This window comes from Actinomyces viscosus (assembly GCF_900637975.1).
Lineage (GTDB): Bacteria > Actinomycetota > Actinomycetes > Actinomycetales > Actinomycetaceae > Actinomyces > Actinomyces viscosus.
The window spans coordinates 3,341,605-3,454,612 of record NZ_LR134477.1 but is presented as its reverse complement, the minus strand read 5'-3'; the positions used below and the strand labels follow the sequence as shown (position 1 = coordinate 3,454,612).

Sequence of the window (113,008 nt, the reverse complement as noted above, 5' to 3'; positions counted from 1 at the left end):
GCACCTGGATCTCCAGACGGTCGGGGCTCAGCGCCTCCACCTTCTCCTCGCCCCACTCGACCAGGGTGACCGAACGGTCCAGGGAGGAGTCCAGGTCGAGGGCGTCAATCTCCTCCAGGGAGGTGATCCGGTAGGCGTCGACATGGATGAGGTCGGGGCCTTCGGACAGTGAGGGGTGCACGCGGGCAATGATGAAGGTGGGAGAGGAGACGCGGCCGCGCACCCCCAGGGCAGCGCCAATGCCCTGAGCCAGGGTGGTCTTTCCGGCGCCCAGCCCGCCGGAGAGCATGACGAGGTCGCCGGGGCGGAGCAGGTGCGCCAGGCGAGCGCCAAGGGCCCGGGTTTCATCGGCGTCGCCGGTGGCGACGGTGATCTCGGGGATCGTCTCAGGTGTGTGCGGGGCACCGCTCATGCGTCCTCCTCCGTGCGTGGAGCCGACGACGGGAACCGGCGGGTACCTGACCGACGATATCCGACGTCTGCTGTTCTCCAGGGACGAGCGTAGTCGCCGCCGGCCCCGGCCCCGACGTAGCAGCGCGGGATGCGGGCCCCGAGCCGGGTCACGATCTCGTAGTTGATGGTGCCGCAGGCCTGCGCCCACTCGTCGGCCGTGGGGACGGCCTCGCCCCCCGCGGCGTCCGGGACTCCCCAGAGCACGGCGGTGTCTCCGACCCGGGCAGGCGCAGGCAGGGGCGCGCCGGTCTCGTCCCGGGCCGGACCGAGGTCGACGACCACCTGGTCCATGCACACTCGGCCCACGATGCTGGTCATGATGCCGCCGACTCCCACGGGGCCGGTGGAGCTGGCGGCGCGCGGGATGCCGTCGGAGTAGCCCAGGGGGACGAGCCCCACCCAGCGGTCGGTGGGGGCGCCCCAGGTGCCCCCGTAGGAGACGGGCTGCCCGGCGTCGATGCGCTTGACCTGCACCAGGGCGGACTCCAGGCGCATGGCCGGCCGCAGGCCGAGCGCGGCACTGGTGGCCACGGACGGGTCGGGGCTCAGTCCGTACAGGCCGATCCCCACCCGGACCAGGTCCATGCGGGCCTGCGGGTGCCACAGGAGCCCCCCGGTGGCGGCCAGGTGGCGGATGGAGGGGCTCAGGCCCGCCTCCTGCACGATTCTCTCGGCCTGGTGGTACCGCTCCAGGTGCTCCTCGGTGGAGCCGCTGGCGGGCTCGTCAGCGCGGGACAGGTGGGACCACAGACCGACGACGTCGACCGTCCCCTCATCCACGGCCCGCTTCAGCGCCGCGGCCAGGGCGGGTAGGTCCTCGGCCATGGCGCCGCCGCGCGACATGCCGGTGTCGACCTTGAGGTGCAGACGCGCCACCCTTCCCTGTGCCCGGGCCGCTGCCACCAGGGCCTCGAGCTGAGAGGACGTGGACACCGACAGGTCCAGGTCGGCTGCCAGCGCGGCGCGCAGAGGCGAGTCCGAGGCGGCCGCCCGGACAGGATCCATGACGGGCAGGAGCCAGGTCAGGACCCGGGGGGCCCGGCCGCTGGGCTCCCCCGCGGGGCGGGCCACGCCGGCCTCATCGAGAAGGGAGCGCAGGGTCAGGGCCTCGGCCAGCTGGGCCACCCCCAGCCAGGAGGCCCCCGCCGACAGGGCCGTCAGGGCGATCGGCCCCAGGCCGTGACCGTAGGCGTCGGCCTTGACCACGGCCATCCACGGCACGCCGGCCACCTGCGCCAGGCGTCGACCGTTGTGGGCGACGGCCTCCAGGTCGATGACGGCACGGGAGGTGGCCGCCCTGGGCAACGGGGGCGGGGCGGCTGCGGTTCCCGGTGCGGTGGGCGAGGTCGTTGCTGCTGGGTCCGCGGAGGTGGTCACGGCGCGATTGTCGCACTGGGTGGCCGGTGGCGACCGCGTTTCCTCGCGCACTCGCCCCTGTGAACCATGAGGTTGACGTCGATCAGCTGACACGTCTCAGTGGTGCGGCACCGCCTGAAGCCAGTTGAGCTCGAGGCGGGCCGGGCCGAGGGCCGTGGCGATGTCGAGGGCGGCGATCGGGTGCCCGCCGGTGCCGACGCCCCCGGCGCCCTGCGGGATCGCGGCGGCGTAGGCGCCCGCGAGCGCGTGCAGCCTGACCCCGGCGGCCACCGAGTCGAGCAGGAAGTCGAGCAGGGAGTCACCAGGGGGCGCCGGTACGACGTCGGCGCTCTCCTGCTCCCAGCGGGCGGCTGCTCCGGCCAGGACGGCACCCAGGACCCCGGCGAGCACGTCCCCGCTTCCTGCGGTCGCCATCCAGCAGGGCCCGCAGTCCACGCTGATCAGGGGGCGGTCGGGGGCGGCGATGAGTGTTGTCGCGCCCTTGAGCAGGACGGTGGCGCCGCTGAGTCGGGAGAGCTCGCGGGCGGCGTGGGCCGGGTGGGCCTCGACGCGCTCGCGCTGCCAGCGCCGGGTCGTCCCAGCAAGCGCCTCGGGCCCCGTCAACGCCTCCAGGAGGGCGGCGGCCTCGCCGGCGTGCGGGGTCAGGACGTGGAGCGGCGTGCAGCTCAGGTCCTCGGTGAGAAGATCGGCCAGGATGCTCAGGGCTCCGGCGTCGACGACGGTGGGCGGCCCGGTCGGGGCAGTGCCGGCAGCGGGCCCGATGGTTCTCTCACCAGTTCTCCCACCGGAGCCGGCCTCGTCCACACCCCGTCCGGCCCGGCTGCCGTGAGCGGGAACGAGGGTGAGGCGCAGCAGGTCCCGCAGCTCATCGGCCCGGGTGGTGTCGGCGGGGTCGACGCCCGGTCCCAGGACGAGGGCCTGGCTGCGTCCCGCGGTGGGGACGACCTCGGGGCGGGCAGCCAGGACGAGGTCCTCCACGCGCCTGGGGGCGGCCAGGCGCACCATGCCGGCTCCGGCGCGCACCGCGCCGCTGGCGGCCAGGACGGCCGCGCCGGGGTAGGACTCGCTGCCGGCCCACAGGCCCACAACGCCACGGGTGTACTTGTGGTCGCTGGTGCCGGGTTCGGGAACGGCTCGCGTCAGGTAGTCGCCCAGGCCGCCGTCAACGGGGCGGCGGGCGATGGGCCGGCTCGGGGGCACCGGCAGACCGAGGGGGACGACCTCGACGACGCCGCACAGGTGCCGGGCCGGGGGCAGGCACAGGCACCCCTTGAGACAGGTGAAGGTCACGGTGCGGTCGGCGGCGAGGACCGGCCCGTCGACCGTGCCGTCGTCGACGCCGGTTCCGCTGGGCAGGTCGACGGCGATGACGCGCAGTGGGCGCCGCCCCGGCTCTCCGGCGGCGAGGAGCGGGGCGATGAGGGCGGCCGCGTCGGGCCGCAGTGGTCCGGTGGCGCCGATGCCGGTGAGCCCGTCAAGCACGAGTCCGCCCCGGGCCAGGAAGGCCTCGACGGCGGCGACGGCCTCGGCGCTGTCCTGGTCGGCCCCGTCCTCGCTGCGGTAGCCGGCGCCGTAGACGGTGACGCCGTGGCTGCGGGCCTCCTCAAGGGCGACGGGATGGGGGTGCTCGGTGGCGAGCACGGCGCTGACCGCGCAGCCGTTGTGCGACAGCAGCCCCCCGGCCAGCAGGGTGTCGGCGCCGTTGTGCCCGCCGCCGACCAGGAGGAGCACCGGTGCCCCCGCGATCCATCCCGGGCCCACCTGGGCCCCTCCCCCGTCGGCCGACGTCCCCGTCGGCGTCGCCGGGGAGACCGGCGAGGTGGGCGTCGCCACCGGCCCGGCGGGGCTGATGGAGGAGAACGGGGCGATGGTGGGCCTGGCGGGGGCCGTCACGGTTCCGGGGACGATGGGGCCCTGGCGCAGCTCGCGCAGGGCGGCCCGTGCCACCGCGTGGGCGGCGGCTCTCATATAGCGGTCGGTACCCGCGGTCGCAGGGGCTTCTGCCGCTGCGACCTCCTGGGCGGGCCAGGCGCAGGTGGTGGGGTCGGTGACGTCGTCGGAACGCGTGAAGTCGTTGAGGTCACTCACCTGTCCCATTGTCCTCGCCTCGCCGTTCCTCGCCCCTCCAGCAAGGTTCTGAGACGAATGGTTTCAGAGCATGAGACTCCTTGGGGGTCCGTCGCCTTCCCCGTGAGCCCAGGAGGTTGTCCGTTCCAGAGAAAGGCGGCGCGTTCAGCCCTCGTCGCCCCGGCCCACCCGGCACAATGGCCGAGTGATCCGCGCAGTAGGGACTGACCTGGTCGATGTCACCCGCCTCGAAGGCTATATGGACCGGGTACCCGGCCTGCGCGAGCGTCTCTTCACCCCCGCCGAGCTGGCCGCCTGCCAGAAGCGGGCCGCCTCCCTGGGGGCGCGCCTGGCCGCGAAGGAGGCAGTTCTCAAGGCACTGGGGTCGGCCTACGCCGAGCTCGGGCTGGACGCGCCCGAGGGCTGGGCCTACAGGGACATCGAGGTGACCTCCTCACCCGGCACCCCGCCGCACCTGCGCCTGACCGGGGCCGCCGCGATGGCCGCGCGTCAGGCGGGTATCGGCCACTGGCACCTCTCACTGGCCCACGACGGCGGCATGGCGCAGGCCTTCGTCGTCGCCCAGGCCGATCACGTGGACAACGACGACGACCTGACCCTGTCCTCCCAGCGCTCCGAGGCGCGCACGAAGCCGCAGGTCAGGTCCCTGCGCCCAGCCCAGTAGGCGCCGGGCCCGCACTGCGGGCCCGGCGCCGTCGAGGGTCGCGTCGGTGCGTCGCCGTCGGTCCTACTCGACGGTGACGGACTTGGCCAGGTTGCGCGGCTGGTCGATGTCCAGCCCCTTGGCCCCGGCCAGGGCTGCGGCGAAGACCTGCAGCGGCACCACGGTCAGCAGCGGCCACAGGATCGTGGGGGTGGCGGGCACCCGGATGATGTGGTCGGCGAAGGGCTCGACGTCGGCATCGCCCTCCTCGGCGATGACGATGGTGCGCGCGCCGCGGGCCCGGATCTCCTGGATGTTGGAGATGACCTTGTCGTGCAGGATGGGACGGCGCGGGGTGGGCACGATGACGAAGACCGGCAGGCCCTCCTCGATAAGCGCGATCGGGCCGTGCTTGAGCTCGCCGGCGGCGAAGCCCTCGGCGTGGACGTAGGCGAGCTCCTTGAGCTTGAGAGCGCCCTCCAGCGCCACGGGGAAGCCGACGTGGCGCCCCAGGAACAGGAAGGAGGACCTGTCCGCCAGCTCGGCGCCCAGGTCGCGGACCTTGGCCTCCTGACTGTCCAGGACGTGCTGGATCCGGTCCGGCATGGCGGCGAGGTTGTCCAGGTACTCGGCGACCTCGTCGGGCCACTTGTTGCCGCGCAGCTGAGCCAGGTACAGCCCCAGCAGGTAGCAGGCGGTGATCTGGGCGAGGAAGGCCTTGGTGGAGGCCACGGCGACCTCGGGGCCGGCGTGGGTGTAGAGGACGGCGTCGGCCTCGCGGGCGATGGTCGAGCCGTAGGTGTTGACGATGGCCAGGACCTTGCTGCCCTGCTCGCGGGCGTGGCGCACGGCCTGGATGGTGTCCATGGTCTCCCCGGACTGGGAGATGGCGACGGTCAGGGTCTTCTCGCTGACGACGGGGTCGCGGTAGCGGAACTCGTGGGCGAGCTCGACCTCGACGGGGATGCGGCACCAGTGCTCGATGGCGTACTTGGCCACGTGACCGGCATAGGCGGCGGTGCCGCAGGCGATGACGATGATCTTGTCGACGCTGCGCAGGACGGCGGGGTCGATGCGCATCTCGTCGAGCTGGAGCTCGCCGCGCTCGTCGACACGGCCGCGCAGGGTGTCGGCCACGGCGGTGGGCTGCTCGTGGATCTCCTTGTCCATGAAGGTGTCGTAACCGCCCTTGACGGCGGCGGAGGCGTCCCAGGAGACCTCCCAGGTCTTGGGCTCGACGTCGTTGCCGTCCTTGTCCCAGACACGCACGGCGTCGGCGGTCAGGAGGAGGACCTGGTCGTCGTCGACCTCGGCGGCCTTCTTGGTGAAGGCGACGAAGGCCGCGACGTCGCTGCCCAGGAAGTTCTCGCCGTCGCCCAGGCCGATGACCAGGGGGCTGGAGCGGCGGGCAGCGACGATGGCGGCGGGGGCCAGGTCCGTGACGGCCAGGAGCGCGAAGGCGCCCTCGAGGCGCGCGGTGACGGCCTGCATCGAGGCGACCAGCAGGTCGGCGACCCGGTCCGGGTCGGAGGCGGCGGCCGGGTCCTGGCGCAGGCGGGTGGTGAAGTCGATGTCCAGCACGTGGGCGACGACCTCGGTGTCGGTGTCGGAGACGAGCTCGCGGCCGGCGGCCTCGACCTCCTCACGCAGCGGGCGGAAGTTCTCGATGATGCCGTTGTGGACCACGGCGAGGTGACCGGCGCGGTGGGGGTGGGCGTTGACCGTCGTCGGGCCGCCGTGCGTGGCCCAGCGGGTGTGGCCGATGCCCGCGGTGGCGGGGGCCGGCGGAGTGGCCTCCAGCAGCGCGCGCAGGCCGGAGAGCTTGCCCGCCTCCTTGATGACGTCCAGACCGGAAGGGCCGACCAGGGCGACGCCGGCGGAGTCGTAACCGCGGTACTCCAGACGACCGAGGCCGTCCATCAGAACAGTAAGGGAACGAGAGGAACCAGTATCAGTCAGAGGGCCGACGTGGCCGACAATTCCACACATGCTCCGATCGAATCATGCTGACGCGACGTTGACAACGAGCGCAGGGCCACGTCGGTGTGATCTCGGTGTAACGCCGGCGCGATCCCGATGAGATCTCAACGAGATCCCATCGGGATCTCACTGAGTCCTCTTCGATCCTTCGAGATTGTCCGTCAAGCGCCTCTTTTTGCGACACTGTGTCGGTGACCTCCGAGCTGAGCGACCCGAGTGACCCGGGCATCCCGGGCGCCTCGCCCTATATCGAGCTGGACCGCGACCAGTGGTCCGCCCTGGCGTCATCGGCACCGCTGCCGCTGACCCAGGCCGACGTCGAGAAGCTGCGGGGCCTGGGCGACCCCATCGACCTGGCCGAGGTGGACGCCGTCTACCGTCCCCTGACCGCGCTGCTGGAGGACTACATCGCCACCTCGCGTGAGCGCGCGCACCGCACCGGCACCTTCCTGGGCGTGGACGAGCCGCCCACGCCCTTCGTCGTCGCGGTGGCCGGATCGGTCGCCGTCGGCAAGTCGACGACGGCGCGTCTCATCGCCCACCTGCTCACCCGCTTCCCGGACACCCCCCGCGTGGACCTGGTGACCACCGACGGCTTCCTGCTGCCCAACCGGGTCCTCGAGGAGCGCGGGCTCATGGCCCGCAAGGGCTTCCCCGAGTCCTACGACCGCCGGGCGCTGCTGGAGTTCGTCGCGGCCGTGAAGTCCGGCAGCGAGCGGGTTCAGGCACCCGTCTACTCCCACACGGTCTACGACATCGTCCCGGGCCGGCACGTGACGGTCGAGCGCCCCGACATCCTCGTCCTGGAGGGGCTCAACGTCCTCCAGCCGGCCCCGCGGGGAACGCGGCCCGGGTCCTCTGCCCTGGCGGTCAGTGACTTCATCGACTTCTCGATCTACGTCGACGCCGACCCCGTGGACATCCGCCGCTGGTACCTGGACCGGTTCCTCACCCTGAAGCACACGGCCTTCACCCAGCCGGGATCCTACTTCCGGCGCTTCGCCGAGATTCCCGACGACGTCGCCCTGGCCGGGGCGGGTGAGATCTGGGAGAGCGTCAACCTGGTCAACCTGCGCGAGAACATCGCCCCCACCCGGGGCCGGGCCACCCTGGTCCTGACCAAGGACTCCGAGCACCGCATGAGCCGGGTCCTGCTGCGCAAGTCCTGAACAGGCCTGAGCGGGGCTGAGCGGGCCTGCGCCGCCCGACCCTGAAGCCGGTATGAAGGCGGTCTGAAACCGGAGGGCCGCAGGCTGGCGGCCATGACAGCACAGGCAAGCACCAAGGCTCCTATGAACATTCTCGTCGTCGGCCTGGGGGTGATCGGGACGACCTACGGGTACCTCTTCCAGAAGGCCGGCCACCGAGTCGAGCACCTGGTTCGCAGCAGCAGCGCACGGTCCGGGATCAGCTCGCTCGAGGTGGAGATCCTCGACGGCAGGACCGATCCGAAGGGCTCGTTGTCCCGCGGCCGCTACAGCGTTCACCACCATGTTCACCACCATGCACACGACCGTTACGACCTCATTGTGGTCTCGGTGCCGCAGGGCAGGATCGCCGAGGTGATGGCCGACCTCGATGCGGAGGGCATCGAGGGGCCCGTTCTGCTGTTCTGTGGTTTCTGGGGAGAGCGTGAGGAGCTCGACCACCTGATGGCCGGTCGCGACATCCTTCTGGGGTACCCGGTGGCGGGCGGGAGCATCACGGGCAACCGGCTCGACTGCTGCGTCTTCGACCACGTCATGCTGGAGCGGCGCGACAGGGCCCGTTTCCCCGGCTACGAGCAGGTGGAGGCGCTGTTCGACTCCTGCGGTATCAGCCTGGAGCGTCCCCACGACATGCTCGAGTGGATCTGGTTGCACATGGCGATCAATGCCGGCGTCGGTGCCGTGGCGGGGATGTACGGCGACATTGAGGACACGACGCGCTCTGCTGAGCGGCTCATGAGCTCAACCAGGACGCTGGCCCGGGTGGTCAGGGCGATTCGCGAGACGTCCAGGATCGTGGCGTCGCGCGGCGTCGACCTGAGGCGCTACCGCGGCGAGCTGCTCGCCTACCGGCTGCCGACCGCCGTCTCCGCTCCCCTCATGAAACGCATGTTCTCCAAGAACCTTCTCACCCGCAGAATCATGACGCTGCACGGCAATACCGACGACCTGCTGTTCGTCTGCAGAACCGTCTACGAGCAGGGCCGAGGTGGCGGGATTCCCGCCCCCGTCTTCTACGAGAGCTACGAGGCCGCCCGAGACAAGGCCGCCCGCTGCGGCTCCGGCAGCGCTGACGTCGCCCAGCCTTGAAAGGCCGTCATCCGAAACGGGGGAGGCCGGAACGAAACGGCGTGAAACTCGGCCCTGTCTCGGTGAAGCCGCTTTGAAACTGTGCGGAGCCAGCCTTGGCGGCATGACCACATCAACAGCAACCAGATCACCCTCATCCAGCGCGGCCCCGGCCATCAGGACCGACGGCCTGACGCGGACCTTCGGCTCCTTCACCGCCGTCGACGACCTCGACCTGGAAGTTCCCGCCGGCATCGTCTACGGCCTGCTCGGTCCCAACGGTGCAGGCAAGTCGACGACGCTGCGCATGATCACCACGCTGCTGGCACCGACCGGTGGCCGGGCGATGGTCCTGGGCCGCGACGTCGTCCGCGAGCGCCACGCTGTGCGCAGCCTCATCGGGGTGACGGGCCAGTACGCCAGCGTCGACGAGATGCTCACCGGGGTGGAGAACCTACGCCTCTTCGGCCGTCTGCTGGGCCTTGGCCGGCGTCAGGCCCATGAGCGGGCCGACGAGCTGTTGGCCTCCTTCAGCCTCACCGAGGCCGGCGGTAAGCGGGTGAGTGGCTACTCCGGCGGGATGCGGCGCCGGCTGGACCTGGCCGTCTCGCTCATCGCCCGTCCCCCGCTCATCTTCCTCGACGAGCCCACCACCGGACTGGACCCGCGCACGCGTGAGCAGATGTGGGACGTCATCCGTTCCCTGGTTCAGGGCGGCTCCACGATCCTGCTGACCACCCAGTACCTGGAGGAGGCCGACCGTCTGGCTCACCAGGTCGGCATCATCGACTCCGGGCGGCTCATCGCCGGGGGCACTCCCGACGAGCTCAAGGACCGGGTGGGCAGCAGCTCGCTCGTCCTGACCCCGGCGACCCCCGAGGACCAGGCCGCGACGGCCGAGGTCATCGAGCGGGTCACCGGTCACGCCCCGGCGCTGACCGACCGGGGTATCCAGGGCGCACGCCTGCAGACGCCGCTGACCGAGGCGTCAGTGGCCACCGAGGTGCTCGTGGCCCTGCGCGACGCCGGCCTGTCCCCCAGGACCGTCTCGGTGGACCGCCCCAGCATGGACTCGGTCTTCATGGCCCTGACCGGCCACCCCGGACAGGAGGCCGACGCCCCGCCCAGTCCCTCCGCCGAGCCGTCGGCCTCCTCCCCCGCATCCACCCGTTCCGACGACGTCGAGGAGCAGTCATGACCTTCCCCGCAGCAAACGCAACCGCCCTGCCGAACGGATCCGCCCCGTCCTCCGCCCCAGCCTTCAAGGGCTCCCGATTCAGTGAGGCGCGACTCGTCCCGGACACGCTCGCCATGGCCTGGCGCGCCCTCATCACCATGGTGCGCAACCCGGGCGAGTCCTACGACATCCTCATCCAGCCGGTCATGTTCACCGTCATGTTCGGTGAGCTCTTCGGCGGCGCGATCGCCGGGGACGTCAAGGCCTACCTGCCCACGATCGTCCCGGGGCTCGTCATCATCAACGCCCTGACCACGAGCCAGAGCGTGGGAGTGGACCTGCGCGAGGACATGGACAAGGGGGTCTTCGACCGCTTCCGGACCATGCCGATGTCCCGGATCTCCCCCGTCCTGGGGCCGATGGTCTCCGACGTGCTGCGCTATCTCATCTGCACGTCGCTGACGGTGCTCACCGGCTACGTCCTGGGCTACCGGCCCGTCAACGGCTGGTCGGGGTCCATCGGAGCGATCGCGCTGGCGGCGGGCTGCGCCTGGGCGATCGCCTGGACCTTCCTGTTCCTGGGGACAGTCTTCTCCTCGGCCCAGGCGGTCACCTCCTTCACGGTCATCGTCCTGTTCCCGCTGACCTTCCTGTCCAACGCCATGGTGCCCACCACGACGCTACCGGGCTGGCTCAAGGCCTTCGCACGCAACAACCCGATCTCGCACATCGTCGACGGCTGCCGCTACCTGCTGGACGGGACGGCGGGATCGGCCGGGGACGTACGCGCAGCCATCCTCGGCTCGCTGCTGGTGCTGGCGGTCATGGCCCCGCTGACGATCGTCCGCTACCAGCGGCGCAACGCCTGAGCGCACCGCCGCTCGGCTGCCTGACCACTGGGGCGGATCGCCCCGCCGCTCAACGGCTCCAGCCGGTCCCGCCCGCCAAACCGCAGGCGAGACCGGCTGCGTGCGCGACCAGCCGACCGCGGTCCAGGGGCCGGATCCGGTCCTCGGCCTCGGCCAGCGCCCGGGCGTCGGCCTGCTCGCTGCGGGCGCGCAGGTAGTCGTGGGAGAGCAGGCGGCAGGTCTGGTTGGTGCCCACGGCCAGGGCCGTGGCGACCAGCTCGGTGCCCGCATCGCGCTGCTCGGAGCCGGCCGACGCGGCGGTGGCGCAGGACAGACCGACGGCCGCGGCGAAGGCCATAATGGTGGGGATGTCCCGCTGCCTCGGGGCGGGGTCGGAGAGGATGTCGCGCAGCAGCCGAACCGCGCGGGCCCGGATGGCCGCAGCGTCGAGCTCGACGGCGTCGTCGGGGCTGAGCTCGATATCGGTGACCAGGCACATGCTCAGGATGTAGAGCTCCCACTGGGAGCCGGCCCCCAGGATGGAGCGCCAGTGCCCGGCGTAGCGCAGGCTCACGCGCTGGATGAGGGCGGCGGTGCGCACGCGCCCGCGGGTGAGCTCCAGCTCTCCGCGCACGGAGCGGGCAATGAAGCGCATGGTTCCCGGCAGGTCGACGGGATCCAGGCTCTCCAGCAGACTTTCCGCCGTCTGCGGCCTGGGATCGAGGTAGACCGCGCAGTAGGCGGCCTCCAGCCGCAGGGTGGTGCGGAAGAACCCGCCCCAGCTCGGCAGGATCCCCTCCAGGAGCACCTGGGCTCGCGTGCATGCGTCAACGACCTCGCCGTACCGTCCCAGGGACATGAGTACCTGCAGGCGGTGGAGGTGCAGCTCGAGCAGGTGGATGCCGGCCAGGTCGTTGCCGTGGAGCCGGTCCAGGAGGGCCTCGATGGTCTCCAAGGAGGCGCCGGGGTCGCCGTCGTCCTCCTGCTGGGCGGCCAGGCAGCGGGTCGCGGCCCAGGCGACCCAGGGGTCGGCGTCGCGGGCCAGCTCGGGCCACTGCCCGTCTTCGGCGCGCAGGAAGCGCCGCACCCGGCTGAAGGATCCCTCGCCGTCGAAGGACTCCGGCAGCAGTGAGCGGATCTGCGTGGGCATGTGGCTCAGGAGCCCGAACAGGGTGACGCACAGGGCCAGGACGGCGAGCCCCGCCTCGTTGCCGCGCGCGTCCCGGGCCGGCTGCGCGGCGGGGCGGATGAGGCGCGAGCCGTAGTCGGCGATGCGTTCGTAGCTCCAGGTGACGCTCCACAGCCGCATGAGCGCGGCACCGATGAGGCAGATCGCGTCGCGCAGCTCGCCGGGCAGGTGGTCCGCATCCTTGGCCTCGGCCTGCGCCAGGAGCCGGTCGAGCTCCTGGACGATGACGGCCTCGTCGTGCGCGACCTGCCGGAAGAGGCGGTCGTGCCGGCGGGCCTGGGGGTGGTGGACGTCGCCGAAGTCGCCGGCGTTGATGGGGAAACGGATCTGGGAGCACAGGTCGACCACCCACTCGTACAGGGCCGCCCGGGCAGCCGTCTCGTCGCCGGAGGCGGCCAGCTGCTCCAGGGCGAAGTCACGGACGGTGACGAGCATGTGGAAGCGGGGCAGGCCGTGGTCGCGCACCACGAGCAGGGAGTGGGAGACCAGGGCGTCAAGAACATCAGCGGCGTCGGCGCCGATGAGCGCCTCCGCGGCGGCGAGGGTGAAGCCGTCGGCGAGCAGGGCCAGACGCGCCATGGCTCGGCGCTCGACGGCGTCGAGCAGGTTCCAGGACCACTCGATGACCGCGGTCAGGGTGCGCTGGCGGGCGGGGGCGTCCCGGGCTCCGGTCAGCAGCTCGGGCCGGCCGGGCAGCCGCTCGGCGATCTGGCGCGCTGACAGGCTGCGGGTGCGCGCTGCGGCCAGCTCGATGGCCAGGGGGATGCCGTCGAGCCGGGTGAGAAGGTCCTCCAGGTCCTCGTCGTCGACGACCTGCTCGGGGCGGGCCGCCAGGGCACGGGCGCGGAAGAGCTCGGCCGCCGCTGCCTGATCCAGCGGTGCAAGGCGGTGGACGTGCTCCGCGACCAGGTCGAGGGGGCGGCGAGAGGTCGCCAGGACCCGCAGGTCGGGGCAGGCGGCCAGGAGTGGACCGATGAGGTCGGCGACCGCGTCGGCCAGGTGCTCGCAGTTGTCCAGGACGAGGACGGTTCCGGGCAGGGCGAGGGCGGCGGCCAGTGACCGGCACGGGTCGCCATTGGCCGCTCCGGGGTTTCCGACGGCATCGAGCAGGACCCTGGCCAGGTCGGCGCCGGGCGAGATCTCGGCCAGGTGGGCGACGTAGACGGCGGGGCGGCGGCTGCGCGCCGCGACCACCTGGGCCAGGGTCGTCTTGCCGACTCCTCCCGGCCCGGTGATCGTGACCAGCCGGTGGGTGCTCAGAGCCCGGAGGACACCGATCACGTCCTCCTCGCGGCCCAGGAAGTGCTCGGGTGCGGGCTCCAGGCCGCGGCGCACGGGGCTCTCGGCGGCCAGGACGGCCTCGTGGGCGGCGCGCATGGCCGGCCCCGGCACGGCCCCCTGCTCGCGCAGCCTGCGGCGGTGCGCCTCGTAGATCTCCAGGGCGGCGGCCGGCGAGCGCGCCCAGGACTCGGCACGCATGAGGGCTGCCAGGACGGTCTCATCGCCGGGGTCGCGCCGGGCGGCCTCACGCAGCAGGCCCGCGGCCTGCTCGTGCTCGCCGGTGGCCTCCAGGGCCAGGGCCCGGTCGCGGCGGGCCGACGCGGCCTGGGTGACGGCGCGCGCCCGCAGCTCGGTGAGAGGGGATGCTTCTGATCCGGCGACGTCGGCCTCATCGGAGGCGGGCACCCGGGGCAGGGCGCCGGTGAGGTCCAGGACCTGGTCCCACTGGCCCGCGGTGGCGCAGGCGCGGGCCCGGTCCGCTCGGTCAGCCAGGTCGAGGGCGTCGACCTCCGCAACGGGCAGCGTCAGCCGGTAGCCGTCACCGGTGCGCTCGACGACGCCCTCCCCCACCACCGCCCGCGCGCGGGAGACGACGACGTGCAGCGCCCTCAGCGGCCGGGCGGGGGCGTCGTCGGGCCACAGGGCCTCGATGAGGAAGGCGTCGCTCATCCGGGGCTCCCGGCCGCCGGCCAGGACGGCGAGCAGGTCGAGAATCCGCCCACTCAGGGCCCTGCCGCGCCAGGTCGGCGGATCCGTCAGAAGCGACAGCGGGTAGGGGAACGTCACGGGACCATCCTTCCCCATCTCCTCCTCCAGCGCGGCGAGCCGACGGTCTCAACGACCGGGGCCGACCTCGACGCCCGCCACCGTACTGATGGCTGCGCCGGCGGCCGACCCCGGAAGGAAACCAGTGGGCCCGGGCTACAGGCTGAGGTTGCTCTTGACGGTGTCGGCCAGGGACCGGGCCACGCGGTCGGCCTCCTCCTGGGTGGCAGCCTCGACCATGACGCGCACGAGCGGCTCGGTACCCGACGGCCGCAGCAGGACGCGCCCGGTCTCGCCCAGCTCCTCCTCCGCGGACGCCACCGCGTCCTGCACGGACTGGTTGGTGCTGGCGGCCCCCTTGTCGACGTTCTTGACGTTGATGAGCGTCTGGGGCAGGCGAGTGACGACGCTGGCGAGCTCAGCCAGGGTCTTGCCGGTGCGCTTGACACGCGCGGCCACGCGCAGCGAGGTGAGCACGCCGTCGCCGGTGGTGGCGTGGAGAGTATCGATGACGTGGCCGGACTGCTCGCCGCCCAGGGTGTAGCCGCCCTGGAGCATACGCTCGAGCACGTAACGGTCGCCCACGCCGGTCTGGACAGTGCGGATGCCGTGCTCTCGCATCGCCAGGATGAGGCCGAGGTTGCTCATGACGGTGACGACGAGGGTGTCGGAGCCGAGGGTGCCGTCGGCCTTCATGCCGATGGCGAGCATGCCCATGATCTGGTCGCCGTCGACGAGCTGACCGTCGGCGTCCACGGCCAGGCAGCGGTCGGCGTCGCCGTCGTAGGCCACGCCCATGTCCGCGCCGACAGCCCGGACGTAGTTCTGCAGCTGCTCGGGGTGGGTGGAGCCGCAGTTGTCATTGATGTTGAGGCCGTCCGGGGAGGCGTTGATGACAATGACCTCGGCGCCTGAGGCGCGCAGCGCAGCAGGGCCGACGACGGAGGCGGCGCCGTTGGAGGCGTCGACGACGATGCGCAGCCCGGACAGGTCGGTAGCGGCGGAGTCGACGAGGTGGTTGATGTAGTTCTGGTCGGCGACGGTCTCGCCCTTGATGACGCGTCCGACGTCGGAGCCGGTGGGCCGGTCGTTGACCTTGCCCAAGAGGGCCTCGATCTCGTCCTCGACGGCGTCGGCGAGCTTGTAGCCGCCGCGGGCGATGAACTTGATGCCGTTGTCGGGGAAGGGGTTGTGGGAGGCGGAGATCATGACGCCCAGCTCGATGTCCTGCGTGGCCGTCAGGTGAGCGATCGCCGGGGTGGGCAGGACGCCCACGCGGGTGACGTCGACGCCGGAGGAGGCCAGGCCCGCGCTGATGGCGTGGTCGAGGAACTCTCCGGAGGCGCGGGTGTCACGCCCCACGATGGCGCGGGGGCGGACGCTGCGCGAGCGCCGGGTGGCGGGGGTGTCCTTGATCAGGACACGGGCCGCGGCCTCACCGAGCTGTACGGCCAGGGTGGGCGTGAGCAGGTCGTTGGCCAGGCCGCGTACGCCGTCGGTTCCGAAGAGACGAGCCATGGAGATCCTCCTGAGGGGTGACGAAACAGCACCATCCTGCCACGGGCCGCCCGGCCTGGTGACACGACGACCGGAGCACGAGCAAGGTCTGATGTCCTCCGGGGTCCTTGGGCGACGGGTCGTTCCTGCAATCCCGGCCATCTGCGGTGGGAGCCGGCTGGTGCCGAGCCGCCGGAACAGACCAGGCCCACCCCTGACGGATGGCGACGGCGGCCGCCCCCGTGAAGGGGACGGCCGCCGTCGGTAAACAGTCGAGCGGTTCCGGCCGGAAGGACCGGGCACCGCGCCGGATCAGCGCTTGGAGTACTGGGGGGCGCGACGGGCCTTGTGCAGACCGGCCTTCTTGCGCTCCACGATGCGCGAGTCACGGGTGAGGAAGCCGGCCTTCTTGAGGGTGGCGCGGTTGGCCTCACGGTCGATCTCGTTGAGGGCGCGGGCGATGCCCAGGCGCAGGGCGCCGGCCTGGCCGGAGACGCCACCACCGTTGATGCGGGCGACGACGTCGAAACGGCCCTCAAGGTCCAGGATGGTGAAGGGGGCGCGCACGAGCTGCTGGTGCAGCTTGTTGGGGAAGTAGTCCTCCAGGGAGCGGCCGTTCAGCGTCCACTGGCCGGTGCCGGGAACGAGGCGCACGCGGGCGACGGCCTCCTTGCGGCGGCCCAGGCCGGAGCCGGGGGCGGTGATGGACTGGCCGCGACCCGGAGCGGACTCCTCGGTCTCGGTGGTGTAGCTGGAGGGGGCGTTCTCCTCGTCCAGCGCGTCGATGTCGACAGTGGTCTCAGCCACGATGTGTCCTTTGCTTGTCGCGGGGTGCCGAGCGCTGGAGCGCTTACTGGGCGACCTGGGTGATCTCGAACGTCTTCGGGTTCTGGGAGGCGTGCGGGTGCTCGGCACCTGCGTAGACCTTGAGCTTCTTGAGCTGAGCGCGACCGAGCTTGGTGTGAGGGACCATGCCCTTGATGGCCTTCTCGACGGCGCGCTCGGGGCGGGTGGCCAGCAGCTCGCGGTAGGAGACGGCGGTCAGGCCGCCCGGGTGGCCGGAGTGGCGGTAGGCGAACTTCTTGTCAGCCTTGCCGTTGGTGAGGGCCACCTTGTCGGCGTTGATGATGACGACGTAGTCGCCGCAGTCCTCGTTGGGCGCGAACTGGGGCTTGTGCTTCCCACGGAGCAGGGTGGCGGCCTGGGCCGCGAGTCGACCCAGGACGACGTCGGTAGCGTCGATGACGTACCAGCTCTTCTCGACGTCGCCGGGCTTCGGTGTATACGTGCGCACGGGCGTTGCCTTCGTTTCTCTTGGCGAGTGGGCACGCCGAAGCGCGGTGAAGCGTTCGCGGTTCGGCGAGACCACCATGGTCAGGTGAGTGGTCGGAGCACAGGCGATCCGGGGCGAGTGGGACGGCACCGCGGACACGCACGCGCGTGCTGCACGACGATTGCCAACAGTACCGGGCGGCCCACAGGAGGGTCAAAAGGTGCGGCTTTCCAGTTCCGTGAATCGCACCACGCGCCTCGGCGGGCCGTCGGCGGAGCGGGGTCAGCAGGTCAGTCGGCGGGTGGTGCGGGCGCGCTCGGCCTGGGCGGCGAGCTCCTCGTCACCGGGGTAGGTGACCTCCTCCAGGGTCAGCCCGTGCGGCGGGGCCACTGGGGCGGCGCCGTCGCGCGTACGGGCCGCCAGGAGCTCACCGGGCCAGGTGACGGGCCTGCGTCCCTGCCCGACGGCGAGCCCGGCCCCCACCAGGGAGCGGACCATGGAGTGGCAGAAGGCGTCGGCGACGACGGACAGAACGACGAGCCCGGCATCCGACCCCGTTTCGGCTCGCCGCCAGTGGAGGGTGCGCAGGGTGCGGATGGTCGTGGCGCCCTCGCGGGGCTTGCAGTAGGACAGGAAGTCGTGCTCTCCCAGCAGGGGCGCGGCCGAGGCGGCCATCGCCTCGACGTCGAGCCGGTCCGGCACCCACAGGACGGTGGCGCGCCGGGCGGGATCGCGCGGTGCGGCGGCGTCGGCGATCCGGTAGGCGTAGCGGCGGCTGAGCGCACCGAAGCGGGCGTCGAAGGCCTCCGGCACGATGCGCGCCCCGGTGACGACGACGTCGCCGGCCCCGCGCGGGGTGCGCGGCAGGCTCTCCTGGGCCTCGCGCGCCAGGACACCGGCGAGCCGGGTGAGCAGGGCCGCCTCGGGGCTGCGCTCGGAGCGCCCGGGCAGCGCGGTCCAGGCCTCGGGGCTCGTATCGAGGTGGACCACCTGGGCGGCGGCGTGGACGCCGGCGTCGGTGCGGCCGGCCACCGTGAGGCGGACGGGTTCGCGCAGGACGGTGGCCAGGGCGTCGGTCAGCACCCCCTCGACGGTGCGCAGCCCGGGCTGGGCGGCCCACCCGGAGAAGAAGGTGCCGTCGTAGGCCAGGTCGAGGCGGATGCGTGGCATGGCCCCATTGAACCGCACTGGTTGCGTGCTTCCACTAGGCTCGCAGCCGTGAGCACAACGACTCTGTCCGTGGACTGCGGCGGCGGCGGCATCAAGGCCTCGGTGCTCGACGCCGAGGGCAACATCATCTCCCGCGCCGTGCGCACCCCGACCCCCTACCCGCTGCCGCCGACGAAGCTGGTGGAGACCATCGCCTCCCTGGCCTCCCAGCTGCCGGGCGCGGACCGGGTGACGGTGGGGATGCCGGGCATGATCCGCCACGGGGTCGTCATCGCCACGCCCCACTACATCACCAGGGACGGACCGCGCTCCAAGGTGCTTCCCGAGCTGGTGGAGGCCTGGGCCCGTTTCGACATGGGCACAGGTGTCTCCACCGCGCTGGGCATCCCCTCCCTGGTCCTCAACGACGCCGAGGTCGCCGGGGCCGGCGTCGTCACGGGCCACGGCCTGGAGATGATCGTGACCCTGGGGACGGGGCTGGGCAACGCCGTGTTCGACAACGGCGTGCTGGCCCCGCACGTGGAGGTCTCCCAGGGGCCGGTGCGCTGGGGCCTGACCTATGACGACTACATCGGCGAGCACGAGCGCCTGCGCCTGGGCGACGCCCACTGGTCGCGCCGGGTGCGCCGCGTCGTCGACGCCCTGCGCCCGATGTACCTGTGGGACCGTCTCTACCTGGGCGGCGGCAACTCGCGCCGGATCACGGCGGCCCAGCTGGGCAAGATCGGCGACGACGTCGTCGTGGTCCCCAACGAGGCCGGCATGACCGGTGGCGCCCGCTGCTGGGACATGGCCCGGCCCTGAGACCGGCCCCGAACCGCCCCTGAGCCGGCGCCGACCTGACACTGCTCTAGTACCGGTCCGGTACTGGTCGAGCGCTGTCGATTCGACCTCTCTCGATCGTCCTCCCGACGCCCCTCGCACCATCTCCCCTGCTGGAGAGGACCCAACGGTCCCTTGCCCGAGCTCGCAAGAACTTCTATCTTGCCGATAGTTTCTTGTGAGATGCCGACGACGGCATCCGTATCGTGCAAGGAGGCACTATGCGTATCGGAGTTCCCCGCGAGCCGGCGGATCAGCCGCGCACCGCTGCGAGCCCGCAGACGGTGGAGCGGATGACCCGCCTGGGCTACGAGGTCCTGGTCGAGCGCGGCGCCGGCGAGCGGGCGCAGTTTCCCGACGACGCCTATGAGGCCGCCGGGGCCGAGCTCGCCGGTGGCGCCCGGGTCTGGGGCTGCGAGGTCGTGGTGAGCGCCTCGGCCCCGAGTGAGGAGCACCTGGCCCTCATGAGCCGGGGCGCGGTGCTCATCTGCCGGCTGGACCCGGCGCGCCGGCCCGAGCTGCTTGAGGCGCTGCGGGAACGGGGCATCACCTGTCTGGCCCTGGACGTGGTCCCGAGGGTGTCTCGGGCTCAGTCCCTGGACGTGCTCTCCTCGCAGGCGAACCTCGCCGGCTACCGGGCCGTCATCGAGGCGGCCTCGCACCTGGGCCGGCTGTTCAGCGGGCAGGTGACCGCTGCGGGGAAGTTCCCGCCGGCGACCGTCTACGTCATCGGTGCGGGCGTCGCCGGGCTGTCGGCGATCGGGACCGCCTGCTCCCTGGGCGCGCAGGTGCGCGGCTCCGACGTGCGTCCCGAGGTCGCCGACCAGGTCCGTTCCATGGGGGCGCAGTTCGTGCCGCTGCCCCGCGCTCAGGAGGTCTCCTCCGACGGCTACGCCAAGGAGATGGACGCCGACCAGGCGGCTGCGGCCAACGCGCTCTACGCCCGCCAGGCCGCTGAGTCCGACGTCGTCATCACCACGGCGAGCATCCCGGGCCGCCGCGCTCCGGTGCTCCTGGACCGGGGCGCGATCGAGGCCATGCGCCCCGGCTCGGTCGTCATCGACATGGCGGCGGCCACCGGCGGCAACACCGAGCTGACGGTGCCCGGCGAGGTGGTTACCACCGCCGGCGGCGTCACCATCGTGGGGCACACGGACCTGGCGGGGATGCTGCCCTCGCAGGCCTCCCAGCTCTACGGGCGCAACATCGTCAACCTGCTGGGTCTGCTCACCCCCGCCAAGGACGGGGTTCTCACCCTGGACCTGGAGGACGAGGTGGTCCGCGCCATCACGGTGACCCACGACGGCGAGGTGATGTGGCCCCCGCCCCCGATCCAGGTCTCGGCCGCTGTGGCCCCGGGGCACTCGGCGGAGGCGGCCGCCGACGACGCGGCCTCCCAGGAGGCGGCCCGCGAGGCCGCCCGGGCGGCGCAGGCACGCTCGCGCTCCCGGCAGTGGCTGGGACTGGCCGCGGCGAGCCTGGTGGGCGCCGCCCTGGTCCTGGTGACGCCGCCGGCGGCCACGAGCCACTACATCGTGCTCATGCTCTCGGTGATCCTGGGCTTCCACGTCATCTCCAACGTGACTCCCGCCCTGCACACGCCGCTCATGTCGGTGACCAACGCGATCTCGGGGATCATCCTGGTCGGGGCGATCTCGCAGGTCGGCAACCCCCACCCGCTCATCAGCGCCATCAGCCTGATCGCGGTGGTCCTGGCCACGATCAACATCGTCGGCGGGTTCGCGGTCACTCACCGCATGCTCGCCATGTTCACGAAGGACTGAGGTGAGGAGGAGATGATGACTCAGATGGTGACCCTGGCCCCGGCATCGTCGTCGGAGCTGCTGACCGCCGCCGTGCCGTCACTGCCCTCACCGGTGGTCCTGGCCTACATCGCCGCCGCGATCCTGTTCATCCTGGCCGCCGCCGGCCTGTCCCGCCACGAGACGGCGGTGGCCGGCAACGTGGCGGGCGCCGTCGGCATGGGTGTGGCGGTGCTCGCCGCCATCGGCCTGGCCCTGAGCAGTCACCCGGCACGGGGCGTGCTGCCGACGCTGCTGCTCATCGCCATGGGACTGGCCCTGGGCTCGGTCATCGGGCTGGTGGTGGCCAGGCGCGTGGCCATGACCGGGATGCCCCAGCTCATCGCCGTGCTCAACGGGCTCGTGGGACTGGCGGCGGTCCTGGTGGGTTACAACTCCTACGTCTCCCCCGACGCGCTGTCCGCCTCGCTGGGGGCCTTCCACCTGGGCGAGGTCTTCCTGGGCGTGTTCGTCGGAGGGGTGACCTTCACCGGCTCGATCCTGGCGGCCCTCAAGCTCTCCGGCCGGGTGCCGGGGCGTCCGCTGACGCTGCCGGGTCGCAACGTGCTCAACCTGGCGGCCCTCGTCGCCTCCCTGCTCCTCATGGTGGGCTTCATGAGCGTGCCGGCCGGCTCCGGCACCGGCTGGGCACTCCTCGCGGCGATGACGGCGATCTCCCTGGTTCTGGGCGCCCACCTGGTACTGGCGATCGGCGGCGGCGATATGCCGGTGGTCGTCTCGATCATGAATTCCTACTCGGGGTGGGCCTCGGCCTTCACCGGCTTCATGGTGGATAACGACCTGCTCATCATCACCGGCGCGCTGGTGGGCTCCTCGGGGGCGTACCTGTCCTACCTCATGTGCCAGGCCATGAACCGCTCCTTCGTCTCGGTGCTGCTGGGCGGCTACGGCACCGACTCGACCTCCGCGGCCGCGGGCGGCGCCCGGCACGAGGGATCGGTGGACGAGACCGACGCCACCCAGGTGGCCCACCTGCTGCAGGCCTCCCGACGCGTGGTCATCACCCCCGGCTATGGGATGGCCGTCGCCCAGGCCCAGTACCCGGTGGCCACCCTCACCGAGATGCTGCGCTCGGAGGGCGTGGAGGTCACCTTCGGCATCCACCCGGTGGCCGGCCGCCTACCCGGGCACATGAACGTGCTGCTGGCCGAGGCGAAGGTCCCCTACGACATCGTCCTGGAGATGGACGAGGTCAATGACTCCTTCGACGACGTCGACGTCGTCCTCATCATCGGGGCCAACGACACGGTGAACCCCGCGGCCCAGGAGCCGGGCTCACCGATCGCGGGCATGCCGGTGCTGCACGTGTGGGAGGCCGGACGGGTCATCGTCTTCAAGCGGTCCATGGCCACCGGCTACGCCGGGGTGGACAACCCGCTCTTCTTCCGGGAGAACACCTCGATGCTCTTCGGCGACGCCAAGGACACGGTCGAGGCCATCATCCGGGCCCTGGAGTAGGAGGAATAGGACTGGAGCTGGAGGGGCCCGCCGTCGGGCTCAGTCGAGCCGGCCGCCCTCGAGGCACTCGACGCCGTCGACGCCGTCGAGCCCGGAGAGGGCCTCGATGAGGTGGGCGGCGGGCCGCTGCCCGTGGAAGCGCATGACGGCGTTCATGGTGCGCCCGTGCTCGCCGCGGATCATCTCGGTCTCCTCCAGGGTGGCGGTGAAGCCGGAGGCCGTGGCGGCCTGAAGGATCTCGGGCATGATGGCGCGGCCGACCTCGTAGTCGATCCGCACGGTCACCTCGCCACGGCGGCGCTGCAGGCGTGAGGTGAGGGGCCCCAGCAGCAGGACGACGACGTAGTCGAGCGCGACGGCGGTGACCGCCAGGGGGATCATGCCCGCCCCGCACGCCATGCCGATGGCGGCGCTGAGCCAGACGGTGGCGGCGGTGGTCAGTCCGCGGACGGTGTCGTTGTTGACGAAGATGACCCCGGCGCCCAGGAAGCCGATACCGGAGACGATCTGCGCGGCCACGCGGCTGGGGTCCACGGAGATGTCGGAACCGGTGATCGGGGCGAAGCCGTAGGCGGACACGAGGGTGAACAGGCATGAGCCCAGCCCCACCAGGACGTGCGTCTTGACGCCGGCGTCCTTGTGGCGCAGGTGGCGCTCGGCTCCCAGCGTCAGGCACAGGAGGAAGGTGGCCGTCATCGCAACGACCTGGACCCCCACGTGGTCCAGGCTGAACAGCGCGCCCACACCTGCTCCCTTCCTCGCGATCCCAGTACCGACCCTGTCCCGATTCTAAAGGAGCGGCAGACGGGGCGCGCCCGCGGTGACGTCTCCCCATCGCGATGCCGGCCGGCCCCGGCTACCGTGCACTCACCACCGTTTCCCGAGCCCGAGGCTTTCAGACGTGTCCCTCTCCCCCTATGTCAGCCCCGAGAGCGCCGCTCACGCCGCCCGGCTGCTGGAGCTCAGTGAGCGCCTGGCCGGCTCGGGACGCCGCGGCGAGGCACTGGATGCCGCGAGGGAGGCCGGTCAGATCCTCCGGGGCCTGGCCCGGTTGAACCCGGACCTCTACCTGGCCGATCTCGCCGAGGGCCTGTCGGTGCTGGCCCTGCGCCTGAGCCAGGCCCGCCGGATCCGCGAGGGAGTCGGCATCTCACGGGAGACGGCCCGGATCCGACGGCGCCTGACCCAGCAGGACTACGACGCCCATGCCCCCGGCCTGGCCGAGTCGCTGTGTCGGCTCGCGGCCGACCTGAGTGCGGCCGGTGAGCTGCGCGACGCCCTGGCCACCGCCCAGGAGTCCGTCGGCCTCTTCCGGAGCCTGGCCCGGGAGGCCCCTCGCACCTACGACGCCGGCCTGGCGGTGGCCCTGACCACGCTCGCCTGCCGTCTGAGCGAGTCCGGGAGGCCGAGCGATACCTTCGTCACCGCCCAGCAGGCCATCAGCGTCCGACGACGTCTGGTCCAGGCCGATCCGGACGCCCAGGTCCCCGAGCTGGCGGCGGCCCTGAGCAGCCTGGCTCCGCGCCTGCGCACGGTCGGTTACGTCGTCGAGGCCCTCGATCAGGCCCGGGAGGCCGTCGGCCTCTACCGCCGTCTTGATGAGGAGGAGCCGGGGTCCTGCACCAGCGAGCTGGCCGGGTCCCTGGAGGTCCTGGCCAACTGCAGCGCCGCCGTGGGCCGCCGGGAGGAAGCCCTGGAGGCGGCCGAGGAGGCCGCTGCGCTCTACCGAGGGCTGGCCCGGCGCGCCCCCGCCCTCTACTCCCCCGAGGTCATCCGCTGCCTGGGAACCCTGGCCCGGCGCCTGAGCGACGTGGGGCGGCATGATGAGGCGCTTGCCGCGACCCAGGAGGCGGTCGGCATCAGCAGGGCCCTGGCCCACAGCGCCCCCGACACCCACCTACCCGATCTGGCCGGGGCTCTCAAGGCGCATGCCGCCTGCCTGCGCGACGCCGACCGCCTCGACGGTGCACTGGCCGCCTCCCGCGAGGTGGTGAGCATCCGCCGCACCCTGGTGAGGAGCAGCCCCACCACCTACACCCCGGCTCTTGCCGAGTCCCTGTACATCCTCGCCGTCGGCCTGTACACGGCCAGGCGGCTGCATGAGTCCTTCACCGCGACCCGGGAGTCCATCGGCATCTACCGGCGCCTGGTGCGGGCCAATCCGGCCTCCTACACCGCCGACCTCGCCCGGGCCCTCAATATTCTCACCTTGAACCTCAACCGGGCCGGGCGTACGCACGAGGCCCTGGCCGCCGTCCAGGAGGCCGTCACGATCTACCGCAGCCTGGTGCAGATCGACTCTGCCGCCTACAAGCCGGACCTGGCGGCCTGCCTGCACAATGTCGCAAAGTGCCTGGGCGATACCGGGCACCGCTCAGCCGCTCTGGCCGCGATCCGGGAGACGGCGGAGATCCGCCGGGAGCTGGCTGAGCGGGACCCCGCGACCCACGCCCCGGCACTGGCTCCGTGCCTGCACCGGCTCGCCAAGCGCCTGGCCGAGGCCGGCCACCGGGACGAGGCCCTGGAGACCGCGCGGGAGGCCGCGGACCTCTACCGGAGCCTGGCCCGCACACAGCCGCAGACCTTCGGCCAGGGCCTCGCCGACACCTTGGGCACCTACGCCTCAGTCCTCCAGTGGAGCGGCAAGGAGGCCGACGCCGCCCGCATCCGCCAGGAGATCGAGGCCGTGACAGAGCAGATGGCACGGTAAACCTCCGTCTGAGGCATTTCAGAGGTCGTGTCGGTCGGTGATGCGGATACGAATGGCGGGACGGCGGCGTTCATGCGGCAGCCGCTGGTACTGCACGAGAGCCGGGTGCCACTGGCAGGTAGATGGGTGTACTCCACGAGGTGCGGAGGCTCGTGGAGTACGCACAACCCCTGGCCAGTAGAACCCCAACCTCATGCAGTAGTGGCCCGAGCCCTTAGCGGACACTCCCCTGATACGCGCCCCGGTCAGTGACGACGCCATCAGCAGTCATCATCTGCGAACGCCAACCCGGGGCGCACCAACCTGGCCAGCTCGGACGTGCCGCCGTGCCAGCGTGGAGCAGTCGACCGAGCGGATCGGGAACTGCGTTCTCCGTCCAGAACGTACTTCTCTCGCTGACGACTGAGGGCAGACCTCAGTCGTCAGCGAGACAACGCAGTGCTCGTGGGTGAACTACGTCCCCGATCAGGGCCGACCAGCGCAGGTGGCCCGCAACGCCGCTGCTTGTAGCGGGTCATATTCCTTCCGCAGCGCCAGTGGCCGGCGATCCGTGAGAAACCGAGCAGCTGCTCGGTAGACTCCAGGGGAACCGACTCCCTCCCATCCCCGAGGTCCGCACCGTGACAGAGCCGCCCCCTTCACCCATGCCCTCGCCGACGACGCCCTCCGGCCAGTCGTGGATCAACTGGTTCAGTCCGCTGGACGATCTCTGGAAAAACCATCCCTTCGTCGCGTTTATCGCCAGTCTGATCATGACAGCGGCTGTCATCCCCCTAGCGATCCGGTTCGGCAAACGGACCTGGGAGAAGTGGAAACGAAGGCAACGAGCGCAACGCATCACCGCACGCAAGCAGCAACTTCCAGCGGTTCGCCCTCCTTTCACAGTCGAGCTTGGAAACCAACGGTTGACTCTGGAACCCGCCCAGCCGCGACGGGAACACACAGCCGAAGGAATGAACATTGTCCGACTTCTGACCGCCAAGTCGACCCCGGTTCCCTTCCTCGACCGCGCAGAGGTACTCACCCGCTTGGAGACGTGGGCGCGAAGCGAGGAGCGATTTGCGATCCACGTTCTGGGTGGGGACGGGGGATCCGGAAAGACCCGACTCGGTGTGGAGCTCTGCCGGAGCCTGGCAGCGGCCGGTACTCCACATCAAAACGCTGATACCTGGAAGGCCGGATTCCTGGAGGAGGTCAAGCAGCTGGATGACGCTACGTCCAGCGAAGACATGTCATCACTACTGTTCGTGGTCGACTACGCCGAAGGCCGGCCTGACATAGTGAAGGAGGCCATCACCTCTGCTCTCCACGCAGCCGAGGATCCCGAGAGACAGCGGGTGCGACTCGTCTTCCTGGTACGTCGCCCCTCACCGCTCCCCACCACCCGCCAGGGGTCCAATGAGTGGGTTGACACTCTTCGCCCTCAGGATTCCCATAATGAAGGCCTCGATCGTCTTCTCGACGTCGCCTCGACAATCGTGCTCAACAACGAGGAACTGTCCGATACAGAGCGAAGGGAACTGTTCACTCTGGCATATACATCGTTCGCCGAGTCACCTGGTTCGACGCCGTCAAGCGACCTCCTCGATCATCTCACTGATCCCGTGTACGCGCAGCCCCTACTCGTCACAGTCGACGCCTTCCTGAATGCGCGCCCCTTACCAAACGCTCAGCGCGGTCGCTCCCCCGACGAGTTGTTCGATGAGGTTCTTCATCATGAGGAGAAATACTGGTGCTCCCACTGGCCTGCGTCGGTCCCCTTCGATCGGGATCTGGCGCGGCAAGCGGTGTCGGCCGCCACGCTCGTCGATATCCAGAATGAGGATGATGCTGTCAGTCTCCTCAACCTCCTTCCCACGAATCCTGGTGAACATAGCAAGGACCTCGCACAGTGGCTAAGACGCTGCTACCCACCTCCCGCCACGGGCGATGAGCGTTCAGGTACGTGGTGCGGTCACCTCGAGCCGGACCGTATCGGTGAGCACCTCATCGCCTCCGAGTCCGCGAACCTGGACTTTCTTCTCCGCGAACTGCTGTCCCCGAGGAGAGTGGGAGAGTCATCCCTACGAACGTGGACGGTCCTCGAACGCGCCTCGACAGATCCTCACCTCAATGAGCACGTAGGACAGATTCTCAACGAAGTACTGGCAGAGGTCACTCAGGTGGTACAGGCCCAGGCCATCAACACCCAGAGCCCCAACCTCGCGACAGGCCTCACCAGGCTCCTAAGCGCCACCGACTCCCACATCGATCCAGACAAGGCTTATGAAGCAGCACATGCACTAAATGATGAAATATACTTCGCGCTCCCCATGAAGCTCACTTTGGCTGAACGTGCAGCAAACACCCCTGTTCCCACCCGAGACGCAACCGAGAAAGAACGGGCTGACTATGCACGCCGACAAGGGGAACTCGGAGTCCTGCAAGGCAAGAACGGACAATTTAAAGAAGCATTGACATCCAGTCGCAAAGCCACTGAAATCCATAGAGAACTCGCCGACAGCAAGCCATCGACTTACACGTCCGACCTGGCTACCTCACTAATTAACCTGTCACTCAACCTACTCCACTCCGGACAGCAAGAAGAAGCTGTGAAGATCGGTAGAGAAAGTACTGAAATATGCAGACGACGAAGGCGCAAGAACTCGAACGCACACACCCCAGACTTAGCCCTATCCCTTAGCAATCTCGCTCTCTTCATGCGTAGCAGTGGCGAATTTAACGAAGCCCTTCCCATATCTCGGGAAGCTGTCGAAATCTACCGCCATCAACCCGACGAGAATTCCGAGTCTCATAAGTCGGGACTAGCAAGCGCTCTACAGGGACTGGCAGCAAGCCTTTCCGCCGTCGACCGACGAACAGAGGCGCTCTCCGCATCTCAAGAAGCAACCGATATCTATCGGGATCTAGCTAGTAAGCATCCTGCCACCCACTTACCCGACCTTGCTTCGGCTCTGGGCGGCCTCGCGTCGGATCTAGGCACTAATGGACGTCACGATGAGGCTCTCGGGGCGATTCAGGAGGCCGTCACCATCCGCCGACAACTGGCTCTCCGCACTCCGACCAACGCACATCGCTCCGAACTCGCTGACTCCTTGAATAATCTCTCCGTCCACTTGTCCGAGAACGGGCAACACGAGGACGCTCTCGAGGCGATTCAGGAGGCCGTCACCATCTGCCGAGAACTAGCCGCGCACGACCCAGCCGCCCACACCGGAGATCTTGCCATGACCCTCCACAACCTCTCCTCCACCTTGGGCGACAATGGGCAGCGCGATGAAGCTCTTAAGGCGATTCAGGAGGCCGTCTCCATCCGCCGGCAACTGGCTCAACGCACTCCGACAAACGCGTGTCGTTCCGACCTTGCTGTCTCCTTAAGCAATCTCTCCGTCCACTTGTCCGAGAACGGGCAGCGCGAGGACGCTCTCAAGGTGATTCAGGAAGCCGTCGCCATCCGGCAAGAGTTAGCCCAGCGCAACCCGGCTGCACACAACCCCGACCTCGCCTTTTCCCTCCACTACCTCACAGAACACTTGGCCGACACAAAGCGCTGGGATGATGCCCTTGGGCCTGCCCAGGACGCCGCCGCTTTGTTCCGAGATCTGTCCCAACACCAGCCACGTGTCTACAGCTCAAACTTCGAGATCTCCCTCGAGACATACGCCCGTGTTCTAGAGGGCTACGGCTCCACGGAGGAGGCCACTCGCGTTCGTCAGGAACGCGAAGACGTCCTCAAACAGATTGGAGAGATGGAGGCGAACGACGACTAACTCGTCCGGGTCAGCAACGATCGCTTCCTCCCTCAAGCAGACTCCGGGGAGGGCCGGCCACCTCGTGGTGACCGGCCCTCCCCGGAGTCTGCTGGGCGTTCCAGCCCAGTTACGTCAGCCCGTAGGCTGGGCTCACTTCTCGACCTTCTGGGCGGCAGCGCCGCCGGCGGGGGCGAAGCCCGCGGCCTCGGCATCCTCGGCGCTGGCGAACCAGACCTCGGCGACCGTGGCGTCGTACCAGCGCGAGCCGGGAACGTGGTACTTCATGGAGTCCTCGTTGCCCTTGACCAGGTGGTCGTCGTCGGGGGCGTCCGTGGCGCCCTCCTCGAGACGAACCGCACCAGCGTACTCGGCCTTCTCAGCCTGCTCCTCAGCCTTGTCGGCGTCGGCCTTGGGAGCCTTGTCCTCGTCGGCGACGGCCTTCTCGGCAGCCTTCTTGGCGGTGGTGATCGCGTCGTCCACGACCTCCTTGCGGGCCACCGGCTCCAGCACCAGGGAGATGAAGGCCATGGGGGCGTTGTCGCCCTTGCGGGGGGTCGTCTTAATGATGCGGGTGTAACCGCCCTCGCGGCCCTCGAACTGGGGGGCGAGCTCATCGAAGAGGCGGTAGACGGCGTACTTGTCCGTCACCTTCTTCAGCACGGTACGGCGGGCGTGCAGGTCGCCGCGCTTGCCCTTGGTGATGAGCTTCTCGACGTAGGGACGCAGGCGGCGGGCGCGAGCCTCCGTGGTCTTGATCGACTCGTGGACGATGAGCTGCGTGGCCAGGTTAGCGAGCAGGTGGCGCTCGTGCTGGGCGCTGCCGCCCAGGCGGGGACCCTTAGTGGGGCGAGGCATGGTTGTCTCCTAGGTGAATAACGAGCTGGCTCAGGCCTGGGTCTCGTCGCTGAAGGTGGGGTTGGCGTAGTCGTCGTCCGAGACGTAGTCGACCGGGGAGCCCTTGAGGGAGAGCCCCAGCTCGGCCAGCTTGTCCTTGATCTCGGAGATGGACTTGGCACCGAAGTTACGGATGTCGAGCAGGTCGGCCTCGCTGCGCGAGACGAGCTCACCGACGGTGTGGATGCCCTCGCGCTTGAGGGCGTTGGAGGAACGGGCCTGCAGGTCGAGCTCGTCGATCATGAGGGCGAGGTCCTGCTGGAAGGCCTCGTCGATCGGCGAGGGGCCGACCTCGATGCCCTCGGCCTCGACGTTGAGCTCACGGGCCAGGCCGAAGAGCTCCACGAGCGTCTTGCCGGCGGAGGCCAGGGCGTCGCGCGGGGTGATGGAGGCCTTGGTCTCGACGTCGACGATAAGACGGTCGAAGTCGGTGCGCTGCTCCACACGGGTGGCCTCGACGGAGTAGGAGACCTTCTTGACCGGCGAGTAGATCGAGTCCACCGGGATGCGGGAGATCTCCGCGTTGGGGTCCTTGTTCTGGTTGGCCGAGACGTAGCCGCGGCCACGCTCGACCGTCAGCTCGATCTCCAGCTTGCCCTTCTCGTTGAGAGTGGCGATGACCAGCTCGGGGTTGTGGATCTCGACGCCGGCCGGCGGGGTGATGTCACCGGCGGTGACCTCGCTCGGACCGGACTTGCGCAGGTACATGACGACCGGCTCGTCGTTCTCCGAGGACAGGACGATCTCCTTGATGTTGAGGATGATCTGGGCGACATCCTCCTTGACCCCGGGGATCGTGCGGAACTCGTGGGGCACCCCATCGATGCGGACGCTGGTCACGGCCGCCCCCGGGATGGAGGACAGCAGTGTGCGGCGCAGGGAGTTGCCGAGCGTGTAGCCGAAGCCGGGCTCGAGGGGCTCGAGCACGAAGCGCGAGCGGCGGTCCTCGACCACGACCTCCTCGGTGAGCGTGGGTCGCTGTGCAATGAGCACGTGGTTTCCTTTCGTCGCGGCGCCCGCTATATGACGCCGTTCCTCATGGGTGGAGCCCCCGACCCGCCCGGGCCGGTCCTGCTCCGAGCCCCGCCGGTTGGGCGGGACGTGGTGAGACGACGACGCAGCACCGGCTGCGCCGTCGTCCCGTGAAGCCTCAGACGCGGCGGCGCTTGGGCGGGCGGCAGCCGTTGAAGGCCTGGGGGGTGACGTCGGTGATCGAGCCGACCTCGAGGCCGGCGGCCTGGAGGGAGCGGATCGCGGTCTCGCGGCCGGAGCCGGGACCCTTGACGAAGACGTCAACCTTCTTCATACCGTGCTCCTGGGCGCGCCGGGCGGCGGCCTCGGCGGCGAGCTGGGCGGCGTAGGGCGTCGACTTGCGCGAGCCCTTGAAGCCGACCTGGCCGGAGGAGCACCAGGCGATGACGGCGCCCTGCGGGTCCGTCAGGGAGACGATGGTGTTGTTGAAGGTGGACTTGATGTAGGCGTGACCGTGGGTAACGTTCTTGCGGTCCTTGCGGCGCGTCTTACGCGCGGCGGCGCGGGTCTTGGGAGGCATTCTTCCTTCTTCGTGATGAGGTCGTCACTGCGCTCTCCGCAGGGCGGGGCGCGAGCTGCTGCTTACTTGGCCTTCTTCTTACCGGCCACGGTGCGCTTGGGGCCCTTGCGGGTACGCGCGTTGGTCTTGGTGCGCTGACCGTGCACCGGCAGGTGGCGGCGGTGGCGCAGGCCCTGGTAGCAGCCGATCTCGATCTTGCGGCGGATGTCCGCCTGGACCTCACGACGCAGGTCACCCTCAACCTGGTAGCTGCCGTCGATGTGGGTGCGGAGCTTGACCAGCTCCTCCTCGGTGAGGTCCTTGACGCGGGTGTCGGGGTTGACGCCCGTCGCCTTCAGGGTCTCGTCCGCGCGGGTGCGTCCGATCCCGAAGATGTAGGTGAGTGCGACCTCGACTCGCTTCTCGCGAGGCAGGTCGACACCGGAAATGCGTGCCACGGTGTGGTCCTCCTGTGTGCTCCCGGAGGTCGTCACCCATCTCCCCCACCTCGCCTGGTGGCCCCGGCCTCCGAGAACCGGGGGTTGCGGACCCGCGGTGCGGGCGCGCTGGGATGGGTGCTGGAAAGGGCCGTCCAGATCTCTGGGCGGCCCGGCGCCCGGGCCTCAGCCCTGACGCTGCTTGTGCCGCGGGTTCTCGCAGATGACCATGACGCGGCCGTGGCGACGAATCACCTTGCAGCTGTCACAGATCTTCTTGACGCTCGGCTTGACCTTCATGATGTTCCTCCGCCGGCTACGGGAGCCGACATGTCACTTGTACCGGTAGACGATTCGGCCGCGGGACAGGTCGTAGGGGCTCAGCTCCACGACCACCCGGTCCTCGGGGAGGATGCGGATGTAGTGCTGCCGCATCTTTCCGGAGATGTGCGCGAGCACGACGTGCCCGTTGCTCAGCTCCACCCGGAACATCGCGTTCGGAAGGGCCTCGACGACCGATCCCTCGACCTCGATGACTCCGTCCTTCTTAGCCATGTTCCTCCATCGGTGCTTTCTCGCTCGAGTTCACCCCGACGACGACGTCGCCGGGCGGCCGCGGTCGCCGCTGCAGGCCCTACCACAGGCGAGCCCCTATGACCAGGGCCTCGGTTGCGGGATGCGGGCATGCGTCATCGACGGACGCGCGTCCAGCGGATAACTCTACGGCAGGCAGCCCGGGCTCCACCATGCCAGATGGCGTCATCGCGCGGTGTTTCCTGACACACCGGCGTCTTGACCGCCGGTCAGCTCAGTGGCCTGGGCTCGATGCCGTAGGGGGCCAGGCCCTCGGCCCCGCCGTCGGGCGCGGTGAGAACCCACACGCCGCCGGGGACGATGGCCACGGTGTGTTCCCACTGGGCGGCGTGGGAGCCGTCCTGGGTGACGACGGTCCAGCCGTCGTCGAGCTCGCGTGTGGCCGGGCTGCCGGCGGTGAGCATGGGCTCAATGGCAAGGACCATGCCGCGGCGCAACCGGGGCCCGCGCCGCTTGACCGAGTAGTTGAGGACGTCGGGGGCCATGTGCATGCTCGTGCCGATGCCGTGGCCGACGTACTCCTGGAGGATCCCCAGCTCGTGTCCCTCGCGCTCGGCGGTCGCTGCCACCACGGCCTCGACGGCGTCGCCGACGGCGTTGAGGCGCAGCTCGCGCCCGCTGCCCTCCCCCGCGGCGGCCCGGGCCACGGCGGCGATGGCCGCCCACAGGGCCTCACGGGTGGTGGTGTCCACGAGCCGGTCGGACTCGCTGCGGTAGGTTCCGCCGACGACGGTCGTGAAGGCGGCGTCGCCGTGCCACTGGGTGCCGTCGTCGTCGAGGACGTAGGCGCCGCAGTCGAAGGTGACGAGGTCGCCGTCGGCGAGGACGCGCTCACCGGGGATGCCGTGGACCACCTCGTCGTTGACGGAGATGCACACGGTGGCCGGGTAGTCGTAGTAGCCCAGGAAGTTCGAGTGGGCGCCGGCGGCCTCGATAACGCCGGCCGAGACGGCGTCGAGCTCGGCGGTGGTGATCCCGGCGCGCACCGCCTCGCGCAGGGCGGCGTGGATGTCGGCGACGACGAGCCCGGCCCTGCGCATGAGGCGGACCTGCTGAGGGGTCTTGATCTGGATCTGCTCGCGTGAGAGCACGGCTGCCTCCTGTGGTGCGTGGGCGGCGTGAGCGTGACGAGGGGTTCCGGGCGATGCCCGTACGGGCCGGAGCATGCGGAGGCGGGCCGTCCGCGTGAGCAGACGACCCGCCGGTGAGGCCGGACCTCAGGAGCCGGTGATGCCGCGCGCGGCAAGGGCCTCCATGATGCGACCGGTGACGGCGTCGATCTCGCCCATGCCGTCGACCTGGACGAGCAGGCCGCGCCCGGCGTAGATACCGGCCAGCGGAGCGGTGGACTCGGCGTAGACCTCCAGGCGGTGGCGGATGACGGGCTCGGTGTCGTCGGCGCGCCCCTGCTCGCCGGCCCGCTTGAGCAGGCGGGCGACGACCGCCTCGGCGTCGGCGGTGATCTCGACGACGACGTCGAGGGCCAGGCCCGAGGCCTTCAGCATGGAGTCGAGCTCGCCGACCTGAGCGGTGGTGCGCGGGTAGCCGTCCAGGAGGAAGCCGGGTTCGCAGTCGGCCTGGGCGATGCGGTCGGCGACCATGGCGTTGGTGATGGAGTCGGGGACGTACTCGCCCTTGTCCATGTAGGCCTTGGCCTGGGTCCCGAGCTCGGTGGCGCCGGCGACGTTGGCGCGGAAGATGTCTCCGGTGGAGATGGCCGGGATGCCGAGGCGCTCGGCGATCCGGGCGGCCTGGGTGCCCTTGCCCGCTCCGGGGGGACCGAGAAGAACCATGCGTGCGCTCATGACAAGAACCCTTCGTAGTGGCGCTGCTGCAGCTGGGAGTTGACTTCCTTGACCGTCTGGAGGCCCACACCCACCATAATGAGGATGGTGGTTCCGCCGAAGGGCAGGTGCTGGGACAGGTCCAGCCAGATCACGGCAAGCGTCGGGATGAGGGCGAGGACCACCAGGTAGATGGAGCCCGCCGTCGTGATGCGGTTGATGACGTAGGACAGGTAGCGCACGGTGGGCTCGCCGGCGCGGATGCCCGGGATGAATCCGCCGTAGCGCTTCATGTTGTCCGCGATCTCCTCGGCGTCGAAGGTGATGGCCGTGTAGAAGAAGGCGAAGAACAGGATGAGGATGCCGTAGGCGGTCAGGTAGATCGGGTGGGTCTGCTGCAGGTGGGTCTGGATCCACTGCACCCACTTGCTCGTGGGGCTGCCGAAGCCGGCGATGAGCTGGGGCATGGCCAGGATCGAGGAGGCGAAGATGACGGGGATGACACCGGCGGTGTTGATCTTGACCGGGATGTAGGTGGTGGAGCCGCCGTACTGGCGGCGCCCGATCATCCGCTTGGCGTACTGCACGGGGATGCGCCGCTGGGCCTGCTCGATGTAGACGACGGCGAGGGTGGCCACCAGGACCACACCCACGACGATGAGGAACTTGGCCGCGCCGCCGTTGCCGCCGGCGATGGAGAACATGTTGGAGGGGAACTGGGCCACGATCGAGGTGAAGATCAGCAGCGACATGCCGTTGCCGATGCCGCGCTCGGTGATGAGCTCACCCAGCCACATGATGAGGCCGGTGCCGGCGGTCATGGTGACGATCATGAGCAGCATGGTGATGACCGAGCCGCCGGGGATGATCTCGGCGGTGCAGCCGGGGAAGAGCCGCCCGCTCCTGGCGGTGGCCACGATGGTGCTTGACTGGAGGAGCCCCAGGCCGATGGTGAGGTAGCGGGTGTACTCGGTGAGCTTGGCGGTTCCCGCCTGCCCCTCCTTGTGGAGCTCCTCGAAGCGGGGAATGACCACCCGCAGGAGCTGGATGATGATGGAGGCGGTGATGTAGGGCATGATGCCCAGAGCGAAGACGCTCAGCTGGAGCAGCGCACCACCGGAGAAGACGTTGACGAGGCTGAGCAGGCCCTGGTCCTGGGTCTGACCGATACAGGTCTTGACGTTGGCCAGGTTGACGCCGGGGGCCGGCAGGATCGACCCGAGCCGGAACAGGGCCATGATGCCAAGGGTAAAGAGCAGCTTCGCCCTGAGGTCTGGCGTTCTGAACGCCTGGGTGAACGCGCTGAGCACTCGATCTCCTGTGGACTCGGGGTTGGGTTCGGTCTTGCACGCAGCAAGGCGGAGCGCAGGGGAGCTGCGCCCGGCCCAGACTACCCCGCCGAGGTCTCGACCTGGGCGCTGAGACAGCCTTGCAACGCCGATGAGGTGCGGGTTTTGTCACGTCCCGTCCCGGCTATGCGCCGTCGGGTGATCCATCGCACCCCACCGTTGGCTGCTGCTGGAGGCCGCCGAGTCCCGGCCGGCAGCTCGTACCGCTCGACGTCGGGGCACGACGGACCCCGGCGGCCCAGGTCTCCCTGGACCACCGGGGTCCGTGAGTGCTTGTCAGCGCGGTTCCTCAGCGGGGCTCACTCCCCCACCGAGGTACCGGGCGTTCAGCGCGTGGCGATGGTGCCGCCGGCGGCCTCGATCTTCTCCTTAGCGGAGCCGGACCAGGCGTCGGCCGTGAGCGTCAGGGCCACGGTGACGTCGCCGCCGCCGAGGACCTTGACGAGCTGGTTCTTGCGAACCGCACCCTTGGCCACGAGGTCCTCCACGGTCACCGTGCCGCCCTCGGGGAACAGCTCGGCGATGCGGCCGACGTTCACGGGCTGGTACTCGACCCGGTTGGGGTTGCGGAAGCCGCGCAGCTTGGGAAGACGCATGTGCAGCGGCATCTGGCCACCCTCGAAACCGGGGCGGACCTGGTAACGGGCCTTGGTGCCCTTGGTACCGCGACCGGCGGTCTTACCCTTGGACGCCTCACCGCGACCCACACGGGTCTTGGCCTTCTTGGCGCCGGGGGCGGGGCGCAGGTGGTGCAGCTTGACGACGCGCACCTTCTCCTCCTGCGGGTTCTCGGTGTCAGCCATCTCAGACCTCCTCAACGGTGACCAGGTGGTGCACCGTGGCAATCAGGCCGCGCACGCTGGGGGTGTCCTCGCGCACGACGGACTGGCGGATCTTGCGCAGGCCCAGGGTCTTGAGGGACTCGCGCTGGCGGTGGGTGCCCCCGATGCCAGAGCGAATCTGAGTGACCTTGAGCTGCTTGGTCATCTGCTTCGATGCGGACTCAGCCATCACGCACCCACTCCTTCAGCGGCCTTCTCGGCCTCCTGCTTCTCGGCCTGGGCGCGCTTGTCGGCCTCGCCCTCGGCGCGGGCCCGCAGCATGGACTGCGGGGCGACGTCCTCCAGGGGCAGGCCGCGGCGGGCCGCGACGGCCTCGGGCTGCTCAAGCTGCTTGAGGGCGTCCACCGTGGCGTGCACGATGTTGATCGCGTTGGAGGAGCCCAGCGACTTGGACAGGATGTCGTGGACACCGGCGCAGTCCAGCACGGCGCGCACCGGTCCACCGGCGATAACACCGGTACCGGGGGACGCCGGGCGCAGGAGGACGACTCCGGCGGAGTCCTCGCCCTGGACCAGGTGCGGGATGGTGCGGCGGATCATCGGGACGTGGAAGAAGTTCTTCTTAGCGATCTCGACGGCCTTGGCGATGGCGGCGGGAACCTCTTTCGCCTTGCCGTAGCCCACGCCGACGGTGCCCTCACCGTCACCGACGACCACGAGGGCCGTGAAGGTGAAGCGGCGGCCGCCCTTGACGACCTTGGACACGCGGTTGATGGCGACGACGCGCTCGATGTACTTGTCGTCGTTGCCGCGACCACGGTCGCGGCGGTCATTGTTGCGGTCGCGGCGGCCGCGGCCCTCGCCCCGGCGCTCGTCGTTCTCGCGCTGGGCCGAGCCGTCGGACGACGCGGACCTGTCTCGCTGCGGTGCAGCCATCAGATATTCCTCTGCTTTCTCGTCGTCTTAGTGCTCACAGCTTCAGGCCGCCCTCGCGGGCGCCCTCGGCGACGGCCGCGACACGGCCGTGGTACTTGTTGCCGCCGCGGTCGAACACGACTGCCTCAATGCCCAGCGCCTTGGCACGCTCGGCGATGAGCTCGCCGACCTTGCGGGCGGCGCCCACCTTGTGGCCCTCGACGCCCTTGGCAGCCTCCTCCAGGGTGGAGGCGGCGCACAGGGTGTGGCCGATGGTGTCGTCGACGACCTGGGCCACCATATGGCGGTTGGACCGGGTGACCACCAGGCGGGGACGCTCGGGGGTGCCGGAGATGTGCTTGCGCACGCGCTGGTGGCGGATCTTGCGGGCGATGGCGCGGGGGTTGCCCTTGCCCCTCTTGATCGAGTAAGCCATGGTCACTTACCAGCCTTTCCGACCTTGCGGCGCACGTTCTCGCCGGCGTAGCGCACGCCCTTGCCCTTGTAGGGCTCCGGCGGACGGATCTTGCGAATGTTCGCCGCGACCTCGCCGACCTGCTCCTTGGAGATACCGGAGACGGTGATCTTCAGGTTGCCGTCGACCGTGAAGGTGATGCCCTCGGGAGGCTCAACGGTCACGGTGTGGGAGAAGCCGAGGGAGAGCTCGATGCCCTGGCCCTTGGCTGCGACGCGGTAACCGGTGCCGACGATCTCGAGCTGCTTGGAGTAGCCCTCGGTGACGCCGATCACCATGTTGTTGATGAGGGTGCGCGACAGTCCGTGCAGCGAGCGCGAGCGGCGCTCGTCGTCGGGACGCGTGACCAGGATGGAGCCGTCCTCCTGGCGGGTGACGCTCAGGGGCTCGCTGATCGTGCGGGACAGGGTGCCCTTGGGGCCCTTGACCGTCACGTCCTGGCCGTCGATGGTGACGTCCACTCCGGCAGGAACCGGAACGGGGAGCCGTCCAATACGAGACATGGTTTTCCTCCGTTCCTTCTCTTACCAGACGTAGGCGAGGACTTCGCCGCCCACGCCACGCGACTCGGCCTGCCTGTCGGTCAGGAGGCCGGAGGAGGTGGACAGGATCGCCACTCCCAGGCCGCCGAGGACCTTGGGCAGGTTGGTGGACTTGGCGTAGACGCGCAGGCCGGGCTTGGAGATCCGGCGCAGGCCCTGGATGGCCCGCTGGCGGTTGGCTCCGTACTTGAGGCTCAGCGTGAGCGTCTTGCCGACCTCGGCGTCCGTGACCTCGTAGCCGGCGATGTAGCCCTCGGACTTGAGCATCTCAGCGATGTTCACCTTGAGCTTGCTCGACGGCATCGACACGGTGTCGTGGTAGGCGCTGTTTGCGTTGCGCAGACGGGTCAGCATGTCTGCGATGGGGTCTGTCATTGTCATGAGTGGGCCTTGGCCCTTCCTCGTCGTGGTTTCCTTACCGGACCTGCGACGTAAGTTCTTACCAGCTGGACTTGCTCACGCCCGGGAGCTCGCCACGAAGGGCCATCTCACGCAGGCAGATACGGCACAGGCCGAACTTGCGGTACACCGAGTGCGGGCGGCCGCAGCGCTGGCAGCGCGTGTAGGCACGGACACCGAACTTGGGCTTGCGGTTCGCCTTCTCAATCAGAGCGGTCTTCGCCATGTCACTTCTCCTTGAAGGGGAAGCCGAGCTGCTTGAGCAGCGAGCGGGCCTCCTCGTCGGTCTTGGCCGTGGTCACCACGGTGATGTCCATGCCGCGGACGCGGTCGATCTGGTCCTGGTCGATCTCGTGGAAGACAGCCTGCTCGGTCAGACCGAAGGTGTAGTTGCCGTTCCCGTCGAACTGCTTGGGGCTCAGACCGCGGAAGTCGCGGATGCGGGGCAGGGAGATCGACACCAGGCGGTCCAGGAACTCCCACATGCGGTCGCCGCGCAGCGTGGAGTGCGCGCCGATCGGCATGCCCTCACGCAGCTTGAACTGCGCGATGGACTTGCGGGCCCGGGTGACCTGGGGCTTCTGACCCGTGATGGCGGCGAGGTCGCGCACGGCGCCCTCGATCATCTTGGAGTCGTGGGCGGCCTCGCCCACACCCATGTTGACGACGACCTTGACGACGCGCCCGACCTCCATCACGTTGTCGTGGTGGAACTCCTTGAGCAGGGCGGGGCGCACCTCCTCGGTGTACTTCGTCTTGAGACGGGGGGTGGTCTTGTCAGCCATGGTCACAGGTCCTCCCCGCTCTTCTTGGCGTAGCGCACGCGGACGGTGCGCTTGCGGCCGTTGGGACGCACGCCCTCCTCGACGCGGAAGCCCACGCGGGTGCGCTTCTTGGTCTTGGGGTCGACGAGCATGACGTTGGAGGCGTGGATGGGCGCCTCAACGGTCTCGATGCCGCCGGTGCGGGCGCCCTGCTGGGACTGCCCCACCTTGGTGTGCTTGGTAACGCGCTGGACGCCCTCGACGATGACACGGTCAGTGCCCTTGAGGACCTTCAGGACGCGGCCGGTCTTGCCCTTGTCCTTACCGGCGATGACGATGACCTGGTCGCCCTTCTTGATGCGTGCCATGTTCAGATCACCTCCGGGGCGAGCGAGACGATGCGCATGAACTTCTTCTCGCGAAGCTCACGGCCGACGGGGCCGAAGATGCGCGTACCGCGCGGCTCCCCGTCGTTCTTGAGGATGACGGCGGCGTTCTCGTCGAAGCGGATGTACGAGCCGTCGGGACGACGACGCTCCTTGCGGGCACGCACGACGACGGCCTTGACGACCTCGCCCTTCTTCACGTTGCCGCCGGGAATGGCGTCCTTGACGGTGGCGACGATCGTGTCGCCGATACCCGCATAGCGCCGACCCGATCCACCGAGAACACGGATGCAAAGGATCTCCTTGGCACCGGTGTTGTCGGCGACCTTCAGTCGCGACTCCTGCTGGATCATTGAGTGTTCTCCTGTCGTCGAGCCGGTTCTCAGGAAGCTCCTGAGCCTGGCCGAACGTTCTTCTGGTCTTGCACACGTCTCCCCCGGCCGCAGGCCGCACGAGGCCGACCCAGGGATGGGGGATGTCCGCGGTACGCTGTCCCGGCAGACACAGGCGCAGGATGCACGAGGTCTCTGCCGGGCGCACCGAGGGCGCGCGCAACTCCATTAGCCTAGTCCAGCCGTCGCATCAAGCGGTACCTGAGATGACCACCCCGCCCTGTGCCTTTGCTCACCGGCTTTTCCCGGTCTGGCGGCTCAACGTTGAGATCGTACCTTGTGTCGCGCGTTCGAGGGGTAGAGGGTACGAACCCAAGGCCTACCCGACGACCTCGCGACGAGCGGGTCCCGGAGGACGCCGCACCCACCGGATCCACGTCGCGCTTCGGAGGTGAGTCTGTCATGGACAGGAAACCCCCTAAAACACAGATCACTACTGCATGAGGGCCGAGATCTACTGGAAGAGGTACGGATGCACTCCATGGGGGTGGAGCTCTCGTGCAGTACGCACGGCTCCACCCATTACACCCCCACTCTCGTGCACCGCAGCGGCAACCGCGGGAGCGTTCGCGTCCCATGACGCCAAGCCGGCCCTGATCGGCGACTCACCCATCCAGCGGGAACTGCACTGTCCTCGAGTCAGCTGGGGCGAGACCACCAACCGTTCGCGGGAGAAGTAGGTCCTGGCCAGAGAACGCGGTCCCCGACCTTCCTGACTAGCGGCCACGAGTGACGGCCAGAAGCAACACGTTCCAGGGTCGACTCCCGAGGACAGCGACCGACAGCGCCGCCGCCTGGGCAGTCCATCAGGCGACCATTCACCCTGGAGGATCGCCCACTCCGGGCCCGAGTCACCACTCCACGGGGATGGGGCCGTACTGGCCAGGGATTGTCCGTACTGCACGGGAGCCCCACCCCCGTGGAGTACCCCCACACCTCCCCCAGTAGCGCCCGCGCCTCGTGCAGTACCACCCGCTCCTGCATCAGCACCGCAAGGACGACCACATCCCAAACCGCTGGAGCCCTACGCGCACAGCATCTATTGATGTAACCGAGGACAACATTGACAGTCCACGCCCTCTCGACACACCCAACATGCTTCGACACCCCATTACATGGGGGCCGCACTACACGACCCTCCCGACGTTCGCAAGGCAGATACGCAGCCCCTGAAAGTCTGAAGTACAGGAATCAAGCACCCCTTAAGGCCCTCAAATAGATGTCGGAGCCGCATTCTACCGTGGCCGTCATCAGATCGACACACCACCGAAGGGGTAACCAATGCAGAAATATCATCCAACAATCAACGACATCGCCCTCGCGGCACCGACACACAGACTCTTCATCCCGGCGCCATTCTTCAGGATCAAGATAGCAGCTACGCTATTTCTGGTGGCTCTCACTGCATGGTACTGGACTAGCCCTATCTCACCTTGGCTGTCATGGCTTGTAACAGCAGTCTCGCTACCACTAAGCGTGCTGGCGATCAAGAACTGGCTCGCACCGGCCGAGGTTGAACGCAGACGGGTCGTAGATCTCCTACCCAACGACCTGGTGGTCTCTCCAAACGAAGGAGGGTTTCTCACATCCGCCTCTCCAGCCCTCAGCAGGCACACCATCCTTGACGCATCGCCTCAGGTAGAAGTAGTCCTCGCAGGACATAACCACCCACTGATCTACGGCCTCGAAGGAAAAGTGGGCACAATTCATCCTATCGGCCTCAAGTCACGATCACACCCCTCAGAGGAGGCCGAAATGGTCAACCAGGTACTTGCGGCTGCCGCGCAGTTAGACGACAACTGGTTTCATGTCGCTACTGACGACGAACGGCGGATAGCGTGGCGACTGGGCTTCGTCGAGAAGAAGCCTCTACGAGCCGGCAAAAGATGGTCTAAAGCGGCACGATCATACGCCAATGCGGCCAGTGCCGAGCACACCGAATCACAACGGGACCTTCCCATACAAACCGCTTCAGTCATCGTCGTGGTCAACGGCGATCTCATGCTGCAGAACGACGGGCAGAACGAACAGATTGCCGTTCTCATTGATCGACTTGAAGAGAAGATCACTAAGTTGGCGGACCACGCAATCGTAGAACAGATCCGTGCAGCTGTTAACAACAAAGACAAGCATGGCGCTGCCAGAGGCATACGGGAACTCGGGCAGGACACACTCGTGAATGCTCTCGGAGGATCAGCCGGCAACGCACTGTGGGCGGCAGCCGTGGCTTTGACCCAGCATCTTTGGTGAGAAGCTTTCGCTGTTACGGGACAACCTGCGTCAACGACGACGCCGCAGCCTCCCGGGTGGGATGCTGCGGCGTCGGGGGCCGTCTCGAGGTCGTCGAGTCGGCGTTCAGCCGAGGGTCACTTGGCGCGCTCGAGGATCTCCAGGAGGCGGAAGTGCTTGGTGGCGCTCAGCGGGCGGGTCTCCATGATGGAGACGAGGTCGCCGACGCCGGCCTCGTTGTTCTCGTCGTGGACCTTGACCTTCTTGGAGCGACGGAGGACCTTGCCGTACAGGGAGTGCTTGTAGCGCTCCTCGACGAGGACGACAACCGTCTTGTCCATCTTGTCGGAGACGACGTAGCCGCGACGCACCTTGCGCTGGGGGCGCTCGGTGGACTGCTCGACGTTCTCAGTGCTGGTCTGCTCGCTCACTTGGACTCCTCCGTGCTCGGGGCGGTGCGAATACCGAGCTCACGCTCGCGCACGATCGTGTAGATGCGGGCGATGTCGCGACGCACAGCCTTGAGACGTCCGTGGTCCTCGAGCTGGCCGGTCGCCGAGGCGAACCGGAGGTTGAACAGCTCGGCCTTGGCCTTGGAGAGCTCCTCGGCGAGGCGCTCGTTGTCCATGCCGTCGAGGTCGGCGGGGGTCAGGCCCTTGGAACCGATTGCCATCAGACGTCACCACCCTCACGAGTCACGAAACGGGTCTTCATCGGAAGCTTGTGCTGTGCGCGGCGCATGGCCTCGCGGGCGAGGGCCTCGTCGACACCGCCGAGCTCGAACAGGATGCGTCCGGGCTTGACGTTGGCGATCCACCACTCGGGTGCACCCTTACCGGAGCCCATACGGGTCTCGGCGGGCTTCTTGGTCAGGGGGCGGTCCGGGAAGATGTTGATCCACACCTTGCCGCCACGCTTGATGTGGCGGGTCATGGCGATACGGGCCGCCTCGATCTGGCGGTTGGTGATGTAGGCGGGCTCAAGAGCCTGGATGCCGTAGTCACCGAAGGCGATCTGGTTGCCGCCCTTGGAAAGGCCCGTGCGGTGCGGGCGGTGCTGCTTGCGGAACTTGGTCCGGCGGGGGATGAGCACGGCTCAGGCCTCCGTTCCCTGGTCTGCGGCAGCGGTCTCGGCGGCCGGCGTCTGCTCGGCGGCCTGCTGCTGCTCGGTGTTCTGACGCGAACCGCGCTCACCGCGGTCGCCACGACGGCCGCCGCGGCGCTCGCCCCGGCCCCGGCCACGGGAGCCGGACTCGGCCTGCTGGCGGGCGAACTCGCGCTCGGTGATGTCGCCCTTGTAGATCCACACCTTGACGCCGAGGCGGCCGAAGGTGGTCTTGGCCTCGTAGAAGCCGTAGTCGATGTTCGCGCGCAGGGTGTGCAGCGGCACGCGCCCCTCGCGGTAGAACTCGCTGCGGCTCATCTCGGCGCCGCCCAGGCGTCCGGAGCACTGCACCCGGATGCCCTTGGCGCCGGCGCGCATCGCGGACTGCATGCCCTTGCGCATCGCGCGGCGGAAGGACACGCGGGAGGCGAGCTGCTCGGCGATGCCCTGGGCGACCAGCTGGGCGTCCAGGTCGGGGCTCTTGACCTCGAGGATGTTGAGCTGGACCTGCTTGCCGGTCAGCTTCTCGAGCTGACCGCGCAGGCGCTCGGCCTCGGCGCCACGGCGACCGATGACGATACCGGGACGGGCGGTGTGCAGGTCGACGCGCACGCGGTCACGGGTGCGCTCGATGTCGACCTTGGAGATACCGGCCCGCTCCATGCCGTCCTCCATGAGGCGGCGGATCTTGACATCCTCCTCCACGAAGTCGCGGTAGCGCTGACCGGGCTTGGTGGAATCGGCGAACCAGCGCGAGCGGTGGTCCGTGGTGATGCCCAGGCGGAACCCGGTCGGGTTGACCTTCTGCCCCATTACCGGGCTCCTTCCTTCGTTGCGGCGTCGGACTTGTCCCCGACGATGACGGTGATGTGGCTGGTCCGCTTGAGGATCCTGCTGGCCCGGCCCTGTGCCCGGGGACGGAACCGCTTCAGGGTGGGACCCTCGTCGGCGAACGCCTCGATGATGAACAGGTCGTTCTCGTCGAAACGCTCACCGTCACGCTCGGCCTTGAACCGGGCGTTGGCGATTGCGGACTCGAGGACCTTGCGCACCGGCACCGCAGCGGCCTGCGGGGCGAATCGGAGCACGTTGACGGCCTCGACGGCGCGCTTGCCGCGGACGACGTCCACGACCCGGCGCGCCTTCATCGGCGTGCAGCGCACGTACTTGGCCTGCGCCTTGGCTTCCATGTTCTCTGCCTCTCAAACTTTCCGACGTCCGTCAGCGACGCGACTTGCGGTCGTCCTTGACGTGCCCGCGGAAGGTGCGGGTCGGAGCGAACTCACCGAGCTTGTGGCCCACCATGGACTCGGTAACGAAGACCGGCACGTGCTTGCGACCGTCGTGGACGGCGAAGGTGTGCCCCAGGAAGTCCGGCGTGATGACCGAACGGCGGGACCAGGTCTTAATGACGTTCTTGGTGCCCTTCTCGTTCTGAGCGTCCACCTTCTTGAGGAGGTGGTCGTCGACGAAGGGACCCTTCTTCAGACTACGCGGCATGATTCAGGCTCCTATCAGCGCTTCTTGCCGGTCCGACGACGACGCACGATGAGGCGGTCGCTGGACTTGTTGGGACGGCGGGTGCGGCCCTCGGGCTTGCCCCACGGCGAGACGGGGTGACGACCACCGGAGGTCTTGCCCTCACCACCACCGTGCGGGTGGTCCACCGGGTTCATGACGACACCGCGGACGGTCGGGCGCACGCCCTTCCAGCGCATGCGGCCGGCCTTACCCCAGTTGATGTTGGACTGCTCGGCGTTGCCGACCTCACCGATGGTGGCGCGGCAGGCGGCCTCCACGTTGCGGATCTCGCCGGAGGGCATGCGCAGCTGCGCGTACTTGCCCTCCTTGGCGACCAGCTGGACGGAGGTGCCGGCGCTGCGGGCGATCTTGGCTCCGCCACCGGGACGCAGCTCGACCGCGTGGACGACCGTACCGGTGGGGATGTGACGCAGCTGCAGGTTGTTGCCGGGCTTGATGTCGGCGTTGGGGCCGGCCTCGACGACGTCGCCCTGACGGAGCTTGTTGGGGGCAATGATGTAGCGCTTCTCGCCGTCCACGTAGTGCAGCAGGGCGATGCGCGCGGTGCGGTTGGGGTCGTACTCGATGTGAGCGACCTTGGCGGGCACGCCATCCTTGTCGTGACGACGGAAGTCGATGAGACGGTAGGCGCGCTTGTGGCCACCACCCTTGTGGCGGGTGGTGATGCGGCCCGAGGAGTTGCGTCCACCGGACTTGCTCAGCGGGCGCACCAGCGACTTCTCGGGCGTGCTGCGCGTGATCTCCACGAAGTCGGCCACGGAGGAGCCGCGACGACCCGGGGTCGTGGGCTTGTACTTACGGATTCCCATATCGGTCCTTTACCTTCCGTGGCGCACTAGGCCACATCACCGAAGATGTCGATGGTCCCCTCGCGCAGGGTGACGATCGCACGGCGGGTGTCCTTGGACTTGCCGATCCCGGTGCGGGTGCGGTGCGTCTTGCCCTTGCGGTTGATGGTGTTCACCGAGAAGACCTTGACGTTGAAGATGGCCTCGACGGCCTGCTTGATCTCGGTCTTGTTGGATCCCGGCGCCACGATGAACGTGTACTGGCCACGGTCCATGCAGGCGTAGGACTTCTCGGAGACCACCGGCGCGATGATGACGTCGCGGGGGTTCTTGGACTTCTCGAGGCTCACTTGGACTCCTCCTCACCCTTGCCCAGGAACGCGTCCAGGCCAGAGGCCGTGAAGACGACGTCGTCGGACTTGAGGACGTCGTAGGTGTTGAGCTGGTCGGCCCACAGGACGTGCGCCTCGGGGGCGTTGCGCAGGCTGAGCCTGGACAGGTCGTCCTGACGGTCCACAATCACCAGGGCCTTGCGGTCGGTGAGGTTGCGCAGCGCGACCAGGGCGTTCTTGGTGGAGGGCACCGTGGTGGTGACGAACTCGGTGATGACGTGGACGCGGCCGTTGCGGGCGCGGTCGGACAGGGCGCTGCGCAGGGCGGCGGCCTTCATCTTCTTGGGGGTCCGCTGGCTGTAGTCGCGCGGCTGGGGGCCGTGGACGGTGCCGCCGCCGACGAACTGCGGGGCGCGGGTCGAGCCCTGGCGGGCGCGGCCGGTGCCCTTCTGGCGGTAGGGCTTGCGGCCACCGCCGCGGACGTCGCCGCGGGTCTTGGTGGCGTGGGTGCCCTGGCGGGCCGCGGCCAGCTGGCCGACGACCACCTGGTGCATGAGCGGGATGTTCAGGGGGGCGTCGAAGACCTCGGCGGGCAGCTCGACGCTGCCGGTCTTCTTGCCCGCGGAGTCGACGACGTCGACGGTGAGTGCCTCAGTCATGGTCTCAGGCTCCCTTCACGGCGGTGCGGACGACGACGACCGAGCCCTTGGGGCCGGGGATCGCGCCGTTGACGAGCAGAACGCCCTTGTCAACGTCGACGCCGCGGATCTTGAGGTTCTGGACGGTGCGGCGCGCGTGGCCCATGCGGCCGGCCATGCGCAGGCCCTTGAAGATGCGGCCGGGGGTGGCGCAGGCACCGATGGAGCCGGGCTTGCGGTGGTTGCGGTGAGCACCGTGGGAGGCGCCCACACCGGCGAAGCCGTGGCGCTTCATGACACCGGCGAACCCCTTGCCCTTGGAGGTCCCGGTGACGTCGACCAACTGGCCGACCTCGAAGGTGTCGGCGGCCAGCTCCTGGCCGGGGGTGAACTCCGACGCCAGGGAGGTGCGCACCTCGGCCACGTGGCGGCGGGGCTCGACCCCGGCCTTGGCGAAGTGGCCGGCGAGCGGCTTGGTGACCTTTTTGGCGTCGATGTCGCCGAAGGCGAGCTGAACGGCCTCGTAGCCATCGGTCTCGATGGTGCGGACCTGGGTCACGACGTTGGTGTCGACCCGGACGACGGTCACGGGGCGCAGGACCCCGTTCTCGTCCCAGATCTGCGTCATGCCGAGCTTGGTGCCGAGCAGCGCCTTGGCAGGCGCGGCGGCAGCCGGCGTGTTAAGCGTTGTCATGGCAGTCCTCAGAGCTTGATCTCGATGTTGACGTCAGCGGGCAGGTCGAGACGCATGAGCGAGTCGACGGCCTTGGGCGTCGGGTCGACGATGTCGATCAGCCGCTTGTGCGTGCGCATCTCGAAGTGCTCGCGGCTGTCCTTGTACTTGTGCGGCGACCGGATCACGCAGAACACGTTCTTCTCGGTCGGCAGCGGCACCGGGCCCACGACCGTCGCACCAGCGCGGGTCACGACGTCGACGATCTTGCGCGCCGAGGAGTCGATGACCTCGTGGTCGTAGGACTTGAGCCGGATGCGGATCTTCTGTCCCGCCATGGCGCCTAACCTCTCTTGTACTTGCTTCTGGCCGGTCCACGCGCTCGGGCGTGTCGTTGGGAGACGCGCACCTCTCCCTGATGGAAGGCGGTGAACCGGTCTGGACACACGGAAACCCGTTCAGGAGGAACGGGTCCGTCAGAATGGATCCCGGGGAACCCCGGGGCGGCACAGCCAGAGGTATGCGAGCGCACGCCTTGGCCGGCCGGATTACGCTATCAGGGCCCGCACGGGGAGCGGAACCCGAGACGGCGCCTAGAGGCTGTGAGTCCGCCCACTGGCACCCGCGCTCGGGCGTGTCGCGGTCAGGGGCGGGATCTCGGTGGTGTCGATGAGCTCCTGTATGTCGTGCAGGTCCTCGGCCCCCGGAGCCTCCGGCGCATCATCGACGTCGGCCCGCGCGTGCGGCCCGGTGGTGACAGGAAAGTCGGTGAACCAGCGGCGGGGCTCGACGCCGGCGTCGTCATCCATCCAGCTGCGCATCTGCTCCTCCCAGGTCTGAGGCCGCGGCTCCTGCTCCTGGTCGCGCTTGCGGGCCAGGGCGCGCTCCTTGGCACGGGCGGCCACGTAGCCCGAGCGCCACAGGTACAGGCCGACGACGACGAGCCCGCTGGCCAGGGCGAGAACCCACCAGGGAAAGGTAGGAACCTCGGGCCGTTTGCCCGCGGCGGCGACGTCAGCGGCGGGGGTGGGGTAGATGCGCTCACCGGTCAGCAGGATGCGGTGGGTGTTGATGCCCAGAGGCGTGCAGGTCACCAGGGTGAGCAGGTCCTTGCCGGCCTCGGCTCGCAGGGCCTCGGTCTCCTCGGGCTCGACGACCCTGGTGCTGGTGACCCGGTAGGTGAGGACTTCGCCGAAGACCTCGATGATGAGGCTGTCGCCGTTCTTGACCTTGTCCAGGTTGGTGAACATGGTCGCCTCGGCCAGGCCTCGGTGCCCGGTGATGACCGAGCGCGTGCCCTCTCCCCCGACCGGCAGCGAGGTGCCCTCCAGGTGGCCGAGTCCCTTGAGCAGGGTGTCGTCGGCGGTGCCGTGGTAGACGGGCAGGTCCAGGGAGATGGAGGGGATCTTGAGGCGGGCCATGAGCCCGTCGTCACTGGCCTTGAGGATGGAGTCGTAACTCAGGGAGCTGTCGGAGCTGGAGCCGGCGCCGGTGGGGACGTGATTGTTGGCCTCCAGGACCGCTCCGGCGGAGAGCGCCTCGTTGTAGGCGTGCGCCTGGGCGATCTGGGTCCTGGCGTCGGGGCGGGCGCCGTCCACCTGGGCGGAGTAGTCAGCAGTCACCTTTGACTGGTTGTACTGGGAGATCCAGGAGGCCGCGGTCGGGTAGGTCAGGAGCCCCATGCCGACGACCGCCATGATGGAGCTGATGAGGGCGGAGACCGACAGGCGCCAGGTGCGGGGGCGACGGTGCTTCTGGACGTTCGAGGCGCGCGTACGCGGGGGCCGGGTGGTGCGGTACTTGCGTGCGGTGCGGGAGATCATGGGGCCTCGTGCGCTTCCAGGGTCGTTGTCCGAGATCAGAGTGGTGCGAGCTCGCACCTGATGGTGCGGGCGCCCAGGTCATGGCCTCATGAGCTCATGGCCTTGGCCTGCTGAGGACGTGCGTGAGGCCCGGCCTTCTCGGCGGTTGCCGTCGGCCGAGGCCCCCGCCCCGGCCGACGGCGCTCGTCATCAGACGGCGAGCTCTGCGGCCCGCTTGCGCTCGCGGTAGCGGGCCACGAGGACGGAGCCGACGGCGATCATCAGCAGGGCGGCGCCGGAGGCGGTCAGGATGAGCATGCCGTTGGCACCGGTCAGAGGCAGCTCCGGAACTTTGTGCTTGACGTTGGGGATCGAGACGAGCTCGGTGGTGTCAGTACCGGCCTTGACCTTGACGGCGGTCACCGCGCCGTCGCCCTCGGGCAGGACGAAACCAGTGGGCGCCTTGGTCTCGACCAGGACGTAGCAGCGCTCAGTGGCGTTGACCCGGTTGTCACGGCCCGTGCCGTCGACGGAGTCGGAAACGAACAAGCCCGCGATGTTGATCATGCCGTCGTCACCGGTGGTGAGGGTGGTCTGGCCGTCGACGGAGATCGCACTGCCTTCCCGCTCGTTGGTGCAGGTGTTCGCATAGGCCTCCTTGGCCTTGAAGAGCTGGAACTCGGCTCCCCTCAGGCCGGCGTTGTTGCCGCTGTCGAGCTTCTTGATCCTCAGGTGGCCCCAACGCACGGTCACCTCTTCGGAGGTCGGCGGGTTGTCGGGGTTGGCCGGCGGAGTAGTCGGCTCCGGGGGCGTGGTCGCGTAGGTGGTGTCGGAGATGAGCTGGGCCGTGTTCTTGATGGCGCCGTCACCAGCCGAGGCAACCTTGCCCTGGAAGACAGCGCTGACCGTCTTGCCCGCGGCGTCCTTCAGCTTGGCCAGGCCCTCCTTGGTGAAGGTCACCGTCACGGTCTGTCCGCTGGTGACCACGGTGTAGTCCGAGGGGGCGAGCTCGTTGCCGTCGAGAGTGATGTTCGTGGCAGTCGGCTCCGTGAGGCGAGAGTCCAGGGTGTCCTTGAACTGGAAGTACTTGTAGTAGGACGTGGCCTCGAGCGTCGGCAGAGCGGAGGAGACGGGGAACCTCACCAGCGAGCCGACGCCGTAACCGTTAGCCTTCTGGTCCTCAATGGTCTTGGTGACCTCGATCTTCTCATTCTTGGGATAGGCGTGGACGTCGTATATCCACTGGGTGTCCCCGTTAACCGAGTTGGGGTGGGGAATCGTCACGACGAAGGGCTTGGCCTTCTGGACGATGTTGCCGGGGGTCTTGGTCTCGCACACGAGGTAGGCCTTGACCGGCAGGTTCTCGATCTTGGCCACCCCATCGTCTCCCGTGTCCGGCGAGGTTGTACCCGCACCAAAGGTGTAACCGCTAAGGGTCGGGCTCGCAGGGTCGGAGCAGGCGGAGTCCGGAATCGCGTTGGCCTCTGCCAGAGTGCTGACCCGGGTCCACCCGTCTGCCGTCTTCAGGTCAATTTCCTCAATGGGGTAGGCCGTGAACTGCACTCCCGCGACCGGGGCGCCGTGCGCGACCTGGACGATGTTGGGGCTGGAGACGAACGGCTTGGCCTGGACAAGTGCGTCAGCATCACCTTGAACCGCACCTACCGCCTCGGTCCGACCTGTGCTGCCGTCAGGATTACCGATCGGAGTACCATCACCGTTGAGGTGCTTGTGAATCGTCAAGGAGCCCGTTGCGTTCTCCTTGATGTTGCCGTAGTTCGGGTCCTCGGCATGGGCCGTGGGACCCAGGCCGAGAAGGGCCAGGGTGAGGACACCGGCTGCGGCCGCAGCCCGGCGCCCCAGTGTGCCGGCGTTGTGCTTCATGGGTTGGGATTTCCTTTCACCGTGCGCCGCGGGGAAATGCTGACGCGTGACAGAAATGCGGGTAGGGAGTGTGTTCGCGGTGGACAGCCCCGTCTTGTCCGACGGCGTCACCGGTGCCTCCGACGCTCCTTGCGGGCATCGGAGGGCGGATCAGTCAAGTTTGTGGTGACAACGCCTCCTCAGGAGTCCGGTGGTGGTGGCGAGAGCGGAACGGCACTGGAATCGCGCGCTGACATGCGTCCACGTCCACACACCTGGGGACAGCCGATAAACTAGTCGACGTACCGAAGAAAAACAGGAACGGTAACTGATCTGAAATCGTCCGTTACTGCATTGCGACGCCGTTCATTGCGGTGACATCACGGACTCTCGGAGCCGATATCATTTGCATGACTATTCGCATTTCAGGTCAGCTCCGTCATCCGAGTCACCAGCACGCGAAAAGACCTCCCCGGTCGGAACGGGTGTTCCGACCGGGGAGGTCTGGTGCTACGCGGAGGCGCGGGGCGTCAGTGGGTCACTTGATGACCTTGGTGACGCGGCCGGAGCCGACGGTGCGGCCACCCTCACGGATGGCGAAGCCGAGGCCCTCCTCCATGGCGATGGGCTGGATGAGCTGGACGGTCATCTCGGTGGTGTCACCGGGCATGACCATCTCGGTGCCCTCGGGGAGGGTGATGACACCGGTGACGTCCGTGGTCCGGAAGTAGAACTGCGGACGGTAGTTCGAGTAGAAGGGGTTGTGGCGGCCGCCCTCGTCCTTGGTGAGGATGTAGACGTGGCCCTCGAACTCGGTGTGCGGGGTGATGGAGCCGGGCTTGCAGATGACCTGGCCGCGCTCGACGTCCTCGCGACGGGTGCCGCGCAGGAGCAGACCGCAGTTCTCGCCGGCCCAGGCCTCGTCCATCTGCTTGTGGAACATCTCGATACCGGTGACCGTGGTCTTCTGGGCCTCACGGATACCGAGGATCTCGACCTCGGAGTTGATCGGGAGCTTGCCGCGCTCCACACGACCGGTGACGACGGTGCCGCGACCGGTGATGGTGAAGACGTCCTCGATGGGCATGAGGAAGGGCTTGTCCATGTCGCGCTCGGGGGTGGGGATGTACTCGTCCACCGCGTCCATGAGCTCCTTGATCTTGCCGGCCCACTCGGCGTCGCCCTCGAGGGCCTTGAGCGCGGAGACGCGGATGACGGGAGCCTCGTCGCCGTCGTAGTCCTGGGAGGAGAGCAGCTCGCGCACCTCCATCTCGACCAGGTCGAGGAGCTCCTCGTCGTCCACCATGTCGGACTTGTTGAGGGCCACGAGGAGGGCGGGGACGCCCACCTGTCGGGCGAGCAGGACGTGCTCGCGGGTCTGGGCCATCGGGCCGTCGGTGGCGGCGACCACGAGGATCGCGCCGTCCATCTGAGCGGCACCGGTGATCATGTTCTTGATGTAGTCGGCGTGACCGGGGGCGTCCACGTGCGCGTAGTGACGCTTGTCGGTCTCGTACTCGACGTGCGCGATGTTGATGGTGATACCGCGCTGACGCTCCTCAGGAGCCTTGTCGATCTCGTCGAAGGGGGTGAAGGGGTTCAGCTCGGGGTACTCGTCGTGCAGAACCTTGGAGATCGCAGCGGTCAGCGTCGTCTTGCCGTGGTCGACGTGACCGATCGTTCCGATGTTGACGTGCGGCTTGGTCCGCTCGAACTTGGCCTTGGCCACTGGTGTCCTCCTGGGACTCGGGTAGTTCTCTTCGTCGGGATTCGACTAGCACACATGCTAGCCGTCCGGGCGTCGAGAGTCTCTACTGGTGGATGTTGGAAATCTTACTGAACTGGGTCCCGCCGGCGCGCAGGGGCGCCGCCGGGCCGGGGCCCGCCACGGTTGCGTGCAGCCGCAGCCGGGCCCCGGTGCGCGGGCGTCAGGCGCCCCTGACCTTGGCGATGATCTCGTCGGCGACGTTCTTGGGAACCTCGGCGTAGGAGTCGAAGGTCATGGAGTAGACGGCACGTCCCTGCGTCTTGGAGCGCAGGTCGCCGACGTAGCCGAACATCTCGGACAGGGGGACGTTGGCGCGCACCACCTTCACGCCGACGGCGTCCTCCATCGAGGCGATCATGCCGCGACGGGAGTTGAGGTCACCGATGACGTCGCCCATGTACTCCTCGGGAGTACGGACCTCGACGGCCATAACGGGCTCGAGGAGGACCGGCGAGGCCTTCTTGGCACCCTCCTTGAACGCCATGGAACCGGCGATCTTGAAGGCCATCTCGGAGGAGTCGACCTCGTGGTAGGCGCCGTCGATGAGGGTGGCCTTGATGTCCACCATCGGGTAGCCGGCCAGGACACCGGTGAGCATGGCGTCCTGGACCCCGGCGTCCACGCTGGGGATGTACTCGCGGGGCACGCGGCCACCGGTGACGGCGTTGGCGAACTCGTAGTGCGCCTTCTCGCCGTCGGCGGTCTCGGCGACCTCCTCGGCCACGAGAGGCTCGAAGCTCATCTGCACCTTGGCGAACTGGCCGGAGCCACCCGTCTGCTTCTTGTGGGTGTACTCGACCTTGTCCACCTTCTTGCGGATGGTCTCGCGGTAGGCGACCTGCGGGGCGCCCACGTTGGCCTCGACCTTGAACTCGCGGCGCATGCGGTCCACGAAGACGTCCAGGTGGAGCTCACCCATACCGCCGATGACGGTCTGGCCGGTCTCCTCGTCGAGGGAGACGGTGAAGGTGGGGTCCTCCTCGGAGAGCTTCTGGATGGCCACACCCAGCTTCTCCTGGTCACCCTTGGTCTTGGGCTCGATGGCCACGTGGATGACCGGGGCCGGGAAGGTCATGGACTCCAGGACGATCGGGGAGCCCTGAGCGCACAGGGTGTCACCGGTGGTGACGTCCTTGAGGCCGATGAAGGCGTAGATGTGGCCGGCGTGGGCCTCCTCCACCGGGTTCTCCTTGTTGGAGTGCATCTGGAAGAGCTTTCCGATGCGCTCCTTCTTGCCCTTGGTGGCGTTGAGGACCATCTCGCCCTGGGCGACCTTGCCGGAGTAGACGCGCACGTAGACGAGCTTGCCGTAGAAGGGGTGGGTGGCCACCTTGAAGGCCAGGGCGGCGAAGGAGGCCTTCTCGTCGGCCGGGCGGGTGAGCACCTCCTCCTCGTTACCGACGGCGTGGCCCTCGACGTCGGGGACGTCGAGCGGGGAGGGCAGGTAGTCCAGGACGGCGTCGAGCATGGGCTGGATGCCCTTGTTCTTGAAGGCGGACCCGGCCAGGACCGGGAAGGCCTCGCCGGCCACGGTGAGCTTGCGGATGCCGGCCTTGAGCTCGGCGACGCTGAGCTCCTCGCCCTCGAGGTACTTCTCCATGAGGGTGTCGTCGGCCTCGGCGACCGTCTCGACCAGCTGGCCGCGCAGCTCCTCGGCCTTGGCGACGAGCTCGGAGGGGATCTCCTCGTACTCGACGACGGAGCCGCGGGTGTCCTTGCCGTCGGCGTCCTTCTCGGGGAAGCGGATGGCCCGCATCTCCAGGACGTCGACGAGGCCGGAGAACTCGTTCTCGGCGCCGATCGGGAAGTTGAGGACGATCGGGGTGGCGTGGAGGCGGTCCCGGATGGTCTGGACGGAGAAGTCGAAGTCGGCGCCCAGCTTGTCCATCTTGTTGATGTAGCAGATGCGCGGGACGTTGTACTTGTCCGCCTGGCGCCACACCGTCTCGGACTGCGGCTCCACACCCTCCTTGCCGTCGAAGACCGCGACGGCGCCGTCGAGCACGCGCAGGGAGCGCTCGACCTCGACCGTGAAGTCCACGTGGCCGGGGGTGTCGATGATGTTGATCTGGTTGTTCTTCCAGAAGCAGGTGGTGGCCGCGGAGGTGATGGTGATACCGCGCTCCTGCTCCTGCTCCATCCAGTCCATCGTCGAGGCGCCGTCGTGCGTCTCGCCGATCTTGTAGTTGATGCCCGTGTAGAACAGGATGCGCTCTGTCACGGTGGTCTTACCGGCATCGATGTGGGCCATGATGCCGATGTTGCGGACCTTGGTGAGGTCTGTCAGCACGTCAAGTGCCACTTGTGGTGTCCTTCGTTCGTGTGGGGTACGGAGCTGCTACCGGCATTACCAGCGGTAGTGGGCGAAGGCCTTGTTGGACTCGGCCATGCGGTGCATGTCCTCGCGGCGCTTGACCGCGGCGCCCAGGCCGTTGGAGGCGTCGAGGATCTCGTTCATGAGGCGCTCGGTCATCGTGTTCTCGCGGCGCTGGCGGGAGAAGTCCACGAGCCAGCGCAGGGCCAGGGTGGTGGCGCGGCCGGGGCGAACCTCGACGGGCACCTGGTAGGTGGCGCCACCCACGCGGCGGGAACGGACCTCCAGGGCGGGGCGGATGTTGTCCAGCGCGCGCTTGAGGACCGAGACCGGGTCCTGGTCCGTCTTGGAGCGAACGCCCTCCAGAGCGCCGTAGACGATGCGCTCGGCGGTGGACTTCTTGCCGTCCAGCAGGACGCGGTTGACGAGCTGGGTGACGACCGGCGAGCCGTAGACGGGGTCGACGACGAGCGGGCGCTTGGGTGCGGGACCCTTACGAGGCATTACTTCTTCTCCTTCTTGGCGCCGTACTTGGAACGTGCCTGCTGGCGGCCCTTGACACCCTGGGTGTCGAGGGCGCCGCGCACGATGTGGTAGCGGACACCGGGAAGGTCCTTCACACGACCACCGCGCACGAGCACGATGGAGTGCTCCTGCAGGTTGTGGCCCTCACCGGGGATGTAGGCCGTGACCTCGATACCGGTGGACAGGCGCACACGGGCGACCTTACGAAGGGCGGAGTTCGGCTTCTTGGGGGTCGTGGTGTACACGCGGGTGCACACGCCACGGCGCTGCGGACTGGCCTTGAGCGCCGGCGTCTTGGACGCGGAGCGCTTCGTTGAGCGGCCCTTGCGGACCAGTTGCTGAATGGTAGGCACTACTCATTCTCCATGGGGACGTGTCTGTATCTGGCTGCTGCCTGCGTGCCGGGCCGCTCCCCCATCGGTGGCTCGACGGCGCACGCCACCGCGGAGAGGGCCGGCCCGCCGAGGACTCGGGGCATGCCCGATGCGACGTCCGGAGCCCCGCAGTCAGGGGCCCGTCGGTTCCCGCCGCGGCAGACCCGCGTCACGATGTCGAGCCGGGCAGGTCGTGAGGGCCCGGGCCGGAGCCAACGTCGCTGGGAACGGAATGGAGATGCGGTGACCCGCCAGCGGGCACCGTCCGCCAGGCTACCTTCTCGTTACGGGCCCGCGCCAGGGAGGGTGGCGAGGTGACGGCGTGGTGCTGGACACGCCCACATCCGCGCCCGCAACACGGAACCTGCGGGGAAAGGATGATGGACAATCATCGCAGCCTCGGCCCCTCACCGCCTCACCGCCCGCACGTCGAAAGGCTCTCCGATGTCGGTCTCAGCGATCCAGTCCTGGCCGCTTGCGATGGTGGCAGTGATGTCCGCGATGGCCGCAGTCTCCGTCGCACTCATCGCGGGGCCGGTATCGACGTGGACCAGGAGCTATGTCAGGCGTCCCGCAGCCGACGACCCCACCACTCCTTCGAATGACGCCGACGGCGAGGAGCCGCAGGCACGTCCGGCACCTCGGGCACTGAAGCACCCCGGTCTGCTGGAGAGCAGACCCCAGGCCCTCGTGGCCCTGGCCGTGTGCTGCTGGCCCGTGTGGTGGGGCTTACGGGCCAACGCCATCGGTCCAACAGTCGTCGCCCTTCCGGCCTATGCGCTCCTGGGGTGCGCAGCCAGTGCCGACAGCGTCGCCCACCTGCTGCCCAACCGGATTCTGGGCTCGGTCACGGCCTGGCTGCTCACGTGCGGAGCAGTCGTCGCGATCTGGCGACCTGAGACCATTCACGCCGCCGGTCGCGCCCTGCTGCTGGCGGCGGCAGCCGGCGGTATCAGCCTGACGCTGGCCCTCATCGGCACCGGCATGGGGATGGGCGATGTCAAGCTCTGCGCCGTCATCGGGCTGTGGCTGGGCTGGCACAGCCCCTGGGCGCTCGCCTACGGATTCATCACAGGCATCCTTATCGCCGGGATCGTCGCCTTCGCCCTCCTCATCACCGGACGAGTGACTCGCAAGGACTCGATCGCCTACGGGCCCTACCTCATCGCCGGTGCGTTCCTGGTCTGGCCGGCGGCGATTGCGTGATCCCGGGTCCGCCTACAGCCCGCCCGGATCCTCATCGCCCTTCAGACCGAACCCCGCCGACCGCCCCAGGTCGACATCGTCACCCTCACCCCCAGCGCACGTCCACGTGGCGGTTGGCGGCCTTGCCGGCCTCATTGACGCTGCCGTCCGGATTCGTCTCGGAGGCCACCGGCTCGCTCTCCCCCTTCCCGGAGGACTGCACGTTCAACGACGCCACCTTGGAGGTCAGGTAGTCCGCCACGGCCTTGGCCCGCTGCTCGGAGAGCGTCTGGTTGTAGGCGTCGTCGGCCACGGAGTCGGTGTGACCCACCACGGTGACGGTGGCCGGCGGCTTGCCGTTCCAACGGGTAACGATCTCATCGAGCACCTGCTTGGCGCGGTCGGTCAGGGTGGCTGAGTCGACGTCGAAGGTGACGTCACCGGACAGTGAGGCCACGGTCGTCTGACCGTCCGAGGAGTAGGTGACCGCACTGTCCGAGCTGCTCGATCGCGACACGGGAGTGACAACCCGGTCCACGGGCTGAACCACCCGGGGATTGCCCGGACCGGCACTGGCGGGCTGCTTGACGATCGTTGTCGGCTCGGCCGTGGCGCTCTTGGTCGCAGCCGCCACCGGATGGTCTTCCTGTGGTGCCATAGGCAGAGCGGTAGCCCCGACAGAAACCGACCACGCTGCAGCGCTCACTGCGGCAGCCATCGCCGCCCGCGTCCCAGCCCGACGGAGGCACTTCGCATTCGTCGTCCAGGTTGTACGAAGCCTTCGCTGTCTCATCGGGACACCGCCACGTTATTGAAGGTTCCGCCGTTCGGAATGGTGACGGTGACACTCTTGACATCTGCCGGAACACCGGAGAAGGTCGCCTGGAGCGCGATCGTCTGACCGGGTTTCACGTATTCCGCGAGGTCGCTGGAGCACAGGCAACCCCCTTGGGAATCGTAGGAGACACGGTAGACGTTCGAGGAGGACGGCTCAATAAGCGTCAGGCCGTCGGCGTTGTTCGTACTCCCTCCTGGACTCGCCTTTCCGCTGGGCTGAGGAACCGAGTCATCTCCGTCGGAGAATGAGTCATAGATCCACATGTCATTGTTCTTGTCATTATTCGTCACGGAGAACATGACAGTCACCGTCGTCCCCGTACCGGAGACGGAGTTCAGGGCGACAGTGCCAGGTTTACCATCAATGCTGGTGGTATTCGACCCATTGGCCGCTCCATCACCACTCCCCCCGGCCTGCGCTGACTTCGGCGCAGATGCCGACGTCGATGCACCCGCCTCCTTCGAGTCCGATCCACCTCCCAACTGGCAGGATGCCAAGGTAGCCGTCAGCCCGACGGCGCTGACAACGGCCAGGACTCGCTGAGAAACACTCATCATGATGGGACCTCCATTGCTACTGCTCAGACCACCTCGACCTGAGGGATAACAAAACCTTAAGCAGGCTCACTCACACGAGAAATGGGGAGGCTCCCACGGGGAGACAGCGTGTAGTACACGGATATACCGGGGGTACCCATGGGTACCCCCGAGCACATGGATACTCCCCGTGGAGCGATGGGTAGTACATGGGTAGTCCCCCCCCTTGCCGCGGCAATCACAATATGATTACGCTCCGTTTTGAAGAATTCTGGCATTCTTACTCGGGAGTTCCTGTGACATCAGCATTTCAGCATTCACTACGCGTTCCTTCGACGACGACGTCCCGTCGGTCCTTCGTCGCGCTGTCGGCTCTGGCTGGTGTGGGGTTGCCGCTGCTGCAGGGGGGCGGCAAAGTTGGTGGGTGGGGGTGTCTGAGCCGTTTTGACGGGGGTGGTGTGTCGCTAGGACGGGGGCGCGGGCCCCGCAGGGACGATGAGTGGTGTCTAATCAATCCCTTCGTCCTGGGAGCCCGCGCCGATGTCATCTTCCACCACGACCGCCTTGTCGCGCCGGCCCCTGGTCCAGGTTCTCAGGAACGTGGCTGATCCCAGGGACCGTCGGGGCGTGCGTCATAACCTGTCTACGGTCCTGTCCCTGGCCGTGACCGGGGTGCTGGCCGGCTGTCGCAGCCTGACGGCGATATGGGAGCACACCACCGACCTGACCAGCGCCGACCTGGAGGCCCTGGGACTAGCGGCGGGCCAGGCCCTGCCCTCAGAGTCGACCATCCGCCGAGTCCTGCAGGACCTGGACCCCGCTGACGTTGACGCCCACCTGAGGTCATGGTTGTGCACGCGTACCGGCACCATCAACGGCCGCACAGTGATCGCCGTGGACGGCAAGACCATGCGCGGCGCCCGCACCAGCAAGGACCCAGCGCCGCACCTCCTGGCCGCCTTGGACCACGCCACCGGCGCCGTACCGACCCAGCAGCGAGTGGCAGGCAAGTCCAACGAGATCCCCGCGCTCAGGGAGCTTCTCGAACCCTTGGACCTGGAAGGGGTGGTGGTGAGCGCCGATGCGATGCACACCCAGACAGGCACAGCCCGGTGGATCACCCGGCGTGGTGGTCACTACGTGCTGACGGTCAAGGGCAACCAGAAGACCCTTCGCAGGACGCTCAAGGCGCTGCCCTGGAAGAGTGTCCCGTCCGTCTCAAGCGTCGATGCCGGTCACGGTCGGCGGGTGCGGCGCGCTGCCAAGGCGATTGAGGCTCCCGCCTGGGTGGACTTCCCCGGGGCTGCGCAGGTGGTCCAGCTCCGACGCACCAGGACCATCAAGAGCAGGAAGCATGTTGAGGTGGTCTACCTGATCTGCTCCCTCCCTATGACCGATGCCCAGCCCGAGGTCGTCGCGGCCTGGGTCCAAGGGCGCTGGGGAATCGAGAACCGACTTCACTGGGTCAGGGACGTGGTCTTCGATGAGGACCGCCACCAGCTGCGCATCGGCAACGGCCCACAGGTCATGGCCACCCTGCGTAACCTGGCCATCAGCCTCATCCGACTCTTCCACGGCACCGGCACCTCCATCGCCAGCACCACCAGATCCCTGTCACGACAACCCAAACGAGCCATCAGACTACTCACCCAAACCCCCACCTAAACCGACTTTGCCGACCCCCTGGCCGCTGCTGGCGGGGTGCAAGGTTCCCGGGTGGTCGAGGGACAAGGGTGGATCCGCGTCGTCGCCAGGCGCTTCGGCCTCAGCCAGGAGCAGCGGAACCGCTAAGGCCAAGGCGGGTAGCACGGACTGGCAGGAGCTTGACGCTCACGTCATGGGGCACAAGGTGGCAGTGCGGGTCTCCCCGGTGATACGCAAGGACGAGACCACCTCGATCCTGGCCCTGGAGCTGACCCGCGCGTCCGACGACGCCTCCGTCGACGACATCAACGCAACGGCTTTCAGTGACAACGCCAACAAGCTCAACCTCTCGAGCTACTTAGGGACCCCGTCCATCTATCGTCCCGGCGCCGGCGCCTCCGGGGCCAAACTCCTCGACCTGGGCTCAGGGCGTGTATGGAGTGCCACCGACGGCAGCGGCCAATTCCTGGGGGTGACTCCTGGCGAGAAGGTCACCTCCTACCTGTCCTTCGGCAAGGTCGACACCGACACCGTCACCGTCTACGTCCCGATGGCCGGCTTCACCACCGTCTCGGTCCTCGAGGCTGAGGCCGCCAAGAAAGCCAGCATCAACCTGGACACCGCCCAGACCGAGCTCGACAAGTACCCCGCCGCCGCCACCGAGCTCGCCGAACCCGTCGCCATTGAGCGCTACACCCGGGCCCTGGACGACTCCACCAGCACCAAAGCCGGCGGCAAGGATGTCACTGTCACCCTGGCCAGTGACGTCACCTTCGCCTCGGACTCCGCCGACCTGGCCCCAGGTGCCGAGGCGCAGCTGCAGACCGTGGCCGGACAGCTCAACCAGTACCCCGACGGCGGGACCCTGACCATCGTGGGCCACACCGACGACATCCAGGACGACGCCTACAACCAGACCCTGTCCGAGAAACGCGCCAACGCCGTCAAGACCCGCCTCGAGCAGCTCACCAGCCTCGACAAGTGGACGACAACCGCCACCGGCAAGGGCGAGTCCGAGCCCAAGGTCAAGGACACCACCGACGAGGCGCGAGCCGCCAACCGACGCGTCGAGATCACCCTCACCCCCACCGGCGGTGCCACCAGTGCTGGCAACACCGCCACAACGACGCCGTCGGCCCGACCCACGAGCAACGCCTCACTGCCCGCCCCCAAAGGCCAGGTCGCCAAAGGCTCCGAAGGAGTCTCCGTGATGACCGAACGAGCCAGCGACTCCAACAGCATGGCCACTATCGCTTTGGACCAGGTCATCCGCACCGGCGGCTACCTCTTGGGAACCCTTACCTGCACCGTCGAACAAGGCCACACAGGCGGCAGCCTCGGAACACTGCTAGGAGATACGGAGAACATCTCCAGTAACCAGCGCGATGAAACCAACAGCGTCGGCTCCACCACATTCGCCACTGATGGACTGACCCTTATCTCGGGCAGTGACCGGCTCTTCCCCGCGGACTATCGCCAGGTGGACATCGATGCCCATATCCCCCTCACCGAGCTGGACATCAGCAACCGCATCAAAGGAAAAGCGGTCACCACTATCTGCGTCGTCTGGCCAGACCCCGGCGGTGACACCGTCATCCTCGACCACCAGGGCTGGAGCGACGGCTCCTACGCCTTCCGCCTCACCGACATCCCCGTCAAGAACGGCTGAGACAAGAGGAAGAGAAATGTTGCGCCGATCCTTTCTTTCCTATGGAACAGTGGTAACGACACTGCTAGCAACCGGAGGACGACACCAAAAGCCTAGCCATGTTCTTAACCGCAACTGAGATTTTTGGCGACGGCACAGCAACCGGAATCAACAACTCTCCACGCAGGATCAAGGGACGCCCTGACCAACCGTTCCGCATGGACTACCGCGAAACGAACTACTCCGAAGACAGCCGCATCTCAGACTTCGCCTTCGTCGGTCAGGATGACGGAGAACCTGAGATAGCGATTATCGACCTGACCGGCCCAGGCATCACGGAAGACACCCTGAAAACAGTAGCATCTGGAATTGAGGTTCGTCATGACTGAACACTCCTACAACAACCGCAATGGAAGCACACTACGATCTCTAGCGATAGCCTGGACGATCAGCACCGTCGTCTATCTGGTGACAGTATTCGTGTTGAGGAAGGCTCCCGACTCCCTGACCTCAGGAATAGGGATTCAGGTCCAAGTACTCATCGGCGCACTCATCCCCTTCACTGCATCTCTTGCAGGCTCGCTCACACTTCCTCGAAGTCTGTCAAGAAAATTCCTGATGCACTGTGCATCCTCATTTCCAGCACCTCCCATCATCACAATCATCATATCCATCATTTCAATGCCCTCTAGCATACCAAACTATAATCAGCTGATTTTCTCAATCATCATTTTCAGCTCGTTCTCCGCGGCGGCGGGAACTATTGTGGGCTGGGTTGTAAGACGACTGGTGCGGTAGCCGGGAACCCCACCTTCGAGCCTCGTTCTCCTCCGAGGCGTCCTTGCACCCCTTGACGGGGAAAGACCGTCCTCGTCCTTGCGAGAGGGAGAGACAAGGACGAGGACGGTCGGCTTCTTCCACTCCCCCGGCTCCCGTTCCACCGATGTCTGCACCGTACTGAGCAAGGCACCCAGCGGACCATGGGCAGATGCCCCCGTGGAGAGCCCGTGCAGCCACTGGGTAGGCCCCGGGCACTGCCCATGCACTCGGGTAGAGCACAGGCACGGAACGGCGTCGGCCGCCTCCCACGTGAGGAGGCGGCCGACGCCGTCGTGAAGGAGAAAGCCCTCAGGCCTTGGTGACGTCCAGCGGGATGCCGGGGCCCATGGTGGTGGTCATGGTGGCCTTGAGGATGTAGCGGCCCTTCGAGGTCGAGGGCTTGAGGCGCAGGACCTCCTCCAGGGCGGCCTGGAAGTTGTTCTCCAGCTGCTCCTCGGAGAAGGAGACCTTGCCGATGATGAAGTGGAGGTTCGAGGCGCGGTCCACGCGGAACTCGATACGGCCGCCCTTGATGTCGGAGACGGCCTTGGCCACGTCCATCGTCACGGTGCCGGTGCGGGGGTTGGGCATGAGGCCGCGGGGGCCCAGGACGCGGCCCAGGCGGCCGACCTTGCCCATGAGGTCGGGGGTGGCCACGGCGGCGTCGAAGTCCGTGTAGCCGCCTGCGACCTTCTCGATCAGCTCGTCGCCACCGACCTCGTCCGCGCCGGCGGCGAGGGCCTGCTCGGCCCGCTCACCCTGGGCGAAGACGACGACGCGGGCGGTCTTACCGGTACCGTGCGGCAGGGACACGGTGCCGCGGACCATCTGGTCCGCCTTGCGGGGGTCGACGCCCAGGCGGAAGACGACGTCCACGGTGGCGTCGAACTTGGTGACGGAGGTGGACTTGGCCAGGTGAATGGCCTCGGCCGGGGTGTAGAGGACTCCGGACTGGATCTTCTCAGCCGCGGCGCGGTAGGCCTTGGAGCGCTTGGTCATCTGCTTCTCCTTGCAGTCGTGGTGTTCGGGCCGCGCGAGGCCCTTCCACGGTTTCGTATGGGGTTGAGTTGAGAGAGCCGGCTATTCGGCGAGTGCCTCAGGCCTCGACGGTGATGCCCATGGAGCGGGCGGTGCCGGCGATGATCTTGGCGGCGGCGTCGAGGTCGTTGGCGTTGAGGTCGGGCATCTTGGACTCGGCGATCTCACGCACCTGATCCTGGGTCAGGGAGGCCACCTTCACGGTGTGGGGGGTGGCGGAGCCCTTGGGGATACCCGCGGCCTTCTTGATGAGCTCGGCGGCCGGCGGGGTCTTGGTGATGAAGGTGAAGGAGCGGTCCTCGTAGACGGTGATCTCCACGGGGATGACGTTGCCGCGCTGCGACTCGGTCGCCGCGTTGTACGCCTTGCAGAACTCCATGATGTTGACGCCGTGGGCACCCAGGGCGGGGCCAATCGGCGGTGCGGGGTTGGCCTGGCCGGCCTGGATCTGGAGCTTGATCAGCCCGGCGACCTTCTTCTTAGGGGCCATAGGTATGGGTCCTTCTTACTTGTCCGGATGTGCTGCACGCCTGCCGTGCAGCCGTGGGTGCATACGCACGCACAAGCGCTCATCGTAGCCCTCCACGGAGCCACTCAGGGCGCCCGGTGCGCGGTATCACAGGACATCGCCCTGTGATACGCGGCTCCCGTACGGTACCGGGCCCGCTTGTCCGGGCGGCCGGCGGCCCGACGGCGCAGGGTGCGCGTCGTCGGGCCACGGCGGATGACGGGAGCCGTCAGCCTCAGATCTTGGCGACCTGGGTGAAGGAGAGCTCGGCCGGGGTGTCGCGGCCGAACAGGGAGATGAGCACCTGGAGCTTCTGGGTCTCGGGGTGGATCTCGGAGATCGTGGCCGGCAGGGACTCGAAGGGGCCGTCGGTGACGATGACGGACTCGCCGACCTCGAAGGCGACCTCGAAGACCTGGCCACCGGTGGCGATCTGGGTGCCGGAGCCGGACTCGGGGGCGGTGGCCTCGGCGGCCGCGGCCTCCTTGGCGGCGATCTCCTCGGGGGTGGGGCCGAGCTGGGCGACGGCCTCCTCGAAGGTCAGCGGCACCGGGTTGTAGCGGTCCCCCACGAAGCCGGTGACGGCCGGGGTGTCCTTGATGGTGCGCCACACCTTGTCGGAGGTCTCCGGGTCATCCAGGTCCATGCGCACGAACACGTAGCCGGGGATGCGCACCCGGGAGACTTCCTTCTTCTTGTTGCCGTTCTTGATCTCGATGACCGTCTCCATGGGGACGGTGGCGTCGAAGATGTAGTCCTCGACCTCGAAGTTCTCGGCGCGGGCCATGATGTCGGTGGCCACGCGGCGCTCGTAGCCGGAGTAGGTGTGCAGGACGTACCACTGGCCCGGCAGCACCGACATCTGGCGGCGGAATTCGGCCAGCGGGTCGACGACGGCGGCCTCCTCGACCACCTCCGCCGGCTCGGCCTCGGCCACCTCGACGACCTCATCGCTCGCAACAGCGTCGACGGCCTCAGCCTCGGCCACCTCGACGACCTCGTCAGTCTCAACGGCCTCGACTGCACCGTCAGCGCTGTCGGCGACCAGCGAGGCGAGGACCTCGGCGTCGTCGGGGGTGGTCTGCGAGGAGACATCCTCAGACATGGTGTACCTGCTTTCCAGTGGCGTGAGACGAGCGGATGCGACGGGCCGCGCAAGGAGCAGCGGCAGTGAGAGAAGTGGTCAGGGCCGAAACCGGCCGCCCACGATGAGGGTGCGGCCGTCGAAGCCCGGCCGTCAGGCGAAGAGCCACATGACGGCCCGGTTGAAGGCGAAGTCCAGTACCCCGGTGAAGGCCATGATGGCGATGATGAAGACGACGACCACTGTGAAGTAGGTCCACAACTCATTCATGGTGGGCCAGACAACCTTGCGCAGCTCGTCAATGACCTGGCGGATGAACAGGGCGATGCGCCCGAAGAAGCCGCGCTTCCTGTCCGGCTTGCCTGCCGCGGCGCGTGCGCTCTCGCTCATGAATCTGGGTCCTCAGGGTCGACGGTCAGGTCAGTTCCCGCACAGCGGGGAGAAGACGAAACCGACGGGATCTCCCGACAGATCCGCCGTTCTCAGCAGGGCAGGCGGGACTCGAACCCACAACCGCCGGTTTTGGAGACCGGTGCGCTACCAATTGCGCCACTGCCCTTCAGCGGTGATCTAGTCTGCCACACGCGCAGACATTTGCGGTAACCGCAGGCCGTGGGGTGCGCCACGCTGAACCCGCCGCGTCACATGCGGACGAGTCACCGGGCAGGCGCGTTTTCGACATGCAGGTTTCATGGGCCGTGGGACCATAGTCGCGTGACACCTGCACCCACACACCGTGTTTCCGCCCGACTGTCCGCCATCGCCCCGTCCGCCACCCTGGCCGTCGACGCCAAGGCCAAGGCCCTCAAGGCCGCCGGCCGCCCGGTCATCGGCTTCGGCGCCGGAGAGCCCGACTTCCCCACGCCGGACTACATCGTCGAGGCCGCCGTCGCCGCCGCGAAGGACCCGGCCAACCACAAGTACTCCCCCGCCAAGGGCCTGCCGGTCCTGCGCGAGGCCATTGCCGCCAAGACGCTGCGCGACTCCGGCTACGAGGTCTCCCCCGACGACGTCCTGGTCACCAACGGTGGCAAGCAGGCCGTCTTCCAGGCCTTCGCCGCGCTCGTCGATCCCGGTGACGAGGTCCTGCTGCCCGCGCCCTACTGGACCACCTACCCCGAGGCCATCGCCCTGGCCGGGGGCACCACCGTGGAGGTCTTCGCCGGCGCCGACCAGGACTACAAGGTCAGCGTCGACCAGCTCGAGGCGGCCCGCACGGAGCGCACCAAGGTGCTGCTGCTGTGCTCGCCGTCGAACCCCACCGGCTCGGTGTACACGCCCGAGGAGCTGACCGCCATCGGCCAGTGGGCCCTGGAGCACGGCATCTGGGTCATCACCGACGAGATCTACGAGCACCTCCTCTACGACGGCGCCCAGGCCGCGCACGTCGTCAAGCTGGTTCCCGAGCTGGCCGAGCAGACGATCGTCCTCAACGGCGTGGCCAAGACCTACGCCATGACCGGATGGCGCGTGGGCTGGATGATCGGGCCGAGCGACGTCATCAAGGCGGCCACCAACTTCCAGTCCCACCTGACCTCCAACGTCGCGAACGTCTCGCAGCGCGCGGCGCTGGCGGCCGTGAGCGGGGACCTGGCCGCCGTCGAGCAGATGCGCACGGCCTTCGACCGGCGTCGGCGCACCATGGTTGAGATGCTCTCGCAGATCGAGGGGCTGACCGTGCCCGTTCCGCGGGGCGCCTTCTACGCCTACCCCAGCATCGAGGGGCTGCTCGGGCGCACGCTGCGCGGCACCGAGATCGACAGCTCGGCCACGCTGGCCGGGCTCATCCTGGAGCACGCCGAGGTCGCCGTCGTTCCCGGCGAGGCCTTCGGGCCCTCCGGATTCCTGCGACTGTCCTACGCGCTGGGCGACGACGACCTGGCCGAGGGCGTGGGCCGGATCCAGACGCTGCTGGCCGAGGTCGACTGACGACTCTCCCGAGTCTCCCGAGCCGGGCATTCTTCGCCGAGACCGACAGATTTTCTGTGGGGCCCCGCGAACAATGCCCGGCTCGGCGTTTGATACCAATGTGGTTGCGGGCGGGTCATCCGCCTCATTGCGGGATTTATCATTCAATTTGTGCCTGCTCACACTCCCGACGATGAACGTCGTGCCAGCGATCCCAGTACCGAGCCCGAGGTGCTCGAGTACCTCGCCAGGGCCTTTCCCGAGCTGCGGCCCGCTGTCGCCGCCAATCCCGCTGTTCCCGCGGTACTGCGTGAACGGGTTCTCCAGATGGGCTCGGGGGACCTGCCTCAGGTGTCACCCGCGTCCCCAGCAAGCGCGGCAACCGCATCCGGATCGGGAAGGCTCAGGACTGCGGAGACCGCGGCCATGCCCTCGGCCTCAACCGCCGACTACAGCATCTCGCCGTACACAGCGGTGCCCGCAGGGACGATGCCGACGACGGACCCGCCGACCGCAGTGCTGGGCACCTCGCCGGCGATGCCTCCGACGGCGATGCACCCGTCGCCGGCATCAGCGCCGAGCCGACCGGTTCCAGGGCGTGCTCCAGCGCCACCGACCGCTCCGGCCCCAGCACCGCCTGCCAGTCCTCCGGCGCCGAGCCCCGAGTCCCGCCCCAGGTCTCACACGGGGCTGATCACCGCTCTCGTCATCACACTGGTCCTTGTCGTCGCCGCTGCCGGGACCTTCGCCGGCATGCTGCTGGCGAACCGGAGCCGGCAGTCGGAGACGAACGCGGATGGTGCACCTTCCGTCAGCGCCGCACCCGCCCGGACCGAGGGCACATCAGCGGAGCAGGCGCCCCAGCCCAGCGCCGGGCTCGCCAACGAGACCACCGCCGAAGCAGAGGCGGCACCGCCACCCAGCGGTCCGACTCTTCCCACGCAGACCAAGACCTACTCCTACCAGTATGTGGACACCCCGTCGAAGAACATCTCCTGCGTCCTCTACGACGAAGGAGTCGGTTGCTCCATCTTGGACAGAAGCTACGCATCCTCGGGGATGCAGGACTGTGCCGAACGAGAGTTCTCCATCGTGGCGCTGGCCGGCAGAACCGAGGTTCGCTGCGGTGAGGAGTACCTGGGGCAACCGGGCGACACCTTCCACACGCTCCAGTACGGAGAGACCACGGTCTTCTCCGACTACGCCTGCACGTCGCAGTCCAAGGGGATGACGTGCTGGAACACGATCACCGGACGCGGATTCACCATCTCCAGGGAGTCGCACGTCAGCTTCTGATCGCCTCGAGCCGGGCATTCTTCGCCGAGACCGACAGAATTTCTGTGGGGCACCGCGAAGAATGCCCGGCTCGGAGGGAACGCTCGGCGCAAGCTCAGTGGGCCCCGCGGCGGGCCTGGATCTCACGGCCCTGCGCGAGCCAGGTCTCAGCGCGAGCCAGGCGCCCCTCTGCGTCAGGACGCCACGGGCCGCCGTCCTCGCGACGGGCCCCGGCCACCAGGGACAGGACCACACCGGCGCAGCGGGCCCGCAGCGAGACCGGGTCCACCTGCTGCTCGGCCATGCGGGTCCAGGTCTCCAGAATCGGGCGGAGCTTCGGGTAGGAGGCCGGCGCCAGGTGGTCCAGAACGCTGACATGCCCCAGCAGACAGGCCAGGTCGTCGACGCGGTAGCCGGGCCCCAGGGAGTCGACGTCGAGCAGGCTGGTGACGGCCTCACCCTCCATGAGGACGTTCGCCTCGTAGAAGTCGCCGTGGACCGGGACCGGACGGCCGGCGTCGGAAGCGGCCATGAGCTGCTCGACCCCCTCGGCCACGGCCCGGGCGCGGGCGGCGTGCTCGGGCAGGACCGTGGCGGCGGCGTGCGCGTAGTGGCGGGCCCGCTCGGACCAGGCGGCGTGCGCGGGCAGCTGCATGGCGCTGGCCGGCAGCGCGTCCAGCAGGGAGATGAGGCCGTTGAAGACACGCTCGCTGCGCGAGACGCTCATGCCCTGGGACAGCAGGCCGGACAGGGCCACGCCTCGACCGGTGGACAGCAGGACGAGACCATCGGGGTCCTCGCGCAGGACCTCGGGCGCCGGCACGCCAGAGGCCGTCAGCAGGCGGTGACGCTGAGCAAAGGACGGGGCCTGGCTCGGGCGCAGCACCTTGGCGTAAGCGGTGGTCTCATCCGGGAAGGTGGCGCGCACAACGGCTCGGCGTGTAGGCCGGTAGGCGACCATGGTGGCCTTGACCTGGGTGCCGATTCGGGCGGAGAGCAGCGATGGCGTGCAGGCCACCACCAGGCCCGGCAGCTCAGGGTCGGCCGGGTGGCGCCACACGTGGACCGCGGGACCGTCCCCGCCAGTGGGGGCCACCCGGGTCAGACCCGGTGCGTGCGGGTTGGACAGGCGGGCCGTTGTGGCGCACAGGTACTCGGTGGTGGAGCGACCGTTGGGGGCGACGACAACCGCCGTGTACCCCACGGACACGCCTGCTCCCGGACGGTGGTGGACTGAGTGGACCTCCCAGCTGGCCAGGCGCTGGCCGGCCGGGGCGAGGGCGGCGGAGAGCACGGACGCGGCGCGCGGCCCCGTCAGCAGAGCCACCTCCTCGGGCTCCTGGGACGCCGACGAGTGGTTCATAACAGTTAGTGTGCCCCACCCACCTGATGGTTCGCCGCTAAATCGACCTCCGGTGTTCGGCAACAGCGGAAGAGCCCGCCTGCCCTGCTGAAGACTGTCGCGGGCGAGGCGATCAGCAGGAACGTGGAAGAATCCACCCATGCGCGACCTCGCCGCCCTACCCAAAGCGCACCTGCACCTGCACTTCACGGGTTCGATGCGCCTGGACACCCTCATCGAGCTGGCCTCCTCCACGCGCACGCGCCTGCCCTCCAGCTTCCTGGACGGAGACCCCCTGCGCGTGCCCGCCGACCGGCGCGGCTGGTTCCGCTTCCAGCGCGCCTACGACACCGCCCGGGCCCTGGTACGCACCGAGGAGGTCATGCGCCGCATCGTCCTGGAGGCGGCGATGGATGACGCGTCCGAGGGCTCGCGCCGCCTGGAGATCCAGGTCGACCCGACCAGCTACGCCCCCTTCGTCGGTGGGATCACCCCCGCCCTGGAGATCATTCTCGACGCCGCCAAGCAGGCCACGGCTCTGACCGGCGTGGAGGTGGCCGTCATCGTGGCGGCGTCCCGGATGCGCCACCCGCTGGATGCCCGCACGCTCGCGCGTCTGGCGGTGCGCTACGCCGGGGACCAGCCGGGCGAGGTGGTCGGCTTCGGCCTGTCCAACGACGAGCGCGCCGGGCAGACCTCCTCCTGGGAGCGGGCCTTCGCCATCGCCCGTCGGGGCGGGCTCGCCTCCATGCCCCACGGCGGCGAGCTCCTGGGGCCCGATCACCTTCGAGAGGTCGTCTCAGCGCTCGGCCCCACGCGCCTGGGCCACGGGGTGCGCGCCGGCGAGGAGCCCGCGCTGCTCGATGAGATCGTCGCCTCCGGCATCAGCCTCGAGGTCTGCCCGGCCTCCAACGTGAGCCTGGGCGTCTACCACAGCACCGACGACGTCCCCCTGCGCATACTCATGAGCCACGGTGCGCAGATCGCCCTGAGCGCCGACGACCCGCTGCTCTTCCAGTCCAGGCTCGTCAACCAGTACGAGATCGCCCGGGCCCTGGGCTGCGACGACGCCGAGCTGGCCGAGCTGGCCCGCGGGTCGATCCGCGCCTCCCTGGCCTCCCCGACCGCCAAGCGGGACTGGCTGGCCGAGGTGGATGCCTGGTTGGCGACGCCCGCCCTGCCCTCGAGTCCTGAGGCCGAAAAACGCTAGGTGCTGCGACAGGAGAAGTCCAGAGGTAACCGGCTCAGGTACCTGGCTCGTCGCGGACTCACCTGAGGCCCAGGCGGCCGATCTTGCGGGACAGTCCGCAGGCGCTCAGGTACTCCTCCGGCGCCTGGCAGACTGTCGCGCCACAGCCTAGAAGCCGACCTGAACGGGCTCGGGCACGAGGGTGACGCCGTAGCGCTCGCGAACGCCGGCGACGACCACGTCGCGCAGGCGCGCCAGGTCCGCCCCGGTGGCGCCGCCCCGGTTCGTCAGGGCCAGGACGTGCTTGGTGGACAGCCCGGCCGGCGCCCCGGGCTCCACGGTGAAGCCCTTGGTGAAGCCGGCGTGGTCGATGAGCCAGGCGGCGCTGGTCTTGACCAGCCCCTCGACGACGGGGGCCTCCTTCGTGCCGAGCACCACCTGGGAGTGGTCGGTCACCGGGAAGCGGGGGGCGTCCTCGGGCAGGCTCTCGGCCTGGTCCGTGGTCAGGATCGGGTTGGTGAAGAAGGATCCGGCCGACCAGGTGTCGTGGTCGGCTCCGTCCAGGACCATCCCCTTGGAGCGGCGCAGCTCGAGGACCGCATCGCGCAGCTCGTGCTCGGGCACGCGGTCGCCCAGCTCGACGCCGAGGGCGCCGGCCAGCTGGGAGTAGGCGACCCGGGAGGACAGGGAGCCCTGACGCACGGCGAAGGTGGCGTCGAGGACCACCCAGCGTCCGGTCGGCCCCCACAGGCGCCCGCCACCGACCTCGGCGTCGGTGAGGGACTGCTTGAGGCGGGAGTCGCGGTAGGCCAGGCCCAGCTCGCCCAGGGCCAGCCAGACGACCCGGTTGCGCAGGCGGTCCCAGGCTCGCACGCTGGCGATGAGCTCGGCGACCTCAGCCCCGTAGGCCCCGATGTTCTGCACCGGGGCGGCCCCGACGGTGCCGGGGATCCCGGACAGGGGCGCGAACCCGGCCCACTGGCTGGCGATGGCCTCGCGCACCAGGTCGTCCCAGGTGGTGCCGGCGGTGGCCGTGACCTCGACGCCGCCGCACATCGAGTCCGAGACGAGTGAGACCTCGGCGCGGGCGTCTCGGATGACGAGTCCGTCGAAGCCGGCGTCGGAGGCCATGATGTTCGAGCCGCCGCCGACGACGAGGACGGGGGTGCCGGCGGCATCGGCCTCGCGGATCGCCTCGGTCAGCTCGCTCTGGGTGGAGGCCTCGACATAGGCGCCCACGGGGCCGCCCACGCGCAGGGTGGTCAGCTCGGCCAGGCTGGTCGGCCGGGATCCTGCGCCGGGTGCGTGGGCCAGGGCCTGGACGGGCTCGGGCCAGGCGGACGGGTCGACGTCGGAGCTCAGCGGGACGGTGCAGTCGCCCTCCACCGGCTGCGGCAGGCTCGACGACGCGAGCGGTGCTTCGGTCGGCGTCTCAACGGGGGTGCGGTCATCGGCGTTGGTCAACGGAGGTCTCCGCTCTTCCTGGTCAGTTCCTCATGAGAGACAAGCAGGGCCCCGCTCACACCAGCGGTGTGCACGGAGCCCCGAGGCGCGGACGGGCCGCTCGCCTCACTTCTTGTTGCGACGCTGGTGGCGCGTCTTGCGAAGCAGCTTGCGGTGCTTCTTCTTGGCCATGCGCTTGCGGCGCTTCTTGATGACGGATCCCATGAGATCTCCTCGCAGTTCGCTTCGTAGTGCCCGCAGACCCTCCCTGCGGGCCGAGGCAGGCCGGCGAGGGTTATGCCATGGGGCGGTTGGTCGGCGCGTGAGGCTCAGCGGCCGACCACGCAGGTGACCGCCTGAGTCTAGCGGGTCCTAGGACCCTGACGCCTCCGACGCGTCGTGGCCCCAGTCACCCAGCCCTGCGGCCAGGTAGTCGTGAACGGCGCGCTCGGGGACCCGGAAGGAACGTCCGACCTGCATCGCGGGCAGGTCGCCGGAGTGCACCATTCGATAGACGGTCATCTTGGACACGCGCAGCATCGCCGCCACCTCGGCCACGGTGAGGAACGAGGGGGCGCCGGAGGCGCTGGGGGAAGTGGGAAGGCCCGGTGCCATGAGCTTGAGGTCCGTTCGTCGCGGGTGGCCCCGTCGGGGCAGGAACACCGCCAATATATCCCCGCACCAGCCAGCGCACAGGATTTATCGGACCCCAATCGCCACACGCGTCGCATTTCACACTGGGGCATCAATTTTCGCTGACGCAACCTCAGTTATCAGGGCGGCAACCGCCCCATCCGCCACCACCAGGCATTCCGGCGGCTCCCGGACACGCGCAGCAGCTTCCGTCCCAGAACGTGACGAAGCCACGCGGTCAGGACCACAATGGCGACCGTGCCCCAGACAGACACCGCAGACGAGCCGGAGCCCCACCGCGGGTCCCACAGCGGATCCCGCCGCGGGTCCCGCAACGGATCCGAGCGCGGCTCCCACACCGGCAGGCGACGCCAGGCGCACTGGCACGCCCCGCTCGTGGGCGTCGTCGGCCGTCCGTGGAAGCGGGCCAGGAAGCGTTCCTCCGGGGCGAACGGCGCCGACGACGCCGACCAGCAGCCCGCCGTCCGACAGCCCCAGCCTCCCAGCACCGAGCCCTGCGGACTGCTCGGCCTGATCCGACGCATCGGGATCCACGACCGACTCGAGAGGGCGGCCAAGTACTTCCCGGCCCGACTGGCCGTCATCGTCTTCGCCGGGATCATCGCCGTGGTGACAGGGCTGCTCAGCCTGCCCATCGCCACCACCAGCGGCCACCGGGCGAGCTTCCTCGACGCCCTGTTCACCGCGACCTCGGCCGTGTGCGTCACCGGTCTGACGATCGTGGACACCGCGACCTACTGGTCCACCTTCGGCCACGTCGTCATCATCCTGGCCGCCGCTGTGGGCGGGCTGGGCATCATGACCCTGGCCTCGCTGCTGTCCCTGGCGGTGTCCCGGTACGTGGGCCTGACCCAGCGGATGCTGGCGGCCTCGGAAAACAAGTCTCGACTGGGCGACGTCGGCAAGCTCCTGCGCGCCGTCATCTACACGGCCGCCGGCTGCGAGCTCGTCCTCACCCTCATGCTGCTGCCCCGGTTCCTCAACCACGGCCTCGACCTGGGGCACGCCCTGTGGTACGCGGCATTCATGGGGCTGTCGATCTTCAACAACGCCGGTTTCGTCATCATGCCCCAGGGCGGCCTGGAGGCCTACGCCACCGACTGGTGGATCGGGCTGCCGATCATCCTGGGGTCCTTTGTGGGCGCCGTCGGCTTCCCCGTCATCCTTGACATCGTGGGCCACCGGCGCAGGCCCCGGACGTGGAGCCTGCACACGAAGCTGACCCTGACGACCTATATGGCCCTGAGCGTCGTCTCGGCGGTCGCCATCGCGGCCTTCGAGTGGACCAATCCACTGACCTACGGGGCCCTGCCCACGAGCGGGAAGATCCTCACGGCCCTCATCAACGGCGTCAACGCCCGCTCCTCGGGCCTGTCCACGATCCCGTCCGAGCACATGCACGAGGCCACCTGGTTCCTCCAGGACGCCCTCATGTTCGTCGGCGGCGGTTCGGCCTCGACGGCCGGCGGCATCAAGGTGACGACCTTCGCGGTCCTCATCCTGGCGATCTTCGCCGAGGCCCGCGGGGACCAGGACATTGAGGCCTTCGGGCGGCGAATCACGCCCTCGACCGTGCGCCTGAGCGTGGCCGTGGCCTTCATCGGCGCGAGCATCGTCGGGATCGCCACGCTCCTGCTGCTGCAGCTGACGGACCTGCCGCTGGACCGCATCCTGTTCGAGGTCGTCAGCGCCTTCGCGACCGTGGGCCTGTCCACGGGCATCACCCCCACCCTGCCCGCGAGCGCCAAGTACGTCATCGTGGCACTCATGTTCGTCGGGCGTGTGGGCACGATGACGGCGGCCAGCGCCCTGGCCCTGCGGGAGCGCCGTCGCGTCATCCGCATGCCCGAGGCCAGTCCGATGATCGGCTAGCCGCGACCACCACCCCACCTCCGCGCGGGGTCGGCTCCGAGACCGTCAGGCCGCCGGCAGGATCGGTCCGGGCGCATCAGGATCACGGTCCCTCCGGGGTGAGCAGCTGCCCGAGAGCTTCGGCCGTACTCTCGACGTCCGCGCGACCGGTGATGAGCTGCTCGACGATGAGGCCGAAGGAGACCTTCTGGATGAGGGAGGCCAGGTGCTCGGGGCTCAGACGACCGGAGATCGTTCCCGCTCTCTGCCCGTTGCGGCACAGGCGGGTCAGTCCGCCGCGGATGTCGTTGTAGTTCTCCTGGGCCATGGAGCGCATCTCGGGATCGCGAGTCAGCTCCCCCCAGGCGTGGTAGGCCAGCGGCGCCCAGGAGCTCAGGCCGACGCCGTCTGAGTCCGTGAGCGCAGCATCCGCAGCATCCTGGCGTCCCGCTCCCGGGGCAGTGGCAGTGTCACCGTCCCGTTCGTAGTTGAGCAGGATCAGCGTCTCGATGAAGCTCCGCTCGAAGTCGAGGGGCTCCTCGGACTCGGCGAGCTGCTTGATCCGCTCGACGAGCGGGCCCATCCGCCTGGCCAGGACCTCGCGCACGAGGGAGCACTTGCCCTCGGGGAAGTAGCGGTAGACGGTCGATGACGACATTCCGGCCGCGGCGATGATCTCGTCCATGGAGGCGGCCTGGAAGCCGCTGCGCGCGAAGCACTCCTCAGCGGCCCGCAGGATCCGGGTGGTCTGACGCTCCCGATGGGCGGCGGTCACTCGTGGCATGCGCCCAGGATAGGCGACGAGGAACACCCCAAATCGAAACGATCGTTGTTGACTGCGCATCGCGACATCCCTAGACTTTCCGGCGTAAACGAAAACGATCATTTTGATATGGAGGCTTTCGATGACTTCCGCTCCACCCTCCGCTCCCAAGGAGCGGAGCAAGCCGTCTCAGCAGGAGACGGCTGTGACGGCAGCAGAGCCGACGCGGCGGCCCAACCGTCGCGCGGTCATGGTCAGCGCCGTTCTCACTCAGCTGATGATCGTCCTGGACCTGACAATCATCGCGATCGCTCTGCCGCGGATACAGGAGGACCTGGGGATGACTCCGTCCGAGAGCCCCTGGACGGTCACCGGCTACAGCCTGGCCTTCGGGGGCCTGGTGCTCTTCGGCGGCAGGCTCTGCGCCGTGGCGGGGATCCGCCGCTCCTACCAGGTGGGCCTGACCGGTTTCGCCGTGGCCAGTCTGGCGGCGGGGATGGCGCCGTCCTTCCCGGTGCTGCTGGTCTCCCGGGTGGCCCAGGGCTGCTCCGGAGCCCTCCTGGCTCCCACCGCGCAGGCACTGCTCAACGTCACTTTCACCGAGCGGACCGAGCGTGAACGGGTCTTCGCGATCTTCGGCGCCACCGGGGGCCTGGGCGCGGCGGTGGGGCTGCTCCTGGGAGGCGCTCTGACCGACTGGCTCAGCTGGCGCTGGGCGCTCTACGTCAACATCTTCATCGCCGCAGCGGCCCTGCTCATCGGCCAGCGCAGCCTGCCGCCGGCCGACCGGCGCGACCACACCTCACGCATCACCGATGACCTCTCCGGTCTCGCCTTGGGCTGCGGCGCCTGCTTCAGCGCCGTCTACGGGCTCGACCGGGCCCAGCAGACCTCCTGGACCTCGACGTCGACCCTTGCCTGGCTGGTCGTCGGAGGTCTCGCCGCGGTGCTGTTCATCATTCGCGAGCGCTTCGCGAACCGCCCGGTGCTGCCGCTGTCGATGATGGCGACGCCGGTGCGGGCGGCCTCCTACGCTACGCAGTTCATCGCCGGGGCCGCCCAGATGGGGGCGATCATCTACCTGACCTACTACATGCAGAACCACTTCGGTTACTCACCGTTCAAGAGCGGGGTGGTCTTCCTGCCGATGGTCGCCGCCCTGGTGGCCACCGCCATCCCGGCCGGACGCGTCATCGTGCCCAGGCTCGGGGCACGCGGGACCCTGCCGCTGGGATTGGCGGTCCTGACCGGCTCCTTCCTCATCTTCTCGCGCATGACGACGGAGTCGACCTACTGGCAGGTCGCCCTGCCCGGTCTCATCGTGTTCGGCATCGGCCTGGGGCTCACGATGCCGGTCACCTTCAACTCCGGCACCCGCGGGGTCGAGGCCAGGCGGACGGGGCTGGCCTCGGCGATCCTGAGCGCCGCCCAGCAGATCGGCGGGTCCTTCGGGGTCGCGCTCATGACCTCCTACGCCACCCAGCACGTCCAGGACTACGTGACCGACCACACCGAGGAGGTCAAGGCCGCCGCCACGGAGGCGATGATGCGGGCTCAGACCCTGCCGCAGTCCCCTGCCGGGAAGCAGATCGTCGAGGCCCTCAGAGCCCAGCTCATTGACCGGGCTCAGATCGAGGCCTACTCCGGCGGCTTCACGATGATGGCCTGGGTCCTGGCCGGGGCCGCGGCGGTGCTGGTGGTCTGCGGGATCGGCCTGAGCCTTCACCGTCGCCGTACGCGGTAGCGTAGGAGCCACTGTCCCACGGCCGACCTCAGGAGGCCCCATGCCCGCCCCGCTCTCGCGCACCGACTCCACGCTCGTCATCGGGCTGGGGCGTTTCGGCTCAGCCGTCGCCGCCACCCTGGACCGGCTGGGGCGCGAGGTTCTGGCCGTCGAGGCCAACCCGGCGGTCGTGCGCCAGTGGACCGGGCGCATCCCGCTGGTGGAGGCCGATGCCACGGACGTGGAGGCCCTCGAGCAGCTGGGTGCCACCGAGTTCGGCACGGCGGTTGTGGGGGTGGCGACCTCCCTGGAGGCCTCAGTCCTCATCACCGGCAACCTCGTGGACCTGGAGACCCCCCAGATCTGGGCCAAGGCCATCTCCCGCGCTCACGGCCGCATCCTGCGGCGCATTGGTGCCCACCACGTCGTCTATCCCGAGTTCGACGCCGGCCAGCGCGCCGCCCACCTCGTCTCGGGCCGCATGCTCGACTACATCGAGATGGAGAAGGGCGGCTTCACCATCGTCAAGATGCGTCCGCCCACGGAGCTGCACGGCTTCACCATCGGCCAGTCCAAGGTGCGCTCCCGCTACGGGGTGACGGTCTTCGGCCTCATGAGCCCGGGCGAGCCCTTTGAGTACGCCACCTCGGACACCCTGGTCTCGGCCGAGGACGTGCTCGTCGTCGGTGGGGACGCCGCCCTCCTGGAGCGCTTCGCCAACCGCGCGTGAACCGCCCGAGAGGGTAGCCCTGAGCTACTCGGTGCGGCCCCCCGGGCGGCGTCAGAAGGCGGTCACCTGGGAGCGCTTGGCCTCGGCAGCACCATCGGCCTCGGCGGACACGGCCGGCAGGTCCTTGCCGATCCCGGCGGCGCCGATAACGGCATCCATCTCGGTGAGCTCCTCGCGCGGGCGGCGGGTCGTGTCAGGCGGCGAAGAACCAGGGGCTCACGCGCACCCACAGCTCCAGCGAGGTCATGTGCTCTAGAACCAGCTCCTCGGGCATGTCTGCCTCTGCCTTCTGGGTGACCACCTCCGGAGGAGCTCCTGAGTCGAGAGCATCGGCGACGGACCTGGGGATTAACTCGTACAGGCATTCGAGAACGGACAGGGTCGTCATCGAGCCCACGACCTCCCAGCCGCCGTCGCGCGGGACGCTCGTGGAAATCAGCGACAGCGTCCACTGTCCGCTGGCGAATCCGTCGGTGAGGGGCGTCGGCCCACCGAGCTGTCCCGGCTCCCCGCCGCGATCGAGCCGGCGGGCAAGTCCAGCCAGCTCACTGGTAAGGGCGTCCAGCTCCCCGGAGTCGATGATGCTGTACACCTGTTGCGGGAGGACGCGCGGCCCCAGGTCAATGTTAGGGCGCGGCCGCACGTCAAGCAGCTCCACGAAGGCCGACGCCACCTCGCACTCGTCAAGGCCATATATGTGGTACCCGTCCGGCTCATGCTTGACGATAGTCGCGCGCTGCGGGCCTATCCATGCCTCGGCGCGCTGTCCCGGACGGGTCGGCTCGAAGCGGGCGACGTCGAGGTGTCGGGTGGCACCGGTGACTCCGTGCAGGGCTGGGGCCACCGATGGAGTAATGCCCTGATCGTCCAGAATACCGCTGCGACGCAGCCGTCTGGCGACGCGGTCCCTCGGGATGCGCCCGCCCATCGCCACAGCGCGCACAGACAGCCATTCGGCATCGCCGAGGATCAGGACCGGCGTGTATCCGCCGGTATCGAGCCGTGCCATCAGATCTCCTCCAGGGTCATGATCATGGCGAGGAATCGCTCCACTGCCGCGGCGCAGTTGCGTGTGGGGCAGGAGAAGGTCGCGGTGAACCCGCGCCGCGAGATCTCGGAGACCCAGGTCCACTGCAAGGCGGTGACCGAGACGGCGTCTTGGATGTAGACGCCGGAGCGCAGCAGGCCAGGCCCCACCGGCTCCCACTCGGTGATGTCAATCAGCTGGAAGCCGGGTATGGAGCTCACGAGCTGCGTGGTCGAGTCCCGAAACCAGTCCTCGGCCGAGAGCCCGCCGGCAAGCTCCGCGACGGTGATGACGCAGTTCTCCGCGAAGCGAGGCGCATCCGGCTGCTCGGCGCAGATCAGATCCACACGCCCCGCATCGGCAACACTTACGTAGGTCCCGCCACCCGGTATGCCAGAGATGTTCTCGGGATCCACCTGGACCCAGTCGGCAGGTACGGATACTTTGACGGTGCTGCCCGTGAAGTCCTGGGGCAGGTCCGACCTCGGTCTCGAAATCATATGTCGTCTCCTGGGGAGTCGGAGGATAGGTTCATTGCTGCCGAACCGGGAAGAGCAAGAGTATCGGCGTGGCCGGTGGCAGGACCGGCAGCCCCTCCGGGGCCTAGCCGGGCGGTGTCACGCCAGGAACTCTCCCCCGCGACCCGCTCACGGCGACGCCGACGCCGCCACTCCACATGCCACTGGGGATACATCCACACCGGCAAAGAAATAGGCAACAGACTCACTATTATGACCAGCAAGAAGAACGCCGATATGGAGCCGCAGACAATCTCAAACACCGAGTCAGGCTCCCCAAAACCAAACACCGCACCAAAAAGCATCGTGAGCGCAGATGCAGGCGCGGTTAGAGACAGGTAGTTCTTACCCCCGTCCTTCGCGCTGATCTCCCGGGCGAACTCACCCGGCCCCGTGTCCGTGAACATCGCCAAACCCCAATGAACCAGCAAGACCAACCCGAATACGAAACACCCAATCGCCAACACAGCAAGTCACCCCTTATCAGTCCCGACACCATCAGTGAAACAGCTTACTGACACCCTCGCTGATCAAGTCTCCCGCCACCTTGCCGATAACATGACCCTACAGATCAACCGGTGACTCAGGAGACGCAGACGAAGACCGTTCTCCAGGCCCCAACCCCGAGGTGTCACGCCAGGAACTCTCCCCCGAGATCCGCTCACGCCGACGCCGACGCCGCCACTCCACATGCCACTGCGGATACATCCACACCGGCAAAGGAACCGGCAAACGACTCACCGCTGCAACCAGCAAGAAGAACACCGATATGGAGCCGCAGACAATCTCAAACACCGAGTCAGGCTCCCCAAAACCAAACACCGCACCAAAAAGGAATGTCAATCCCAGGGAAGGCATTGTGAGACTCAGATTGTTCTTACCCCCCTCCTCCGCATTAATCTCCCGAGCGAACTCACCCGGCCCCGTGTCCGTGAACATCGCCAACCCCCAATAGACCAGGCCGAACGCCCCCAACACGAAACACCCAATCGCCAACACAGCAAGTCACCCCCCAGCAGTCCCGACACCATCAGTGAAACAGCTTACTGACACCCTCGCTGATCAAGTCTCCCGCCCCCTTGCCGATAACATGACCCTACAGATCAACCGGTGACTCAGGAGACGCAGACGAAGACCGTTCTCCAGGCCCCAACCCCGAGGTGTCACGCCAGGAACTCTCCCCCGAGATCCGCTCACGCCGACGCCGACGCCGCCACTCCACATGCCACTGCGGATACATCCACACCGGCAAAGGAACCGGCAAACGACTCACCGCTGCAACCAGCAAGAAGAACACCGATATGAAGGCGAAGACAACCTCAAGCACCGAATTATCACCAGCCCACATAGCCGCCGCAGCAAAAAGGAACATCAATCCCAGGGAAGGCATTGTGAGACTCAGATTGTTCTTACCCCCCTCCTCCGCATTAATCTCCCGAGCGAACTCACCCGGCCCCGTGTCCGTGAACATCGCCAACCCCCAATAGACCAGGCCGAACGCCCCCAACACGAAACACCCAATCGCCAACACAGCAAGTCACCCCCCAGCAGTCCCGACACCATCAGTGAAACAGCTTGCTCCAGCCCCCATTAATCCTGTCACCGAGCCACTTACCCGCGGCGGATCCCGCGATCCCGCCGATCGCACCACCGACAATACCGCCCACGGCGATCCCAACCGGGCCTCCGAGAGCACCGATCGTCATCCCGGCCTGGGCTCCAACCCAAGCACCGCCCCAGCCGCCAGCCCCTTGCGTGACGGCCTGCGTGCTGGCACGCGCGATCTTCTCCCCCTCGCCCACGGAGGGATTGGCCGAGTCCTTCTGGTACTGCTCGGCCCCAGCCAGACCCGCCGTGAGCACAGTCGACGCACGACCCGCCCACTTGAGCGCAGGCGCGGCCTTGGTCACGGCCCGCTGTGCCTTCCACGCCGTGGTCCCACGGGTGTAGGGCTTGTTGACCCAGTTGCTCGGCTTGGTCCTGGCCCACAGGGTTTCCAGCAGTCCCATCTTCGAACGATCCGCCGCCGACATGAACCGCCCCGCACCCGGATGCCACTTCGGGTAACGCGGCTGGAACCTGGCGATCGCCCCGATCGTGCCCCAACGAGTCCCGATGGCCACCCGGTTCGCCCAGCCGACAGCCTTGGAGAAGTCACCCGGAGCCCCCGTGGGAAGATACTTGTCCCGGAACCACTCCCCCACGCTCTTGAGGGAGTCGCAGACGGAGATGAGCGCATCATGCGCCGCCGACTCATCGGCACGAATCACGGACAGAGTCGAGTCAAGCGTGTCGTAGGTATGGCGGTCTTTAATCAAGCTTTTCTTGGGTTGGTGTGATGGGTAGGTGCTCGAAGTCGTAGTCGAAGGTGCGGCTGGTGATGTAGCTGGTGAATGCGGTGTAGGTTTCCTCGGGGTTGTCTCGTTGTATGTTTGAGATGTTCTTCTTGGCGGTGTTCCAGACGTGCTCTATTGGGTTGTGGTCGGGCGCGTAAGGAGGTAGGTAGATCGGCCTGACGCGCTCCAGGGCCTGGCCGGGCTCATACAGGTCAGTGACCGCCTTGGCGTGGTGGAAGCCGGCGTTGTCAAGAACAACAGCGATCTTGTCGTTTGCCGTCTCGCGTACCAGACGGGCCAGGGCCAGGGTGACCTGCTCGGCGTTCTGGTTGCCCTCGATGGGGTAGACGCGCACCTGCTTGCTGGTCAGGCTCAGGGCGCCGAAGAAAGACTGGGCCGAGCGTTCTCGGTCGACATAGATCTTGGTCCGACGGCCGGTGGGCAGCCACATACGCCGGGTGACGGCCTCGTGCTCGACGCGCACCTCGTCGACGGTGTAGACCTCCCAGCCCCGGGCCAGCAGGTCGGCGACCTCCTGACGGACCTGGTCCATTCGCTCGGTGACGGCGGCCTCGTCGCGGCGCTTGTCGAAGGGGTCGGGCAGCTTGAAGCTCATCCCCACGAAGCGCAGGAGCAGCTGGTAGGAGGAGTCTGAGGCGTACTCCACGCCGAACTTGATCCGCACCACGTCACGCAGGGCCGGTACGTCCCAGAAGTCCGCCCTGATCCCGCTCTGGGCCGGTGGCCTACTCAGGATCCGCTTGAGCTGCTCCTTGTGGGCGCGGGTGAGCTTGGCGGCGTTCTCGTTGCCGGCGTGCCCAGTGACAACCGAGTGCAACCTGGAGCACCGCCAGCGGCGCAGCCAGTTGCTCACCGTCCTGCGGCTGCGGCCGACCATCTCAGCGATAACACCCGTGCCGACACCACGAGAGGCATACAAAATGGCCTCAGCCTTTAAACGCACCAGGACGAACGAGTCACCGCGTTTCTTCCACGCCAGAAGAACATCCCGCTCCTCCGCAGTCACATCAACAACCACACACACATTCTATATCGATACCCCCAAAACCACCCGACAACACAACCCCAGAAGGAAACTTTGTTTAATGCCGGCCATAGCCTTCTTGGTGGCGTAGTCCGCGTCGGAGCCCTCCTCCACGGGCTCCTGGATGGTGCTGCCGGAGACCACCAGCCCGGCAGCCGTGGCGTTGGCGATCACGTCCACGAGCCGGTTCTTGACCGAGTCCATGGAGTAGGCGAAGTCATTGAGCGCCTTGGACAGGGTCAAGGCGTCAGCAGAGGCGTCACCGAGGTCGGTGCCCTGAGTGCTCAGCCTCGACACCGCCGCATACGTGGCCTCACCGGAGCACTCCGAGGCAATTAACCCGCGGACGGAGGCGACGTCCTCAGAGGCGTCCGAAACCGTCGTCGAGATCGACTTCAAGCTCTGTGCCGCGTTCCAGGCTCCGGACGGCTCAGTGACAACCCGCGCATCAAGAGCCATTCAGACACCGCCCCGGGTAGCAGTAGGAGTGGCGGAGGCGACCTCCTCGTCCGTGTCGCGGAAGCTCGAGGCGGTCACCCTCAACCCGCTGGCCGTGGTGCGCAGTGAGGAAGCCGCCCCCGACGTCCTGGAGGACAGTCGACTCAGCACCGTCGACACCGCAGAAGAAGAACGGCCGACATCTGGGTCCGCCGGGAAGGAGGCACCCTCAAGACCACCAGCGACACCATCAAGCCTCCCAGCCGCATGGTCGAGAATCTCGGGATCGATGTACAAGGTACCAGTACTCATCGGCTCGTCTCCCGCTGCATCAGGCTATTTGTACCGCACCATTGTTACGCTCCTGCAACCCGACGTCAACCAATCGACGAGACTCATGAAGGATGCCCGCGTAAGAGGCTCGGTGCCTCATGTAGGACTGCCCGCGAAGCTCGTGGACCGTGGTGGGCATGGGAAGTGGGTTGTCGATGCAGGCCAGGGCCGAGATCACGGGAAAGTACGCCAGGGTGTACACGAGGGCGTCGAAGAAGGACAAGGGACGGATCCTTGATGAGGTCTGCGCAGTCACTGGCTGGAGTCGGGACAACGCGCGCCGACGCCTGGTGGCCGCAGCCAAGCGCCCACCGGGTCGCCGAAAGTCGGCGGAGCGAAGGGCTAGAGCCCGCAGGTACTCCTACGACGCCTTGAAGGTGCTCCAGCGAGTGTGGGCCGCCAGCGGCGGGCAGTGCGGCAAGTACCTCAAGGAGTCCATGCCGCTGCTGCTGGACCTGCTGGAGGCGAGCGGTGAGCTCGACGACGAGCCGCGCTACACCCCAGCCGTCAGAGACGAGCTGGTGGCCATGAGCGCGGCGACCATTGACCGCTACCTCGCCCCGGTGCGGGCTACCGAGCAGCTGCGGGGCAAGTCGACGACCAAGGCCGGTCCGTTGCTGCGCAGCTCCATCAAGATCCGCAAGGCCGGTGACGAGATCGAGGCTGAGCCTGGGTTCTTCGAGGTCGACACCGTCGCCCACTGCGGGCCGACCCTCAAAGGAGAGTTCACCCGGACTGTGAACATGACCGACGCGCTCACGGGGTGGACCTTCACTCGCTCAATCCGAAACAACGCTGAGAAGCACATCATCTCCGCCCTGGACGCCGCCGTGGGATGCGTCCCGTTCCCCGTTTTGGGCATGGACTTCGATAACGGCTCAGAGTTCATCAACCACAGCGTGGTGCGCTGGGCCGGGGACTTGGACATCTACTTCACCCGCTCACGCCCCTACAGGAAGAACGACCAGGCCACCATCGAGTCGAAGAACAACCACCTGGTGCGCCGCTACGCCTTCTACTACCGCTACGACACCAGCGAGGAGCGCGAGGTCCTGGGCCGTCTCTGGGAGCAGGTCAACGTCAAGCTCAACTTCCTGACCCCCACCCGCAAGCCCATCGGATGGGGCACCGATAAGGCCGGCAGGCGCAAGCGCCTCTACGACGCTCCTCGTACCCCACTGGACCGGCTGCTGGACACCAGCGCCCTGACCAAGGCCCAGAAGACTGACCTGGTCTCGTACCGCAACCAGCTCAACCCCGCCTCTATCACCCGCCGCATCATCGAGCTCCAGGACGTTCTCATCCGCCTGGCCAAGGACAAGACCGACCAGCTCTACCTCGCCCAGATCCCAAGCATCCTGCCCGACGTCCACAAAGGCGTACGAGTCAGGAAAGCCTCCTAACCACCCCTCAACCTGGCGGGCATTCCTACATGAGGCACCGAAGACACTTCGCGGGCACCTTGACATGAGGCACCCCGCCAATATCGACCACCCCCGAGCAACTCCCAGCACCACGATCATGGAAGCGGCCACCCCCTGAAGACCTCCGCGCACTCCCACCCATGACCGTCTTCCACCTCGGACATCCTGGTCTCGGCCGAGGACGTGCTCGTCGTCGGTGGGGACGCCGCCCTCCTGGAGCGCTTCGCCAACCGCGCGTGAACCGCCCGGGGTAGCCCTGAGCTACCCAGAGCTATTCGGTGCTATCCGGTGCGCCCCCCCCGGGCGGCGTCAGAAGGCGGTCACCTGGGAGCGCTTGGCCTCGGCGGCGCCATCGGCCTCGGCGGCCACGGCCGGCAGGTCCTTGCCGATCCCGGCGGCGCCGTAGGCACCGAGCAGTCCCTCGACGAAGGGCGCCGCGGACAGGCGCGCCCGCTCGACCACAGCCGGGTCGAGCATCTCGAGGGCCATCTCCGCGCTCATGATCCCGCTGCCCAGGTCCGCCAGGACCAGGACCCCCTCGCACCGGGCGGCGAGCCGCTCCACGGCGTCGACGACGGCGCCGGGGTCGGTGCCCAGCGCGCCGTCGTCGAGCCCCGCGGCCAGCTCGACAGGGACGTCGACGGACACGATGAGCCGGCGAGCCAGGTCCAGGGCGGCCTCGGCCAGGGCCCGGGAGTGGGAGACCAGGACGATGCCGACGCTGGCGGCACTGTCTGCTACGCCGCTCGGCTGCAGGCTCTGCGGGGATGCGACGCTCACCGGAATCACGCCGTCCTTCCGGCGACGACGTCGTCGAGAGCGGCCAGGAGGAGGGCGGTGGAGGCGGCGCCGGGGTCGATGTGGCCCGCCGAGCGCTCCCCCAGGTAGGAGGCCCGCCCCTTGGTGGCCACCATCGGCTTGGTGGCGTCGCGCCCCTCGGCCGCGGCCCGCGCGGCGGCGGCCACGCCCTCGGCGAGGTCGTCGGGGTGGGCGCGCAGCGCCTCAAGGGCGGGGCTCCAGGCGTCGAGCATGGTCTTCTCCCCCGTGGTGGCGCGGCCGCGTGCGGCGATGCCGCCGACCCCGGCCTCCAGGCCGTCGGCGAGGGCCCGGGCGTCAACGCCGTCCTGACTGCCGTGGCCCGCCAGGGCGCCTCCGGTGCGCAGGAAGAAGGTTCCGTACAGGGGTCCGGAGGCTCCCCCGACGGTGGAGACCAGGGTCATGCCGACCTTCTTGAGCAGCGCGTCGGCGCCCGGGAAGGAGCCGGCCTCCACCGCGTCGGCCGCGGCGTTCAGGCCACGCTTCATGTTGGTGCCATGGTCGGCGTCACCGATGGCGGCGTCCAGGTCGGTGAGCTCCTCGGCGTGCTCGGTGATGAGCTCGGCGCTGCGACGCACCCACGCCTCCAGGTCCACCACGTCCAGTGTCTGGCGGGAGGCTCCCGCGTCCTTCGTCATGTCCCTCCTCCTTCACGGTTCCCTCGGACCACCCGCAGCCACTGCGGGCGACCCGATTGTGTCAGGTCCTCACACTCCCCAGCGCAGACCGGGGGTGCTCACGGGCGCGTCCCACAGCCGCAGCAGCTCGGCGTCGGCGCGCACCAGGGTCAGGGAGCAGCCGGCCATGTCGAGGCTGGTGATGTAGTTGCCCACGAGGTTGCGGGCCACCGTGATCCCGGCGGCCTCCAGGAGGCGGGCGACCTCGCCGTACATGAGGTAGAGCTCGAGCAGCGGGGTGGCGCCCATGCCGTTGACCATGGCGATGACGCCCTCGTCGGGACCGGCGGCGGGCAGCTCCAGCTCGGTCAGCTCAGCCAGGACGGGGGTGACGAGGCGCTCGGCAACCTCGGCGGCACCGGCGATCTTCTCGCGGTGGCGGCCGGGCTCGCCGTGGATGCCGATGCCGATCTCCATCTCGTCGGCCGGAAGGTCGAAGGAGGGCTTGCCGTTGGCCGGGACGGTGCAGGAGGTCAGGGCCATTCCCATGGAGCGGCCGGCGGCGTTGACGCGCTCGGCGATGCCGGCGACCTCATCCAGCGGGCGGCCCTCCTCGGCGGCGGCGCCGGCGATCTTCTCCACCATGACGGTCACGCCCACGCCGCGTCGTCCGGCGGTGTAGAGGGAGTCCTCGACGGCGACGTCGTCGTTGGTGACCACGGCGGCGACCTGGATGCCGGAGTCGGCGTCGACGATCTCGGCGGCCATCTCGAAGTTCATGACGTCGCCGGTGTAGTTCTTGACGACGTGCAGGACGCCGGCGCCGCGGTCGACGGCGGTGGTGGCCGCGACCACCTGGTCGGGGACCGGGGAGGTGAAGATCTCGCCGGCGCAGGCGGCGTCGAGCATGCCGGTGCCCACGAAACCGCCGTGGAGCGGCTCGTGCCCGCTGCCGCCGCCGGAGACGATGGCGACCTTGCCCTGCTCCTTGCGCCTGCGGCGGTAGACGACGTGCTGGTCGAGGTCGACGTCGAGCTCGTGGGGGTGGGCCGCGGCCATGCCCCGCAGGGCGTCCGTGACCACGTTGTCAACGGAGTTGATGAGTTTCTTCATGGCGCCGACGCTACCGCGCTGCAAGCCACCGCGTAGCGCCAGAGGTCCCAAGGATCCCGTCCCGTGCACATCGGTGCAGGTCACGGCCGTCCTGGAGGCACGGATGCGCCGCTCGGCGAACCGGCGCCGGCCGGTCTCCGGCGTCGCGGACGCACCTTCGAGTTCACGGACTGCTCCACACAGGTGAGTCGCCGGGACTGATGGTGCGTCCGCGCCGAGACGGGCTCCTCGCCACGGCCTTGAAGGCACGATCCTGAAGGACATTCGTATCCTCCTTGCGCAATGTGAGCGCGACCACCACCACACCTGAACACCTCCCGCAGAGATTCTGGGGACTATCTGGGGAGACCCTTTTTTCGCGGCACCATTGAGTCGATTCCGGGCAGGATAGGGGCATGGACCTGTCCGTTGTCGCCGTCGTGGCCTCCATCGCAGCCGGTGTCGCCATCCTGGTCGCCGTCGCCGCCGTCTTCGCCGCACGGCGCTCGACGGCGCACGCGGACCTGGCCCTCAAGGAGGCCTCGCGGATCTCCCGCGCCAGCATCTCGCGGATCAACGAGGTCCAGTCCGAGGCCAGCTCGGCCCGCCTGGCAGCGAGGCACGCCGCCGAGCGGCTGCGCTCCATGACCAAGGAGCGCACGACACCCGACAGCATCGCCGCCTACCGGGTCTTCCTGCGGGAGGTCGTTGAGGACTCCAAGCACCTGCTGGGCCCCGAGAGCACAGGGACGATGAAGAACGAGGCGCTGGACCGGCTGCGGGTCGGGGCGCTCGTGGGCGGCTCGGACGAGGTGCTGCGGGCGCTGCGCAACTTCGCCCTCCTGCGCACCCAGCGGCCCGAGGCCCCGTGGCCCAGCGCCTACGCCATGGCCTACGCGCGCCTGGAGTCCGACCTGGTCACCGCGATCCGCAACGACCTGGGCTCCTCCGAGGAGTCCCTGACCGCCGACCAGATCTGGGGCGCGGTCAACGCGCGCTGCGTCGATCCCGCCTTCCGACTGGCCCTGCTCAGCCCCCTGGAGGACGTGCTGCGCAACGCCGGCCAGGACCCGTCCCACTACGACCTCGACCACATCGCCAGGTTCGCCGACTACCCGCCCCCCGCCGGCTCCTCTCAGTCCACCGGATCCGCGAGCCCGGTGGGCCCGGCGAGCACCGCACGCGCTGCCGCCCCCTCCACCGGGGCCACCGTTGACACCTCTCGACGACGCTCGCGCCGGGCGCAGAGCCGCGTGGCGCGGGAGGCCTCGGCGGCGGCGGCCGGGACGGCTGCACCGGTGACGACGACCGCGACGAATACAGCGACGGCGGCGACGACGGTGACGAACGCAGCGACGGGAGCACCGGCGACCGGCCCCGCACTGCCCGAGTCCGACGTCGTGTGGCCCCCACTGACCCCGGGACGTCGGGGCGCGCACACGGCGACCGGCAAGCCCGCGCCAGCGGCTCCGGCAACGGCTTCCACAGTGGCTTCCTCAGCGGCTCGCCCGACGAGTCCCGTAGCAGCTCCCACACCGACTCCCGCATCGACTCACCCGGCAGGTCCGGCAGGTCCGGAGAGCCATCGCGCGCCCGAGACCCAGCGCCCTGTCTTCGAGGACCCGACGCCCAGCCGCATCTCGCGACGTCGGCGCTCCCAGGCCTCCCCGACCACTCCGCCCGCGCAGGCGGCCGCAGCCGTCCCGGAGGCGGTAACGACGGCTTCGGGAACCTCCACGGCGACATCGGCGACATTGTCGACATTGCCGTCATCAGCGACATCGGCGACGGCTCGGGAGGCTGGGGCCTCGACGTCGTCAGCCAGCACCGAGGAGACCGAGCCCGTCTTCGCGCCCGCCTTCCCCGAGGCGCTGCCCCGGGGCCGCGCAGCCGAGCCGCACGCGCCGGCCGCTTCGGGGACGTCGGCGACATCCGCTCCGCCGGCGGCACTTGCCTCGCCCTCCGCCACGGCCCCGGCGCAGCCGCAGCCAGGGCCGGCCACCCATGCCCGGGCCGGCTCGCCGTTGACGCCCCCGGCCGACTCCGCGGCCAGGGCCACGGCGGTCGCCGCCCAGACGGTCACGGTGCCCGCAGGCCCGCAGCAGCCAGGAGCCCCCAGCGCCCCCGCCGGCCCCGCCGTGCCTGCGCCGGCCACCAGGGCGGCAGGAGCGGACGGTTACGGAGTCCTGCCGTCCCAGGGCACGGCTCAGGTACCCGCTCAGGCGCCCGGCGAGGCCGGTATGCCCGCCACCGCCCCGCCCGCTCTGCCCACGCCTCAGCGAGCCGAGCAGCACTCCGCCGTGTCCGCAGCCGGCGCCGTGCCAGCCGGCGCCGTCGGAGCCCACCGGGCGGTGGCCGTCCCGGCCCGCACGGCCGCACCGGCAGGCCTCACCCCCGCAACCGACCCGAGCGCCCAGGAGACCGTGACCACCGTGGCCGTTCCCACCGGTCCACCCGCGTCCGCACCGTTGACGACGCAGGCAGCCGCCCCGACGTCGGCCGCCTGGTCCTCCACTCCCCCGTCCCTGCAGGACTCCGCCGAGCTCCCCCGGGCTCGCGGCGCCTGAGCCAACCACAACCGCCGGGTTCTTCTCCCCATCTCATCTCGGCGTCCAGCTCCGGCCACCGTGGCAGAATCCGGGGGTAGGAGGCCACCGGGCCTCCATGAAAGGGGACTGGCGTGAGCATCTTCGCCTGGTGCGCGATCATCGGCTGCGTCATCCTCCTGGTCGGGGTCCTGTTCGACGGGCTGCTGGACGCCTTCCTCCCCGACGGGATGGTGCCGGTCCTCGCCCTGCCGGTGGCCGTCTTCGGCGCGATCGGCATGGGGATGACGGCCGTGTCGGGCTCCACCGCCGTGCAGGTGCCGGTGGCCGTCGTGTGGGGCGTCGCCGCAGCACTGGCTCTCACCTCGGGCGCGGTCACGCGCTGGCTGTGGAACCGCCTCAGGCGGACCATGCCGCTGGACACGGCTCCGCCCACCGCCGCCGAGCTCATCGGGGAGAAGGTCACCGTCCTGTGGTGGAAGGACGGCACCGGTGAGGTCCGGGCCGTCACGCGCGGCAACCAGCTGACCCTGCCGGCACGATCGGAGGAGCCGTTGCGCTCGGGTCAGAGCGCCTGGGTGCTCGACGCCGTCGACTCCACCCTCACCATCACCCCCTGGGGGCTGATCGACGACTGAGCCCCCGTCGAGCCACGGCAGCGGCCCAGCCCTCCTCGTTCCCCGTTCTCACCGCGTCCCTCCCCCTCGACCCGCTCCTTCTTTTTTCCGTCCCATCTCCCCGCAAAGAAAGGAATACCGCATGGATGCATCGATCATCGGCGCCATTGTCGTCATCGTCATCATCGCGCTGCTGGTAGTGGCCTACCTGTTCAGCCGGATCGTCGTCGTCCCCGCCAACCTCACCGGCCTGATCTCCGGGTCGAACCGGGGCACGGTCAAGATCATCCACCCCGGTGGGCGCGACTTCGTGCTGCCGGTCATCCAGTCCATCCAGTACCTGCCCTTCACCCAGACCACGATCGGCTTCAAGGTCACTGCCGAGGACGAGAACAAGATCAACGTCAGCGTCTCGGCCGTTGCCGCCGTCAAGGTGGGCGACTCCGACGAGCAGGTGCGCGCCGCCGCCAAGCGCTTCCTGGGCAAGCCCAACACGGACCAGGCCATCGCCGACTCCGCCCGGGAGGCGCTCATCGGCTCCCTGCGCTCGATCATCGGCCACATGACGGTCACCGACCTCATCTCCGACCGTGACGCCCTCCAGCGCAACGTCTTCGACGACGCCAAGAGCATCATGTCCAACATGGGCCTGGAGATCGACATGCTCCAGGTCTCCGAGATCACCGACGCCGGCGGCTACATCGACTCCCTGGGTGTCCCCGAGCAGCAGCGCGTCGAGAAGGACGCCCGCATCGCCCGGGCCAACGCCGAGCGCGAGGCCCGCGACGCCGAGGTCACCTCCCGCCAGCAGATCGCCGAGCGCGAGCGCGACCTGTCCCTGCGTCAGGCCCAGCTCAAGGCCGAGACGGACAAGGCCCAGGCCGACGCCGACTCCGCCGGGCCGATCGCCCGCGCCGCCAAGGAGCGCGAGATCGCCATCATCGGCCAGGAGGCCGCCGAGGCCAAGGCGGCCCTGACCGAGCGCGAGCTGGACTCCACGGTCCGCAAGCCCGCCGACGCCGCCCGCTACCAGCGCGAGCAGGAGGCTCAGGCCTCCAAGACCGAGGCGCTGCTGCGCGCCGAGGCCGACGCCGAGCGCACCCGGCTCGACTCCGAGGCCCAGGCCCGGGCAACCGTGGCCCGCGCCGAGGCCGAGGCCAAGGCGACCGCGGCCCGGGCCCGCGCCGAGGCGGAGGCCATCGCCGCCCGCGGCCAGGCCGAGGCCGACACGATCCGCGCCGCCGGTGAGGCCGAGGCCAAGGCCATGAGCGACAAGGCCGACGCCCTGGCCAAGTACGGCGAGGCCGCCACCCGCCAGATGCTGCTGGACAAGGCCCCCGAGATCGCGCGGGCCCTGAGCGAGCCGCTGGCCAGCGTGCGCGACCTGTCGATCATCTCCACCGAGGGCGCCTCAGCCCTGCCCAAGGCCGTGGCCAGCAACGTCGAGCAGCTCGACGTCATCCTGCGCAGCCTGGTGGGCACGGGCCTGACCGACATGGTGGGCGGTCACCTGCCGGACTCCGGCGCCTCCGAAGGCGATGACGGCGAGGCCCCGGTCGACGTCGTCGAGCACCAGGAGGGCTGAAGGCCCGCCCCGCCCCGGGCGAACGGGGACGTGTGATGCGGCCGGGTACAGGATTCCTGTACCCGGCCGCATCACACGTCCCGGCGAGCTCTGAGGGCACCGGCATCATGAGACGTCGTCCGGGAACGGCCGTGAACATTCGTGCACCGGGCGTGGTGACGCCGACAGGCCGGCTCCGAAGAATCGCCAGTGAACCCAACAGAAACGCACTGGCGATGAAGGAGCACACGCATGAGCGAGAGGATCATCCTGGCCGACCTCGACGAGCACCTGCGCGAGGCGGTGGCGGACACCCGGCAGCGGGTGGCCGAGCTGCACGCCGAGCTGCCCCGCTGGGGCCTGGTGGTGTGGACCGCCGGCAACGTCTCCGAGCGGGTCGTCGTCGACCGCGGGGACGGGCCGGTCAGGACCGACCTGTTCGTCATCAAGCCCTCCGGGGTCTCCTACGACGAGCTCACCGCGGACACGATGGTGGTGTGCACCCTCGACGGGGAGAAGATCGACGACGGGACCCCGGCCCGTCTGACACCCTCCTCCGACACGGCCGCCCACGCCTACGTCTACCGGCACCGCGACGACGTCGGCGGCGTGGTCCATACCCACTCCCCCTACGCCACCGCCTGGGCCGCGCGCCGTGAGCCGATCCCCTGCGCCCTGACCATGATGGGCGACGAGTTCGGCGGTGATATCCCGATCGGCCCCTTCGCCCTCATCGGCGACGACTCCATCGGCCGCGGCATCGTGGAGACCCTGGAGGGCTCCAGGTCCCCGGCGGTCCTCATGGCCAACCACGGCCCCTTCACCGTGGGCAAGGACGCGCGCGACGCCGTCAAGGCCGCCGTCATGTGCGAGGAGGTCGCCCGCACGATGAGCATCGCCGAGCAGCTCGGAGACGTGAAGCCGATCCCGGCCGACATGGTGGACCGCCTCAACGACCGGTACCAGCACGTCTACGGCCAGCACTAGCCGGTCGGCCACAAGGGTGCGGGGTCCGCAACCAGCCGGTTGCGGACCCCGCACATCTGTTCATGTTCCCTGAGCGCCCACAGGCGTCGGAGGTGAGTCCGACGACGACGCCGGGTACCTCGGGTACCTCGGACGGCTCAGGCGGCTCAGATGTCCTCGAGGACCTCCCCCTTGGTCTCACGGGCCAGCAGGTAGACGAAACCGCCCAGGACCAGCATGGCCGCGAAGAACAGGAAGGCAGGGAAGACGGCGGCCAGCGGGTGGGCCAGCTCCTTGAGGTTGTCCGAACCGATCATCGCCCCCATGAGCAGCGGGCCGACGATCTTCGCGCTCGACCCCAGGCCGTAGCCCAGGCCCAGCCCGGTCCCCCGGGCGTCGTTGGGGAACTGCTCGCCGCCGAAGGCGTTGAGGATCCCGAAGGCCCCGTCGCCGAAGCCCATGGTGATGCAGATGCCGGTGAAGAAGATGATCCAGGAGGTCTCCCAGTGGGCGGAGAAGGCCACGATGACCGCTCCCGCCGCCCCGATGAGGCCGAAGGAGAACATCGTCCAGCGCCGCCCGATCCGGTCGGCGAGCCAGGCCGAGGCCAGGCGCCCGAGCAGGTCCACCAGGGAGACGCCCATGAAGAGCGTGCCCACGGTGTCGGCATCGATGTCGTCGAAGCCGACCTCCAGGAGCGTCTGCCCCCAGGACTGCACGGTGAAGGAGCCCAGGATGAAGCAGAAGGAGCCGATCGAGACGATGAGCAGGGGCCGTAAGTGCTTGCGCAGCAGCTCGGAGTAGGCGATCCGCTGCTCGGTCTCCACCGGTGGCAGGGCGCCGACGGCGTCGGGGCTCAGCTCCAGGGCCCAGGCGATGGACTCGCGCGCCTCGCGCTCGCGCCCCTGTGAGAGGAGGAAGCGGGGCGACTCCGGGACGAGCCTGATCCAGGCCAGCAGCAGGATCGGGATCGCGCCCAGGGCGATGAGTCCGCGCCAGTTGTCGTGCATGGCGCGCTGGGCCAGCGACCCCAGGAAGAGGCCCAGCGGGATGAACACCGAGCCCAGCCCGGCCAGCAGGCCGCGCTGCCTGGTGGGGACGAACTCCTGGACGTAGGGGATGGAGACGATATTGAGGCCTCCGACGCCCACACCGACCAGCACCCGCAGGAGGGCGAGCATGCCCCACCAGCCGGTGGGGGTGAACACCGAGGCCAGGGTGAAGACGGTGAAGAGCAGGACGCACCAGGAGAAGGTGCGTCGTCGGCCCATCCTGTCGGCGGCCCGTCCCCACAGGATCGCGCCGAGGACGGTTCCCAGCCCGGAGCAGGCCAGGATGACACCGGTCTCGAAGCCGCCCAGGCTCCACTCCTTCTGAAGCTGGACGACGGCGAAGCCGATGAGGAACATGTCGAAGAACTCCGAGACGTTGGCGACGATCGCCAGTCCGATGATGCTTCGCTGGTGGCCGGTCAGGGGCCGGGAGTCGATCTGTTCCAGGGCGCTCGCGGCGGCTGACGGCGCTGCGCTGCCCGATGCGGTACTCATATGCGGTCCAATCTACGGTGGAGCCGGCGCGAGGCCGGTCAGCGGACAATGTCGGAGCCCTGCGCCTGGAGCAGCTCCGCGGGGCGCACGTGCGTGAGGTCTCCGTGATGGGTCAGGGCCAGGGAGGCCACCTTGGTGCCGATCTCGATGCCCCGGCTCACGTCGCCGTCGAGCCAGCCGTGCAGGGTGCCGGCCACGAAGGAGTCCCCCGCCCCGGGGCGGTCGACGACGGGGACGGACTTGATCTCGTAGACGCGCTCGCCCTCGGCGGCGGTCGACAGGTAGGTGCCGGCGCGCCCGTCGGTGGACACGACCGTGGGAGCGCCGATCTCCTCGCGCAGCGCCCGGCACACCTCCACGCCCTGACCCGGGATTCCGAAGACGATCCCGGCGTCGGTGCGCGAGCAGAACAGGATCGAGGCGCCCCTGGCGATCGGCTCCAGGACGGCCCGGGCCTGCTCCCCGTCCCACAGCAGGGAGCGGAAGTTGACGTCGAGGGCGACGTCGACGCCCCGGTCGCGCGCGGCGTCGGCGACGTAGCGCACCACCCGGGCGGTGTCCGGGGTCAGGGCCGCCGTGATCCCGGTGAGGAAGACCAGGCGGGTGTCGAGCAGGGCGTCCCAGTCGAACTCCTCGGGGACGATGCTGCGGAAGGGCGTGTACTCGCGGTCGTAGGTGACCTTGCCCGGCAGCGGGAACTCGCCCGGTTCGAGGAAGTAGAGGGCGACGCGGCCCTCATCGGTCATGACGACGTGGCTCATGTCCACACCGACGGCGGAGTACTCCAGGGCGATGCGGTCGGCCAGCTCTCCGCGGGGCAGCTTGGTGGTCCAGGCCGTGGCGCGGCCGAGCTCGGACAGGAGCCCGGCGACGTTGGCCTCGGAGCCGGCGGCGGTCATGCGCAGGGACCGGGCGGTGGCCAGGCGGTCCCCGCGCTCGCAGGTCAGCCGGATCTGTCCCTCGCCGATGGTTGTCAGGTCGTACCTCATTGTCGATTCTCCTAAGCAGCGGCAGCGGTGCCGCTCGTGGTTCGGGGTGGTGTCAGGTGCGGTTGTACGGTCCGGTGGGTGATGAGGCGGTTAGGAGCAGCGGGGAGGAGGCTTCCGGCGAGGTCTCCGCTCAGCGGCGGCTCGATGGCGGCTCTACGGCGCCACGACGGGCAGTCCCGCCGAGGCGGCCCGGTCCTCGATGAAGGCGCGGGCGGCGGCGCAGCGACTCAGGGAGTCCGGGGCATCGTCGTTCCACATCTCGATCATGAGGCGGCCGCTCCAGCCCTGGGCGGCCAGCAGCGCCAAGGAGCGGTCCCAGTCGACGACGCCGGTGCCCATCTCCACGCGGCGGGGCTCGCCGGGGCGCACGTCCTTGGCGTGCATCGCCACCATGTGACCTTCTCCGGCAGCGAGCTCGACGCCGGGGTCGAGGCCCTGCTCGGCGATGTTGCCCAGGTCGGGGTAGAGCTGGAGGTAGGGCGAGTCGACGGCCTCGACGAGCTCCATCGCCTTGGTCAGGGAGGTGACGTCGTCGCCGTCGACGTTCTCGATCCCCATGACGACGCCCAGGCGCGCGGCCAGGGGGACGGCGTCGGCCAGGAGCTGGGCGTACCAGCGCTCGGCGTCGGGATGCGGCTCCTCGTAGTAGCAGTAGTAGCCGGCGAGCTGGATGACCGGGACGCCCAGCTCGTGGCAGACCCGCAGGCCGTGGGCCATGACCTCGCGGGCGCGGCGACGCACGGCCGGGTCGGCCGATCCGGGGCCGATCCGGCGGTGCAGGGACAGGCAGATCCCGCCGATGAAGGTGCCGGCCGCCTCGGCGGCCCGGCGCACGGTACGGCACTGCCCGGCGTCCCAGTCCAGGCGGGCCTCCCGCTCGGAGGACTCGTCGATGGACAGGTCGAGGAAGGAGAAGCCCGCTCGGGGCACCTGGTCGAGGAAGGTCCGCCAGGCCTCACCGTCCACACGGCTGGCGGAGCCCTTCAACGGTCCGACGCGCAGCGCCTTCTCGTAGATACCCAGGCTGATGCCAGCGGCCAGCCCGGCACCGGCTGAGGCGCCTGAGCGGGCCGTGTCCGCTTGCGCGGCGTCGGGACTCATGTCCACACCTCCTCCAGGGTGGCGGACAGCTCGGCGGCCGCGGCGGCGGGGTCCTCGGCGGCGACGATCGCCCGGCCGGCGATGACGATGCCGACGTCTCGCCCGGCGAAGGCGGGCAGGTCGGCGGGGCTCACGCCGCCGGTGATGGTGACGGTGAATCCCATGGCGGCCAGCTCGTCGACCCGGTCCATGTCCTCGTCCTTCCAGGACAGGTCGCCGCCGGCCTCACGGTCGCGGGAGCGCTTGACGATGACGTGCTCGACGCCGGCCCGGCGCCAGGCGCGGGCCCGTTCGGGATCGAACCACTCGTCGGCCAGCTCGACCTGGACCTCGCCGCCGAGCTCGTCGGCCACCTGGCACACCTGGCGGATCGTCGACATGGAGGCGCCGGCCACGCAGGAGACGAGGTCGGCCCCGGCCTCGAAGGCGAGGCGGGCGATCTTGGAGCCGGCCTCGGCGATGCGCACGTCGGCGAGGACCTGCTTGTCGGGGAAGAGGGCGCGGATGGCTCGCACGGCGTGGAACCCCTCGCACAGGATGAGGATGGTGCCGCACTCGATGACGTCGACGTACTGGGCGGCCCGCTGGAGGGGGCCGAGCGCGCTGGGCAGGTCGAGGGTGTCCAGGGCGACCTGGAGCCTGGGTGCTGCGGGCTGCTGCGTCATGGTGGTGACTCCTCCCGACTCATCCGGCCAGGGGATCGAAGGCGAAGAAGGTGGCGGCGTTGCCCACCAGGAGGTCCTGGACGTAGGCGGGGTCGACGCCCTCGTCCTCGATGAGGCGGGGGCAGAAGACGGCCGGGTCGTAGTCGATGCCGGAGACCGACCCGTAGGCCTTCTGGTAGGAGGCCTTGCCCGAGTCGGTGCCCAGGAGGATCTGCTTGCCGTAGCCCTTGGCGCCCAGGGTCTTGATGAGCTCGACCCGGGCGTTGTCGGGTACGTACTTGATGCGGTTGGTGCCGTCGAGCTCGACGTAGGCGCCGGTGGCGACGATCTGCTCGTGGACCCACGGGTCCCAGTTGCGCTGGATGTGGCCGATGGCGATCTTCTCCGGGGCAACGCCCTGCTCGATGAGGAAGCGGGCCTGCTCGGGGCCGCAGGTGCCAGCGGTGACGTGGGTGTTGACGGGCGCGCCGGTCTCCTTGGAGGCGATGGCGACGGCCTGGCCGGTCTTGACCTCCCAGTCGGTGATCTGGCCGTAGGCGCTGGCCCACTTGATGCAGCCGGCCCTGATGTCAGTGCGCTTGACCAGCGGCCCCATGTAGTCGCGCTCATCGACGCCCTCGACGATGTCGGCGATGAGCAGGTCGGCGATCTCGGGGACCGTGTACTGGTTGACCCAGGACTGGCGCCACTCCAGGTAGACCTTCTGCTGGTGGAAGCCGGTGGCCTGGATGACCTGCAGGTCCGGGACGCGGTCGACGACGTCGCGCAGCAGGAGCACGCCGCGCCCCGAGGAGGCCGGGCACATGTCGACGATGGTGGCGCTCGGCGCGAAGCGCTTGGAAGCCTCGACGAAGGAGGTGGCCTCCTGGACCGCCTTGTCCTCGTCGATGAGGAGGTGGTCGGGATCCAGGTAGACCTCCCCGGCGCCGACCCGGATGAGGTGGTCGTGGGCGTTGACGACTCCGAGGCTCGCGGGGTCGACGTCGCCGTGGATGGTGCGGACGATGCCCATAGGTTCTTCTCCTCCAGAGGGGTTGCGGGCGGGTGGTGGCGGGCGGATCGCAGGTGATCGGCAGCCGGGCCACTTGGGACCACTGAGGACCGCTGCGCCCTGCCCACATCGGTCACGCTACGGAGAGGGGTGCCGATGTCGAAGACGAGTGATGAACAGATGTTCATATTGACGGTGCAACCGGTGGCTGATTTCCGGAAGAATCGTTGTCAGGACAAGAGATCAGACGATCACGATTGGATAATCTGAACGCATGTGTGCACAGCTGACCCGGGAGCGGGCCTCACTGCTGCTGGAGGTGGCCCGCCTCTACTGGGACGAGGGCCTCGACCAGGCGAGCATCGCCGGGAAGATGGGCTACTCGCGCCCCACCGTCTCGCGCATGCTCGCCGAGGCCCGCCGCCACGGCGTCGTCACCGTCACCGTCTCCCACCCCATCGAACGGCTCATGGCCCTGGAGGAGCGGCTGACTCGGGCCTTCGGGCTCAAGGAGGCGCGGGTGGCCGAGGACCGCGCCGACGGCGCCAGCGGCCCTGGCGCCGAGGTCGCCCGGGTGTGCGGCGACCTGCTCCTGGGGCACTGCGGCCCCCGCAGCGTCATCGCCGTGTCCAACGGCCGGGCCGTGGGCGCCGTCGTCCACCACCTGTCCGAGCGGGTCTGGCCGGAGTCGACGACGGTGGCGATGCTGGGCTCGGCCGGGGAGTCCTTCCACCTCGAGGACGGCCCGGACATCTGCCGCAACCTGGCCCTGCGGCTGGGCGGTCACTACCGCTCGCTGCCGGTCCCCCTCGTCTTCGACTCCCTGAAGAACGCCCGTGCGGTGCGCAGCGAGGAGCGGGTGGCCACCACCCTGGAGCTCGCCGCCCGCAGCGACGTAGCGCTCACCGGCGTCGGCGCCGTCGGAGAGACGACGAGCAGCCCGCTGCTGCGCCGCTGGATGACGCCCGCCGTCATGCGCGAGTGCCGCCGCAAGAACGTCGTCGCCCACGTCTGCGGGCACCACCTGGACACCGAGGGCAACCACGTGCGCACGGCCCTGTGCGACCGCACCCTGTGCCTGGACCCCTCCCGGCTCAGTGAGATCCCCCTGGTCATCGGCGTGGCCGCGGGCCGGGACAAGGTCGAGGCGCTGCGAGCGACCCTGCGCGGGGGCTACCTGTCCGCCCTCGCCACCGACGAGAGCACTGCCCGCTCCCTCCTGGAGGGGGCCTGAACGGGGCGGGCCAGCGTCGAGTTGAACTGAACACGCGTTCACCGGTGTACTTGCCCGCCCCTGCCGAAGCGGGAAGGATCATCCCTGATGCCCAGTCACGGATGCACCGGCTCCACCGGCGCCGCGCTCGTGGCTGCGAGCGACATGCACCCTCATGCACAAGGAGTCCTCAGTTATGAGTGCTGAGCCGCTGCTCACCGACCTTGACCGTCAGACCATCGCGGTTTCCAAGGCCCTGGCCGCCGACGCCGTGGAGAAGGCGGGGTCGGGTCACCCCGGTACGCCGATCTCCCTGGCGGGGGTGGCGTGGCTGCTCTACCAGCGTGAGATGGTCCACGACCCGCTCGACCCGGGCTGGCTGGGGCGGGACCGGTTCGTCCTGTCGATCGGGCACGCCTCGCTGGTGCAGTACATCCAGCTGTTCCTGGCCGGCTACGACATCGACCTGGAGGGCTTCACGGCCTTCCGCTCCCCGGCGGGCCTGCCGGGCCACCCCGAGTTCGGTGAGGTGCCCGGGGTCGAGACGACGACCGGCCCGCTGGGGGCGGGCTTCGCCAACGCGGTGGGCCTGGCCATGGCGGCGCGCCGCGAGCACGGGCTGCTGGACGCGGGCACACCGTTGGGCGAGTCGGTCTTCGACCACTTCGTCTACACGATCCTCGGTGACGGCTGCATGCAGGAGGGCGTGAGCTCCGAGGCCGCATCCCTGGCCGGCACCCAGCAGCTGGGCAACCTCATCGCCATCTACGACGACAACGACATCTCCATCGAGGGCAACACGGACATCGCCTTCACCGAGGACGTCTCGGCCCGCTTCGAGGCCTACGGCTGGCAGGTGCTCGACGTCGACTGGCGCACCGGGCCCGACGGCTATGCCGAGGACCTGGAGGCGCTGCACGAGGCCGTCGTGGCGGCCCGCGCCGAGACGAGCCGGCCCACGCTCATCCGTCTGCACACGATCATCGCCTGGCCCTCGCCGACCAAGCAGGGCCAGGAGTCCTCCCACGGGGCCAAGCTCGGGGGTGAGGAGATCGCCGGGCTCAAGCAGGCCCTGGGCCTGGATCCTGAGCAGACCTTCATCCTGCCCGACGACGTCGTCGACCGTGCCCGCACTCGGGCCGCCGAGAACGCCCGGGCCGCCCACGCGGTCTGGGACGAGCGCTTCGCGGCCTGGCAGCAGGCCAACCCCGACGGGGCCGCGCTGCTGGAGCGCCTGGAGGCCCACCGCCTGCCCGAGGGGCTCCAGGCGGCCCTGCCGACCTGGGAGGTCGGGGAGTCCCTGGCGACCCGTGCGGCCTCGGGCAAGGTGCTCTCCGCGCTGGCCGACGCGGTGCCCGAGCTGTGGGGCGGGTCGGCGGACCTGGCCGGCTCGAACAACACGACCATGGCGGGCGAGCCCTCCTTCCTGCCCGCCTCCCTGGCGCAGGCCGAGGGGGACGGGCCCTTCGGGCGCACGATCCACTTCGGTGTGCGCGAGCACGCCATGGGCTCGGTCCTCAACGGGATCGCCCTGGACGGGCTCACCCGCCCCTACGGCGGCACCTTCATGGTGTTCTCCGACTACATGCGTCCGGCGGTGCGCCTGGCGGCGCTCATGGGGATCGGCTCGATCTTCGTGTGGTCCCACGACTCCATCGGCGTGGGCGAGGACGGCCCCACCCACCAGCCGATCGAGCACCTGGCGGCGCTGCGCGCCATCCCGGGCCTGGCCGTCGTGCGCCCCGGGGACGCCAACGAGACCGCCGCCGCCTGGGCCGAGATCCTGCGCCGTCACGACGAGCCGGCTGGCATCGTCATCTCGCGTCAGAACCTCCCCGTGAGCGCCTCCGCCCGGGCCGCGGCCGACGGCGTGCACCGCGGCGCCTACGTCCTGGCCGAGGCCACCGACGCCTCCGGACAGCAGGTGAGCCCCGACGTCGTCCTGGTCGCCACCGGCTCCGAGGTCGGCGTGGCCGTGGCCGCCCGCGACATCCTCCAGGAGCAGGGCACGCCCACCCGGGTGGTCTCCGCCCCCTGCCTGGAGTGGTTCGCCCAGCAGGACGAGGCCTACCGGGCCGAGGTGCTCCCGGCCGGTGCCGCCAAGGTCTCCATCGAGGCCGGTATCGCCATGGGGTGGCGGGAGATTGTCGGCGACGCCGGCGAGATCGTCTCCCTGGACCACTACGGCGCCTCCGCCGCCGGCACCACGCTGTTCGAGGAGTACGGCTTCACCGGGCAGAACGTGGCCGAGCGGGCCCGCCGGGCCCTGGCCCGCACGCGCGGCTGACAGCGGGCGACCGCCCCACCTCACCGAGCCGGGCATGTTTCGCGTAGCCCTACGGTTTTTCTGTAGGGCTACGCGAAACATGCCCGGCTCGGCGCGTGAGAAACATATGTCACGGGGATACCACTCCCCATGCCGTGCGGGTGACGAATCGGTTGTTTTTAGGCACGCTGGGGACCGGTCGCGCCACCGGGCGCACTGCGGAACAACAATCCCCGAACACAGAAAAGGCCGTCTCATGAGCACGTCCCCCGCCCAGAACGACCCCCGACTCTCCAGCAGTGAGAGCTCCGACGAGGAACAGACCCAGGGGGTCGGCAAAGTCGGTGGGTGATGAGGGATGAGCCGGTCTGACGGGGGCTTTGACGGGGTTTGGTGTGTCGTTGAGACGGGGGCGCGGGCCCCGTGGGGACGATGAGTGGTGTCTAGTCATCCCCTCGTCCTGGGAGCCCGCGCTGATGCCATCCTCCACCACGACCGCCTTGTCGCGCCAGCCCCTGGTCCAGGTTCTCAGGAACGTGACCGACCCCCGCGATCGGCGGGGTGTGCGCTTGAGGCCTGCCCACGGTCCTGTCCCTGGCCGTCACCGGGGTGCTGGCCGGCTGCCGGAGCCTGACGGCGATATGGGAGCACACCACCGACCTGACCGGCGCCGACCTGCGCTCTCTGGGGCTGGAGGAGGGGCAGGCCCTTCCATCGGAGTCCACCATCCGACGGGTGCTCCAGGACCTGGACCCCGCAGACCTCGACGCCCATCTGATGACCTGGTTCTACACGCGTACCGGCACCATCAACGGCCGCACAGTGATCGCCGTGGACGGCAAGACCATGCGTGCAGCGCGCAGGGGCGAGGATCCGGCGCCGCACCTCCTGGCCGCCTTGGACCACGCCACGGGCGCCGTGCTTACCCAGGAGCGGGTGGCCGGCAAGTCCAACGAGATCCCCGCACTCAGGGTTCTGCTTGAGCCCCTCGACCTGGACGGGGTCGTGGTGACCGCTGACGCCATGCACACCCAGGTGGACACCGCCCGGTGGATCACCCGGCGTGGTGGTCACTACGTGTTCACCGTCAAGGGCAATCAGAAGACCCTGCGCAGGACGCTCAAGGCCCTGCCGTGGAAGGACGTCCCGTCCATCTCCTCGGTCGAGCGCTGCCACGGTCGGTGGGTGCGGCGCACCGTCAAGGCCCTCGAGGCCCCTCAGCGGGTGGACTTCCCCGCCGCCGCCCAGGTGATCCAGATCCGACGCACCCGAACCGTCAAAGGCCGCAAGCGTGTCGAGGTGGTCTACCTGATCTGCTCCCTGCCCATGACCGACGCCCAGCCCGAGGCCGTCGCGGCCTGGGTCCGCGGGCACTGGGGGATAGAGAACCGTCTCCACTGGATCCGGGACGTGGTCTTCGACGAGGACCGTCACCAGCTGAGCACCCGCAACGGCCCCGAGATCATGGCCGCCCTAAGGAACCTGGCCATCAGCCTCATCCGCCTCTTCCTCGGGCCCGGCGTCTCCATCGCCTCAACCACCAGATCCCTGTCCAGACGCCCCAAACGAGCCATCAGCCTACAGACCCAACCAACCCCCTAAAACCGACTTTGCCGACCCCCTGGGAACAGACCCCTCGTACGCGCTACTACTACCTCATCATGACCGTCGTGGTCCTGATCGCCGTCGTGATCGACATCGCGATCTACATCGCAATCATCACGAACGTTGAGGGGAGGGTGCGCATCCCGTACCTGGTCTTCATTGTTCCCGTTGTCGCCGCCCTGGCGATCGGACGCTTCGCCGACGCGGCCCTGGCCAAGCGCTCTCCCCACCTGGTGCCCGGTTACACGGCCCAGCAGTACCAACCCTACCCCGGTGCAGTACCCGCGCAGCAGGGCTACGGCCAGGTGCAGCAGCCGATGGCACCGCAGGGCACCGGCTACGGTCAGCCCCAGTACGGCCAGGCGCCCAGTCAGGTCCCCAGCCAGCAGGTGGCCCCCGGTACACCCCAGCAGGCCGCGTACGGGCAGCAGCCAGGGCAGGCGCAGCAGGGTCAGTACGGTCAGACCCCCACCAACCAGGTCCCCCAGGCTCCTCAGAACCAGCAGCCCTACGGACACAACGGGCAGATGAGCTGAAGCCGGACGGAGAAGCCGGACACGCTCGGCCTCGCGGCGGAGCAGTCTTCCCACATCTCAGAGAGGACATGACTCATGAGCACAGCTCACGTCCCCCAGGGCTCCGGAAACCAGGACTCGGACGAGGACGAGATCACGATCCGTACCCGTCTGTTCTACCCGCTCTTCGGGATCGCGGTGATCGTCGGCGTCATTCTGGACGTCATTCTCCTCGTCATTCTCAACACCTATGTGCCGGGCAGGGCGAGGACCCCCTGTGGCTGTTCATCATCCCGATCGCCGTCCTCCTGTTCCTCGTGTCCTTCGTCGATGACGTCCTGGCCAAGCGCTTCCCCAACCTGGTCCCCGAGCACATTCGCCAGCAGGTGGCGGCCGCTGAGGCTGCCAAGGCTGCGGGAGCGCCCCAGCAGCAGGGCTACGCTCAGATGCCCGGGAACCCGGTGCAGGGACAGCAGGCCGCGTACGGGCAGCAGCCGGGCCAGCCAGTAGCACCGCAGGGCACCGGCTACGGCCAGGTCCCCGGCCAGCAGGTGGCCCCCGGTACGCCCCAGCAGGCCGCGTACGGGCAGCAGTCGGGCCAGGCACAGCAGGGGCAGTACGGTCAGGCCCCCACCAACCAGGTCCCCCAGGCTCCTCAGAACCAGCAGCCCTACGGCCAGAGCGGTCAGGCCGGTCAGGGCGGCCAGCCGGGACAGACCGGTCCGGTCGGCTACTGAGCTCTTCAAGGGTCCGGCCGCGTGGTACGCGAGGTGTCTCGCCCCGTGCACCACGCGGCCGGATCTTACGGACCGTGGAGCATCCTCGGGAAGGACGTTGGTGCCCAGCTGCCGGCTGGGTCGTGTTGCGAAAGCACGGCGAGGCATCCGCGCGTTCGTAGGGTAGGTCGCGCGGTCGTACCCTCTACCCTTCGAACGCGAGACCTAAGGTACGACCACGACGGGTCACGTGGCTCACTGCGGCTCCGAGAGATCCCCGCGGGCCCAGTTTCGCAACACGGCCTAGGAGAATAGATGTCGGTGGCGCCCGATACGCTCCCGTCATGCCCGCAACGAAGAGTCCTAAAGCCCCCAAGGTCTCCTACCAGTGCACCGAGTGCGGCTGGTCCAGCCCCAAGTGGATGGGCCAGTGCCGGGAGTGCCGGGAGTGGGGAACCCTGGAGGAGGTCCAGGCCACCGGAGCCCCGGGTGGGGCCGTCGGCGGCGGTGCCCTGGCCGCCGCCAGCGCCGTGCTCCCGGCGGTGGCCGCCCGCCCCATCGGTGAGGTCAGTGCCACCGAGGCCCGGGCCCGCCCCACCGGGGTGGGCGAGCTGGACCGGGTCCTGGGAGGCGGGATCGTGCCGGGCGCCGTCGTGCTGCTGGCCGGTGAGCCCGGCGTCGGCAAGTCCACGCTTCTGCTCGACGTCGCGGCGAAGGCCGCCGCCGTGACGCGCGAGCGCGGTGACGGCCCGGTCCTCTACGTCACTGGTGAGGAGTCCGCCTCGCAGGTGCGGCTGCGGGCCGAGCGCATCGACGCCCTGGACCCGGGGCTGCTCCTGGCCGCGGAGACCGAGCTCGGGGCCCTGCTGGGGCACGTGGAGGCGGCCGGCCCCTCCCTGCTGGTGGTGGACTCGGTCCAGACCATCGCCTCGGCGCAGGTCGAGGGCAGCGCCGGAGGCGTCACCCAGGTGCGGGCGGTGGCCGGCGCGCTCATCGCGGTGGCCAAGGAGCGTGGCATCCCGGTGCTGCTCGTGGGGCACGTGACCAAGGACGGCGGGATCGCCGGGCCCCGGGTCCTGGAGCACCTGGTCGACGTCGTCGCCCAGTTCGAGGGCGACCGGCACGCCCGGCTGCGTCTGCTGCGGGCCGTCAAGAACCGCTACGGCCCCACCGACGAGATCGGCTGCTTCGACCTGGGCGAGCGGGGCATCGTGGGGCTGGCGGACCCCTCGGGCCTGTTCCTGTCCGCCGCCCGATCCGAGGTGCCGGGCACCTGCGCCACCGTCACCCTGGAGGGGCGCCGCCCCATGCCGGTGGAGATCCAGGCGCTCGTGGCCTCCACCAACGCCGGCTCCCCGCGGCGCACCACCTCCGGGGTGGACCACTCGCGCACGGCCATGGCGCTGGCGGTTCTCAGCGCCCGGCTGCGGGTGGACACCTCCAGCGCGGACGTCTACGTCTCCACCGTGGGTGGGGCCCGCGCCGTCGAGCCGGCCACGGACCTGGCCGTGGCCATCTCCGTGGTCTCGGCCGCGCGCAACCTGCCCACGCCCGCCGGTCTCGTGGCCTTCGGGGAGGTGGGGCTGACCGGGGAGGTGCGTGCCACCGTCGGCATCCAGCGGCGCCTGGCGGAGGCCTCCCGACTCGGCTTCGACCGGGCGATCGTGCCGCTGGCGGGCTCGTCCGAGCTGCGTGAGGTCGCCGGGATGCAGGTCCTGCCGGTCGCGCACGTGGGTGAGGCCATGGGGGCGGCGCTGCCCCGGGGCTGAGGGGCCCAGGAGGGTCGAGAGCTCGAGCAGGAGGGGAGGGACCATCCCCGGCGCGGCTCGATGCCGTGCCCGACGCCGCAGCCGCCCGCGGTCAACAGACCGAGCGGTCCAGTGTGGGAAGGCCCTCTCCGAGGGGCGGCCCGCCTGCCGATACCATGGGGCGGTGGGCACCGGCGGGTGCGCGCTCAACCAGATGGCGTGGAGCCAGGTGGCCCGGAGCGCTCGCCCCGCTGCGGTGAGCACCCACCGTGCGAGCCCTTCCCCAGGACACCGCGAGATCAGGAGAGATGATGATCGAGGCCGCTGGCCAGTTGCGCGAGACGCTAGCGCTCGTCGCTCCCGGCACCGTCCTTCGTGACGGCCTGGAGCGGATCCTGCGCGGTCGCACCGGGGCGATCATCGTGCTGGGCTTCGACCCGGTGGTCGAGGCCATCTCCTCGGGAGGCTTCCACCTGGACGTCGAGCTCTCCGCGGCCCGGCTGCGCGAGCTGGCCAAGATGGACGGCGGCGTCGTCGTCGACATGGACACCGCCCGGATCCGTCGCGCCAACGTCCAGCTCCTGCCCAACGCCTCGATCCAGACCTCGGAGACGGGCATGCGCCACCGCACCGCTGAGCGCGTGGCCCGCCAGACCGGCTACCCGGTCATCTCCGTGAGCCAGTCGATGCGGATCATCTCCCTGTACGTGGACGGCAAGCGCCACGTGCTGGAGCCCAGCGAGTCGATCCTGGCCAGCGCCAACCAGGCGCTCTCGGCGCTGGAGCGCTACAAGGCCCGCCTCGACCAGACCTCCGCCGGGCTGGACTCCCTGGAGATCGAGGACCTCGTCACCGTCCGTGACGTCACCTCGGTGCTCCAGCTCATGGAGATGGTCCGCCGCATCTCCGCCGACATCGACTCCTACGTCCTGGAGCTGGGCACCGACGGGCGCCTCCTGGCGCTCCAGGTCGAGGAGCTCACCCGGGGCCTGCTCGCCGAGCACGGATTCCTCCTGGAGGACTACCTGCCCGCGGGCCTGGACACCGCCACCGTGGACGCGCGCCTGAAGTGGGTGGGCTCCCCCGCCCTCCTGGACCTGGCGATGGTGGCGCGCTCCATGGGCCTGGGCGGCATCGACGGCCAGGACCTGGACGCCCAGGTCTCCCCGCGAGGCCTGCGCATCCTGTCCAAGATCCCGCGCCTGCCCGTGGTCACGGCCCGGGCCGTCGTCGAGCAGTGGGGCTCCCTGCAGGGGGTCCTGGGCGCCACCATCGAGGAGCTCGAGGCCGTCGAGGGCGTTGGCGCCCAGCGGGCCCGGACCCTGCGAGACGGGCTGTCGCGACTGGCGGAGATCTCCGTCGTCGAGCGCTACGCCTGAGCTCCTCAGCGCCGTTTAAAGTCACCGTCACCGCTCCTCCAGGGCCCTCCCGACCGCTTGGGGCGAGCACGGTCAGCCGACGACGAAGACCCGGTCCTCGGTCAGGTCCTTGCCCCCCATGACGAAACGGAAGCGGTAGGTCCCCGCACCGGCGACGCTGCCAGGAGCGGTCTGCGTCTGATCGGCCGAGGCGCTCGCGGAGGAGGCGTCGGTCGCGCTCGGATCAGCTGAGGCCGTGTCCTGGCCGGTGGCCTGCGCGCTCGCGTTGTCGCTCGGCGTGGAGGAGGCCGAGGCCCCGGCCGGCGAGGCCGGTGCCACGGTGGCGGCGGCGCAGTCAGAGGTGGCGGCGTTCCCGTTCCAGGTCACGCTGATATCCGCGGCCTGTCCCGGAGGCAGGAGAAGAGCTCGCTCGGCCTGGCCCACGGGGCAGGTGATGGAGTCCCACACCTGCTGAGAGCCCGAGGAGACCCGGACCCCCACGGCCTGGCTGCCGGCGTCGAGCAGACAGGGCGCCGAGCCGTTGTTGACCAGGGAGATGGAGAAGGTCGCCCCCGCACCGACGCCCACGGACTCCGGGCCGTGGACGGTATTCGACAGGGCCGTGGGGTCGCAGGCCACGGGCGTGGGGTAGACGGTGTGCACCTGGGCGGCGGCGCGCTCCTCGTCCTGGCTGCGGATGGTGCCGCGCACCCAGAGGTAGCCGATGATGATGGCCACCACGAACAGCAGGAGGAACAGCAGCACACCGCCCAGCACCAGGGTGCGGCGCAGCCCGTAACGGGGCTGGGGAGGGATCGGCTTGCGCAGTCGACCGCTGCGGGGCTGGTCCGGGCCCTGAGGAACCGCGTCTGGGGCGCCGGTGAGCCGCCCGCCGCCGATGTGGGCCCACTGGGCGCCCTTGCCCCAGCCGTTGCGACGGCGACCGGAGCGGCCGGCCTGGGTCGAGCTCGTGCGGGCGGACTGAGCGGTCCCCGGGGCGGCCTGCCGTGGGCGAGCCGCTGAGGAGCCCTGGGAGCCCTGCGAGTTCTGGGAGCCCGCAGAGCGCCGCTGGCTCTTGCCGGCCCGCCCCTTGGGTGACCCCTGGCCCTTGCCGCCCTGAGCCGGCTTGCCCGAGCCTGCGCCGGAGGGTCTGCCCGCCTGCCCCGAGCGCAGGGGGCGTCCGGTCTGCTTGGCGCCGGAGGTGCGGCCCCCTCGGCCCTTGACCTGGGAGCCGCTGTCCTTTCCTTGGGAGGACCTGGCTGATCCACCACCGGCGCGAGCGGAGGAGGGGTGCCCGGCGCCGCCCCCTGCCGGTGGGGCCGGGACTGGGAGCCCGAGGAGGAACGGCCTGCCGAGGAGCCCGCGCCGCGACGGGCCGAGCCTCGTCGTCCTGCGCTTTCCCCATGACTGCGTCCGCGTCCTTTGGCCATGGTCACGACTCTACCGGCGCAGTGCCCCCGAGGCCGTGAGCGCCCCGCCCGCGCGCCCGCCGCGGCAGGTCGAGCGCGGCTGCCAGCGCGCGGTTACGGGAGCCGGTAGGTGGCGCCGTCGTCGTCGGTGGCGATGAGCCCGTCGGACAGGAGAGTGGTCAGTGCCCGCCCGGGCTGATCGGGGTCGGGCGCGGTGGCGCCGGCGCGTAGGCCCGCCCGGGCCGCGCAGGCCATCAGCTCCCCGGCCTCCACGGGCCGCCCGTCAGCCGCCTCGCGCAGGCGGGCCATGACCAGGCCACGGGCCTGGCGGTCGGTGCCGTGCCAGGCCTGGGTACGACGTCGGCCCGCATGGACGTCCGCGGGGCGGCCGGCCGCGAGCCAGGCGCAGTCGCTGCGCCAGGGGCAGGCGGCGCAGTCGGGTTCGCGGGCGGTGCAGACCAGGGCGCCGAGCTCCATGACGGCCACCGACCAGTGGGCGGCGGTGGCGTCGTCGGCGGGCAGCAGGCGCAGCGCCCGCTCGCGCTCGGCCCGGTTGAGGCTGGGGGCGGGCAGGGCCTGGCCTCCGACGGCGCGCGCCAGGACGCGTCTGACATTCGTGTCCAGCACGAGCGCGCGGCGGCCGTGGGCGAAGGCGAGGACGGCGCCGGCCGTGTACTCCCCCACCCCGGGCAGGGCCAGGAGGGCGTCGAGGTCATCGGGCAGGACGCCGTCGTGCTGCTCGACGACGCTGCGGGCGCACTCGATGAGCCGCAGGGCCCGGCGCGGATAGCCCAGGCGTCCCCAGACCCGCAGCACCTCGGCGGTCGGGGCCTGGGCGAGCTCGGCGGGCCCGGGCCAGCGCCGCATCCACTCCTGCCAGGCGGGGATGACGCGGGCCACCGGGGTCTGCTGGCTCATGACCTCCGAGACGAGGACCTCCCACGGCGTCGTTCCGGGGCGGCGCCACGGCAGGTCGCGGGCGTGGGCGTCGTACCAGGCGATGACGGCCTGCGCCGAGGGCTCGCCCGGCACGGCCGGCTCAGCGGGTAGCGGCACCGACGCGACCGCGGGCACGACGTGCACCGACGGCAGCGAGGGCGCCGAGGAGGCGGACGGCGCAGCCGTGATCGTGTCATGTGAGGCGGGGCGGGCAGGCACGGGGCACACCGTAGCGGCAACGGCTTGGACGGGGCTGGTCGTCTTATCGCGCCTCGTTCTCGGAGCCCTTGTGCTCCTCGGGATCGAGCCGTAGGCCTCGGGGACGCACCCTGCACCCCACGATCTCGCGAGGGGTGAGGGGAGTCAGGGACGCAGGCCCTGGCGGCGCTCCTGGCTCTCCCGGAGTCCCTGCTGAATACCCAGGACCCCGCCCAGCTCGACGTACTCGCCCGTCTCCTGGGTGTACCCGCGCGCCACGGCCCAGTCCCAGATACGGTCCAGCTCGGCGGCGCCCTTGCTCTCCAGCGCCTCACCGCTGATACCGGACCAGCTCAGACCGGTCAGGGAGACGGCCTTCCCGTCGGTGTCGACGACGTGCGCCTCGGCGTGCCGGATCCGGACCTTTCCGGCGGCGGCGTTCATGGCCGCCGGCGCGCCGGAGACCTTGACGAACAGGCCCGTGCGAGACCGGGGCCAGGGGATGTCACGGCCCCTGCCTGCGACCCCATGATGGATGCCGGTCGCATCGAGCACCGTGCGCACCGACATGAGCAGCATGGTGCCGAGCAGTAGGAACACTGCTATGAGAAGAAGGATGACGAAGCTGCCTGTCGCCCCGTGGTCGATGAGCTCCTTGACCGCCGCGGCCAGACACACCAGCCCGAATCCACCACCCACGATGAGCTGGATGCGGCTGGCGGTCGTCGCCGTGGGCTTGAGGACCAGCCTGTCCTGATCAACGGGGATCGGGGCGAGCTGAGAGGGCTGGTAGCCGGCCTGCGGGACCGACGACGGCTGCGGGCCGCCCGGAGCGCCGTAGGCCTGGCCATAGCCCGGCTGCCCGGCGGCAGCCTGGCCACCACTCAGTCCCTGGCCCGGCTGCCCGTACTGGGCGTAGGAGGCGGGCTGCTGGGGCCCGCCGTACTGTCCGGGCTGCTGAGTCTGGCCGTACTGGCCGTACTGGCCGTACTGAGCCGGCTGACTGGGCCGGCCGTACCCGGGCTGGGGCTGCTGACCGTAGGGACCGTTGACCGGTGGCTGACTCATGAGCGCCTCTCTCGTCGGGCCGCTGCGGGTGCCCGTGGCTTCAGGGATGACATGGTCAGGCTAACGCCCCGCTCGCGCGGTGTCCTGAGGCAGAGCTCCCCATCGGCGGCCGCCCTTGCCGGCTACCTGCCGCCGCTCAGACGACGCAGCACGCGCACCCGCGGGCTCCAGGTGGCGGGCCGAGCCACCAGGCCGGTCGCCTCCCGCTCGGCGTTGTCGAAGAGGTCCTCGACGACGGCGTCGTGCACCGGCTCGACCATGACCGGGAACGCGAGCCGCATGGCACCGCTGGTGCGCCCGATGAGGACGTGGCGGATGCGGGTGCGCCCATCGTCCAGGGCGTCGAGGCTCAGCTCGTGCGCACCGATGATCCCCGTGCGCGGGTGGAAGGCGAACCGCACCCGCCGACCGGGCTCGTACTCGCTGACGTAGTAGCGGATGGCGCCGTGTCCTCCGTCGGCCCCCAGTGCCAGGGGCCGGTCCAGGACCATCGGGGGCCAGCTCCGCGACGGCCAGAGACGGTCGCCCTTCTGCCCCAGCCCATCGAGCAGGGCGCCCAGAGGCTCGATGGGGGCGTTGATGACGCGTTCGTGGACGTTACGGATCATGGCTGCTCCTCCATGTCGTCACTTGCTTGTCCGGAAGGATCACGCCCGATACCGCGGGGAGCCGGGGCGCGGTGCGCCCGGCCCCCTCAACCCGTTCGGCCCCGCAGGCTCACAGCTGCAGGAGCATACGGGCGTTGCCCAGGGTGTTGGGCTTGACCCGGGCCAGGTCGAGGAACTCGGCCAGACCGTCGTCGTGGGAGCGCAGCATCTCGGAGAAGACGTCCGCGCCCACGGGTGTGCCCTCGATCGGCTCAAAACCGTGAGCGCCGAAGAAGGGCTCCTCGAAGGTCAGGCAGAACACCCGCTTGAGCCCCATCTCCCGGGCCTGCGCGATGAGCTCGCGCAGGATGGCCGAGCCGAGCCCGGTTCCCAGGGCGTCGGGGTGGACGGCCAGGGTGCGCACCTCGGCGATGTCGTCCCACATGACGTGCAGCGCCCCGCATCCCACGATCCTGGGTGCGGCAGGCGTCTGCCCGTCATCAGTCCCGGCGCCCGGGACCTCCTCGGCGACGATGAACTCCTGGATGTCCTCGAAGTAGGAGATGAGGTCCTTGGAGATCAGGACGCGGCGCTCGGCGTAGGGGCGCACCAGCTCGGCGATGGCGCGCACGTCCGCCGGGCGCGCCGGCCGCAGGACGCGGCGCGCGCCGTCCACCCCGTAGACCTCGACCCGGTGCGTGACCCGGCCGGCCGGCCGCTGCTCATCTGGTGTGACAGCCGTGCTGCTCATCGTCGTCCGTATTCCGTCATTCCGTAGGGCTCGGTTCTCTTCCGTGG

The 113,008-nt window shown here is 69.0% G+C and carries 110 protein-coding genes, 1 tRNA gene and 1 pseudogene (1 of these 112 cut by a window edge); 35 read left to right on the top strand and 77 right to left on the bottom strand.

The features are described 5' to 3' along the window. The 3 genes from tsaE to EL340_RS14650 form a co-directional block, all read right to left on the bottom strand. Positions 1–412, bottom strand: partial view of a tRNA (adenosine(37)-N6)-threonylcarbamoyltransferase complex ATPase subunit type 1 TsaE gene (gene tsaE / locus EL340_RS14660; RefSeq protein WP_126415217.1) — the 5' portion only. It extends 227 nt beyond the left edge of the window; only the first 412 of its 639 coding nucleotides appear in the window; it begins with the start codon at positions 410–412; its stop codon lies off the left edge, out of view. Continuing rightward, the gene (alr, locus tag EL340_RS14655; RefSeq protein WP_126415216.1) at positions 409–1,830 is read right to left on the bottom strand and encodes an alanine racemase; all 1,422 of its coding nucleotides are present in this window, start codon (positions 1,828–1,830) and stop codon (positions 409–411) included. Before alr ends, tsaE begins: the two co-directional genes overlap by 4 nt. A gap of 96 nt (positions 1,831–1,926) precedes the next feature. After that, entirely contained in the window at positions 1,927–3,927 is a 2,001-nt protein-coding gene (locus tag EL340_RS14650; protein WP_126415215.1) for a bifunctional ADP-dependent NAD(P)H-hydrate dehydratase/NAD(P)H-hydrate epimerase, read from the bottom strand. Between the two features lie 175 nt (positions 3,928–4,102). Here EL340_RS14650 and EL340_RS14645 point away from each other — a divergent pair, with 175 nt between their 5' ends. After that, entirely contained in the window at positions 4,103–4,582 is a 480-nt protein-coding gene (locus EL340_RS14645) for a holo-ACP synthase (RefSeq protein WP_126415214.1), read from the top strand. 63 nt (positions 4,583–4,645) lie between these two features. Here the strand turns inward: EL340_RS14645 and glmS are convergent, their stop codons facing one another. Then, entirely contained in the window at positions 4,646–6,550 is a 1,905-nt protein-coding gene (gene glmS, locus EL340_RS14640; RefSeq protein WP_126415213.1) for a glutamine--fructose-6-phosphate transaminase (isomerizing), read from the bottom strand. Between the two features lie 176 nt (positions 6,551–6,726). On the opposite strand from glmS, the gene coaA reads away from it, so the two are divergent. The 4 genes from coaA (at position 6,727) to EL340_RS14620 (ending at position 10,863) form a co-directional block, all read left to right on the top strand. Beyond that, on the top strand, positions 6,727–7,710 hold the full coding sequence (gene coaA, locus EL340_RS14635) for a type I pantothenate kinase (protein ID WP_126415212.1): 984 nt from the start codon (positions 6,727–6,729) through the stop codon (positions 7,708–7,710). 93 nt (positions 7,711–7,803) lie between these two features. Then, entirely contained in the window at positions 7,804–8,838 is a 1,035-nt protein-coding gene (locus tag EL340_RS14630) for a ketopantoate reductase family protein (protein ID WP_232023127.1), read from the top strand. A gap of 103 nt (positions 8,839–8,941) precedes the next feature. Then, positions 8,942–10,015: an ATP-binding cassette domain-containing protein gene (locus EL340_RS14625; RefSeq protein ID WP_126415211.1), complete on the top strand. Its 1,074-nt coding sequence runs from the start codon at positions 8,942–8,944 to the stop codon at positions 10,013–10,015. After that, entirely contained in the window at positions 10,012–10,863 is an 852-nt protein-coding gene (locus tag EL340_RS14620; RefSeq protein ID WP_126415210.1) for an ABC transporter permease, read from the top strand. The genes EL340_RS14625 and EL340_RS14620 overlap by 4 nt, the downstream gene beginning before the upstream one ends. 49 nt (positions 10,864–10,912) lie before the next feature. Here EL340_RS14620 and EL340_RS14615 read toward each other — a convergent pair whose 3' ends face one another. The 5 genes from EL340_RS14615 to truA form a co-directional block, all read right to left on the bottom strand. Beyond that, positions 10,913–14,098 (bottom strand): ATP-binding protein, encoded by a 3,186-nt coding sequence (locus tag EL340_RS14615; protein WP_232023126.1) that lies wholly within the window; start codon positions 14,096–14,098, stop codon positions 10,913–10,915. Positions 14,099–14,233: 135 nt separating this feature from the next. After that, positions 14,234–15,595, bottom strand: a complete 1,362-nt coding sequence (gene glmM / locus EL340_RS14610; protein WP_126415208.1) for a phosphoglucosamine mutase — start codon at positions 15,593–15,595, stop codon at positions 14,234–14,236. 291 nt (positions 15,596–15,886) lie between these two features. Continuing rightward, entirely contained in the window at positions 15,887–16,381 is a 495-nt protein-coding gene (gene rpsI, locus EL340_RS14605; protein WP_003789348.1) for a 30S ribosomal protein S9, read from the bottom strand. A 43-nt stretch (positions 16,382–16,424) separates the two neighbouring features. Next, positions 16,425–16,868 carry a 50S ribosomal protein L13 gene (gene rplM / locus EL340_RS14600; protein ID WP_126415207.1) on the bottom strand — a complete coding sequence of 148 codons (444 nt, stop codon included), beginning with the start codon at positions 16,866–16,868 and terminating at the stop codon, positions 16,425–16,427. A gap of 261 nt (positions 16,869–17,129) precedes the next feature. Beyond that, positions 17,130–18,017, bottom strand: coding sequence for a tRNA pseudouridine(38-40) synthase TruA (gene truA / locus EL340_RS14595; protein ID WP_126415206.1), 888 nt, complete (start codon positions 18,015–18,017; stop codon positions 17,130–17,132). A gap of 48 nt (positions 18,018–18,065) precedes the next feature. Between truA and EL340_RS14590 the strand changes: the two genes are divergently transcribed. The 3 genes from EL340_RS14590 to EL340_RS14580 all read left to right on the top strand — a co-directional run bounded on the left by EL340_RS14590 (position 18,066) and on the right by EL340_RS14580 (position 22,120). Continuing rightward, positions 18,066–18,821, top strand: a complete 756-nt coding sequence (locus EL340_RS14590) for an ROK family protein (protein WP_126415205.1) — start codon at positions 18,066–18,068, stop codon at positions 18,819–18,821. Positions 18,822–19,060: 239 nt separating this feature from the next. Next, positions 19,061–20,623: a Re/Si-specific NAD(P)(+) transhydrogenase subunit alpha gene (locus tag EL340_RS14585; protein ID WP_126415204.1), complete on the top strand. Its 1,563-nt coding sequence runs from the start codon at positions 19,061–19,063 to the stop codon at positions 20,621–20,623. Between the two features lie 12 nt (positions 20,624–20,635). After that, positions 20,636–22,120 carry an NAD(P)(+) transhydrogenase (Re/Si-specific) subunit beta gene (locus EL340_RS14580; protein ID WP_126415203.1) on the top strand — a complete coding sequence of 495 codons (1,485 nt, stop codon included), beginning with the start codon at positions 20,636–20,638 and terminating at the stop codon, positions 22,118–22,120. Between the two features lie 39 nt (positions 22,121–22,159). Here the strand turns inward: EL340_RS14580 and EL340_RS14575 are convergent, their stop codons facing one another. After that, positions 22,160–22,864 carry an MgtC/SapB family protein gene (locus tag EL340_RS14575; protein ID WP_126415202.1) on the bottom strand — a complete coding sequence of 235 codons (705 nt, stop codon included), beginning with the start codon at positions 22,862–22,864 and terminating at the stop codon, positions 22,160–22,162. Between the two features lie 157 nt (positions 22,865–23,021). Here EL340_RS14575 and EL340_RS14570 point away from each other — a divergent pair, with 157 nt between their 5' ends. After that, positions 23,022–24,830: a tetratricopeptide repeat protein gene (locus tag EL340_RS14570; RefSeq protein ID WP_126415201.1), complete on the top strand. Its 1,809-nt coding sequence runs from the start codon at positions 23,022–23,024 to the stop codon at positions 24,828–24,830. 644 nt (positions 24,831–25,474) lie between these two features. Then, positions 25,475–28,600, top strand: coding sequence for a tetratricopeptide repeat protein (locus EL340_RS14560; protein WP_232023125.1), 3,126 nt, complete (start codon positions 25,475–25,477; stop codon positions 28,598–28,600). Between the two features lie 132 nt (positions 28,601–28,732). Here the strand turns inward: EL340_RS14560 and rplQ are convergent, their stop codons facing one another. From rplQ to rplN, 19 genes are all read right to left on the bottom strand, one after another. Next, complete coding sequence (gene rplQ, locus EL340_RS14555; protein ID WP_126415198.1) at positions 28,733–29,437, bottom strand: 50S ribosomal protein L17, sunset domain variant; 705 nt, start codon at positions 29,435–29,437, stop codon at positions 28,733–28,735. 30 nt (positions 29,438–29,467) lie between these two features. Beyond that, complete coding sequence (locus tag EL340_RS14550) at positions 29,468–30,469, bottom strand: DNA-directed RNA polymerase subunit alpha (RefSeq protein ID WP_108832445.1); 1,002 nt, start codon at positions 30,467–30,469, stop codon at positions 29,468–29,470. Between the two features lie 157 nt (positions 30,470–30,626). Continuing rightward, positions 30,627–31,028 carry a 30S ribosomal protein S11 gene (gene rpsK / locus EL340_RS14545; protein ID WP_003781888.1) on the bottom strand — a complete coding sequence of 134 codons (402 nt, stop codon included), beginning with the start codon at positions 31,026–31,028 and terminating at the stop codon, positions 30,627–30,629. Positions 31,029–31,090: 62 nt separating this feature from the next. Continuing rightward, complete coding sequence (gene rpsM, locus EL340_RS14540) at positions 31,091–31,465, bottom strand: 30S ribosomal protein S13 (RefSeq protein WP_043539058.1); 375 nt, start codon at positions 31,463–31,465, stop codon at positions 31,091–31,093. A gap of 165 nt (positions 31,466–31,630) precedes the next feature. Continuing rightward, positions 31,631–31,744: a 50S ribosomal protein L36 gene (rpmJ, locus tag EL340_RS14535; protein ID WP_003781903.1), complete on the bottom strand. Its 114-nt coding sequence runs from the start codon at positions 31,742–31,744 to the stop codon at positions 31,631–31,633. A gap of 33 nt (positions 31,745–31,777) precedes the next feature. Next, complete coding sequence (gene infA / locus EL340_RS14530) at positions 31,778–31,999, bottom strand: translation initiation factor IF-1 (protein ID WP_003781847.1); 222 nt, start codon at positions 31,997–31,999, stop codon at positions 31,778–31,780. A 248-nt stretch (positions 32,000–32,247) separates the two neighbouring features. Further along, positions 32,248–33,129 (bottom strand): type I methionyl aminopeptidase, encoded by an 882-nt coding sequence (gene map, locus EL340_RS14525; RefSeq protein WP_126415197.1) that lies wholly within the window; start codon positions 33,127–33,129, stop codon positions 32,248–32,250. A gap of 126 nt (positions 33,130–33,255) precedes the next feature. Then, entirely contained in the window at positions 33,256–33,843 is a 588-nt protein-coding gene (locus EL340_RS14520; protein WP_197722320.1) for an adenylate kinase, read from the bottom strand. Next, positions 33,840–35,132, bottom strand: a complete 1,293-nt coding sequence (gene secY / locus EL340_RS14515; protein WP_126415196.1) for a preprotein translocase subunit SecY — start codon at positions 35,130–35,132, stop codon at positions 33,840–33,842. Before secY ends, EL340_RS14520 begins: the two co-directional genes overlap by 4 nt. 365 nt (positions 35,133–35,497) lie before the next feature. Continuing rightward, positions 35,498–35,974 carry a 50S ribosomal protein L15 gene (gene rplO, locus EL340_RS14510; RefSeq protein ID WP_126415195.1) on the bottom strand — a complete coding sequence of 159 codons (477 nt, stop codon included), beginning with the start codon at positions 35,972–35,974 and terminating at the stop codon, positions 35,498–35,500. A gap of 1 nt (position 35,975) precedes the next feature. Continuing rightward, positions 35,976–36,182 carry a 50S ribosomal protein L30 gene (gene rpmD, locus EL340_RS14505; protein WP_009403599.1) on the bottom strand — a complete coding sequence of 69 codons (207 nt, stop codon included), beginning with the start codon at positions 36,180–36,182 and terminating at the stop codon, positions 35,976–35,978. Further along, positions 36,182–36,889, bottom strand: coding sequence for a 30S ribosomal protein S5 (gene rpsE, locus EL340_RS14500; RefSeq protein ID WP_126415194.1), 708 nt, complete (start codon positions 36,887–36,889; stop codon positions 36,182–36,184). The genes rpmD and rpsE overlap by 1 nt, the downstream gene beginning before the upstream one ends. 34 nt (positions 36,890–36,923) lie before the next feature. Next, complete coding sequence (gene rplR / locus EL340_RS14495; protein WP_043539061.1) at positions 36,924–37,304, bottom strand: 50S ribosomal protein L18; 381 nt, start codon at positions 37,302–37,304, stop codon at positions 36,924–36,926. 2 nt (positions 37,305–37,306) lie between these two features. Beyond that, positions 37,307–37,846, bottom strand: a complete 540-nt coding sequence (gene rplF / locus EL340_RS14490) for a 50S ribosomal protein L6 (RefSeq protein WP_003781878.1) — start codon at positions 37,844–37,846, stop codon at positions 37,307–37,309. Between the two features lie 21 nt (positions 37,847–37,867). Beyond that, complete coding sequence (rpsH, locus tag EL340_RS14485) at positions 37,868–38,266, bottom strand: 30S ribosomal protein S8 (RefSeq protein ID WP_126415193.1); 399 nt, start codon at positions 38,264–38,266, stop codon at positions 37,868–37,870. Positions 38,267–38,324: 58 nt separating this feature from the next. Beyond that, positions 38,325–38,510, bottom strand: coding sequence for a type Z 30S ribosomal protein S14 (locus EL340_RS14480; RefSeq protein ID WP_003781856.1), 186 nt, complete (start codon positions 38,508–38,510; stop codon positions 38,325–38,327). Position 38,511: 1 nt separating this feature from the next. Next, positions 38,512–39,069: a 50S ribosomal protein L5 gene (gene rplE, locus EL340_RS14475; RefSeq protein WP_126415192.1), complete on the bottom strand. Its 558-nt coding sequence runs from the start codon at positions 39,067–39,069 to the stop codon at positions 38,512–38,514. 2 nt (positions 39,070–39,071) lie between these two features. Beyond that, positions 39,072–39,416, bottom strand: coding sequence for a 50S ribosomal protein L24 (rplX, locus tag EL340_RS14470; RefSeq protein WP_126415191.1), 345 nt, complete (start codon positions 39,414–39,416; stop codon positions 39,072–39,074). Positions 39,417–39,418: 2 nt separating this feature from the next. Beyond that, positions 39,419–39,787, bottom strand: a complete 369-nt coding sequence (gene rplN, locus EL340_RS14465) for a 50S ribosomal protein L14 (RefSeq protein WP_003781898.1) — start codon at positions 39,785–39,787, stop codon at positions 39,419–39,421. 1,320 nt (positions 39,788–41,107) lie between these two features. Between rplN and EL340_RS14460 the strand changes: the two genes are divergently transcribed. Next, the gene (locus tag EL340_RS14460) at positions 41,108–42,076 is read left to right on the top strand and encodes a hypothetical protein (protein WP_126415190.1); all 969 of its coding nucleotides are present in this window, start codon (positions 41,108–41,110) and stop codon (positions 42,074–42,076) included. Between the two features lie 116 nt (positions 42,077–42,192). On the opposite strand, the gene rpsQ is transcribed toward EL340_RS14460, so the two are convergent. The 17 genes from rpsQ to rpsL all read right to left on the bottom strand — a co-directional run bounded on the left by rpsQ (position 42,193) and on the right by rpsL (position 55,757). Next, a complete protein-coding gene (rpsQ, locus tag EL340_RS14455; protein WP_003789301.1) occupies positions 42,193–42,486 on the bottom strand; it encodes a 30S ribosomal protein S17 in 294 nt (97 codons plus the stop codon). Next, positions 42,483–42,728: a 50S ribosomal protein L29 gene (gene rpmC / locus EL340_RS14450; protein ID WP_009233261.1), complete on the bottom strand. Its 246-nt coding sequence runs from the start codon at positions 42,726–42,728 to the stop codon at positions 42,483–42,485. Before rpmC ends, rpsQ begins: the two co-directional genes overlap by 4 nt. Then, positions 42,728–43,147: a 50S ribosomal protein L16 gene (rplP, locus tag EL340_RS14445; RefSeq protein ID WP_075250139.1), complete on the bottom strand. Its 420-nt coding sequence runs from the start codon at positions 43,145–43,147 to the stop codon at positions 42,728–42,730. The genes rpmC and rplP overlap by 1 nt, the downstream gene beginning before the upstream one ends. 3 nt (positions 43,148–43,150) lie before the next feature. After that, a complete protein-coding gene (gene rpsC, locus EL340_RS14440) occupies positions 43,151–43,972 on the bottom strand; it encodes a 30S ribosomal protein S3 (RefSeq protein ID WP_003789299.1) in 822 nt (273 codons plus the stop codon). Then, positions 43,972–44,349: a 50S ribosomal protein L22 gene (gene rplV / locus EL340_RS14435; RefSeq protein WP_003789298.1), complete on the bottom strand. Its 378-nt coding sequence runs from the start codon at positions 44,347–44,349 to the stop codon at positions 43,972–43,974. Before rplV ends, rpsC begins: the two co-directional genes overlap by 1 nt. A gap of 31 nt (positions 44,350–44,380) precedes the next feature. Next, the gene (rpsS, locus tag EL340_RS14430; RefSeq protein WP_003786073.1) at positions 44,381–44,659 is read right to left on the bottom strand and encodes a 30S ribosomal protein S19; all 279 of its coding nucleotides are present in this window, start codon (positions 44,657–44,659) and stop codon (positions 44,381–44,383) included. A gap of 14 nt (positions 44,660–44,673) precedes the next feature. After that, complete coding sequence (gene rplB / locus EL340_RS14425; protein ID WP_126415189.1) at positions 44,674–45,510, bottom strand: 50S ribosomal protein L2; 837 nt, start codon at positions 45,508–45,510, stop codon at positions 44,674–44,676. A 26-nt stretch (positions 45,511–45,536) separates the two neighbouring features. Further along, positions 45,537–45,839 carry a 50S ribosomal protein L23 gene (gene rplW, locus EL340_RS14420; RefSeq protein ID WP_126415188.1) on the bottom strand — a complete coding sequence of 101 codons (303 nt, stop codon included), beginning with the start codon at positions 45,837–45,839 and terminating at the stop codon, positions 45,537–45,539. Beyond that, complete coding sequence (rplD, locus tag EL340_RS14415) at positions 45,836–46,480, bottom strand: 50S ribosomal protein L4 (RefSeq protein WP_003789296.1); 645 nt, start codon at positions 46,478–46,480, stop codon at positions 45,836–45,838. Before rplD ends, rplW begins: the two co-directional genes overlap by 4 nt. Positions 46,481–46,484: 4 nt before the next feature. Further along, the gene (gene rplC, locus EL340_RS14410) at positions 46,485–47,153 is read right to left on the bottom strand and encodes a 50S ribosomal protein L3 (RefSeq protein ID WP_126415187.1); all 669 of its coding nucleotides are present in this window, start codon (positions 47,151–47,153) and stop codon (positions 46,485–46,487) included. 8 nt (positions 47,154–47,161) lie between these two features. After that, complete coding sequence (rpsJ, locus tag EL340_RS14405; protein ID WP_003786051.1) at positions 47,162–47,470, bottom strand: 30S ribosomal protein S10; 309 nt, start codon at positions 47,468–47,470, stop codon at positions 47,162–47,164. Positions 47,471–47,725: 255 nt separating this feature from the next. After that, positions 47,726–48,955, bottom strand: coding sequence for a class C sortase (locus EL340_RS14400; RefSeq protein ID WP_126415186.1), 1,230 nt, complete (start codon positions 48,953–48,955; stop codon positions 47,726–47,728). Between the two features lie 189 nt (positions 48,956–49,144). After that, positions 49,145–50,818 carry a SpaH/EbpB family LPXTG-anchored major pilin gene (locus EL340_RS14395; protein WP_126415185.1) on the bottom strand — a complete coding sequence of 558 codons (1,674 nt, stop codon included), beginning with the start codon at positions 50,816–50,818 and terminating at the stop codon, positions 49,145–49,147. Between the two features lie 517 nt (positions 50,819–51,335). Next, positions 51,336–52,526 carry an elongation factor Tu gene (gene tuf, locus EL340_RS14390; RefSeq protein ID WP_126415184.1) on the bottom strand — a complete coding sequence of 397 codons (1,191 nt, stop codon included), beginning with the start codon at positions 52,524–52,526 and terminating at the stop codon, positions 51,336–51,338. A 199-nt stretch (positions 52,527–52,725) separates the two neighbouring features. Next, complete coding sequence (fusA, locus tag EL340_RS14385; protein ID WP_126415183.1) at positions 52,726–54,867, bottom strand: elongation factor G; 2,142 nt, start codon at positions 54,865–54,867, stop codon at positions 52,726–52,728. A gap of 45 nt (positions 54,868–54,912) precedes the next feature. After that, positions 54,913–55,383 (bottom strand): 30S ribosomal protein S7, encoded by a 471-nt coding sequence (rpsG, locus tag EL340_RS14380; RefSeq protein ID WP_003786052.1) that lies wholly within the window; start codon positions 55,381–55,383, stop codon positions 54,913–54,915. Beyond that, a complete protein-coding gene (gene rpsL, locus EL340_RS14375) occupies positions 55,383–55,757 on the bottom strand; it encodes a 30S ribosomal protein S12 (RefSeq protein ID WP_003786082.1) in 375 nt (124 codons plus the stop codon). The genes rpsG and rpsL overlap by 1 nt, the downstream gene beginning before the upstream one ends. 465 nt (positions 55,758–56,222) lie before the next feature. Here rpsL and EL340_RS14370 point away from each other — a divergent pair, with 465 nt between their 5' ends. Beyond that, complete coding sequence (locus EL340_RS14370) at positions 56,223–56,984, top strand: prepilin peptidase (protein ID WP_232023124.1); 762 nt, start codon at positions 56,223–56,225, stop codon at positions 56,982–56,984. Positions 56,985–57,069: 85 nt separating this feature from the next. Here EL340_RS14370 and EL340_RS14365 read toward each other — a convergent pair whose 3' ends face one another. Both EL340_RS14365 and EL340_RS15650 read right to left on the bottom strand, forming a co-directional pair. After that, positions 57,070–57,621 (bottom strand): OmpA family protein, encoded by a 552-nt coding sequence (locus EL340_RS14365; protein WP_232023123.1) that lies wholly within the window; start codon positions 57,619–57,621, stop codon positions 57,070–57,072. Positions 57,622–57,752: 131 nt separating this feature from the next. Then, positions 57,753–58,358, bottom strand: coding sequence for a hypothetical protein (locus tag EL340_RS15650; protein ID WP_232023122.1), 606 nt, complete (start codon positions 58,356–58,358; stop codon positions 57,753–57,755). Between the two features lie 519 nt (positions 58,359–58,877). Between EL340_RS15650 and EL340_RS14355 the strand changes: the two genes are divergently transcribed. The 4 genes from EL340_RS14355 to EL340_RS14340 all read left to right on the top strand — a co-directional run bounded on the left by EL340_RS14355 (position 58,878) and on the right by EL340_RS14340 (position 62,427). Next, a complete protein-coding gene (locus tag EL340_RS14355; protein ID WP_126415182.1) occupies positions 58,878–60,002 on the top strand; it encodes an ISAs1 family transposase in 1,125 nt (374 codons plus the stop codon). A 172-nt stretch (positions 60,003–60,174) separates the two neighbouring features. After that, a complete protein-coding gene (locus tag EL340_RS14350; protein WP_232023120.1) occupies positions 60,175–61,650 on the top strand; it encodes an OmpA family protein in 1,476 nt (491 codons plus the stop codon). 98 nt (positions 61,651–61,748) lie between these two features. After that, on the top strand, positions 61,749–62,018 hold the full coding sequence (locus tag EL340_RS14345) for a hypothetical protein (protein ID WP_126415180.1): 270 nt from the start codon (positions 61,749–61,751) through the stop codon (positions 62,016–62,018). Beyond that, positions 62,011–62,427, top strand: a complete 417-nt coding sequence (locus EL340_RS14340; RefSeq protein WP_126415179.1) for a hypothetical protein — start codon at positions 62,011–62,013, stop codon at positions 62,425–62,427. The genes EL340_RS14345 and EL340_RS14340 overlap by 8 nt, the downstream gene beginning before the upstream one ends. Before the next feature lie 330 nt (positions 62,428–62,757). Here the strand turns inward: EL340_RS14340 and rplA are convergent, their stop codons facing one another. From rplA to EL340_RS14315, 5 genes are all read right to left on the bottom strand, one after another. Further along, a complete protein-coding gene (gene rplA / locus EL340_RS14335; protein WP_126415178.1) occupies positions 62,758–63,447 on the bottom strand; it encodes a 50S ribosomal protein L1 in 690 nt (229 codons plus the stop codon). Between the two features lie 97 nt (positions 63,448–63,544). After that, on the bottom strand, positions 63,545–63,976 hold the full coding sequence (gene rplK / locus EL340_RS14330; protein WP_126415177.1) for a 50S ribosomal protein L11: 432 nt from the start codon (positions 63,974–63,976) through the stop codon (positions 63,545–63,547). Positions 63,977–64,229: 253 nt separating this feature from the next. After that, positions 64,230–65,099, bottom strand: coding sequence for a transcription termination/antitermination protein NusG (nusG, locus tag EL340_RS14325; protein ID WP_126415176.1), 870 nt, complete (start codon positions 65,097–65,099; stop codon positions 64,230–64,232). A 132-nt stretch (positions 65,100–65,231) separates the two neighbouring features. Further along, a complete protein-coding gene (secE, locus tag EL340_RS14320) occupies positions 65,232–65,468 on the bottom strand; it encodes a preprotein translocase subunit SecE (RefSeq protein WP_126415175.1) in 237 nt (78 codons plus the stop codon). Between the two features lie 96 nt (positions 65,469–65,564). After that, positions 65,565–65,637: transfer RNA gene (locus tag EL340_RS14315), tRNA-Trp, on the bottom strand. 155 nt (positions 65,638–65,792) lie between these two features. Here EL340_RS14315 and EL340_RS14310 point away from each other — a divergent pair. Both EL340_RS14310 and EL340_RS15645 read left to right on the top strand, forming a co-directional pair. Beyond that, on the top strand, positions 65,793–67,007 hold the full coding sequence (locus EL340_RS14310; protein WP_126415174.1) for a pyridoxal phosphate-dependent aminotransferase: 1,215 nt from the start codon (positions 65,793–65,795) through the stop codon (positions 67,005–67,007). A gap of 150 nt (positions 67,008–67,157) precedes the next feature. After that, entirely contained in the window at positions 67,158–68,282 is a 1,125-nt protein-coding gene (locus EL340_RS15645; protein WP_232023119.1) for a variant leucine-rich repeat-containing protein, read from the top strand. Between the two features lie 94 nt (positions 68,283–68,376). Here the strand turns inward: EL340_RS15645 and EL340_RS14300 are convergent, their stop codons facing one another. After that, the gene (locus EL340_RS14300) at positions 68,377–69,624 is read right to left on the bottom strand and encodes a phosphotransferase (protein ID WP_126415173.1); all 1,248 of its coding nucleotides are present in this window, start codon (positions 69,622–69,624) and stop codon (positions 68,377–68,379) included. Positions 69,625–69,763: 139 nt separating this feature from the next. Between EL340_RS14300 and EL340_RS14295 the strand changes: the two genes are divergently transcribed. Then, complete coding sequence (locus EL340_RS14295) at positions 69,764–70,813, top strand: adenosine deaminase (protein ID WP_126415172.1); 1,050 nt, start codon at positions 69,764–69,766, stop codon at positions 70,811–70,813. A 147-nt stretch (positions 70,814–70,960) separates the two neighbouring features. Here the strand turns inward: EL340_RS14295 and EL340_RS14290 are convergent, their stop codons facing one another. The 3 genes from EL340_RS14290 to EL340_RS14280 form a co-directional block, all read right to left on the bottom strand. Beyond that, positions 70,961–72,256, bottom strand: coding sequence for a UDP-N-acetylmuramate dehydrogenase (locus EL340_RS14290; RefSeq protein ID WP_232023118.1), 1,296 nt, complete (start codon positions 72,254–72,256; stop codon positions 70,961–70,963). A 105-nt stretch (positions 72,257–72,361) separates the two neighbouring features. After that, positions 72,362–72,460 carry a 30S ribosomal protein bS22 gene (locus EL340_RS14285; protein ID WP_003792170.1) on the bottom strand — a complete coding sequence of 33 codons (99 nt, stop codon included), beginning with the start codon at positions 72,458–72,460 and terminating at the stop codon, positions 72,362–72,364. A gap of 147 nt (positions 72,461–72,607) precedes the next feature. Further along, entirely contained in the window at positions 72,608–72,850 is a 243-nt protein-coding gene (locus EL340_RS14280) for a helix-turn-helix domain-containing protein (RefSeq protein WP_009394114.1), read from the bottom strand. A gap of 267 nt (positions 72,851–73,117) precedes the next feature. On the opposite strand from EL340_RS14280, the gene EL340_RS14275 reads away from it, so the two are divergent. Then, positions 73,118–74,761, top strand: coding sequence for a TrkH family potassium uptake protein (locus EL340_RS14275; protein WP_126415171.1), 1,644 nt, complete (start codon positions 73,118–73,120; stop codon positions 74,759–74,761). 82 nt (positions 74,762–74,843) lie between these two features. Here the strand turns inward: EL340_RS14275 and EL340_RS14270 are convergent, their stop codons facing one another. Then, complete coding sequence (locus EL340_RS14270; protein WP_126415170.1) at positions 74,844–75,524, bottom strand: TetR/AcrR family transcriptional regulator; 681 nt, start codon at positions 75,522–75,524, stop codon at positions 74,844–74,846. Between the two features lie 121 nt (positions 75,525–75,645). Between EL340_RS14270 and EL340_RS14265 the strand changes: the two genes are divergently transcribed. Together EL340_RS14265 and EL340_RS14260 are read left to right on the top strand one after the other, a co-directional pair. Then, positions 75,646–77,247 (top strand): MFS transporter, encoded by a 1,602-nt coding sequence (locus EL340_RS14265; RefSeq protein ID WP_126415169.1) that lies wholly within the window; start codon positions 75,646–75,648, stop codon positions 77,245–77,247. 40 nt (positions 77,248–77,287) lie between these two features. Further along, entirely contained in the window at positions 77,288–77,956 is a 669-nt protein-coding gene (locus tag EL340_RS14260; RefSeq protein ID WP_126415168.1) for a potassium channel family protein, read from the top strand. 193 nt (positions 77,957–78,149) lie between these two features. Here EL340_RS14260 and EL340_RS14250 read toward each other — a convergent pair whose 3' ends face one another. The 6 genes from EL340_RS14250 to EL340_RS14225 form a co-directional block, all read right to left on the bottom strand. Next, a complete protein-coding gene (locus EL340_RS14250; protein ID WP_126415167.1) occupies positions 78,150–78,965 on the bottom strand; it encodes a hypothetical protein in 816 nt (271 codons plus the stop codon). Beyond that, the gene (locus EL340_RS14245; protein ID WP_232023117.1) at positions 78,965–79,330 is read right to left on the bottom strand and encodes a hypothetical protein; all 366 of its coding nucleotides are present in this window, start codon (positions 79,328–79,330) and stop codon (positions 78,965–78,967) included. The genes EL340_RS14250 and EL340_RS14245 overlap by 1 nt, the downstream gene beginning before the upstream one ends. 1,733 nt (positions 79,331–81,063) lie before the next feature. Beyond that, complete coding sequence (locus tag EL340_RS14240) at positions 81,064–81,771, bottom strand: hypothetical protein (protein ID WP_232023116.1); 708 nt, start codon at positions 81,769–81,771, stop codon at positions 81,064–81,066. Positions 81,772–81,811: 40 nt separating this feature from the next. Beyond that, positions 81,812–82,876, bottom strand: a complete 1,065-nt coding sequence (locus tag EL340_RS14235; protein ID WP_126413152.1) for an IS630 family transposase — start codon at positions 82,874–82,876, stop codon at positions 81,812–81,814. Positions 82,877–82,885: 9 nt separating this feature from the next. Beyond that, positions 82,886–83,341: a hypothetical protein gene (locus EL340_RS14230; RefSeq protein WP_126415165.1), complete on the bottom strand. Its 456-nt coding sequence runs from the start codon at positions 83,339–83,341 to the stop codon at positions 82,886–82,888. After that, positions 83,342–83,632, bottom strand: a complete 291-nt coding sequence (locus EL340_RS14225; RefSeq protein ID WP_126415164.1) for a hypothetical protein — start codon at positions 83,630–83,632, stop codon at positions 83,342–83,344. A 158-nt stretch (positions 83,633–83,790) separates the two neighbouring features. Here EL340_RS14225 and EL340_RS14215 point away from each other — a divergent pair, with 158 nt between their 5' ends. Together EL340_RS14215 and EL340_RS15840 are read left to right on the top strand one after the other, a co-directional pair. Continuing rightward, the gene (locus EL340_RS14215) at positions 83,791–85,056 is read left to right on the top strand and encodes an integrase catalytic domain-containing protein (protein WP_232023027.1); all 1,266 of its coding nucleotides are present in this window, start codon (positions 83,791–83,793) and stop codon (positions 85,054–85,056) included. Between the two features lie 171 nt (positions 85,057–85,227). Continuing rightward, a pseudogene (locus EL340_RS15840) lies at positions 85,228–85,317 on the top strand (TrkA family potassium uptake protein); the annotation flags it as partial. Between the two features lie 69 nt (positions 85,318–85,386). Here EL340_RS15840 and dhaM read toward each other — a convergent pair. The 3 genes from dhaM to dhaK form a co-directional block, all read right to left on the bottom strand. Then, positions 85,387–85,857, bottom strand: a complete 471-nt coding sequence (gene dhaM / locus EL340_RS14205; protein ID WP_232023115.1) for a dihydroxyacetone kinase phosphoryl donor subunit DhaM — start codon at positions 85,855–85,857, stop codon at positions 85,387–85,389. Between the two features lie 5 nt (positions 85,858–85,862). Next, positions 85,863–86,531 carry a dihydroxyacetone kinase subunit DhaL gene (gene dhaL / locus EL340_RS14200; RefSeq protein WP_126415162.1) on the bottom strand — a complete coding sequence of 223 codons (669 nt, stop codon included), beginning with the start codon at positions 86,529–86,531 and terminating at the stop codon, positions 85,863–85,865. Between the two features lie 69 nt (positions 86,532–86,600). Next, positions 86,601–87,623, bottom strand: a complete 1,023-nt coding sequence (gene dhaK, locus EL340_RS14195) for a dihydroxyacetone kinase subunit DhaK (protein ID WP_126415161.1) — start codon at positions 87,621–87,623, stop codon at positions 86,601–86,603. A gap of 395 nt (positions 87,624–88,018) precedes the next feature. Between dhaK and EL340_RS14190 the strand changes: the two genes are divergently transcribed. The 4 genes from EL340_RS14190 (at position 88,019) to EL340_RS14170 (ending at position 93,316) form a co-directional block, all read left to right on the top strand. After that, on the top strand, positions 88,019–90,169 hold the full coding sequence (locus tag EL340_RS14190) for a hypothetical protein (protein ID WP_232023114.1): 2,151 nt from the start codon (positions 88,019–88,021) through the stop codon (positions 90,167–90,169). A 113-nt stretch (positions 90,170–90,282) separates the two neighbouring features. Further along, entirely contained in the window at positions 90,283–90,786 is a 504-nt protein-coding gene (locus EL340_RS14180) for a nodulation protein NfeD (protein WP_126415160.1), read from the top strand. A 121-nt stretch (positions 90,787–90,907) separates the two neighbouring features. After that, a complete protein-coding gene (locus EL340_RS14175; protein ID WP_126415159.1) occupies positions 90,908–92,350 on the top strand; it encodes a flotillin family protein in 1,443 nt (480 codons plus the stop codon). A 231-nt stretch (positions 92,351–92,581) separates the two neighbouring features. After that, a complete protein-coding gene (locus tag EL340_RS14170; protein ID WP_126415158.1) occupies positions 92,582–93,316 on the top strand; it encodes an L-ribulose-5-phosphate 4-epimerase in 735 nt (244 codons plus the stop codon). 146 nt (positions 93,317–93,462) lie between these two features. Here the strand turns inward: EL340_RS14170 and EL340_RS14165 are convergent, their stop codons facing one another. From EL340_RS14165 to EL340_RS14145, 5 genes are all read right to left on the bottom strand, one after another. Beyond that, a complete protein-coding gene (locus tag EL340_RS14165) occupies positions 93,463–94,842 on the bottom strand; it encodes an MFS transporter (protein WP_126415157.1) in 1,380 nt (459 codons plus the stop codon). 38 nt (positions 94,843–94,880) lie between these two features. Next, positions 94,881–95,831, bottom strand: a complete 951-nt coding sequence (locus EL340_RS14160) for a sugar kinase (protein ID WP_126415156.1) — start codon at positions 95,829–95,831, stop codon at positions 94,881–94,883. Between the two features lie 153 nt (positions 95,832–95,984). Beyond that, positions 95,985–96,932, bottom strand: a complete 948-nt coding sequence (locus EL340_RS14155; protein WP_197722319.1) for an L-ribulose-5-phosphate 3-epimerase — start codon at positions 96,930–96,932, stop codon at positions 95,985–95,987. After that, a complete protein-coding gene (locus EL340_RS14150) occupies positions 96,929–97,597 on the bottom strand; it encodes an orotidine 5'-phosphate decarboxylase / HUMPS family protein (RefSeq protein WP_126415155.1) in 669 nt (222 codons plus the stop codon). Before EL340_RS14150 ends, EL340_RS14155 begins: the two co-directional genes overlap by 4 nt. A gap of 19 nt (positions 97,598–97,616) precedes the next feature. Then, positions 97,617–98,609 (bottom strand): phosphotriesterase family protein, encoded by a 993-nt coding sequence (locus EL340_RS14145; RefSeq protein WP_126415154.1) that lies wholly within the window; start codon positions 98,607–98,609, stop codon positions 97,617–97,619. Positions 98,610–98,862: 253 nt separating this feature from the next. Between EL340_RS14145 and EL340_RS14140 the strand changes: the two genes are divergently transcribed. The 7 genes from EL340_RS14140 to disA all read left to right on the top strand — a co-directional run bounded on the left by EL340_RS14140 (position 98,863) and on the right by disA (position 108,030). Further along, entirely contained in the window at positions 98,863–99,822 is a 960-nt protein-coding gene (locus EL340_RS14140) for a sugar-binding transcriptional regulator (protein ID WP_126415153.1), read from the top strand. A gap of 175 nt (positions 99,823–99,997) precedes the next feature. Next, positions 99,998–102,088 (top strand): transketolase, encoded by a 2,091-nt coding sequence (gene tkt, locus EL340_RS14135; RefSeq protein WP_164719405.1) that lies wholly within the window; start codon positions 99,998–100,000, stop codon positions 102,086–102,088. A 588-nt stretch (positions 102,089–102,676) separates the two neighbouring features. Then, positions 102,677–103,669, top strand: coding sequence for an ISAs1 family transposase (locus tag EL340_RS14130; protein ID WP_232022964.1), 993 nt, complete (start codon positions 102,677–102,679; stop codon positions 103,667–103,669). A 59-nt stretch (positions 103,670–103,728) separates the two neighbouring features. After that, on the top strand, positions 103,729–104,208 hold the full coding sequence (locus EL340_RS14125; protein ID WP_232023113.1) for a hypothetical protein: 480 nt from the start codon (positions 103,729–103,731) through the stop codon (positions 104,206–104,208). A 296-nt stretch (positions 104,209–104,504) separates the two neighbouring features. Beyond that, positions 104,505–104,924 carry a hypothetical protein gene (locus EL340_RS14120; protein WP_126415151.1) on the top strand — a complete coding sequence of 140 codons (420 nt, stop codon included), beginning with the start codon at positions 104,505–104,507 and terminating at the stop codon, positions 104,922–104,924. Between the two features lie 323 nt (positions 104,925–105,247). Next, positions 105,248–106,672, top strand: a complete 1,425-nt coding sequence (gene radA / locus EL340_RS14115; RefSeq protein ID WP_126415150.1) for a DNA repair protein RadA — start codon at positions 105,248–105,250, stop codon at positions 106,670–106,672. 287 nt (positions 106,673–106,959) lie between these two features. Beyond that, positions 106,960–108,030, top strand: a complete 1,071-nt coding sequence (disA, locus tag EL340_RS14110) for a DNA integrity scanning diadenylate cyclase DisA (protein WP_126415149.1) — start codon at positions 106,960–106,962, stop codon at positions 108,028–108,030. Positions 108,031–108,102: 72 nt separating this feature from the next. On the opposite strand, the gene EL340_RS14105 is transcribed toward disA, so the two are convergent. From EL340_RS14105 to EL340_RS14085, 5 genes are all read right to left on the bottom strand, one after another. Next, positions 108,103–108,774 (bottom strand): hypothetical protein, encoded by a 672-nt coding sequence (locus tag EL340_RS14105; protein ID WP_232023112.1) that lies wholly within the window; start codon positions 108,772–108,774, stop codon positions 108,103–108,105. A 758-nt stretch (positions 108,775–109,532) separates the two neighbouring features. Then, entirely contained in the window at positions 109,533–110,474 is a 942-nt protein-coding gene (locus tag EL340_RS14100) for an HhH-GPD family protein (protein ID WP_126415534.1), read from the bottom strand. A 246-nt stretch (positions 110,475–110,720) separates the two neighbouring features. Further along, on the bottom strand, positions 110,721–111,623 hold the full coding sequence (locus EL340_RS14095) for a hypothetical protein (protein WP_126415147.1): 903 nt from the start codon (positions 111,621–111,623) through the stop codon (positions 110,721–110,723). 122 nt (positions 111,624–111,745) lie between these two features. Continuing rightward, positions 111,746–112,231, bottom strand: coding sequence for an SRPBCC family protein (locus tag EL340_RS14090; RefSeq protein WP_126415146.1), 486 nt, complete (start codon positions 112,229–112,231; stop codon positions 111,746–111,748). A 109-nt stretch (positions 112,232–112,340) separates the two neighbouring features. Then, positions 112,341–112,961: an amino-acid N-acetyltransferase gene (locus EL340_RS14085; RefSeq protein WP_126415145.1), complete on the bottom strand. Its 621-nt coding sequence runs from the start codon at positions 112,959–112,961 to the stop codon at positions 112,341–112,343. Positions 112,962–113,008: the final 47 nt, after the last annotated feature.

What these genes read in the sequence shown, in the direction of transcription:
- EL340_RS14155 (WP_197722319.1), bottom strand. Translation starts at nt 96,932, where the DNA reads ATGAGTCCCGACGCCGCGCAAGCGGACACGGCCCGCTCAGGCGCCTCA.
- rplX (WP_126415191.1), bottom strand. Translation starts at nt 39,416, where the DNA reads ATGGCACGCATCAAGAAGGGCGACCAGGTCATCGTCATCGCCGGTAAG.
- rplA (WP_126415178.1), bottom strand. Translation starts at nt 63,447, where the DNA reads ATGACCAAGCGCTCCAAGGCCTACCGCGCCGCGGCTGAGAAGATCCAG.
- EL340_RS14150 (WP_126415155.1), bottom strand. Translation starts at nt 97,597, where the DNA reads ATGACGCAGCAGCCCGCAGCACCCAGGCTCCAGGTCGCCCTGGACACC.
- EL340_RS14560 (WP_232023125.1), top strand. Translation starts at nt 25,475, where the DNA reads ATGCCCTCGCCGACGACGCCCTCCGGCCAGTCGTGGATCAACTGGTTC.
- rpsH (WP_126415193.1), bottom strand. Translation starts at nt 38,266, where the DNA reads ATGACAATGACAGACCCCATCGCAGACATGCTGACCCGTCTGCGCAAC.
- EL340_RS14090 (WP_126415146.1), bottom strand. Translation starts at nt 112,231, where the DNA reads ATGATCCGTAACGTCCACGAACGCGTCATCAACGCCCCCATCGAGCCT.
- EL340_RS14270 (WP_126415170.1), bottom strand. Translation starts at nt 75,524, where the DNA reads ATGCCACGAGTGACCGCCGCCCATCGGGAGCGTCAGACCACCCGGATC.
- EL340_RS14145 (WP_126415154.1), bottom strand. Translation starts at nt 98,609, where the DNA reads ATGGGCATCGTCCGCACCATCCACGGCGACGTCGACCCCGCGAGCCTC.
- EL340_RS14250 (WP_126415167.1), bottom strand. Translation starts at nt 78,965, where the DNA reads ATGGCACGGCTCGATACCGGCGGATACACGCCGGTCCTGATCCTCGGC.
- EL340_RS14520 (WP_197722320.1), bottom strand. Translation starts at nt 33,843, where the DNA reads ATGAGCGCACGCATGGTTCTTCTCGGTCCCCCCGGAGCGGGCAAGGGC.
- rplB (WP_126415189.1), bottom strand. Translation starts at nt 45,510, where the DNA reads ATGGGAATCCGTAAGTACAAGCCCACGACCCCGGGTCGTCGCGGCTCC.
- rplK (WP_126415177.1), bottom strand. Translation starts at nt 63,976, where the DNA reads ATGGCCCCTAAGAAGAAGGTCGCCGGGCTGATCAAGCTCCAGATCCAG.
- EL340_RS14585 (WP_126415204.1), top strand. Translation starts at nt 19,061, where the DNA reads ATGCGTATCGGAGTTCCCCGCGAGCCGGCGGATCAGCCGCGCACCGCT.
- rpsS (WP_003786073.1), bottom strand. Translation starts at nt 44,659, where the DNA reads ATGCCGCGTAGTCTGAAGAAGGGTCCCTTCGTCGACGACCACCTCCTC.
- EL340_RS14275 (WP_126415171.1), top strand. Translation starts at nt 73,118, where the DNA reads ATGGCGACCGTGCCCCAGACAGACACCGCAGACGAGCCGGAGCCCCAC.
- rplF (WP_003781878.1), bottom strand. Translation starts at nt 37,846, where the DNA reads ATGTCTCGTATTGGACGGCTCCCCGTTCCGGTTCCTGCCGGAGTGGAC.
- truA (WP_126415206.1), bottom strand. Translation starts at nt 18,017, where the DNA reads ATGCCACGCATCCGCCTCGACCTGGCCTACGACGGCACCTTCTTCTCC.
- EL340_RS14170 (WP_126415158.1), top strand. Translation starts at nt 92,582, where the DNA reads ATGAGCGAGAGGATCATCCTGGCCGACCTCGACGAGCACCTGCGCGAG.
- rplQ (WP_126415198.1), bottom strand. Translation starts at nt 29,437, where the DNA reads ATGCCTCGCCCCACTAAGGGTCCCCGCCTGGGCGGCAGCGCCCAGCAC.
- secE (WP_126415175.1), bottom strand. Translation starts at nt 65,468, where the DNA reads ATGAGCGAGAGCGCACGCGCCGCGGCAGGCAAGCCGGACAGGAAGCGC.
- EL340_RS14225 (WP_126415164.1), bottom strand. Translation starts at nt 83,632, where the DNA reads ATGAGTACTGGTACCTTGTACATCGATCCCGAGATTCTCGACCATGCG.
- glmM (WP_126415208.1), bottom strand. Translation starts at nt 15,595, where the DNA reads ATGGCTCGTCTCTTCGGAACCGACGGCGTACGCGGCCTGGCCAACGAC.
- EL340_RS15650 (WP_232023122.1), bottom strand. Translation starts at nt 58,358, where the DNA reads ATGATGAGTGTTTCTCAGCGAGTCCTGGCCGTTGTCAGCGCCGTCGGG.
- rplR (WP_043539061.1), bottom strand. Translation starts at nt 37,304, where the DNA reads ATGGCTTACTCGATCAAGAGGGGCAAGGGCAACCCCCGCGCCATCGCC.
- EL340_RS14580 (WP_126415203.1), top strand. Translation starts at nt 20,636, where the DNA reads ATGATGACTCAGATGGTGACCCTGGCCCCGGCATCGTCGTCGGAGCTG.
- EL340_RS14300 (WP_126415173.1), bottom strand. Translation starts at nt 69,624, where the DNA reads ATGAACCACTCGTCGGCGTCCCAGGAGCCCGAGGAGGTGGCTCTGCTG.
- rpmC (WP_009233261.1), bottom strand. Translation starts at nt 42,728, where the DNA reads ATGGCAATCGGTTCCAAGGGCCTGACCCCCGCCGACCTCGACGGCATG.
- disA (WP_126415149.1), top strand. Translation starts at nt 106,960, where the DNA reads ATGATGATCGAGGCCGCTGGCCAGTTGCGCGAGACGCTAGCGCTCGTC.
- glmS (WP_126415213.1), bottom strand. Translation starts at nt 6,550, where the DNA reads ATGTGTGGAATTGTCGGCCACGTCGGCCCTCTGACTGATACTGGTTCC.
- EL340_RS14165 (WP_126415157.1), bottom strand. Translation starts at nt 94,842, where the DNA reads ATGAGTACCGCATCGGGCAGCGCAGCGCCGTCAGCCGCCGCGAGCGCC.
- EL340_RS14345 (WP_126415180.1), top strand. Translation starts at nt 61,749, where the DNA reads ATGTTCTTAACCGCAACTGAGATTTTTGGCGACGGCACAGCAACCGGA.
- radA (WP_126415150.1), top strand. Translation starts at nt 105,248, where the DNA reads ATGCCCGCAACGAAGAGTCCTAAAGCCCCCAAGGTCTCCTACCAGTGC.
- rpsK (WP_003781888.1), bottom strand. Translation starts at nt 31,028, where the DNA reads ATGCCTCCCAAGACCCGCGCCGCCGCGCGTAAGACGCGCCGCAAGGAC.
- EL340_RS14395 (WP_126415185.1), bottom strand. Translation starts at nt 50,818, where the DNA reads ATGAAGCACAACGCCGGCACACTGGGGCGCCGGGCTGCGGCCGCAGCC.
- EL340_RS14295 (WP_126415172.1), top strand. Translation starts at nt 69,764, where the DNA reads ATGCGCGACCTCGCCGCCCTACCCAAAGCGCACCTGCACCTGCACTTC.
- rpmJ (WP_003781903.1), bottom strand. Translation starts at nt 31,744, where the DNA reads ATGAAGGTCAAGCCGAGCGTCAAGAAGATCTGTGACAGCTGCAAGGTG.
- EL340_RS14085 (WP_126415145.1), bottom strand. Translation starts at nt 112,961, where the DNA reads ATGAGCAGCACGGCTGTCACACCAGATGAGCAGCGGCCGGCCGGCCGG.
- EL340_RS14460 (WP_126415190.1), top strand. Translation starts at nt 41,108, where the DNA reads ATGCAGAAATATCATCCAACAATCAACGACATCGCCCTCGCGGCACCG.
- EL340_RS14355 (WP_126415182.1), top strand. Translation starts at nt 58,878, where the DNA reads ATGTCATCTTCCACCACGACCGCCTTGTCGCGCCGGCCCCTGGTCCAG.
- rplE (WP_126415192.1), bottom strand. Translation starts at nt 39,069, where the DNA reads ATGGCTGACAAGACCACCCCCCGTCTCAAGACGAAGTACACCGAGGAG.
- rpsJ (WP_003786051.1), bottom strand. Translation starts at nt 47,470, where the DNA reads ATGGCGGGACAGAAGATCCGCATCCGGCTCAAGTCCTACGACCACGAG.
- EL340_RS14620 (WP_126415210.1), top strand. Translation starts at nt 10,012, where the DNA reads ATGACCTTCCCCGCAGCAAACGCAACCGCCCTGCCGAACGGATCCGCC.
- EL340_RS14340 (WP_126415179.1), top strand. Translation starts at nt 62,011, where the DNA reads ATGACTGAACACTCCTACAACAACCGCAATGGAAGCACACTACGATCT.
- EL340_RS14280 (WP_009394114.1), bottom strand. Translation starts at nt 72,850, where the DNA reads ATGGCACCGGGCCTTCCCACTTCCCCCAGCGCCTCCGGCGCCCCCTCG.
- dhaL (WP_126415162.1), bottom strand. Translation starts at nt 86,531, where the DNA reads ATGACGAAGGACGCGGGAGCCTCCCGCCAGACACTGGACGTGGTGGAC.
- EL340_RS14630 (WP_232023127.1), top strand. Translation starts at nt 7,804, where the DNA reads ATGACAGCACAGGCAAGCACCAAGGCTCCTATGAACATTCTCGTCGTC.
- dhaK (WP_126415161.1), bottom strand. Translation starts at nt 87,623, where the DNA reads ATGAAGAAACTCATCAACTCCGTTGACAACGTGGTCACGGACGCCCTG.
- EL340_RS14215 (WP_232023027.1), top strand. Translation starts at nt 83,791, where the DNA reads ATGGGAAGTGGGTTGTCGATGCAGGCCAGGGCCGAGATCACGGGAAAG.
- EL340_RS14625 (WP_126415211.1), top strand. Translation starts at nt 8,942, where the DNA reads ATGACCACATCAACAGCAACCAGATCACCCTCATCCAGCGCGGCCCCG.
- EL340_RS14365 (WP_232023123.1), bottom strand. Translation starts at nt 57,621, where the DNA reads ATGGCACCACAGGAAGACCATCCGGTGGCGGCTGCGACCAAGAGCGCC.
- EL340_RS14230 (WP_126415165.1), bottom strand. Translation starts at nt 83,341, where the DNA reads ATGGCTCTTGATGCGCGGGTTGTCACTGAGCCGTCCGGAGCCTGGAAC.
- EL340_RS14650 (WP_126415215.1), bottom strand. Translation starts at nt 3,927, where the DNA reads ATGGGACAGGTGAGTGACCTCAACGACTTCACGCGTTCCGACGACGTC.
- EL340_RS14370 (WP_232023124.1), top strand. Translation starts at nt 56,223, where the DNA reads ATGTCGGTCTCAGCGATCCAGTCCTGGCCGCTTGCGATGGTGGCAGTG.
- EL340_RS14400 (WP_126415186.1), bottom strand. Translation starts at nt 48,955, where the DNA reads ATGATCTCCCGCACCGCACGCAAGTACCGCACCACCCGGCCCCCGCGT.
- EL340_RS14350 (WP_232023120.1), top strand. Translation starts at nt 60,175, where the DNA reads ATGGGGCACAAGGTGGCAGTGCGGGTCTCCCCGGTGATACGCAAGGAC.
- EL340_RS14480 (WP_003781856.1), bottom strand. Translation starts at nt 38,510, where the DNA reads ATGGCGAAGACCGCTCTGATTGAGAAGGCGAACCGCAAGCCCAAGTTC.
- EL340_RS14285 (WP_003792170.1), bottom strand. Translation starts at nt 72,460, where the DNA reads ATGGGATCCGTCATCAAGAAGCGCCGCAAGCGCATGGCCAAGAAGAAG.
- EL340_RS14260 (WP_126415168.1), top strand. Translation starts at nt 77,288, where the DNA reads ATGCCCGCCCCGCTCTCGCGCACCGACTCCACGCTCGTCATCGGGCTG.
- nusG (WP_126415176.1), bottom strand. Translation starts at nt 65,099, where the DNA reads ATGTCTGAGGATGTCTCCTCGCAGACCACCCCCGACGACGCCGAGGTC.
- rpsE (WP_126415194.1), bottom strand. Translation starts at nt 36,889, where the DNA reads ATGGCTGCACCGCAGCGAGACAGGTCCGCGTCGTCCGACGGCTCGGCC.
- rplV (WP_003789298.1), bottom strand. Translation starts at nt 44,349, where the DNA reads ATGGAAGCCAAGGCGCAGGCCAAGTACGTGCGCTGCACGCCGATGAAG.
- rplD (WP_003789296.1), bottom strand. Translation starts at nt 46,480, where the DNA reads ATGACTGAGGCACTCACCGTCGACGTCGTCGACTCCGCGGGCAAGAAG.
- infA (WP_003781847.1), bottom strand. Translation starts at nt 31,999, where the DNA reads ATGGCTAAGAAGGACGGAGTCATCGAGGTCGAGGGATCGGTCGTCGAG.
- rpsG (WP_003786052.1), bottom strand. Translation starts at nt 55,383, where the DNA reads ATGCCTCGTAAGGGTCCCGCACCCAAGCGCCCGCTCGTCGTCGACCCC.
- rpsC (WP_003789299.1), bottom strand. Translation starts at nt 43,972, where the DNA reads ATGGGGCAGAAGGTCAACCCGACCGGGTTCCGCCTGGGCATCACCACG.
- rplC (WP_126415187.1), bottom strand. Translation starts at nt 47,153, where the DNA reads ATGACAACGCTTAACACGCCGGCTGCCGCCGCGCCTGCCAAGGCGCTG.
- EL340_RS14125 (WP_232023113.1), top strand. Translation starts at nt 103,729, where the DNA reads ATGACCGTCGTGGTCCTGATCGCCGTCGTGATCGACATCGCGATCTAC.
- EL340_RS14175 (WP_126415159.1), top strand. Translation starts at nt 90,908, where the DNA reads ATGGATGCATCGATCATCGGCGCCATTGTCGTCATCGTCATCATCGCG.
- EL340_RS14140 (WP_126415153.1), top strand. Translation starts at nt 98,863, where the DNA reads ATGTGTGCACAGCTGACCCGGGAGCGGGCCTCACTGCTGCTGGAGGTG.
- tkt (WP_164719405.1), top strand. Translation starts at nt 99,998, where the DNA reads ATGAGTGCTGAGCCGCTGCTCACCGACCTTGACCGTCAGACCATCGCG.
- rplN (WP_003781898.1), bottom strand. Translation starts at nt 39,787, where the DNA reads ATGATCCAGCAGGAGTCGCGACTGAAGGTCGCCGACAACACCGGTGCC.
- EL340_RS14265 (WP_126415169.1), top strand. Translation starts at nt 75,646, where the DNA reads ATGACTTCCGCTCCACCCTCCGCTCCCAAGGAGCGGAGCAAGCCGTCT.
- rplO (WP_126415195.1), bottom strand. Translation starts at nt 35,974, where the DNA reads ATGGCTGACACCGAGAACCCGCAGGAGGAGAAGGTGCGCGTCGTCAAG.
- rpmD (WP_009403599.1), bottom strand. Translation starts at nt 36,182, where the DNA reads ATGGCTGAGTCCGCATCGAAGCAGATGACCAAGCAGCTCAAGGTCACT.
- EL340_RS14160 (WP_126415156.1), bottom strand. Translation starts at nt 95,831, where the DNA reads ATGAGGTACGACCTGACAACCATCGGCGAGGGACAGATCCGGCTGACC.
- EL340_RS14095 (WP_126415147.1), bottom strand. Translation starts at nt 111,623, where the DNA reads ATGAGTCAGCCACCGGTCAACGGTCCCTACGGTCAGCAGCCCCAGCCC.
- EL340_RS14190 (WP_232023114.1), top strand. Translation starts at nt 88,019, where the DNA reads ATGGACCTGTCCGTTGTCGCCGTCGTGGCCTCCATCGCAGCCGGTGTC.